The 113011-nt window shown below is 55.6% G+C and carries 101 protein-coding genes and 1 pseudogene (1 of these 102 only partly in view); 51 read left to right on the top strand and 51 right to left on the bottom strand.

All coding sequences use genetic code 11. The annotated features are described in order from the left end of the window. Positions 1–346, bottom strand: a pseudogene (locus F3J26_RS12875) (hypothetical protein); the annotation flags it as partial. Positions 347–1159: 813 nt separating this feature from the next. On the opposite strand from F3J26_RS12875, the gene F3J26_RS12870 reads away from it, so the two are divergent. Genes F3J26_RS12870 through yjiA form a run of 3 tightly spaced genes read left to right on the top strand, consistent with a single transcriptional unit; the run spans position 1160 to position 4552 of the window. Further along, a complete protein-coding gene (locus F3J26_RS12870) occupies positions 1160–3313 on the top strand; it encodes a carbon starvation CstA family protein (RefSeq protein ID WP_166994233.1) in 2154 nt (717 codons plus the stop codon). A 56-nt stretch (positions 3314–3369) separates the two neighbouring features. Next, the gene (locus F3J26_RS12865) at positions 3370–3573 is read left to right on the top strand and encodes a YbdD/YjiX family protein (RefSeq protein WP_008460696.1); all 204 of its coding nucleotides are present in this window, start codon (positions 3370–3372) and stop codon (positions 3571–3573) included. Between the two features lie 13 nt (positions 3574–3586). After that, entirely contained in the window at positions 3587–4552 is a 966-nt protein-coding gene (yjiA, locus tag F3J26_RS12860; protein ID WP_166994231.1) for a GTPase, read from the top strand. Between the two features lie 10 nt (positions 4553–4562). Here the strand turns inward: yjiA and btsR are convergent, their stop codons facing one another. Together btsR and F3J26_RS12850 are read right to left on the bottom strand one after the other, a co-directional pair. Next, a complete protein-coding gene (gene btsR / locus F3J26_RS12855; protein WP_008460700.1) occupies positions 4563–5282 on the bottom strand; it encodes a two-component system response regulator BtsR in 720 nt (239 codons plus the stop codon). Further along, positions 5276–6964 (bottom strand): LytS/YhcK type 5TM receptor domain-containing protein, encoded by a 1689-nt coding sequence (locus F3J26_RS12850; RefSeq protein WP_166994230.1) that lies wholly within the window; start codon positions 6962–6964, stop codon positions 5276–5278. Before F3J26_RS12850 ends, btsR begins: the two co-directional genes overlap by 7 nt. A gap of 505 nt (positions 6965–7469) precedes the next feature. On the opposite strand from F3J26_RS12850, the gene F3J26_RS12845 reads away from it, so the two are divergent. The 3 genes from F3J26_RS12845 to F3J26_RS12835 all read left to right on the top strand — a co-directional run bounded on the left by F3J26_RS12845 (position 7470) and on the right by F3J26_RS12835 (position 10064). Further along, positions 7470–8492, top strand: a complete 1023-nt coding sequence (locus F3J26_RS12845; RefSeq protein WP_166994229.1) for an ATP-binding cassette domain-containing protein — start codon at positions 7470–7472, stop codon at positions 8490–8492. Then, positions 8485–9153 carry an ABC transporter permease subunit gene (locus tag F3J26_RS12840; RefSeq protein WP_166994227.1) on the top strand — a complete coding sequence of 223 codons (669 nt, stop codon included), beginning with the start codon at positions 8485–8487 and terminating at the stop codon, positions 9151–9153. The genes F3J26_RS12845 and F3J26_RS12840 overlap by 8 nt, the downstream gene beginning before the upstream one ends. A gap of 95 nt (positions 9154–9248) precedes the next feature. Continuing rightward, on the top strand, positions 9249–10064 hold the full coding sequence (locus F3J26_RS12835) for a MetQ/NlpA family ABC transporter substrate-binding protein (RefSeq protein WP_008460708.1): 816 nt from the start codon (positions 9249–9251) through the stop codon (positions 10062–10064). A gap of 62 nt (positions 10065–10126) precedes the next feature. On the opposite strand, the gene F3J26_RS12830 is transcribed toward F3J26_RS12835, so the two are convergent. The 11 genes from F3J26_RS12830 to F3J26_RS12780 all read right to left on the bottom strand — a co-directional run bounded on the left by F3J26_RS12830 (position 10127) and on the right by F3J26_RS12780 (position 21330). Next, positions 10127–10369, bottom strand: a complete 243-nt coding sequence (locus F3J26_RS12830) for a DUF2164 domain-containing protein (protein WP_008460710.1) — start codon at positions 10367–10369, stop codon at positions 10127–10129. Continuing rightward, positions 10366–10953, bottom strand: coding sequence for a flavin reductase (locus tag F3J26_RS12825; protein WP_166994226.1), 588 nt, complete (start codon positions 10951–10953; stop codon positions 10366–10368). The genes F3J26_RS12830 and F3J26_RS12825 overlap by 4 nt, the downstream gene beginning before the upstream one ends. Positions 10954–11008: 55 nt before the next feature. Further along, positions 11009–11404 (bottom strand): 4-amino-4-deoxy-L-arabinose-phosphoundecaprenol flippase subunit ArnF, encoded by a 396-nt coding sequence (arnF, locus tag F3J26_RS12820; RefSeq protein WP_205246494.1) that lies wholly within the window; start codon positions 11402–11404, stop codon positions 11009–11011. Next, positions 11404–11727, bottom strand: coding sequence for a 4-amino-4-deoxy-L-arabinose-phosphoundecaprenol flippase subunit ArnE (arnE, locus tag F3J26_RS12815; protein WP_008460715.1), 324 nt, complete (start codon positions 11725–11727; stop codon positions 11404–11406). The genes arnF and arnE overlap by 1 nt, the downstream gene beginning before the upstream one ends. Next, on the bottom strand, positions 11724–13385 hold the full coding sequence (arnT, locus tag F3J26_RS12810) for a lipid IV(A) 4-amino-4-deoxy-L-arabinosyltransferase (RefSeq protein WP_166994224.1): 1662 nt from the start codon (positions 13383–13385) through the stop codon (positions 11724–11726). Before arnT ends, arnE begins: the two co-directional genes overlap by 4 nt. 4 nt (positions 13386–13389) lie before the next feature. After that, positions 13390–14286 carry a 4-deoxy-4-formamido-L-arabinose-phosphoundecaprenol deformylase gene (gene arnD, locus F3J26_RS12805; RefSeq protein ID WP_166994223.1) on the bottom strand — a complete coding sequence of 299 codons (897 nt, stop codon included), beginning with the start codon at positions 14284–14286 and terminating at the stop codon, positions 13390–13392. Beyond that, on the bottom strand, positions 14283–16265 hold the full coding sequence (gene arnA / locus F3J26_RS12800) for a bifunctional UDP-4-amino-4-deoxy-L-arabinose formyltransferase/UDP-glucuronic acid oxidase ArnA (RefSeq protein WP_008460722.1): 1983 nt from the start codon (positions 16263–16265) through the stop codon (positions 14283–14285). The genes arnD and arnA overlap by 4 nt, the downstream gene beginning before the upstream one ends. Then, on the bottom strand, positions 16265–17245 hold the full coding sequence (gene arnC / locus F3J26_RS12795; RefSeq protein WP_008460725.1) for an undecaprenyl-phosphate 4-deoxy-4-formamido-L-arabinose transferase: 981 nt from the start codon (positions 17243–17245) through the stop codon (positions 16265–16267). The genes arnA and arnC overlap by 1 nt, the downstream gene beginning before the upstream one ends. 1 nt (position 17246) lies before the next feature. Next, positions 17247–18386 (bottom strand): UDP-4-amino-4-deoxy-L-arabinose aminotransferase, encoded by a 1140-nt coding sequence (gene arnB / locus F3J26_RS12790; RefSeq protein ID WP_008460726.1) that lies wholly within the window; start codon positions 18384–18386, stop codon positions 17247–17249. Between the two features lie 368 nt (positions 18387–18754). Next, positions 18755–20719: a peptidase U32 family protein gene (locus F3J26_RS12785; RefSeq protein ID WP_166994222.1), complete on the bottom strand. Its 1965-nt coding sequence runs from the start codon at positions 20717–20719 to the stop codon at positions 18755–18757. 71 nt (positions 20720–20790) lie between these two features. Further along, positions 20791–21330 carry a helix-turn-helix domain-containing protein gene (locus tag F3J26_RS12780; protein WP_008460728.1) on the bottom strand — a complete coding sequence of 180 codons (540 nt, stop codon included), beginning with the start codon at positions 21328–21330 and terminating at the stop codon, positions 20791–20793. Between the two features lie 94 nt (positions 21331–21424). Here F3J26_RS12780 and F3J26_RS12775 point away from each other — a divergent pair, with 94 nt between their 5' ends. Then, on the top strand, positions 21425–22591 hold the full coding sequence (locus tag F3J26_RS12775) for a benzoate/H(+) symporter BenE family transporter (protein ID WP_166994220.1): 1167 nt from the start codon (positions 21425–21427) through the stop codon (positions 22589–22591). Here the strand turns inward: F3J26_RS12775 and F3J26_RS12770 are convergent. Then, the gene (locus F3J26_RS12770; RefSeq protein ID WP_166994219.1) at positions 22571–23443 is read right to left on the bottom strand and encodes a helix-turn-helix domain-containing protein; all 873 of its coding nucleotides are present in this window, start codon (positions 23441–23443) and stop codon (positions 22571–22573) included. The two genes, F3J26_RS12775 and F3J26_RS12770, sit on opposite strands and share 21 nt — an antisense overlap. 172 nt (positions 23444–23615) lie before the next feature. On the opposite strand from F3J26_RS12770, the gene F3J26_RS12765 reads away from it, so the two are divergent. Continuing rightward, the gene (locus F3J26_RS12765; protein ID WP_166994217.1) at positions 23616–24515 is read left to right on the top strand and encodes an EamA family transporter; all 900 of its coding nucleotides are present in this window, start codon (positions 23616–23618) and stop codon (positions 24513–24515) included. A 49-nt stretch (positions 24516–24564) separates the two neighbouring features. Here F3J26_RS12765 and F3J26_RS12760 read toward each other — a convergent pair whose 3' ends face one another. Both F3J26_RS12760 and F3J26_RS12755 read right to left on the bottom strand, forming a co-directional pair. Then, a complete protein-coding gene (locus F3J26_RS12760) occupies positions 24565–25233 on the bottom strand; it encodes a DUF3313 domain-containing protein (RefSeq protein ID WP_166874594.1) in 669 nt (222 codons plus the stop codon). An 88-nt stretch (positions 25234–25321) separates the two neighbouring features. Next, positions 25322–26437: an SIS domain-containing protein gene (locus F3J26_RS12755; protein WP_166994216.1), complete on the bottom strand. Its 1116-nt coding sequence runs from the start codon at positions 26435–26437 to the stop codon at positions 25322–25324. A gap of 249 nt (positions 26438–26686) precedes the next feature. On the opposite strand from F3J26_RS12755, the gene F3J26_RS12750 reads away from it, so the two are divergent. The 3 genes from F3J26_RS12750 to celB all read left to right on the top strand — a co-directional run bounded on the left by F3J26_RS12750 (position 26687) and on the right by celB (position 29768). After that, positions 26687–26992: a PTS sugar transporter subunit IIB gene (locus tag F3J26_RS12750; protein WP_008460736.1), complete on the top strand. Its 306-nt coding sequence runs from the start codon at positions 26687–26689 to the stop codon at positions 26990–26992. Between the two features lie 15 nt (positions 26993–27007). Next, the gene (locus F3J26_RS12745; RefSeq protein ID WP_166994214.1) at positions 27008–28309 is read left to right on the top strand and encodes a 6-phospho-beta-glucosidase; all 1302 of its coding nucleotides are present in this window, start codon (positions 27008–27010) and stop codon (positions 28307–28309) included. A gap of 91 nt (positions 28310–28400) precedes the next feature. After that, the gene (gene celB, locus F3J26_RS12740; RefSeq protein ID WP_166994213.1) at positions 28401–29768 is read left to right on the top strand and encodes a PTS cellobiose transporter subunit IIC; all 1368 of its coding nucleotides are present in this window, start codon (positions 28401–28403) and stop codon (positions 29766–29768) included. Positions 29769–29895: 127 nt separating this feature from the next. Here celB and F3J26_RS12735 read toward each other — a convergent pair whose 3' ends face one another. After that, positions 29896–31491, bottom strand: a complete 1596-nt coding sequence (locus F3J26_RS12735) for an ABC transporter substrate-binding protein (RefSeq protein ID WP_008456354.1) — start codon at positions 31489–31491, stop codon at positions 29896–29898. A gap of 119 nt (positions 31492–31610) precedes the next feature. Here F3J26_RS12735 and pepT point away from each other — a divergent pair, with 119 nt between their 5' ends. Next, positions 31611–32840 (top strand): peptidase T, encoded by a 1230-nt coding sequence (pepT, locus tag F3J26_RS12730; RefSeq protein ID WP_166994211.1) that lies wholly within the window; start codon positions 31611–31613, stop codon positions 32838–32840. A 167-nt stretch (positions 32841–33007) separates the two neighbouring features. Here the strand turns inward: pepT and tehB are convergent, their stop codons facing one another. Further along, complete coding sequence (gene tehB, locus F3J26_RS12725; protein WP_166994209.1) at positions 33008–33601, bottom strand: tellurite resistance methyltransferase TehB; 594 nt, start codon at positions 33599–33601, stop codon at positions 33008–33010. After that, positions 33598–34590: a dicarboxylate transporter/tellurite-resistance protein TehA gene (gene tehA, locus F3J26_RS12720; RefSeq protein WP_166994207.1), complete on the bottom strand. Its 993-nt coding sequence runs from the start codon at positions 34588–34590 to the stop codon at positions 33598–33600. Before tehA ends, tehB begins: the two co-directional genes overlap by 4 nt. 113 nt (positions 34591–34703) lie before the next feature. Here tehA and ydcK point away from each other — a divergent pair, with 113 nt between their 5' ends. Beyond that, the gene (gene ydcK, locus F3J26_RS12715) at positions 34704–35630 is read left to right on the top strand and encodes a YdcK family protein (protein ID WP_205246493.1); all 927 of its coding nucleotides are present in this window, start codon (positions 34704–34706) and stop codon (positions 35628–35630) included. On the opposite strand, the gene rimL is transcribed toward ydcK, so the two are convergent. The 4 genes from rimL to F3J26_RS12695 form a co-directional block, all read right to left on the bottom strand. Next, positions 35627–36181: a 50S ribosomal protein L7/L12-serine acetyltransferase gene (rimL, locus tag F3J26_RS12710; protein ID WP_166994203.1), complete on the bottom strand. Its 555-nt coding sequence runs from the start codon at positions 36179–36181 to the stop codon at positions 35627–35629. The genes ydcK and rimL overlap by 4 nt on opposite strands. Positions 36182–36375: 194 nt before the next feature. Beyond that, positions 36376–38031, bottom strand: a complete 1656-nt coding sequence (locus F3J26_RS12705; RefSeq protein ID WP_166874622.1) for a glucan biosynthesis protein D — start codon at positions 38029–38031, stop codon at positions 36376–36378. 254 nt (positions 38032–38285) lie between these two features. Beyond that, on the bottom strand, positions 38286–39062 hold the full coding sequence (locus F3J26_RS12700; protein ID WP_166994236.1) for a transporter substrate-binding domain-containing protein: 777 nt from the start codon (positions 39060–39062) through the stop codon (positions 38286–38288). A gap of 12 nt (positions 39063–39074) precedes the next feature. Beyond that, positions 39075–40244, bottom strand: a complete 1170-nt coding sequence (locus F3J26_RS12695; protein ID WP_166994201.1) for a methionine aminotransferase — start codon at positions 40242–40244, stop codon at positions 39075–39077. A 118-nt stretch (positions 40245–40362) separates the two neighbouring features. On the opposite strand from F3J26_RS12695, the gene F3J26_RS12690 reads away from it, so the two are divergent. Next, the gene (locus tag F3J26_RS12690) at positions 40363–41217 is read left to right on the top strand and encodes a LysR family transcriptional regulator (protein WP_166994199.1); all 855 of its coding nucleotides are present in this window, start codon (positions 40363–40365) and stop codon (positions 41215–41217) included. Here the strand turns inward: F3J26_RS12690 and F3J26_RS12685 are convergent. Further along, the gene (locus tag F3J26_RS12685; protein ID WP_166994196.1) at positions 41204–42706 is read right to left on the bottom strand and encodes a carboxylesterase family protein; all 1503 of its coding nucleotides are present in this window, start codon (positions 42704–42706) and stop codon (positions 41204–41206) included. The two genes, F3J26_RS12690 and F3J26_RS12685, sit on opposite strands and share 14 nt — an antisense overlap. A gap of 41 nt (positions 42707–42747) precedes the next feature. After that, entirely contained in the window at positions 42748–44091 is a 1344-nt protein-coding gene (gene hglS, locus F3J26_RS12680) for a 2-oxoadipate dioxygenase/decarboxylase HglS (protein ID WP_166994194.1), read from the bottom strand. Positions 44092–44469: 378 nt separating this feature from the next. Between hglS and F3J26_RS12675 the strand changes: the two genes are divergently transcribed. Next, a complete protein-coding gene (locus tag F3J26_RS12675) occupies positions 44470–45393 on the top strand; it encodes a LysR substrate-binding domain-containing protein (protein ID WP_039302512.1) in 924 nt (307 codons plus the stop codon). A gap of 24 nt (positions 45394–45417) precedes the next feature. On the opposite strand, the gene smrA is transcribed toward F3J26_RS12675, so the two are convergent. Next, on the bottom strand, positions 45418–45981 hold the full coding sequence (gene smrA, locus F3J26_RS12670) for a DNA endonuclease SmrA (RefSeq protein ID WP_008456373.1): 564 nt from the start codon (positions 45979–45981) through the stop codon (positions 45418–45420). A gap of 438 nt (positions 45982–46419) precedes the next feature. On the opposite strand from smrA, the gene ogt reads away from it, so the two are divergent. The 3 genes from ogt (at position 46420) to uspE (ending at position 48964) form a co-directional block, all read left to right on the top strand. Then, the gene (gene ogt, locus F3J26_RS12665) at positions 46420–46935 is read left to right on the top strand and encodes a methylated-DNA--[protein]-cysteine S-methyltransferase (protein WP_166994192.1); all 516 of its coding nucleotides are present in this window, start codon (positions 46420–46422) and stop codon (positions 46933–46935) included. Positions 46936–47127: 192 nt separating this feature from the next. Next, complete coding sequence (gene fnr / locus F3J26_RS12660; RefSeq protein WP_008456375.1) at positions 47128–47880, top strand: fumarate/nitrate reduction transcriptional regulator Fnr; 753 nt, start codon at positions 47128–47130, stop codon at positions 47878–47880. A 133-nt stretch (positions 47881–48013) separates the two neighbouring features. Then, positions 48014–48964 carry a universal stress protein UspE gene (gene uspE, locus F3J26_RS12655; RefSeq protein ID WP_008456376.1) on the top strand — a complete coding sequence of 317 codons (951 nt, stop codon included), beginning with the start codon at positions 48014–48016 and terminating at the stop codon, positions 48962–48964. A gap of 111 nt (positions 48965–49075) precedes the next feature. Here the strand turns inward: uspE and potE are convergent, their stop codons facing one another. The 5 genes from potE to pntA all read right to left on the bottom strand — a co-directional run bounded on the left by potE (position 49076) and on the right by pntA (position 56263). Then, entirely contained in the window at positions 49076–50500 is a 1425-nt protein-coding gene (gene potE, locus F3J26_RS12650) for a putrescine-ornithine antiporter (RefSeq protein WP_166994190.1), read from the bottom strand. A 31-nt stretch (positions 50501–50531) separates the two neighbouring features. After that, entirely contained in the window at positions 50532–52304 is a 1773-nt protein-coding gene (locus tag F3J26_RS12645; RefSeq protein ID WP_286180266.1) for an Orn/Lys/Arg family decarboxylase, read from the bottom strand. 43 nt (positions 52305–52347) lie between these two features. Continuing rightward, positions 52348–52836: an Orn/Lys/Arg decarboxylase N-terminal domain-containing protein gene (locus F3J26_RS22590; RefSeq protein ID WP_286180265.1), complete on the bottom strand. Its 489-nt coding sequence runs from the start codon at positions 52834–52836 to the stop codon at positions 52348–52350. A gap of 498 nt (positions 52837–53334) precedes the next feature. Further along, complete coding sequence (pntB, locus tag F3J26_RS12640) at positions 53335–54723, bottom strand: Re/Si-specific NAD(P)(+) transhydrogenase subunit beta (RefSeq protein WP_166994188.1); 1389 nt, start codon at positions 54721–54723, stop codon at positions 53335–53337. Positions 54724–54733: 10 nt separating this feature from the next. After that, positions 54734–56263, bottom strand: a complete 1530-nt coding sequence (pntA, locus tag F3J26_RS12635) for a Re/Si-specific NAD(P)(+) transhydrogenase subunit alpha (protein ID WP_166994185.1) — start codon at positions 56261–56263, stop codon at positions 54734–54736. A gap of 544 nt (positions 56264–56807) precedes the next feature. Here pntA and ydgH point away from each other — a divergent pair. From ydgH to tus, 6 genes are all read left to right on the top strand, one after another. Further along, positions 56808–57752, top strand: coding sequence for a DUF1471 family protein YdgH (gene ydgH, locus F3J26_RS12630; RefSeq protein WP_008456381.1), 945 nt, complete (start codon positions 56808–56810; stop codon positions 57750–57752). 188 nt (positions 57753–57940) lie between these two features. Next, positions 57941–59323, top strand: a complete 1383-nt coding sequence (locus tag F3J26_RS12625) for an amino acid permease (RefSeq protein ID WP_008456382.1) — start codon at positions 57941–57943, stop codon at positions 59321–59323. Between the two features lie 24 nt (positions 59324–59347). Then, entirely contained in the window at positions 59348–60079 is a 732-nt protein-coding gene (gene folM / locus F3J26_RS12620) for a dihydromonapterin reductase (protein WP_205246498.1), read from the top strand. Between the two features lie 77 nt (positions 60080–60156). After that, on the top strand, positions 60157–60885 hold the full coding sequence (gene rstA / locus F3J26_RS12615) for a two-component system response regulator RstA (protein WP_008456384.1): 729 nt from the start codon (positions 60157–60159) through the stop codon (positions 60883–60885). A 28-nt stretch (positions 60886–60913) separates the two neighbouring features. Beyond that, on the top strand, positions 60914–62209 hold the full coding sequence (gene rstB, locus F3J26_RS12610; protein WP_008456385.1) for a two-component system sensor histidine kinase RstB: 1296 nt from the start codon (positions 60914–60916) through the stop codon (positions 62207–62209). A 128-nt stretch (positions 62210–62337) separates the two neighbouring features. Then, positions 62338–63267, top strand: coding sequence for a DNA replication terminus site-binding protein (tus, locus tag F3J26_RS12605; protein WP_166994183.1), 930 nt, complete (start codon positions 62338–62340; stop codon positions 63265–63267). Positions 63268–63270: 3 nt separating this feature from the next. Here the strand turns inward: tus and fumC are convergent, their stop codons facing one another. Together fumC and fumA are read right to left on the bottom strand one after the other, a co-directional pair. After that, the gene (gene fumC / locus F3J26_RS12600) at positions 63271–64668 is read right to left on the bottom strand and encodes a class II fumarate hydratase (protein ID WP_008456388.1); all 1398 of its coding nucleotides are present in this window, start codon (positions 64666–64668) and stop codon (positions 63271–63273) included. A gap of 53 nt (positions 64669–64721) precedes the next feature. Beyond that, positions 64722–66368, bottom strand: a complete 1647-nt coding sequence (gene fumA / locus F3J26_RS12595; RefSeq protein WP_008456390.1) for a class I fumarate hydratase FumA — start codon at positions 66366–66368, stop codon at positions 64722–64724. A 206-nt stretch (positions 66369–66574) separates the two neighbouring features. On the opposite strand from fumA, the gene manA reads away from it, so the two are divergent. Both manA and F3J26_RS12585 read left to right on the top strand, forming a co-directional pair. Continuing rightward, entirely contained in the window at positions 66575–67750 is a 1176-nt protein-coding gene (gene manA / locus F3J26_RS12590; RefSeq protein WP_166994181.1) for a mannose-6-phosphate isomerase, read from the top strand. 131 nt (positions 67751–67881) lie between these two features. Continuing rightward, positions 67882–69465, top strand: a complete 1584-nt coding sequence (locus tag F3J26_RS12585) for a YdgA family protein (RefSeq protein WP_166994179.1) — start codon at positions 67882–67884, stop codon at positions 69463–69465. 770 nt (positions 69466–70235) lie between these two features. Here F3J26_RS12585 and F3J26_RS12580 read toward each other — a convergent pair. Further along, positions 70236–71270: a Mal regulon transcriptional regulator MalI gene (locus F3J26_RS12580; protein WP_008456398.1), complete on the bottom strand. Its 1035-nt coding sequence runs from the start codon at positions 71268–71270 to the stop codon at positions 70236–70238. A gap of 186 nt (positions 71271–71456) precedes the next feature. Between F3J26_RS12580 and malX the strand changes: the two genes are divergently transcribed. The 10 genes from malX to add all read left to right on the top strand — a co-directional run bounded on the left by malX (position 71457) and on the right by add (position 83488). Next, on the top strand, positions 71457–73046 hold the full coding sequence (gene malX, locus F3J26_RS12575; RefSeq protein ID WP_008456400.1) for a maltose/glucose-specific PTS transporter subunit IIBC: 1590 nt from the start codon (positions 71457–71459) through the stop codon (positions 73044–73046). Positions 73047–73136: 90 nt separating this feature from the next. Beyond that, a complete protein-coding gene (locus tag F3J26_RS12570; RefSeq protein ID WP_166994177.1) occupies positions 73137–74309 on the top strand; it encodes a PatB family C-S lyase in 1173 nt (390 codons plus the stop codon). Between the two features lie 132 nt (positions 74310–74441). Continuing rightward, positions 74442–75872: a CehA/McbA family metallohydrolase gene (locus tag F3J26_RS12565; RefSeq protein ID WP_166994175.1), complete on the top strand. Its 1431-nt coding sequence runs from the start codon at positions 74442–74444 to the stop codon at positions 75870–75872. Positions 75873–76062: 190 nt separating this feature from the next. Then, positions 76063–77538, top strand: a complete 1476-nt coding sequence (locus tag F3J26_RS12560) for a peptide MFS transporter (protein ID WP_166994173.1) — start codon at positions 76063–76065, stop codon at positions 77536–77538. A gap of 379 nt (positions 77539–77917) precedes the next feature. Then, complete coding sequence (locus F3J26_RS12555; protein WP_166994171.1) at positions 77918–78985, top strand: methyltransferase; 1068 nt, start codon at positions 77918–77920, stop codon at positions 78983–78985. Between the two features lie 50 nt (positions 78986–79035). Next, positions 79036–79605 carry an isopentenyl-diphosphate Delta-isomerase gene (idi, locus tag F3J26_RS12550; protein ID WP_166994169.1) on the top strand — a complete coding sequence of 190 codons (570 nt, stop codon included), beginning with the start codon at positions 79036–79038 and terminating at the stop codon, positions 79603–79605. Further along, entirely contained in the window at positions 79605–80666 is a 1062-nt protein-coding gene (locus F3J26_RS12545; protein WP_166994167.1) for a terpene synthase family protein, read from the top strand. The genes idi and F3J26_RS12545 overlap by 1 nt, the downstream gene beginning before the upstream one ends. A gap of 281 nt (positions 80667–80947) precedes the next feature. Then, complete coding sequence (locus F3J26_RS12540; protein WP_166994165.1) at positions 80948–81778, top strand: class I SAM-dependent methyltransferase; 831 nt, start codon at positions 80948–80950, stop codon at positions 81776–81778. A gap of 128 nt (positions 81779–81906) precedes the next feature. Next, on the top strand, positions 81907–82368 hold the full coding sequence (locus tag F3J26_RS12535; RefSeq protein ID WP_166994163.1) for a GNAT family N-acetyltransferase: 462 nt from the start codon (positions 81907–81909) through the stop codon (positions 82366–82368). A 118-nt stretch (positions 82369–82486) separates the two neighbouring features. Beyond that, the gene (add, locus tag F3J26_RS12530) at positions 82487–83488 is read left to right on the top strand and encodes an adenosine deaminase (protein ID WP_166994161.1); all 1002 of its coding nucleotides are present in this window, start codon (positions 82487–82489) and stop codon (positions 83486–83488) included. Positions 83489–83506: 18 nt separating this feature from the next. Here the strand turns inward: add and F3J26_RS12525 are convergent, their stop codons facing one another. Continuing rightward, positions 83507–84505 (bottom strand): bile acid:sodium symporter family protein, encoded by a 999-nt coding sequence (locus F3J26_RS12525; RefSeq protein ID WP_166994159.1) that lies wholly within the window; start codon positions 84503–84505, stop codon positions 83507–83509. Between the two features lie 650 nt (positions 84506–85155). Here F3J26_RS12525 and F3J26_RS12520 point away from each other — a divergent pair. The 3 genes from F3J26_RS12520 to F3J26_RS12510 all read left to right on the top strand — a co-directional run bounded on the left by F3J26_RS12520 (position 85156) and on the right by F3J26_RS12510 (position 88081). After that, entirely contained in the window at positions 85156–85440 is a 285-nt protein-coding gene (locus tag F3J26_RS12520; protein WP_166994157.1) for a hypothetical protein, read from the top strand. Positions 85441–85484: 44 nt separating this feature from the next. After that, positions 85485–86276, top strand: coding sequence for a collagen-like triple helix repeat-containing protein (locus tag F3J26_RS12515; RefSeq protein WP_166994155.1), 792 nt, complete (start codon positions 85485–85487; stop codon positions 86274–86276). Positions 86277–86365: 89 nt separating this feature from the next. Beyond that, complete coding sequence (locus F3J26_RS12510) at positions 86366–88081, top strand: ShlB/FhaC/HecB family hemolysin secretion/activation protein (RefSeq protein WP_166994153.1); 1716 nt, start codon at positions 86366–86368, stop codon at positions 88079–88081. A gap of 35 nt (positions 88082–88116) precedes the next feature. On the opposite strand, the gene F3J26_RS12505 is transcribed toward F3J26_RS12510, so the two are convergent. Further along, positions 88117–89157, bottom strand: coding sequence for an oxidoreductase (locus F3J26_RS12505; protein WP_166994151.1), 1041 nt, complete (start codon positions 89155–89157; stop codon positions 88117–88119). Positions 89158–89496: 339 nt separating this feature from the next. On the opposite strand from F3J26_RS12505, the gene ydgT reads away from it, so the two are divergent. The 11 genes from ydgT (at position 89497) to gstA (ending at position 99377) form a co-directional block, all read left to right on the top strand. After that, positions 89497–89730, top strand: a complete 234-nt coding sequence (ydgT, locus tag F3J26_RS12500) for a transcription modulator YdgT (RefSeq protein WP_008456420.1) — start codon at positions 89497–89499, stop codon at positions 89728–89730. 78 nt (positions 89731–89808) lie between these two features. Beyond that, positions 89809–90249, top strand: a complete 441-nt coding sequence (locus tag F3J26_RS12495; protein WP_166994149.1) for a DUF2569 family protein — start codon at positions 89809–89811, stop codon at positions 90247–90249. A gap of 77 nt (positions 90250–90326) precedes the next feature. Beyond that, entirely contained in the window at positions 90327–90908 is a 582-nt protein-coding gene (gene rsxA, locus F3J26_RS12490) for an electron transport complex subunit RsxA (protein ID WP_008456422.1), read from the top strand. Then, positions 90908–91486, top strand: coding sequence for an electron transport complex subunit RsxB (gene rsxB / locus F3J26_RS12485; protein ID WP_008456423.1), 579 nt, complete (start codon positions 90908–90910; stop codon positions 91484–91486). The genes rsxA and rsxB overlap by 1 nt, the downstream gene beginning before the upstream one ends. Beyond that, positions 91479–93542 carry an electron transport complex subunit RsxC gene (gene rsxC, locus F3J26_RS12480; RefSeq protein WP_166994148.1) on the top strand — a complete coding sequence of 688 codons (2064 nt, stop codon included), beginning with the start codon at positions 91479–91481 and terminating at the stop codon, positions 93540–93542. The genes rsxB and rsxC overlap by 8 nt, the downstream gene beginning before the upstream one ends. After that, positions 93543–94595: an electron transport complex subunit RsxD gene (rsxD, locus tag F3J26_RS12475; RefSeq protein WP_008456425.1), complete on the top strand. Its 1053-nt coding sequence runs from the start codon at positions 93543–93545 to the stop codon at positions 94593–94595. A gap of 9 nt (positions 94596–94604) precedes the next feature. Then, a complete protein-coding gene (rsxG, locus tag F3J26_RS12470; protein WP_039302429.1) occupies positions 94605–95231 on the top strand; it encodes an electron transport complex subunit RsxG in 627 nt (208 codons plus the stop codon). Next, entirely contained in the window at positions 95228–95917 is a 690-nt protein-coding gene (locus tag F3J26_RS12465) for an electron transport complex subunit E (protein WP_166994146.1), read from the top strand. Before rsxG ends, F3J26_RS12465 begins: the two co-directional genes overlap by 4 nt. After that, positions 95917–96552 carry an endonuclease III gene (gene nth / locus F3J26_RS12460; RefSeq protein WP_008456428.1) on the top strand — a complete coding sequence of 212 codons (636 nt, stop codon included), beginning with the start codon at positions 95917–95919 and terminating at the stop codon, positions 96550–96552. The genes F3J26_RS12465 and nth overlap by 1 nt, the downstream gene beginning before the upstream one ends. A gap of 607 nt (positions 96553–97159) precedes the next feature. Further along, a complete protein-coding gene (gene dtpA, locus F3J26_RS12455; protein WP_166994145.1) occupies positions 97160–98665 on the top strand; it encodes a dipeptide/tripeptide permease DtpA in 1506 nt (501 codons plus the stop codon). Between the two features lie 109 nt (positions 98666–98774). Then, a complete protein-coding gene (gene gstA, locus F3J26_RS12450; protein WP_166874700.1) occupies positions 98775–99377 on the top strand; it encodes a glutathione transferase GstA in 603 nt (200 codons plus the stop codon). A gap of 171 nt (positions 99378–99548) precedes the next feature. Here the strand turns inward: gstA and pdxY are convergent, their stop codons facing one another. The 5 genes from pdxY to anmK form a co-directional block, all read right to left on the bottom strand. Beyond that, positions 99549–100409 carry a pyridoxal kinase PdxY gene (gene pdxY / locus F3J26_RS12445; RefSeq protein ID WP_008456431.1) on the bottom strand — a complete coding sequence of 287 codons (861 nt, stop codon included), beginning with the start codon at positions 100407–100409 and terminating at the stop codon, positions 99549–99551. Between the two features lie 78 nt (positions 100410–100487). Beyond that, the gene (gene tyrS / locus F3J26_RS12440) at positions 100488–101762 is read right to left on the bottom strand and encodes a tyrosine--tRNA ligase (protein ID WP_008456432.1); all 1275 of its coding nucleotides are present in this window, start codon (positions 101760–101762) and stop codon (positions 100488–100490) included. A gap of 139 nt (positions 101763–101901) precedes the next feature. Then, positions 101902–102558, bottom strand: coding sequence for a pyridoxamine 5'-phosphate oxidase (pdxH, locus tag F3J26_RS12435; RefSeq protein WP_008456433.1), 657 nt, complete (start codon positions 102556–102558; stop codon positions 101902–101904). Positions 102559–102615: 57 nt separating this feature from the next. After that, positions 102616–102939: a C-type lysozyme inhibitor gene (gene mliC / locus F3J26_RS12430; protein WP_166994143.1), complete on the bottom strand. Its 324-nt coding sequence runs from the start codon at positions 102937–102939 to the stop codon at positions 102616–102618. 91 nt (positions 102940–103030) lie between these two features. Further along, positions 103031–104155, bottom strand: coding sequence for an anhydro-N-acetylmuramic acid kinase (gene anmK, locus F3J26_RS12425; protein WP_166994141.1), 1125 nt, complete (start codon positions 104153–104155; stop codon positions 103031–103033). Positions 104156–104446: 291 nt separating this feature from the next. On the opposite strand from anmK, the gene F3J26_RS12420 reads away from it, so the two are divergent. Beyond that, entirely contained in the window at positions 104447–104911 is a 465-nt protein-coding gene (locus tag F3J26_RS12420) for an outer membrane lipoprotein (protein ID WP_008456437.1), read from the top strand. A gap of 47 nt (positions 104912–104958) precedes the next feature. Here F3J26_RS12420 and F3J26_RS12415 read toward each other — a convergent pair whose 3' ends face one another. The 9 genes from F3J26_RS12415 to slyA all read right to left on the bottom strand — a co-directional run. Next, positions 104959–105852 carry a transporter substrate-binding domain-containing protein gene (locus tag F3J26_RS12415; protein WP_166994139.1) on the bottom strand — a complete coding sequence of 298 codons (894 nt, stop codon included), beginning with the start codon at positions 105850–105852 and terminating at the stop codon, positions 104959–104961. Between the two features lies 1 nt (position 105853). Beyond that, on the bottom strand, positions 105854–106627 hold the full coding sequence (locus tag F3J26_RS12410) for an ATP-binding cassette domain-containing protein (protein ID WP_166994137.1): 774 nt from the start codon (positions 106625–106627) through the stop codon (positions 105854–105856). Beyond that, positions 106611–107537 (bottom strand): amino acid ABC transporter permease, encoded by a 927-nt coding sequence (locus tag F3J26_RS12405; RefSeq protein WP_166994135.1) that lies wholly within the window; start codon positions 107535–107537, stop codon positions 106611–106613. Before F3J26_RS12405 ends, F3J26_RS12410 begins: the two co-directional genes overlap by 17 nt. A gap of 9 nt (positions 107538–107546) precedes the next feature. Next, the gene (locus F3J26_RS12400) at positions 107547–108056 is read right to left on the bottom strand and encodes a GNAT family N-acetyltransferase (protein WP_166874724.1); all 510 of its coding nucleotides are present in this window, start codon (positions 108054–108056) and stop codon (positions 107547–107549) included. Between the two features lie 10 nt (positions 108057–108066). Further along, entirely contained in the window at positions 108067–108999 is a 933-nt protein-coding gene (locus F3J26_RS22870) for an ABC transporter substrate-binding protein (RefSeq protein WP_166994133.1), read from the bottom strand. Between the two features lie 20 nt (positions 109000–109019). Further along, positions 109020–110333, bottom strand: coding sequence for an LLM class flavin-dependent oxidoreductase (locus F3J26_RS22865; RefSeq protein ID WP_166994131.1), 1314 nt, complete (start codon positions 110331–110333; stop codon positions 109020–109022). A 47-nt stretch (positions 110334–110380) separates the two neighbouring features. Continuing rightward, a complete protein-coding gene (locus F3J26_RS12385) occupies positions 110381–111502 on the bottom strand; it encodes an amidohydrolase (protein WP_166994129.1) in 1122 nt (373 codons plus the stop codon). After that, positions 111499–112500 carry an MsnO8 family LLM class oxidoreductase gene (locus F3J26_RS12380; protein ID WP_166994127.1) on the bottom strand — a complete coding sequence of 334 codons (1002 nt, stop codon included), beginning with the start codon at positions 112498–112500 and terminating at the stop codon, positions 111499–111501. The genes F3J26_RS12385 and F3J26_RS12380 overlap by 4 nt, the downstream gene beginning before the upstream one ends. A gap of 220 nt (positions 112501–112720) precedes the next feature. Further along, positions 112721–113011, bottom strand: the 3' portion of a protein-coding gene (gene slyA, locus F3J26_RS12375; protein ID WP_034808293.1) for a transcriptional regulator SlyA. 156 nt of this gene lie beyond the right edge of the window; only the last 291 of its 447 coding nucleotides appear in the window; its start codon lies off the right edge, out of view — the gene reads right to left on this strand; it ends in the stop codon at positions 112721–112723.

The raw sequence follows: 113011 nt of genomic DNA, 5'->3' as shown, positions 1-113011 counted from the left end.
CAACTTCGTCCTTGCTGAGCGTAAATTCATCCCTGTTTTTCGGCACGACGGGAATATAACGCACGCGATAATAAGACTCTTTATTCCGGGCGCCGGTATAGACCAGTCTGTTGGTTTGCATTCCGCCCGCAGGGATAATTAGCCGCGGCGGGGACGAAATAACCCCGGCGCCCTGCCCGTTAACAATGGCCTCATTATCAAGCGGAATTTCCTTTGCCGGGCTGTGCTCGTTATAAACTATTTCACTAACCTCAACGCGTACAAATGCCGTGGCATCCCCGGAGTTATAAATGCGTTTGGCGAGGGTATTTTTACCGGAATAGATATACTCATTTAACGGACCCACATTAATCACCGGGCCAGCGACTGCCGGCATAGCCAGAGTAATTAACATTGTCAAAGGCAAGGCTGTGGATATCGCATTTCTTTTTGTTTTAGTCGGTTTATTTTCAGATAAAGACATAAAAGCATCGCCATAAATTAATTTAATTGCTGCGTATTATGTCTGCCAGCACGATTTGCACAACGCTAAACAGCTTAATTAAGAAACAAATAATAAATCTCATCAATTAATATGTAACAACAAAGAGTCATGCAACCTTATGTTTTTAAACGCTAATAACAAAAACATTCATTAATAATATATTGACATACATTCAGTTTAAGGCAGGCAGCACGCTTACTTCCGCCATCCTGAGATACCACTACCTGTCTTTGCAAAAAATGAACAAACAATAAATACCAAACAATTAACACCACCTCATGTATTAATAAGTGCATGAAATGGAATTTCAATTCAGTCGTAATAACACGTTACGGTCAATAATTTTTGTAAATGTCATCCTGTTATTTATTTCAACGCCCATAGCGAAGTTTACTCTCAGCTCAATGGAAACCAACCCGGCTATATCATTAAATTCTCTCTGCTTATCATGAGATCTTAATCACACTTTTCAGTGAGTTAGCGCCAGGTAAAAACCGCTTAGCCTGCCTCGCAACCGCTTATTCCTGTATACGACCACTCGGCCACTCTTTTCCCCCTCTTACCGCAAAAATCGTCACGCTATGGCTGGGCTATTTTTATGCCCTTCTTTTACAACAACCAGGTTCAGCGAGACGGCGAACAGGCATGACGCCAGGGCTGACAAACGGATGAATTATGAATAAAAATAAATTTCTCAAACATATACCCTGGGTGATTCTGGGTATCATCGGGGCCTGCTGTCTGGCCGTCGTCGCCCTGCGACGGGGGGAACACATCAGCGCCCTGTGGATCGTCGTCGCCTCGGTGTCGGTCTATCTGGTGGCTTACCGCTACTACAGCCTTTATATCGCCCAGAAGGTGATGAAGCTGGATCCTACCCGCGCCACACCGGCGGTGATCAATAACGATGGGCTGAACTATGTCCCGACCAACCGCAACGTGCTGTTTGGCCACCACTTCGCGGCGATAGCCGGAGCCGGGCCTCTGGTCGGCCCGGTGCTGGCGGCGCAGATGGGCTATCTGCCCGGAGTGCTTTGGCTACTGGCAGGCGTTGTACTGGCCGGGGCGGTGCAGGACTTTATGGTGCTGTTTATCTCCTCGCGCCGAAACGGGGCTTCCCTTGGCGAGATGATCAAAGAAGAGATGGGGCCCGTGCCGGGGACGATTGCCCTGTTTGGCTGCTTCCTGATCATGATAATTATCCTGGCCGTGCTGGCTCTTATCGTGGTGAAAGCGCTGGCTGAAAGCCCGTGGGGCATCTTTACCGTTTGCTCGACGGTGCCGATTGCCCTGTTTATGGGCATTTATATGCGCTTTATTCGCCCGGGCCGGGTCGGTGAAGTGTCCGTTATCGGGATTGTGCTGCTGGTCGCCTCGATTTACTTCGGGGGTGTGATTGCCCACGACCCTTACTGGGGCCCGGCGCTGACCTTTAAAGACACTACCATTACCTTTACGCTCATCGGCTATGCCTTTGTCTCCGCCCTGCTGCCGGTCTGGCTGATCCTCGCCCCGCGCGACTACCTGGCGACCTTCCTGAAAATCGGCGTTATCGTCGGCCTGGCGATTGGGATCGTTATCCTCAATCCAGAGCTGAAAATGCCGGCGATTACCCAATACGTGGATGGTACCGGTCCGCTGTGGAAAGGTGCATTGTTCCCGTTCCTGTTTATCACCATTGCCTGTGGCGCAGTATCCGGTTTCCACGCGCTTATCGCGTCCGGCACCACGCCAAAACTGCTGGCCTGTGAAACCGATGCTCGCTTTATCGGCTACGGTGCGATGCTGATGGAGTCATTTGTGGCCGTTATGGCCCTGGTGGCGGCATCCATCATTGAGCCAGGTCTGTACTTTGCCATGAATACGCCACCGGCGGGTCTGGGCTTTACCATGCCAAACCTGCACGAGCTGGGCGGGGAAAACGCGCCAATGATTATGGCGCAGCTGAAGGAAGTGACCGCGCACGCGGCCGCCACCGTCAGTTCCTGGGGCTTTGTGATTTCGCCTGAGCAGATCCTGCAGACGGCAAAAGATATCGGGGAACCTTCCGTGCTTAACCGCGCAGGTGGTGCGCCTACGCTTGCCGTCGGTATTGCACATGTGTTCCACAAAATTGTGCCCGTTGCCGACATGGGCTTCTGGTACCACTTCGGGATCCTGTTTGAAGCGCTGTTTATTCTTACCGCGCTGGATGCCGGCACCCGTTCTGGCCGCTTTATGCTGCAGGATCTGCTGGGTAACTTTATCCCGTTCCTGAAGAAAACCGACTCGCTAGTGGCCGGTATCATCGGCACCGCTGGCTGCGTAGGCCTGTGGGGCTACCTGCTGTATCAGGGCGTGGTCGATCCGCTGGGCGGCGTGAAAAGCCTGTGGCCGCTGTTCGGCATCTCCAATCAGATGCTGGCGGCAGTTGCATTAGTGCTGGCCACTGTAGTCCTGGTGAAGATGAAACGTACCCGGTACATTTGGGTCACCGTGGTGCCTGCGGTCTGGCTGCTGATCTGTACCACCTGGGCGCTGGGCCTGAAGCTGTTTAGCAGCAACCCGCAGATGGAAGGCTTCTTCTTCATGGCCAACCAGTATAAGGCGCGTATCGCCGCCGGTGGGGCAGATCTGACGGCACAAGACATCGCCAACATGAACCACATTGTCGTCAATAACTACACCAACGCGGGCCTGAGCATTCTGTTCCTGGTGGTGGTTTACAGCATTATTTTCTACGGCATTAAGGCCTGGAAAGAGGCGCGTAAATCCGACCAGCCGACGGACAAAGAAACGCCTTACCAGCCGGTGCCGAAAGAAGGCATTAAGATTTCTTCCGGACACTGATCGCTTCATCTGACAGCCCCGCATTAGCGGGGCTTAAATCACTAAAGGAGCGACGAATGTTTGATAACTTAGGTGCTGCAAAAAAGTACCTCGGCCAGGCGGCAAGAATGCTCGTTGGCATTCCGGACTATGATACCTACGTGCTGCATATGCAGACGAACCACCCGGATCAGCCGCCCATGACCTACAAAGAATTCTTCCGTGAACGCCAGCAGGCGCGCTACGGCGGAGACGGTAAAGGCGGCATGCGCTGCTGTTAACAGGAAGGACGCGATGACACCGATTGCAGTAACCGTATTAACCGGCTTTTTGGGTGCAGGGAAAACCACCCTGTTACGTCATATCCTGCATACCCAGCAGGACGAGAAGATTGCCGTTATTGAAAATGAATTTGGCGAAACGCCTATCGACAGTCAGCTGATTGGCGACCGCGCCACACGTATAACGACCCTGAGCAACGGCTGTATTTGCTGCACGCGCTCAAGCGAGCTGGAAGATGCCCTGCTGGATCTGCTTGATAGCCGGGACAAAGGTGAAATCCACTTCGACAGGCTCATCGTCGAATGCACCGGCATGGCCGACCCTGGCCCTATCCTGCAGGCCTTTTTCGCCCATGAAATCATCTGCGAACGCTACCTGCTTGACGGCGTGATCGCCCTGGTCGACGCGGTACATGCCGATTCACAGCTGGATCAGTTCCCGCTCGCCCAGTCGCAAATCGGCTACGCCGATCGTATTTTACTGACCAAAACCGATGTGGCCGGTGAATCCGCTGCATTGACTGAACGCCTGCAGCGCATTAACGCACGCGCGCCTGTGTACCCTATCCTGCACGGCAATATCGATCTTCCGCTGCTGTTTAACACCCGCGGCTTTATGCTGGAAGAAAACGTCGTGGCGACAAAACCTCGCTTCCACCGCATTGCCCCGCAGCAAAATGAAGTCTCATCCATTGTGGTGACGCTGGACTACCCGGTGGCGCTGTCCGCCGTCTCTTCCGTGATGGAGAACCTGCTGTCCGGCTTCGCCAACAACCTGCTCCGCTACAAAGGAATGCTGTGGATTGAAGACCAGCCCTGCCGCCTGCTGTTCCAGGGCGTGCAGCGCCTATACAGCGCCGACTGGGACCGCGAATGGCAGCCGGACGAAACGCCGGAGAGCACGCTGGTGTTCATCGGCGTCTCGCTCCCTGAGGCCGAAATCCGCGACGCTTTTGCCGGATTAAAACCTGCCGCGTAGAGCAATAACCTTAAAGCCCTACCGCCTCTTTTAACGACTTCAAATAGCGGCGGCTCACCGGCACGGTGCGGCCATCCCGCAGCAACAGCTCCGCCTGACTGTTATCCTCCAGGCGGATCTCCTGCAAATAATTCATGTTCACCAGATATTGCCGGTGGCAGCGCAGCAGCGGCGTGCGGCTTTCCAGCGTGCGCAGTGTTAATTCGGTAAAGCCTTCTTTGCCATCCCGGCTGGTGACATACACCCCGCTTAGCCGGCTGCTGACGTAGGCCACCTCCTCCATCTGCAGCAGCCAGATGCGGCTGTGGCCGCTGCACGGGATAAATTTTAGCGGCTGCTGGCTGTCCGGCAGGCGGGAAACATCCTGCGCTTCGCTCTCCTGATGCAGGCGAGCCAGCGTTTTTTGCAGCCGCTGCGCTTCGATAGGTTTGAGCAGATAGTCAAATGCGCACTCCTCAAACGCCTGTACCGCGTATTCATCAAAAGCGGTGAGAAACACAATGCGTGGCCGATGGCGCTCGTCGAGCATCCCCACCATTTCCAGCCCGCTAATACGCGGCATCTGGATATCGAGAAACAGCACGTCCGGGCGCAGTTTGTTCACCGCGCTAATCGCCTCTATCGCGTTGGCGCATTCCCCGACTATCTCAATCTCGCCATCGTTCTCAAGCAGGACGCGCAGGTTCTCACGCGCCAGCGGTTCATCATCCACAATCAATACTCTTAACATACCAACTCCTCGGTGGGCAGGCGCACGGTGATGCAGGTAACACGGTCGGGGTCGCAGCTCACGGCCAGACCATAATCTTCCCCAAACTTCGCCCGCAGCCGCTTGTCCACCAGATTCATTCCCAGTCCGTTACCGTTCTCTTTTGGCCGGTACAACCCGGCATTATCCTCGACATCCACCAGCACGTCTTTTCCCTCTTTACGGGCACGAATAGTAATCATGCCGTGGTCTAATTGCTGAGAGGTGCCGTGTTTAATGGCGTTTTCCACAATCGGCTGTAGCGTGAAAGCTGGCAAACGCTGATTCGCCAGCTCGTCGGGCACCTGCCAGTCCACCGCCAACTGAGTCTGGAAACGCGTCAGCTCAATTTGCAGATAGGCATTCACGTGCTCAATTTCATCGGAAAGCGTGACAATTTCAGACGGGCGCTTGAGATTTTTGCGGAAAAATGTCGAGAGGTACTGCACAAGCTGCCCGGCTTTGTCGCCATCGTGGCGAATAACCGCTTTCAGCGTGTTCAACGCATTAAATAAGAAGTGCGGGTTCACCTGCGCATGTAGCAACTTGATCTCGGACTGTGCCAGCAGCGCTTTTTGCTGCTCGTATTTGCCCGCTAATATTTGCGCCGAAAGCAGCTGCGCAATCCCTTCGCCGAGCGTACGGTTGATCGAGCTAAACAGCCGGTTACGCGCCTCATAGAGTTTTATCGTGCCGATCACCCGCTGATTTTCCCCCCGCAGCGGGATAACCAGCGTCGACCCCAGCTTGCAGTTAGGATGCAGCGAGCAGCGATAAGGCACCTCATTGCCGTCGGCGTAAACCACTTCGTTATTCTCGATGGCCTGCCAGGTGTAACCCGACGAAATAGGCTTGCCCGCCAGGTGGTGATCGGCCCCGGTGCCAATAAACGCCAACAGCCTTTCCCGGTCGGTGATCGCCACGGCGCTGATGTCCAGCTCCCGGTGCAGCACCTTCGCCACCTTCAGGCTATTTTGTTCGTTGAATCCCTGCCGGAGGATCCCCTCGGTTGCGGCCGCGACCTTTAGCGCGGTGGCGGAGAACGCGGAAGTGTATTTCTCAAACATCGCGCGTTTATCCAGCAGAATGCGCATAAACATGGCGGCACCCAGCGTGTTGGTGACCATCATCGGCGCAGCGATGCTTTCCACCAGGTGGAGCGCATCCTCAAAGGGCCGTGCGATAAGCAAGATAATGATCATCTGCACCAGTTCGGCGACAAAGCTCGTCGCTCCGGCGACCAGCGGGCTAAACAGTTTGTCCGTCCTGCCCCGGCGGATTAAAACGCTGTGGATTAACCCGCCAATCAGTCCTTCCGCTATGGTGGAGATCATGCAGCTCAGCGCCGTCATTCCACCGAGAGAATAGCGATGCAGCCCGCCGGTTAGCCCCACCAGCCCGCCCACCACCGGCCCGCCTAACAGGCCGCCCATCACGGCGCCAATGGCGCGCGTGTTGGCAATGGAGCCTTCAATGTGAAGACCAAAATAGGTGCCCATAATGCAGAAAACCGAGAAGGTGATGTAGCACAGCAGCTTGTGGGGTAAGCGCACGGTCACCTGCATCAAGGGGATAAACAGCCGGGTTTTACTCATTAACCAGGCAATGACCAGGAACACGCACATCTGCTGCAGAAGCAGCAGGACTAAATTGGATTCGTACATCTTCAGACAATCTCCGCTCTCGAGGCGGGAAAGATACCTTGATGAGACTAGAATTTCCGGGGCATGGCGCAGATTTGTTAAATTTGGTACGAAAATAACAGCGAAAACGGCACCAGGAAGAACCAATATAAAACTAAAAAAACCAGGCAGAACAATCATCGACCAATAACATATCGTTAATAAAATCGATTAACAGCCCGTTCATTATTTATCCCCCCCAAACCCTGCTGATTATTATTTAAACAAACGCAGTTAATCAATTTAACGATAAGCAATGCCATATTTTTGCTAAAGCGTATTAATCCCGGTCAGGAAAGAACCATCATGGATTTATATTTCTTATGGCTATAAGTCATATCTTTATATTCTTCTGAGCAACGGTATTAGCAGGTAGTATCAGCCAAATAACAATGATTCAACGCCCATAACACGGCATTCGTGCGCTAATTGGCAGCATATCATGCTGTTGCATTGCGGAAAATTTCAGCAGGTAAGGACCAGGATAATGATCGTTCTCTCGGGCGTATCAAAAATATTTGCCAGCAGACATGGTGCCATTACCGCCGTAGATAATATTAATATCAACGTCAATAAAGGCCAGATTTACGGCATTATTGGCTACAGCGGCGCGGGTAAAAGCACATTAATAAGATTATTAAATGGGCTGGAGAAACCCACGTCAGGATCGATCATTGTCGCCGGGCAGGATATTGCCCAGGCCAGAGGCGAACAGCTCCGTCGGGCTCGCCTAAAAGTCAGCATGGTCTTTCAGCACTTTAATCTGCTGTGGTCCCGGACCGTTGCCGAGAATATTGCCTTTCCCCTGCAAATTGCCGGTGTTAATAAAAGCCAGATTCAGCAGCGTGTTAACGAGCTGATTAAGCTTGTGGGGCTGGAGGGGCGCGAAAACGCCTGGCCCGCTCAGCTAAGCGGTGGCCAAAAGCAGCGAGTCGGCATTGCTCGCGCGCTGGCCAATAACCCGGATGTTTTACTGTGCGACGAAGCCACTTCGGCGCTGGATCCGCAAACGACCGACGCGATTCTCGATCTGCTGCTCGACATTAACCGCCAGCTCAACTTAACCATCGTGCTCATCACCCATGAAATGCATGTGGTGCGCAAAGTTTGTCAGCGCGTAGCGGTGATGGAAAACGGCAGAATCGTTGAAGAAGGCCCGGTGCTGGATATTTTCACCCACCCGAAGCAGCCCATCACGCAAACTTTTGTGCGTCAGATTGCGGGGCAAAATACGCCCAGAGAACCCTTCAATCCGCTCTGGGTTCAGGGCATTGGCGGCAGCATTCTGAAGCTGATTTTCCCTGGCGGAGAAGCCCGACAGCCGGTGATTGCCGATGTCATTCAGCATTTTAACGTCGCGCTGAATATCCTGCACGGCAACATTACCCAGACGGTAGACGGCGCGTTTGGCGAGCTGTACGTCCATATGGATGACGCCAGCCAGCTAGAAAATATTGTGCAATACCTGAATCAAAAGCGGGTAGAAACTGAGGTTATTCGACATGCTTGAGCAATACTTCCCGCATTTAAAACTGGACAAACTGTGGGCCGCCACAGGCGAAACGCTCTACATGACGGCCTGGTCGGGAGTGGCAACGTTCGTGTTTGGCATCGCCCTCGGCGTGCTGCTGTTTCTCACTTCTCGCGGTCAACTGTTGCAGAATCGACTGGTTTACTCGGTGGTGACCGTGCTGGTCAACGTCTTCCGCTCGATCCCGTTCATCATTCTGATCGTCCTGCTGATCCCCTTCACGAAAACGCTGGTTGGCACCATTCTCGGCACCAACGCCGCGCTGCCGGCGCTGATCGTCGGGGCGGCCCCCTTCTACGCCCGCCTGGTGGAAATTGCACTGCGCGAAGTCGATAAAGGCGTTATTGAAGCCACGCGTTCAATGGGGGCCAAAACCCACACGCTGATCTTCCGCGTGCTGCTGCCTGAATCCTCTCCGGCGCTGGTGTCCGGGATGACTGTCACTCTGATTGCGCTGGTGAGCTACAGCGCCATGGCTGGGGTTATCGGTGCTGGCGGCTTAGGCAACCTCGCCTATCTGGAAGGGTTCCAGCGTAACCATAATGACGTCACGCTGGTGGCCACGGCCACTATTCTGGCGATCGTTTTTATTATTCAGTTTATCGGCGACCGCACCACACACCTGCTCGATAAACGCTAACGGCTTTCACACCTTTCGGGCGACAGAAGCACACACTGCCGCCTGGAATTCCACGGCAATGCACTTTTAATCACTAATCACGACTGGACGAAATAATGAAAAAACAGTTTATGATGTTAGCTCTGGCTTCTTTAACCGCGTTAAGTCTTCACGCCAACGCCGCTGAAAAACTGATTGTGGGCGCCTCCAACGTCCCGCACGCGGAAATTCTCGAGCAGGCGAAGCCGATTCTGGCGAAAGAAGGCATCGATCTTGAGATCAAAACCTTCCAGGACTATATCCTGCCGAATACCGCGCTGGCCGAGCATGAGATTGACGCCAACTACTTCCAGCATCAGCCCTATCTGGATTCGGTGCTACAGGATCATAAAGGCGATAAAAACTACGATTTCGTCAGCGCTGGGGCAATCCACGTGGAGCCGATCGGCATCTATTCGAAGAAGTATAAAAGCCTGAAGGATCTGCCGCAGAACGGCAAAATCATTCTGCGTGACTCGGTGGCCGAAGAAGGCCGTATTCTGGCTATCTTCCAGCGCGAAGGCGTGATCACCCTGAAACCTGGCGTGAAGCCGGTTAACGCGCGCATCAGCGACATTGCCAGCAACCCGAAAAACCTGCAGTTCAAAGCGGATATTGAAGCCGCCCTGCTGCCGCAGATGTACGCCAACAACGAAGGCGATGCGGTGGTGATCAACGCCAACTACGCGCTGGATGCGGGCCTGAACCCGATTAAAGATCCGATTGCCGTCGAAAGCGCCGAAGGCAACCCGTATGCCAACATCATTACCGTGCACCGCGCCGACGTGAAGAAACATGACATCGTCGAGCTGGTGAAAGTCCTGCACTCTAAGCAGATTCAGGACTGGATCAACGAGAAGTACCACGGCGCGGTTGTGCCGGTTAACCAGTAATACGAAAAAGGGGCGTAATGCGCCCCTTTAGTCATTCAATAATGGCAAGATCGCAGGCAAAACTAATCGACGATTTTTTCCAGATCCAGCAACTCTTCCAGCGTCAGCATGTTGCTTTGGGCTACCGCCAGCGCATCGTCCAGTCCTTTATTGTAGAGCGCGGGTGCCATTTTTTTCACCAGCTCGTCAAGGAAGAATTCGGCTTCAAACTGCCCTATTTGCAGGTCGTGCTTGTCGTCCAGCCAGTCGCTGATAAAGTCGCTCAGCTTGCGGTAGTCTTCGGCGGGTAACTCAATCTTCTTCATGACGCCTCCACGCCAGGTACCACCAGCGATTCGCCGATGGCGTAGAACTGGCCGCCGGCAATATAGTGCAGGCTGCGGTATTCCGGCGGGGAGGTTTCAAACGACCAGTGACCGTTCTGGAACACGCGGTCGTCGGCCCAGGCACCGATAACTTCGCCGATAAACAGGTCGTGGGCCTGATGGTTATGCGGTTCGGGGATAAGCCTGCAGACCATCCAGGCCGTGCAGCCCGCGACCAGCGGTACGCTGTGGCCAGGGGCGCGGAACAGCTCCACGCCGGATTGTTCGAGTTTGTCGGGCATCTCTTTCAGGCTGTGGGTACCCAGAAAATGGGTCATTTTGAGCTGGGCGGCACAGGGCACCTGAATCACAAAGGTGCCGCTGTTTTCGATAAGCGTGCGGGTGGCGGTGATTTTATCCAGCACCACCATCAGCTTGGATGGGGTAAAATCCAGCGCACAGGCCCAGGCGGCGGTCATCACGTCGTCCACGCCATTGTGGTGGGCAGACACCAGCACGGTTGGGCCGTGGTTGATCAGGCGATAAGACTTTTCTAACGGCACTTCAATGATATGTGGGTTCATACTTCGCATCCAGTTTTCATCAGGTTGCCGTCAGTTTGCCTGAACAACTAGCGCATTACTTTTCCTTTTTGTGGCCTAGCTGATGAGGCAGACAAATCAGCACCAGGCCGACGAAAATCGCCGCCACGCCGAGAAGTTTGCCCGGACTGAACGCTTCGTTAAGCCACGGCAGATTAATAGCCGCGAACCACACCAGCACATAGCTCAGGCTTAAAAGCGGATACGCTTTACTGAGCGGAATGCGTTTCAACGCCATATACCAGCAGCCCATGGAGAACGCGTAGGCCGCGAGCCCGCCGATCAGCGCCAGCAGCCCGTAACCGCCAAACAACACGGCCTGAATAAACTCAAGGCTCGCTGCGGCGGGAGGAAACTGAACCATCGCCCATTTCATGCTGAGCTGCGCCCCGCTGACCAGCAGCACGCTCATTAGCGCCCAGATATAGCCCATCAGGCGTGCCCTCCCAGCGCGATAATCCCCAGAATGATCAGCATCACGCCCAGCCAGTGGTGCGCCGAAATTTTCTCTTTCCAGATCCAGCGCGCGGCAAGGGTGACAAAAATAAAGTTCAGGCTCAGCATGGGGTAAGCGATGCTCACCTCGACGTGCTGGAGCACCAGCAGCCAGACGAGCATCCCCAGCCCTAATAACAGAACGCTCAGCCCAAGCCACAGCATCAGGTGGCGGCGCCCCGCCCCCTGAGCCGCCTGCTTCTGGCACAGCTGCCCGCCGCAGCTAAGCAAACTGGCCAGAATAATCAGCGCAATATTCATGGCTGCGCGTCGTACTCAAACAGCACAAAGCGCCCGCTGTTGGCCCGGTGATCCGGCTCCGGCAGCTTCAGGTCATTGAGATCGGTGTTATTCGACACCAGCAGCATCAGCGACACTTTGCCCAGCTTGCGGTGTTCCGCCAGCCAGGATGCGAACTCATCACCGTAAACAAAGCGGTTAGATACATCCGGATAATCAAGGCCGTAGCGCAGCTCGCCCGCCTGATTATAAAGATTGATATCGCTCCGCTTCAGCTCCCACGCCACTCCGGCGGCAATGCCGACGTTGTTGGTGAAGATGTAGCGACTGTCTTCCAGCTGCGGACGCATTTCATGAATGAACGCCTGCGGCTGCTTGGAATTTTCCACTTTCGATGGAATCACCACACCCACCAGCAGCGCCAGACCCAGCGGGCACAGCGCCGCCCAGTACCAGCGTTTCGCGGTCTGGCTCAGGGTCAAAAGACCGAACAGCCCCCAGACGGCAAAGGCCACGCACGCCAGTACAACTTTCAGCGTTTCATTGGCGGCATACACCGGATGTCTTGCCAGCCCCCACGGTGCCAGGAAGAAGGCCACCGTGATCACGCAGGCCGCCCCAAACAGCAGGTTAATCCAGCCGTTGACGCGTAAAATAGCGGAGCCGCTTTTCGCCAGCTCAACGGCATGACGCGCCATCAGGATAGCCAGCGGTGCAAAGCACGGCAGAATGTAGGTCGGCAGTTTGCCTTTGGCGATGCTAAAGAACAGCAACGGCATCACAACCCAGCCCAGCAGGTAGAACGCGCCGCCCTGCTCGCCTCGGCTTTTCCAGCCGCTTTTCAGCGCGCCCGGCAGCAGAGCAAGCCATGGCAGAGAGCCTGCAATCAGGAACGGAATGTAGTACCAGAACGGGGCTTTATGCTGCGCGTCTTTCTCCGCGAAGCGCTGAATGTGCTCCACCCAGAAGAAGTAGTGCCAGAAGTCAGGCTCGGCTTTGGCGATCGCAATCGCCCACGGCAGCGTAATTAGCACGGCGCTCAGCACCGCCAGCGGCCCGAACAACAACACCTCTTTCCAGCGTTTCTGTGCAATCACCCACGGCAGAACGCCAATCACCGGCACCGCAAGCGCCAGGAACCCTTTGGTCATCACGCCCATGCCGCAGGCCAGGCCCAGCAGCACGTAGCCACCCATCTTGCCGCCGGTGGTTTGTGCGGTACTGGCCAGCCAGAAACTGCACATCGCCGCCGTCAGCCACAGGGTGATCATCGGGTCGAGCACGGAATACGTACCAATGCCGTAGACCAGCAGGCAGGTGAGGAAAATAACCCCGGAAAGCACCGCGACGGTTTTATCGCGCCACAGACGGAACGCCAGCCAGTAGGTCAGCAGCGCGCTCAGGGTCACCGAAAACACGGAACCAAAACGCACGGCAAAATTGTTATGACCGAAGATAAACTGGCTGATGTTGTTGATCCAGTACCCCGCCACCGGCTTTTCGAAATAGCGCAGATCAAGGAAATGAGGAACGATCCAGTTGCCAGACAGCAGCATTTCACGGCTGATTTCCGCATAGCGCGTCTCATCCGGCTGCCACAGGTGACGAAACTCCAGAGGGACAAGGTAAAGCAAGGCAAAACAGACCAGAAGGGTCATTCCATATTTTGCAGATTTCATCGGTTCACGACTCTATAAGTTGTTGGCAACCCAGCCAGCCTTCGCGGCCTGGAATTGTCCCGCGCACAATTTTGCCTCTCGGCAGCGTGGATAAATCGTCCGGCAGAAGCTCGCTAAGCGGGCAGAACTGAACCCCCTCGGCGGCAGCCATCGCCAGCAATTCACTAAAGGAATCTCGCATCACCATCCCTTCGACTTCGGCATGAATGGTGTAAACCGGTGTGCCGCTGTCCTGGTGAATTTTATCCAGGATAAAGCGGTTAAACTTCTCTTTACTGACTTCGGTACCAATCACCTCGTCCCACGTTGGCAGCGTCACGGGAATTTGCACCGCAGCCTCGCTACCGTTAGACAGAACGGGGATAAACGGCGTAGTACCACGGCAGTCGCTATTGTACTGGAACGGGAAAGCGGCTTTCGCTTTCACCACGCGCTGGTCAGCACGCCAGCCCGCCACGGCCGAGCAGTTTACAGGCTGCCCGACAATTTTCTGCAGCGCATCCAGCCCACGGCGAATTTGCTGTTCGAGCTTGTCCTGTTCCCAGACGCCCGCCCAGGCCTGCCAGGCATGGTGATCCCAGGCATGGAGGCCCACCTCATGGTGGTCCGCCGCCGCCGCGATAACCTCTGCGTTGCCTGCGCCAATCACGCGCCCCGGCCACGCGGTACCCGCCAGCAGAATGTCCCAGCCATACAGCGATGCTGCGTTGGAGCGCAGCATCTTCCACAGGAATTTAGGCTTGATCAGGCGCCACAAGTGGCGCCCCATGTTGTCTGGCCCAACGCTGAAGAAAAAGGTTGCCTGAGTCGAGTGTAAACTTAGCGTCTCCAGAAGGTTTGGCACCCCTTCACGGGTGCCTCGCCAGGTGTCGACATCAATACGCAGGCCGACTTTTCTCATGAAGCAGGGTCCGTCAGCTCAACGGTTTTCAGGAAGAAGTCCAGCGTCTCGTCGATGGTTTTCTCCATGTGCACTTCAGGCGTCCACTCCAGCAGGCGCTGGGCGTTGCGGATGCTTGGCTTACGGTGTTCAACGTCCTGATAACCTTTGCCGTAGTAGGCGCTGCTTTCCACTTCGCGGAAACCGGCGAACGGTGGGAACTGGCTACGCAGCGGATGACGTTCGAAGCTTTCCAGCAGCATTTCTGCCAGCTGTTTGATGCTCGCTTCGTTATCCGGGTTACCGATGTTGATGATCTGGCCGTCGCAGTTATTGTTTTTGTTTTCAATAATGCGGAACAGCGCTTCGATGCCGTCGCCGATGTCGGTGAAGCAGCGCTTCTGCTTGCCGCCGTCGATAAGCTTGATCGGAGAACCTTCTACCAGGTTCAGGATCAGCTGGGTAATGGCACGGGAGCTACCGATACGCGCGGCGTTCAGGTTGTCCAGACGCGGGCCCATCCAGTTAAACGGACGGAACAGCGTGAAGCGCAGCCCTTCTTTTTCGCCGTATGCCCAGATAACACGGTCAAGCAGCTGTTTGGACACGGAGTAGATCCAGCGCTGTTTGTTGATTGGCCCAACGATCAGCGGGGAGTTATCTTCGTCAAACGACTTGTCGGTGCACATGCCGTACACTTCGGAGGTGGACGGGAAGATAATGCGTTTTTTGTATTTCACGCAGTCGCGGATGATCTTCAGGTTCTCTTCGAAGTCGAGTTCGAACACTCGCAGCGGGTTACGGGTGTATTCGATTGGCGTCGCGATGGCTACCAGCGGCAGAACAACGTCACACTTCTTAATGTGGTATTCGATCCACTCGGAGTGAATGCTGATGTCACCTTCCACAAAGTGGAAACGCTCGTTGCCGATGAAGCGAGAAATCGCGTCGGAACCGATGTCCAGGCCGAAGATTTCGAAGTTGTCATCACGCAGCAGACGTTCGGTCAGGTGATTACCGATAAAGCCGTTCACGCCCAGAATCAGTACGCGGGTACGACGTTTGATAGCGGAAACAGGTTTGCTGCTCAGAATCGCGCCGCTAACCAGGCCCAGAGACTGTGCCAGCTGGGAACCCTGCATGTACACGCCGTTTTCAGCCTGGCCGGTCACGACTTCCAGAGCACCGGTGCCGCAGGCAATCACCAGCGGGTTAACGGAGATAACTGTCCCGGCTTTCGCGCCATTGTTGCTTTCCAGCACGCGGCTTTTCCAGATGATGAATTTGCCGCCGCCCACGTAGCTGAACGCGCCTGGCCACGGTTCGGTCACCGCACGCACCAGGTTGTTAGCTTCTGCTGCAGAGCCTTCCCAGCTGATCGCGCCATCTTTAGGCGAACGGCCGCCGAAATAGGTCGCTTTGGATTCGTCCTGAGCGGTCTGCGGGAAGTGACCGGTTTTGATCACCGGCAGGCTTTTCGCCAGCAGGGATTTCGCGGTTTCGCACAGTTTGTGGTGCAGGGTCAGGGCAGTATCTTCTGCGGCAATCGCCACGCGTTCCTGAGCAACTATGTCGCCCGCGTCCGCGCGTTTCACCATGCGATGCAGGGTAACGCCCGTTTCGGTTTCACCTTTCACCAGCACCCAGTTCAGCGGCGCGCGGCCACGGAATTTAGGCAGCAGGGAGCCGTGGAGGTTAAATGCCCCGACGGAAGCGCAGTCCAGAATCTCTTCGCTCAGCAGGTTGCGGTAGTAGAAGGAGAAAATCACTTCAGGCTGTGCGTCTTTAATGCGGTCGACCCACAGCGGGTGGTTCACATCTTCAGGAGCAAAAACCGGGATGCCGAATTCTGCCGCCGTGCGGGCCACAGAACCGAAGAAGTTATTCTCAGCGGCGTTATCCGGGTGAGTATAAATTGCTGCAATGTCATAGCCTGCTTCAACCAGGGCACGAACACCCACACAGCCCATATCGTGATAGGCGAAAACAACTGCTTTCATTATTGATTTTCCTCTGAAGATAAAGCGGTTTCACTGCTAACTACGCGTTGAATAAAGTAACGAGGGCGAGCACGCACGTCGTTATAGATACGGCCAATGTACTCACCCAGCAGCCCCATTCCGATGAACTGGGCGCCAATAAAGGTGAACAGAACGGCGAAGAGCATAAACACCCCGTCCGCCGCCCACTGCGGGCCAAGAGCAAGACGTAACACCACCAGCAGTACCGCGAGGGCAAAACCGGACAGTGCGATAATGCTGCCGACGACGCTAAGTAAACGCAGCGGCGTTGTGGTCAGGCAGGTGATCAGGTCATACATCAGGTTGATCAGGCGCATGAAGCTGTACTTCGAGTCGCCAAACTGACGCTCGTCGTGGTGCACCGGGATTTCGATGGCGCGGCGGGCAAAGGTGTTGGCCAGAATCGGGATAAAGGTACTGCGTTCGTGGCAGTGCAGCATCGCGTCGATGATATGGCGGCGGTAGGCGCGCAGCATACAGCCGTAGTCGCCCATCGCTTTACCGGTGGTGCGCTGGATCAGGTGGTTGATCATTTTTGACGCACGCTTGCGGAACCAGCTGTCCTGGCGGTTCTGGCGCACGGTGCCCACCACGTCATAGCCTTCGTCGGCTTTCTCAACCAGGCGCGGGATCTCTTCCGGCGGGTTCTGCAGGTCGGCATCCAGGGTGACGATAAGATCGCCGGTGACGTGGCTAAAGCCCGCCATAATGGCCGAGTGCTGGCCATAGTTACGGTTCAGCAGCACCGCGACGATGTGGCTGTCCGGGGCTTCTGCCGCGCGGGTCAGCATGGCGGCAGAGTCATCGCTGCTGCCATCATCAATAAGGAGAATTTCGTAATCACGGTTCAGCTTTTGACAAGCTTCAGTGGTACGACGCAGCAGTTCAGGCAGGCTGTCCTGTTCGTTGTACACCGGGATCACAACGGAAACTTTCTTGATCGGTTCCGGGGTCGTCATCTTAGAGTCCTGCTATTTCACGTAAAGCGGTAATGACGCGGGAAGTGTCATCGTCGGTCATGGTTGGGAACAGTGGAATAGAGCAAATGCGCTCGCTGTTCCAGTCGCTGTTCGGCAGTTGAAGCTGCGGATAGCGCTCGCGGTAATACTTCTGGGTGTGCGCCGCGCGGAAGTGCAGGCCGGTGCCGATGCCGCGCTCTTTCAGCGCTTCCATCAGGCCGCTGCGGGAAATGCCGCAGGTGGCTTCATCCACGCGGATGATAAACAGATGCCAGGCATGGCGATGCTGCCAGGTCGGGGTGGCCAACGGCAGGAATGGCGTGTCGGCCAGCTCTTTGAGGTAGCGTTCGGCGATTTCCTGCCGACGGACGTTGATTTGCTCCAGCTTGCCCAGCTGCACCAGCGCGATAGCCGCGTTAATGTCCGCAAGGTTGTATTTGAACCCCGGGGAGATAACTTCAGCCTGCGGCGCGCGGCCATGCGTCTGACGGTCAAAGGCATCTACGCCCAGACCGTGGAATTTCAGGCTACGAATGCGGTTAGCAAACTGGTCGTCGTCGGTGACGATCAGACCGCCTTCGGCGCAGGTCATGTTTTTGATGGCGTGGAAAGAGAAGATAGCCGTGCCCTTGCCGCCAACGTGCTTGCCTTTATACTCGGTGCCCGCGGCGTGCGCAGCATCTTCAATCACCGGAATGCCGTGACGTTCCCCGATGGCGCGAATAGCGTCGATGTCGGCAGGCGCGCCCGCGTAGTGCACGGGAATGATCGCTTTAGTGCGTGGAGTAATGGCCGCTTCAATGGCTTCTGGCGTAACCATCAGCGTGTCGCGATCGACGTCGATCATCACCGGTTCGGCGCCCAGCAGCACAATCATGTTGAGCGTGGAGACCCAGGTCAGCGAGGGAGTAATCACCTCGTCACCCGCCTGCAGCCCAAGCGCCATCAGAGTAACGTGCATCCCGCCGGTGGCCGAACTTACCGCAATGGCATGTTTATTGCCGGTTAAGTCGCAAAATGCTTTCTCAAGCGCCTGGTTTTTCGGCCCGGTTGTGATCCAGCCGGATTGCATGACTTCCGTTACCGCTGCAATTTCTTCCGCACCTAACGCCGGGCGTGAAAAAGGCAGAAAATCACTCATTACGTGGATTCCTTATTAAATCGCTAAACGCCAAAAGCTGACGGGATAATGAATCAGGCTAATTAAATAAAAGCACAACACTAGGGAAGTACGGCCTGTTTAGCTAAACATCTTATCAATGAAAAGAATTTAACAAAGAAATCTTAGAACAGTATTAAGAAAATGAGATATAACGAAAAATCGTGACGTTAAGCGTCGGCTGGCGAGCCTATGCCCTTCACAACCCCTGCTTGTCATCTGAATATCATGATTAAGGCATGTTTGTTGAATAGCGGAATAATTCCGTAAGTGACAAATAATAATGCATCCTCCCTGCGTGGTTAAAAAAACCGCCTGAAGCAGGCGGTTTTAAATAATAAGCAATGAAATTAACGCTTCGCTTTCCCCGGCAGCGTTTTCATCAAATCGTCCGGGCTAATGGATGCCACCACGCTCCCCGGCAGCGGCATCTTCAGGATGTGGTTCTTCATCTTGCCGATGACGTGCATTTCGCACGGGCGGCAGTCAAATTTCAGCGTCAGCACTTCATCGCCGTGCACCAGCTGCATTGGGGTCGCTTTCCAGCTCTTGATGTTCCCTTTTGCCTGTTTCGGGCAAAGGTTAAACGCAAAGCGCAGGCAGTGCTTGGTGATCATCACCGGCACTTCGCCCTTCTCTTCATGTGCTTCATAGGCAGCGTCAATCAGCTGCACGCCATAGCGGTGATAAAACTCACGCGCTTTATGGTTATACACGTTCGCCAGGAAGCTTAAATGGCTGTCCGGGTAGACCGGCGGCGGCACGCTCACCGCTTTACGGATGCCGCGCTGGTAGTTTTGCAGCCGCGCTTCGGTCAGCGCTTCAATGGCATCACGGCGCAGCTGGTTAAGCTGGGCGTTTGGCACAAATAAAGCTTCTTCCAGCAAGATGTTCACTTTCCGCGCGGAGTACATGGTCTGGCCCAGCTTGGTCAGGCCGTCACGCAGGCTGTCGAACGCTTTCTGCGGGTTATTGGCGACGTCAAACTGGCCGACGAGCGTTTGACTGACGCTGACGCCCTCTTCGCTGGTGGCTTTCATCACCAACTGCTGCTGGCTGCCGCTCAGTTCGATATCCACCGCCACGCGGCGCTCGCTGGAGGTTTTCAGCAGCGCCTGCTGCCAGTTGTGGTCCAGGTTACGGTTCAGCGGGTGGTTCGGGCGCACTTTTTTCAGCGTTTCCGGCATTTCGTTTGGCCAGACGCGATACTGATTTTTTCCGGTTTTTTCCACCGTATTAGCGCGGAAGCCGACGATTTCACGCTTGATCAGCACGTTCAGGCCATCGCCGTTAGTCAACGTATCGGTAGTGGTCACGTCGAGGTGGTCTTTGCTCACTTTCAGCACTTCGCCCACCGGCAGGCCAATAAATTTTGGCGAGTCGAACGCACCGATGTCGATTTTGCGCTCGTTCACGAAGTAGTCAGTGCTGCCGCGGTGGAACGTTTTGTCCGGGGACGGAATAAAGTAGTGCGATGTCACGCCGGAAGACGCACGGGTCAGGTCGCTGCGCCCTTCCATCAGCTCGTCCAGCAGTTGGCGGTAGTACGCGGTGATGTTTTTCACGTAGCTCATGTCTTTGTAACGCCCTTCAATTTTGAAGGAGCGCACGCCCGCCTCGACCAGCGCCGCCAGGTTGGCGCTCTGATCGTTGTCTTTCATCGACAGCAGGTGTTTTTCGTAGGCTACGACGCGGCCCTGATCGTCTTTCAGGGTGTACGGCAGGCGGCAGGCCTGCGAGCAGTCGCCGCGGTTGGCGCTGCGCCCGGTCTGGGCGTGGGAAATATTACACTGCCCGGAATACGCCACGCACAGCGCGCCGTGAATGAAGAATTCAATCGTCGCGTCAACATTCTGGTGAATGGCGGCAATTTGCTGCAGGTTCAGCTCGCGCGCCAGCACGATTTGCGAGAAACCTGCATCGGACAGAAACTTCGCTTTTTCCACGCTACGAATGTCGCACTGGGTACTGGCGTGCAGCTCGATCGGCGGCAGATCCATTTCCAGCACGCCCATATCCTGCACGATCAGCGCATCAACCCCGGCTTCGTACAGGTCGACGATCATCGAGCGCGCAGGCTCCAGTTCGTCATCATGCAGAATGGTGTTCAGGGTAACAAAAATTTTCGCCCCGTAGCGGTGGGCAAACGGCACCAGTTCGGCCAGGTCTTGCAAGCTGTTACCGGCGTTGTGGCGAGCGCCAAAGCCAGGCCCACCGATGTAAACCGCATCCGCGCCATGGAGAATGGCTTCGCGGGCGATGGCGGTATCACGGGCAGGGCTGAGTAATTCAAGTTGATTTGCGTGCAGGCGCATAAAATTTGTCGTGTTCTGTAATGGCGAAAGGCGGCTATTGTAGTCACTTCCCCCGCGCAAAAACAGAGGGATTATGCCGTCGTCACCGGATAGTGAATCAGCGAGTGAAAATGCGTCTCATCGGCACCTGAATTACGGTACGCGTGAGGGCTATCGCCGTAGAATTTTAAGCCATCTCCGGCCTGCAACGTCTGCCATTCTCCGTCAACATTCATATCCAACACGCCGCTTATCACCACCACATGCTCGATAACGCCGCTGTCGTGCGCCGACGACTCGCTGAGCGCGCCGGGGGCGAGGCGAATAGAAAAGTGGTCAAAACGCAGGTGCGGATCGTAAGGAAAAATCGGCACCACCACCATTTCCCGGTGCTGCGGGTCAAAGACCGGGCGCACGGGTGCGGAACCGGCTTCGAGGAAAACCGAAAACGGCACGTTAAAGCCGGTGGCAATCTTCCATAATGTGGCGACGGTCGGGCTGGATTCGTTGCGCTCGATCTGCCCGAGCATCGCTTTCGACACGCCGGTTTGTTCCGCCGCGAAGGTCAGGCTCCAGCCTCTGGCCTGACGCAGGCCTTTAAGGGTGTTTGCCAGATGTTGCGCTATATCCATTCTCTCCTCCCGTTAAGGGCGCAGTATAGCGCCTTGTGCGCTATAACGCACGATGCTATATTCTCCGGACGTTATAACGCACAGCGAGCCAACCATGCGCCTTTCTCTGCCCCCGTTTCCCACCGTTTTGGCCGGTTTTGTTGCCGTCCTGGTCGGCTATGCCAGTTCCGCCGCCATTATCTGGCAGGCCGCAGATGCCGCAGGTGCCAGCCCGCACCAAATCGCTGGCTGGCTGACAATGCTGGGCCTGGCGATGGGCATCAGCACGCTGGGGTTAACGCTGTGGTATCGCGCGCCCATACTCACAGCCTGGTCCACGCCGGGCGCGGCGCTGCTGGCCACCAGCCTGCCGGGCTACAGCCTGAACGAGGCGGTGGGCATTTTTATTTTCGCCTCTGGGCTGATCCTGATCTGCGGCCTCACCGGGCTGTTCGCCAGGCTGATGCGCCTGATCCCGTCTACGCTCTCCGCCGCCATGCTGGCCGGGGTTTTACTGCGCTTTGGCCTCGACACCTTCACATCGTTACAGGGTCACTTCTTACTGTGCATCAGTATGCTGGCCGGCTGGCTGCTGGCGAAGGTGTTTGCCCCGCGCTATGCCGTGGTTGTCGCCATGCTGGTTGGCCTGCTGATTTGCTTTATCAGCGGCGAGCTTCACGCCGGGAGCGTCCCGGTTTCTGTCGTGGTGCCGGAATTCATCGCCCCCTCATTTAGCCTCGCCAGCCTGCTGGGCATCGGCGTACCCTTCTTCCTGGTGACCATGGCCTCGCAAAACGCCCCCGGCGTCGCCACGCTGGCGGCCTCCGGCTACAAAGTCCCGGTTTCACCGCTGATTGTCGTAACGGCGTTAATAGCCCTGCTGCTGGCACCATTCGGGGTATTTTCGGTTTGCATCGCCGCCATCACCGCCGCCATTTGCCAGAGCGCTGAAGCCCATCCCGACAAAGACAAACGCTGGCTTGCCGCCGCTGCTGCTGGGGTATTTTACTTATTGGCCGGCCTGTTTGGCGGGGCGATCTCGACGCTGCTGACGGCCCTGCCGCTCGCCTGGGTCCATACCCTTGCCGGGCTGGCTCTGCTGGGCACCATTGCCGGAAGCCTGCATCAGGCGCTGAACCACGAGCGCGACAGAGACGCCGCCGTCGTGACGTTTCTGGTGACCGCCTCAGGCGTCAATCTGCTGGGCGTCAGCTCTGCATTTTGGGGGGTGATCGCCGGGGGGATTTGCTACACCGCGCTTTCAAGGCTGAAGCGCGCGTAGCTGCGAGGGCGTTGCGCCAAAGACGCTTTTAAAGCGGGTGCTGAAGTGGCTGGGCGAACTAAACCCGCAGGCCATTGCGATCTCCGTCAACGTCAGTTTTCCCTGACGAACCAGTATTTCCGCCTTTGCCATTCTGCGCTGCATCACGTACTGATGTGGCGCCAGGCCGGTGGACTGTTTAAACATACGTGCAAAGTGGTATTCGCTGAGATCCGCCAGCCGGGCAAGTTCACCCAGGGTCAGCGCCTCACTCAGGTTCTGCTCGATATACGCCTGGGCATTGCGCAGTACCGCCGGCGCCAGCCCGCCGCGCACCGTCGGCAGTTTCCACTGCACGCTGCTGTAATGCTGCACGAGATGCGTCAACAGCAGCGTAGAGGCGGTGCTTAGCGTCAGGTGATTAGCCCGCTGCTGCCAGTCGCTGCTCAGCAGAAAGTGACGATAAAGCTGGGTTATGCGCGGGTCGTCGGCAAAGGTTTTTTCATCAAGGTTGATGGCCGCCGGGCTGCGGTCCCAAATCTGCGCGGCAATCTCTTTCAAATGCTCGTCGGTGCAGTACAGGTGCACAAACGAGAAGTCATCCCGCACGTCCCAGGTTGATTCACTGTCTTCCGGCATAATGCAGAAGCGATCCGGGCCGCCGCCGTTGCGCCAGCCTGAGCTCGTTTTTTGATACGTTTCGTACCCTTCGGTCACGTACAGGCTCAGCGTGTGGTGATCGCAGCGCTGGGTAATGCAGTCATTTCCGTTGGACCAGGCGGCCAGCTGAATCCCTGAGCCAAGCTGAACGCTGCCGTTCAGGCGGGCTTTGTGCTGCTGCAGGTTTTCAAAGGCGTGGTATGGCGCGGTCATAGCGGGAGTCGGCTTCTGGAACATAATGGCTAGTGTAAGGACTGCGCGCCGCCGTCGCCACTGCCGCCGTGAAAAAAAACCGCAAGAATATGCAAGTCGCTGGCCCGGATGAAAGTCGCAGAGCGGAAAAAAAAGGAGACTCGTCATCTGGTTTTGACTGACGAGAACAACAATGAACGCTTTGCTTTATATTCTGGTGGTGGTGATTTGGGGAACGACCTGGATTGCCATTTATATGCAACAGGGGGTCGTTTCAGTTCCCGTGTCTATTTTCTGGCGCTTTGCCGTGGCGGCCGTGGTGATGCTTGTTGTGCTGCTCGCGCTGGGCCGCCTGAAGCGTATCGGGCTCAAAGACCACCTGTTTTGCGTCCTGCAGGGCACGTGCGTGTTCGGCTTCAACTTCTTCTGCTTCTACCACGCGGCGGCCTATATCAGCTCCGGTCTGGAGTCGGTGATCTTCTCAATGGCGGTGCTGTTCAACGCCTTCAACAATTTTCTGTTCTTCCGCAAGAAACCGTCTCCCCGCGTATTGCCCGCTGCCGCGCTGGGCATTGCCGGCATCGTGGCCCTGTTCTGGCACGATCTTGCAGCCACTCAACTGGCGCCTTCGCTGCTGATCGGCATCGGCCTTAGCGCGCTCGGCACCTTTGGTTTTTCGCTGGGGAATATGATCAGTGCCCGCCATCAAGGCCAGGGCCTGGAAACGCTGTCCACCAATACCTATGCGATGTTTTACGGCACGGCAATTATGGGCGTCGTAGCGCTGGCGAGCGGCGAATCGTTTATGCCGGATTTCACCGTGCGCTACCTTGGCTCGCTGCTTTATCTGGCGATTTTTGGTTCGGTGATAGCCTTTGGCGCCTATTTCACCCTGGTAGGCCGCATCGGGGCGAGCCAGGCCGCCTACAGTACGCTGCTCTTCCCGCTGGTGGCGCTGACGCTGTCGACGCTTTACGAAGGGTACGTCTGGCACGCGAACGCCGTACTTGGGCTGGTGATGATCCTGCTGGGTAACCTGGTGATGTTTGCTAAGCCGGAACAGTGGCTGCCGTGGCGGAGAAAGCTGGCGTAATAAAAAACCGCAGCTTGTTCAGGGCTGCGGTTTTTGTTTGCAAAAAAGGTTATTTATTCGGCACGTCAAACATCGTGGCATCGGTGGCCAAATCATCCACAACCTGTTTCAGGGTATCGACGGTGACTTTGGCATTTTCGTTGCTGAGCGTTTTCCCTTCGCCCTTACGGACCACGCGTAAAACGGGTTTGTTGGTTGCCGCATCAATCAGCTCGCCTTCGAAATAGAGATCGGTATTCATGGTGCGGTGCCCGGTGGCCATTTGCGTGCCTGCGACAACCATCGCAATCGGAATCACCTCATAGAACTGCAGCCCTTCTTTGCTGCTGTCCACGCCGGTGATCGCGCCCCGGAAAATAAGGCTGTGAGGGCCTGGCGTCGTGACCAGCGGTTTCCGCTGCGCCGCCGCGGCTTTTAATTTGGTGTTGGTGTACGCCAGCAGACCATCCAGCGTGTTCTGGCCTATTTGGGTCGTGGGCCTTGGCGTCGGGTAGTAGACCACCGGATTGTAGACCAGGCTGTCGTAGTTGCCGGGTTTGAAGTTCGGGTCAACCCAGCGCATAACGGTTTTACCGGTAGCTGATTTTGTCTCCTGCAGACCGGAGTAATCTTTTAGAAACCCAGAGTATTTTTCTGGCGCGGTGGTTTTTGAAGCACACCCCGCCAGCGCTAATAAACCTGCCAGACAAGCCACTTTAAAATACGTTTTGCTCCGCATCGTTTGATCCTGTTTGTGGGTATAAGCCTTTCAGGTATAGCAAAAAACGACACTTTGTGTGGGGGTTAAGCGGCCTTGACGTCAAAACTCAGATCGCGCGCTCATCGCCGGGGGCGGCAAGCCCATCGCAAAGCAGGTCAACAATCAATAATGCGCCGTAATGCCCTTCCCCGGGAGGCAGCCAGACGTCACCGGCCTGCCCCGCGCTGGCGGGATCTTTCGTCACCATAACGATGGCTGCGCCCTGCCGCCTGGCCTGCTGCACGGCCGCTAACAAGGTGCTGTCCGGCGTCGAGCTGGCAAAGACGATCATCGCCTGCTCGCGATTCAGCATTGAGGCGGTGAAGCTCATCAGGGCAGGATCATAACAGACGCTGGCGGGCTGGCCCTGCGTCAGCAGGCGGTACTGCAAAAGGCTGGCAAAAGGCGTGTCTGCCGCGCCTGCGCTGAAAATATGAATCGCTTTCGCTTGCTTCAGCAGCAAAACGGCGCGCGAAACATTAGCTTCCGGAAGCGTTTCCAGTTGCTGAGTTAGCGCCTGCTGGATGCCGCTCAACCGCTGTTGCCAGGAAGCCGGTAGCTCGCTACCCGGTATGGCGGTGCTGGCCTGCGCCAGCTTCATGCGTAGATCACGAATATCGTCGCAGCCTGCGGCTCTGGCAAAGCGCGTGATAGTGGCCGGACTGACGCCCGCCGCCTGGGCAAGCTGGTCGATTGTCGCCGACGACGCAAAGCCCGGATCGTGCAAAATAGCCTGCGCAACTCTCGCTTCCTGCTGGCTGAACTCCGCCAGCCGCTGGCGGATCCGGCTGATAATGTCGCCCTCAGCATCCCGCCCTATGGAATGAGAAAAGCGCTCCAGCACGTCTTTCGCCACGCCGCCACGGTTGGCCAGAAACTGCAGCGTGTCATTATCCACCCAGGCGGCATCCCCCAGCAGTTGAGACGGCGCTGCCAGCAAATCCTGTACCCGGCTGTCGTGCTGCTGGTGGCGAACCTGGCCGAGGAAATCATTCATATCGCTGCAGCCGATGGTACGCGCGAACTGCTGGAGCGTAGCCTGACTGACACCCGCGCGCGCCGCCAACTGCTCCATGGTGGCATCCGGTAGCTGGAAGAAATTCTCCAGAAAAAAGCGGGCCAGCCGCGTTTCCTGGGGAGAAGAGTCGGCTAACCCATGGACCAAGTGATAAACAATATCCATCGCTGAAAGGTTCCTTGTGTCTGCGTCACAGGCGGATAAATCATCATAATGCGTTGAAATTATTTTTCAATTAACTTTGCCGCGATGCCTTGCCGCCGTTTCACCCTCCTCCGTAAAAGTCTTGTTATTCCTTTAACATTCGGGAAACCAATAATCCAACGCAGATCACGGTCATGAAAATAATTTTCATACATGCTGAATAAACGCGCTGTTGTTTGAAACACGTTTTCAATTTGAAGGATAAAGGTAATGAAAAAGATCATGTTGTGTTGTGCCGCAGGGATGTCCACCAGCATGCTGGTGCAAAAAATGCGTGCCGAGGCCACAAAACGCGCCCTGGACATTCAAATTGACGCGGTGTCTGTGGCCGAAATTGAAAGTCACCTGCAGAGCGCCGACGTGGTGCTGCTCGGCCCTCAGGTGCAGTTCGAACTGGCCCGCCTTTCCGAGCTTTCGGCTCCTCTCGGCAAACCCGTGGCGGTGATCGACATGATGGATTACGGCACCATGCGCGGCGACCGCGTGCTGGATAAAGCCATAACTCTGATGGCCTGATACCGGGAGAAACCAATGAAAATTACCGTTGTGGGCGGGGGCAGCAGCTACACCCCGGAACTGATTGAAGGCCTGATTCTGCGCCATGCCGCCCTGCCGATGACGGAGCTGGCGCTGGTGGATGTAGAAGCGGGCCGCCAGAAGGTTGAAATCATCGCCGCGCTGGCTCGCCGCATGTTCGGCAGCAAAGGTTTGGAACAGGTCAAAGTGACGGTGCATTACGAACCAGACGCTGCGATTGTGGGTTCCAGCTTTGTGCTGACCCAGCTTCGCGTGGGGCAACTGCCCGCTCGCGCCGCCGACGAACGCCTGGGCCTCAGCCACGAGCTGCTAGGCCAGGAGACCACCGGTGTCGGTGGTTTTGCAAAAGCACTGCGTACTATTCCGGTGATGTTGGACATTGCTAAACGCGTGGAGCGCCTGGCCCCGAATGCGTGGATTATTAATTTCACCAACCCGGCGGGGATCGTCACCGAGGCAGTTTCCCGCTACAGCGCCGCCAACATTGTTGGCCTGTGCAACGTGCCGGTGACCATGCACCACACCATCGCTGACATGCTCCAACTGCCTTACGACAAAGTCACGCTGCGCTTCGCCGGGCTCAACCACATGGTGTGGGTGCACGAGGTGATTGCCAATGGGCGGGACGCGACCGCCGAGGTGATTGAGATGTTGTGCGATGGCGAGCAGTTGTCGATGAACAACATCAAAGCGATTCCGTGGCCGCCAGCCCTGCTGCGAGCCCTGAAAGCGATCCCTTGCCCGTACCACCGCTATTTCTGGCAAACCCGCACCATGCTCAAAGACGAGCTGGCGGATGCGGCGAACGGGAAAGGCACCCGCGCCGAACAGGTAATGAAAGTCGAGGCCGAGCTGTTTGAGCTGTACGCCAACCCACAGCTCGACAAAAAGCCGGAGCAGTTGAGCCAGCGCGGTGGCTCGTTCTATTCCGAAGTGGCCCTGGAGCTTATCGACGCCCTGCACAATAACCTCGGCAAGCAGATGGTGGTGAATACCGCCAACAACGGCGCTATTCAGGGGCTGCCGGACGACGCGGTGATTGAAACCAACTGCGTGATCGACGCGCTGGGGGCCCATCCGCTGGCCTTCGGCAAACTTCCTCCCCTGATGAATGGCCTGACCCAGCAGGTGAAAGACTTTGAACGACTGACGATTGAAGCGGCGGTCCACGGCGATAAGCAGCAGGCGCTCCTGGCCCTGATAGCGAACCCGCTGGTGGCTGACGTGAATATCGCTCAGGCGTTGCTCGATGAAGTGCTTGCAAGCAACAAGGCGTGGCTGCCGCAGTTTAATTAGCGCCGCTTACCGGTGGGCGATGCTTTACGTCCACCCCACAACAGAAATCAATAACAATAATGCCCGGCCATGCGCCGGGACAGGGGTAACCGTGTCCGCAAAGAAATCGTTTCTTGAAAAATATGTGCTGCCCGTGGCGCTGAAAATCGCCGGGCAAAAGCACGTGCTTTCCGTCCGCGACGGGATCATTCTGAACATGCCGTTCATGCTGATTGGCTCGTTCTTCCTGATTTTCGCCTATCTGCCGGTGCCGGGTTACCCCCAGCTAATGACCGATCTGTTTGGTGCCACGTGGCAGACCAAGCTGCTTTATCCGGTCAAAGCGACCTATGACATCATGGCGATTATTTCGAGTTTCGGGATCGCCTATCGTCTGGCCGAAAAATACCGCACCATCGACCCGCTCACCGCCGGGGCGGTGTCGCTGGTAGCCTTTATCATGACCATCCCGCAGAACATTATGTTCACTCCGCCGTCCGGGGGGCCCGCTGAGTTTGTGAAGGGCGTGCTGCCCATGGGGCAAATTGGTAGCCAGGGGCTGTTTGTCGCCATTCTGATCGCCCTGCTTTCTACCGAAATTTACCGGTTTATCAGCAATCGTAATCTGGTGATCCGCATGCCGGAGGGCGTGCCGCCTGCGGTAGCAAAATCGTTCCTCGCGCTGGTGCCGGGTTTTTGCGTGTTGGCCGTGGTGCTGGCGCTTCGCCTGCTGGTGGAAGCCACGCCGTTTGGTGACATCAACACCATGATCACCGATCTGGTCGGCATTCCGATGAGCCACATTGGCGGCTCGTTACCGGGAATGATCGTGTCGGTGATCCTGATTGGTATTCTGTGGACGCTCGGCCTGCACGGCGACACCATCGTGCTGGTGTTTATCCGCCCTGTCTGGCTGACCAATATGTCCGAGAACCTGGCGGCATTCCAGAACGGCCTGCCTATCCCGCACATCATTACCCAGCAGTTCTATGACCTGTGGATCGCCCCTGGCGGCACCGGGGCGCTGTTAGGTCTGGTGATCTTTATGCTGATCCGCAGCCGCAGTGTGCAAATGAAGCAACTGGGTAAAATTGCCGCACCGGGCAGCCTGTTTAACATCAGCGAACCGATGGTGTTTGGCATTCCGCTGGTGATGAACCCGTACCTGGTGGTGCCGTTTATTTTGACCCCGGTGGTGCTGGTGATTGTCTCCTACACGGCGATGGCAACAGGTCTGGTAGCGCCGCCTGCGGGGATTGCGCTGCCGTTCACCACGCCGATTATCGTCAGCGGCTATTTAGCGACAGGCGGCCATGTTTCCGGCTCGATTCTGCAGATTGTGAACCTGGCTATCTCGCTGGTGATGTATTATCCGTTCTTCCGGGTCTGGGATAACCTGAAATTCCGCGAGGAGCAACAGGCGAATCAGGCGACGGCAACTGCGCCAGTGGAGGCGGTGAGCGAGCGTAGTACGATGTAGCGGTTGATTTGTGTCCGAAAGAGGGAAAGCCCTCACCCCGACCCTCTCCCCAAAAGGGAGAGAGCGGAAAAACAACATGTAATCTTCTTTATTCCCTCTCCCTCTGGGAGAGGGACCTTCCGTCCAGTTACTTCTTCACATCCACCTGATAAAAGATATGCTTCCCGAACGGATCAATTTCATACCCGGTCACCTCTTTACGCACCGGCTCGAAAATCGTGGAGTGGGCAATCATCACCGCAGGCATCTGGTCGTGCATCATTTGCTGCGCTTCTTTGTAGAGCTCAACTCGCTTATCGTGGTTCCCCTCGGCACGGGCTTCGAGAATCAGTTTATCAAACGGCTGATAGCACCATTTGGATGAGTTAGACCCACCGTTGGCCGACGTGCAGGAAAACAGCGGCCCGAAGAAGTTGTCCGGGTCGCCGGTGGCCGTCGTCCAGCCCATCAGCGCCGCCTGGTGCTCACCGCCCTTCACTCGCTTGAGGTATTCGCCCCATTCGTAGGTGACAATTTTCGCCGTCACGCCAACTTTCGCCCAGTCGGCCTGAATCATCTCTGCCATACGTTTAGCGTTCGGGTTATACGGACGCTGAACCGGCATTGCCCACAGGTCAATGCTCATGCCGTTGGCAAACCCGGCTTCTTTGAGCAGCGCCTTTGCTTTTTCAGGATCGTAATCGTAATCCTTGAGCTTATCGTCCGCGCTCCACACGCCCGGCGGCAGTAGGTTTTTTGCCTCGATGCCCGTGCCGTGGAACACCGCTTCGATAATGGCCGGTTTGTTAATCGCCATTGCCAGCGCCTGGCGCACTTTCACGTTATCGAGCGGCGGTTTCTGGGTGTTAAATGCCAGAAAACCAGTATTCAGACCCGCTTTTTGCATCAGCGTGATGTCTTTGTTTTCCTTCATGCGCGGCAAATCCGCCGGGTTCGGGAACGGCATAACCTGGCATTCATTTTTCTCAAGTTTGGCGTAGCGGATCGACGCATCCGGCGTGATCGAGAACACTAAACGGTCGATTTTTGATTTGCCCTGCCAGTAATCAGGGAAAGCGGTATAGAGAATGCGGGAATCTTTCTGGTACTGCTTCAGCTCAAACGGCCCGGTGCCGATGGGGTCGGAATCGACGCGTTCCGGCGTGCCGGCCTTCATCATGACATCGGCGTATTCGGCAGAGAGAATCGAGGCAAAATACCAGCCTAAATCCGCGACAAACGGCGCTTCCGGGTGCGCCAGCGTGAAGCGCACGGTGTTGTCATCCACTTTATCAATCGCTGTGATCAGCTTGCCAAACTCCAGGCTTTCAAAGTTGGAGTAATTGCCGTTGGAAACGTTGTGGTACGGATGCTTAGGATCTTTCTGGCGCATAAACGAGAAAATGACATCGTCCGCGTTGAAGTCTCTGGTGGGCTTAAAGTATTTGTTGCTCTGAAACTTAACGCCTTTACGCAGATGGAAGGTATAGACTTTGCCGTCTTCGCTGACGTCCCAGCTCTCCGCCAGGCTGGGCTGCAGTTCCGTGGTGCCGACTTTAAAATCCACCAACCGGTTATAAACCGGCACCGCGCTGGCATCCACGCTGGTGCCCGAGGTGTAAAGCTGCGGGTTGAAGTTTTCCGGTGAGCCTTCGGAGCAATAAACCAGCGTGCTGGCCGCCACGCTGGTACTGATGGAGAGCGCCGCTACGGCAAGTGCAAGCGTTGTAATCTTTGTTTTCATCGCTGTCTTCCTGTGGTGTTTGTCCTGACCCTGAATGAATAAAGCTTGTGCAAAGCGCCTTAATAAATAACATTAAATTTACATTGCCAACAAACAACATCTAACAATAAGGAAACACTATGTCTTCGTCGCTCAGCGAGCAGCTCACCCGGCGCTTCTTTCGTTATCTGGCGGTGACCAGCCAAAGCGATCCGCGCGTCAGCAGCCTGCCCAGTACCCCAGGACAACACGAAATGGCCCGCCTGCTCGCGGAAGAACTGCGCACTCTGGGCCTTGAAAATATTGTGATTGATGAGCACGCCACGGTAACCGCCGTGAAGAAAGGCAACGTCGCTGGCGCACCGCGTGTGGGGTTTATTACGCACATTGATACCGTTGACGTTGGCCTTTCCCCGGACATTTATCCGCAGATCCTGCGCTTCACCGGCGAAGATTTATGCCTGAACGCCAAAGAGAACATCTGGCTGCGCACGGCGGAGCACCCGGAAATCAACGCCTATCCTGGCGAAGAGATTATCTTCAGCGACGGCACCAGCGTGCTGGGCGCGGACAACAAAGCCGCCGTCACGGTGGTGATGACGCTGCTGGAAAACCTGACGCCAGAGCACCAGCACGGTGACATCGTGGTGGCCTTCGTCCCGGATGAAGAAATTGGCCTGTGTGGCGCCAAAGCGCTGGATTTGGCACGTTTTGACGTGGACTTCGCGTGGACCATTGACTGCTGCGAGCTGGGCGAAGTGGTGTATGAAAACTTCAACGCCGCCCACGCGGAGCTGAAATTCGCCGGCGTGACCAGCCATCCGATGTCCTCCAAAGGCGTGCTGGTTAACCCGCTGCTGATGGCGATGGACTACATTAGCCATTTTGACCGCCAACAAACGCCTGAACACACCGAAGGGCGCGAAGGCTACGTCTGGTTTAACGGGATGCAGGCTTCACAAAGCGAAGCGCTGCTGAAGGCCAATATTCGCGACTTCGATTTGGCCAACTTTGAACGCCGCAAACAGCAAATTGCCGAAGTGGCGCAGAAGATTGCCGCGCAGTACCCGACTGCACGCGTGGAGTTCAGCCTCAGCGATACCTACAGCAACATCAGTAACGCCATTACCGATGACCGCCGGGCCATTGATTTGATTTTTGCCGCTCTGGATGAGCTGGGGATTGAGCCGAAGGTGATCCCCATGCGCGGCGGCACGGATGGCGCGGCGCTGTCGGCTAAAGGTTTGCTGACGCCGAACTTCTTTACCGGCGCGCACAATTTCCATTCTCGCTTTGAGTTTTTACCGCTACGGGCGTTTGAGGCGTCTTACAATGTGGCGCTGAAGCTTTGCCTGCTGGCGGCGAAGTAGTTTGCCCCTCACCCTAATCCTCTCCCCTAAGGGAGGGGGTACCAGAACAGAAATCCCACTTAGCTTCACTCCCGCGATTTGCGGTGAAAGAAACAGCACAATTTTATTGTATAGCTCTGATTTACCGCTCTCCCTTTCAGGGAGAGCGCCGGGGTGAGGGTTAATTTTTACTTCTTACGTGCCAGCATCGTGGCAAAACGCAGCTTGATGCGGTTTCCGTTCTCGTCGGTCTTGTGCAACTGCCCCACATCTTCGTTGTATTTAATCAGTTCCCAACCTTCATAGTAGTTCCGCAGTTCACCCTCTTTAAAGGCAAACGGGAAACCGACCGTGCAGGGAAAATCCTCGGTATCCATGGCCGCCACAATCAGGTTGTAGCCGTCGGGTTTGGTGCAGCGCTGCATATTGGCGATAAGCCCTGGGATCGTGCTGCGCTCGAGGAACATCATCACCACGGTGGAGAGAATAAAATCGTACTCGCCGTCAAAGCTCAGCTGGTTCAGGTCTACCTCGGCGGTGGCAATGTTTTTCAGCCCTTCCGTCTCGATAATCTGATTCAGCCTGGCGATGCTCATCGGATTTTTATCCCAGGCGGTGACGTCGAACCCTTTCTGGTTCAGGTACAGGCTGTTGCGCCCGCCGCCGCAGCCAAGATCCAGCGTTTTACCGGGGGCAACGTACTTCACGGCGTTCAGCACGTCAGAATGTGTGGCAGTTAAGCCGTATTTTTCGCTGTAGTAGCTTTCAGACTTCTCGGTCATGACAGATCCTTATTTTCAGGCCGCGCGGTGCGCAAAATCAATTTCCCCTGCATCAGCAGGATAAAAGTACGTGCCAGCAGCAGGCCGATAATCACATTAGTAAAAATAAACAGCGGCACGGCAATGACGTGAAACAGCCCGTCCCCACTGCCTGCGCTCAGATGGAGCGCCGTGGTTGCCAGTGCAGAAATACCAAATGAGAAACTCCAGAAGGAGGCATTGAACGGCTGCGCCAGGTACCAGGGCATTAAGCGCAGCATGAAGAGCAATTGCAGCAGGCCGTAACCAAACAGCATTTTGGCAAAGAAATCCGTCACGCCGCCGTTCACGGCAAGGTAAGCGCTGCAGGCCACCAGCGCAGGGGCAAGCTGAATGCCCAGCGAGGTGCGTACCGGCGTGGGCAGTTCCCCGGCGCTGCGCATACGGTGCAAAATCGCCGGTTCCAGGCTGAGCCAGGAAAAAACACCGGCCCCAAGGAACAAGATCCCCAGGTCGTGATAACCCAACGCGCCGCAGGCCATCGCGCTGATAAAATTATTGGCGACGGTGGGCAAATACAGCCCCGGCGTCGTGGCATCCTGCGGGTGCGTACCTCGCCATAATCCGGCGGACTGCCAGGCGGCATAACAAAGCTGCACCACGGTGCCAAAGCCAAACATCACTGCAGCGAGCGGGCGCAGATAAGGGGCTACGCCGATGGCCACCAGCATGGTTGTCGCCGGGAACAGACTCACGAAGCTGCTCATTAAAGGGTGATAAATCTCTGCAATCACGCTGTGCGGGTAGCGCACCAGCCGCGTCAGGAATGCTAACGCCAGCAGCAGCCAGATACCGGCGGCAAGCGCCACAAGAGTCTCACCAACAACCGACGGCACCGGCCAAATCGTGGCGGCATAGCGCCAGGCAAACCCCATGCCGATGGTGCCCAGCACCATGCCAAAGTAGCCTGCGGGGAGATTGATAAAGCTACCGGGGATTGGTTTATTCATTTTGTTTATTTTTTAAAATGTATTTTAAATGCATTTTATGCGATTACGCCGCCAAACGCTACGCCGGTGAATTACCTGCTACGTTTATCAGCAGTGCACAGCGAGAAATCACCATGAAAAAATACCGGATCACCGATGTTTCGCGGCTTCATGATTATCAGCATGATGGCGAACAGCGGCAAGTTCGACTCTGGCAAATTGAGGCGCTTTGCGCTTTTGGCAACGTCGTGGCCGGGCAAGGCGGCGGCTGGATTGAGGAAGAAGCGAACCTGAGCCACGAGGGAACCTGCTGGCTTGAGCCTGACGCCCTGATCTGGAACGGTGCGACGGTTGAAGATGACGCAAAAATCCTCGGCGAGTCTGAAATTTGCCATCACGCAAAAGTGGGCGGCAAGGTGCTGGTCGAGGATTCCCGCATCAGCGGCGAATGCTTTATCTCGGGCTCGGCCCGCGTGTTGCAGCAGAGCCAGGTGATTGCCGTGCTGGGGCTGACCGAAGATACAGAAATGCGGCTGCAAATCTACGGGAACGCCACGGTTCTGGCCTCACGCATCGTCCATCAGGCACAAATCTACGGCCACGCGCGCGTGAACAACGCCTTTGTCGAACACCGCTCAGCCATTTTTGATAACGCCGTTATTGAAGGCAATGCAGAGAACAATGTCTGGGTTTGTGATTGCGCGCAGGTGTCCGGTAACGCACGTATTATTGCCGGCAGCGGCGACAGCCAGATCCCGACCATCCGCTACTCATCTAAAGTCTATGGCAACGCCCTTATTGAAGGAGATTGCGTGCTCAGGCACCGCGTCCAGGTTTACGGTAATGCGGCGCTTATCGGCGGCCCGGTTCTGCTGGACAACAATGTACAGGTGTATGGCGAGGCGAAAGTGATGGGTAACGTGCTCATCGAAAACAACGTGCAGATTTATGATGAGGCGGCGGTGGAAGGCTTTGGCGGCGAACTGATTCATCTTCGCGGCATGAAGGATATTAACGGCGCACAGCGAATTACCCGCACGCCGTTTCATGGCATTTTTTAATCAGCAATGCGCCCGTAAATATTCTGATCGTGGAACTCGTCGTTCAGAAACTCGGCTTGCCTCAGGCAACCTTCAAGGGCAAAGCCGTTGCGTTGGGCCACCCGGTTGCTGGCCTGGTTAGTGACGATGCATTTGATGACAAACCGGCGCACTGTCCCTTCCCCCGCGTACTTGCAGATCGCGGCCTCAATCACGGCGGAAATGATCCCCTTGCCCTGCCGATCCTCGCTTAGCCAGTAGCCGATGTAGGCCGTTTTGTCGGTCGGGACTATCTGATTAAAGGAAAAGACGCCCGCCAGCTCGCCGCGATAGAGGATCATAAACATCTTCGCGTAGCCTTTATGGTGGAGAACATAGTTCCCCTGCAGCGTTTTGCGGGTGTCGCCCTCGGAAACAACATACTGCGGCCAGTTCATCGCCTTTTGCAGCCAGCTTTTATTGCGCTGCACCAGGGCAAAAACGTCCTTCACGAACCGCTCGTTCACCGAATGCAGTTCGATATCATCATTAACCGCAATCACTTCATCCTGCCAGGCCTGCTGTTGTTCCACTCGTGACTCCTGCTTTTGTTAGAAGGTGACAGTTATCTTATGTCACTTTTTTGTGGCAACGCACGAGATTTAAAACACCGCCAAAAGTGAACATATAGAAATTCATTATGAAAGAGTATTTATGCAATAAGAGGACGAGATGGTGAAACGGGCATAAAAAAGCCCCGCGGCTTTTACGCGGCGGGGCTGGATGATTAACGCATTTCGCGGTCGTCAACGTATTTACGTTTGTCCGGCGGTGGTGGGAAATACTGGTACAGCCAGGTTTCACTGATCGCTTTGCCCTGGCAACGCAGGAACATGCGCATCTCGACCGGGTCGGTGGCGTCGTTGGTCGGATACCAGTCAAACAGAATGCGGTAACCGTCAAACGGTTCGACGTAGAGGATCTCAATCTGCTTCGCTTCGCCGTTGGAGAGCGTAATCACCGGCTCAATCCCCTTCGGCGCGGCGGCTTTCAAATCGCCCCCGATAAAGTCGATAGCAAAGCGGCGGGACCATTTTTCCGGGAAGTGTTCACCCGGCGCCCAGCCTTCCGGGAAGCTGCCCATCCCGGTGCGGGTGGCGTAAACGCGGGCCAGATCCGTCGTCACCGGCGGCAAACCGCTCCAGTAGAGGCGATATTTGAACTCGAATTCGTCCCCGGCTTTGACCGGTTTTTCCGGCTGCCAGAAGCAGACAATATTGTCGAGCGTTTCGCCGGTGGTCGGGATTTCCATCAGGCCAACGGTGCCTTTGCCCCACTTGTTACGCGGCTCTACCCACAGGCTTGGACGCTTGTTGTACCAGCCCATGATGTCCTGGTAGCTGGCAAAGTCGTGATCCAGCTGCAGCAGGCCAAAGCCTTTCGGGTTCTCGTCCATAAAGGCGTTGAACTGAAGTTTTTGCGGGTTATTCAGCGGGCGGCAAATCCACTCGCCGTTACCGCGCCACATGGCCAGGCGGTCGGAGTCATGAATTTGCGGGTGAATGGTGTCGCAGGTCCGGCGTTCGTTGGTGCCGCAGGCAAACATGCTGGTCATCGGCGCGATACCCAGCTGTTTGACGTCTTTCCGGGCATAAAGGTGATTGTCCACCTCCATCACCACGCGCTCGGCTTCACAGCTGATAATAAATTTGTACGCGCCGGTCACGCTTGGGCTGTCGAGTAAGGCATAGACCACAAAAGTCGTGTCGGTGGCTTTCGGCGTTTCAAACCAGAACGAGGTGAAGTCCGGGAACTCTTCCGGCGTGTCGGTGAAGGTGTCCACCGCGAGGCCACGGGCGGACAGCCCATACTGGTACGTGCTGTCTACGGCACGGAAATAGCTCGCGCCGAGGAAGGAGACGACGTCACGGCGCGCCAGCTCCGGTGCCTTGAAGACTTTCAGGCCGGCAAAGCCGAGATCCGTCTGGCCTTCGAGCTGCCTGGTGTCTACGCCAGCATTGTTGTAGTTAAACAATTCCGGGCGGAAGTGGATTTCGCGCGCCTGATGGGTGGCGGAATCCAGCGAGAACATTCTGACGCGGCGGCGGAACCCCATGCCGACGTGGAAGAACTGCACGTCAAGCTGGCGGTTTTCGATGTTGTTCCACAGCGAATGATCGGCGTCGTACTGAATGGCGTTATAAGCCTGAGGCGTCAGGTTAGCCAGGGTGTTGGGCAGCGCGCGCGGTGCCCCGCCCCATGGTTTTTTCGACAGGTCGTGCGCCATGCCCTGAAGCACCGCAAAATCGAAGGCGGTGGAGTGCCCGTCAGCGATGCCTGATTCGGCAGCAAAGGCGCTTCGGGAGAATAGCGTGGCAAGGGTTGGCGTGCCGCAGGCAGCGGCGAGAGCCATAGAGGCCTGGATAAAACGTCTGCGATTCATGCCTGAGAAATCGTCCTTATGTGTCGATGTGTTTTGTTCCTCCCGACGGGAAGAACAGCGGCAAGAGACTGCTACCTGTACGACCGCACACTCTAGACAAAATTCACAGTGAATCCAATGGGCGGAGAAGGCGTTTGGGGGAGGAACGAAAGTTTTTTTTCAGGAAACCAGATATCACCGAAAAATTCGCCATTGCCTGGCGAAAAAAACGCTAAAGGCCCGTCAGCCTGTGTGCCGACGAGCCCTGGTCAACGTTACTTCACGCTGACGTCGATGCCGGGGAAGAACTTCTGCGCGAGCTTAGTCACGGTGCCGTCGGCTTTCACCTTATCGATGGCCGCATCCAGCTCTTTTTTCGTGACAGCGTCACCTTTACGCAGACCAAAACCAATCCCGCTGCCGAGAATGGTGTCGTCGCTCACCGGCTTGCCGATAAAGCCAAAGCCCTTGCCCTGCGGCGTGCTGAGGAAGCCCGCCTGACCTGCCGCGGACATCACCAGAGAGGCATCAATACGGCCGTTCAGCAAGTCAGCCCAGGCCATGTTCTGGTCTTTGTAAGACACAACGTTCACGCCCTGCTTTTCCCAGTGCTCTTTGGCATAGGTTTCCTGAATGGAGCCCTGGAGCACGCCGATGGTTTTGCCTTTCAGCCCTTCCGCCGTGGCTTCAAGGCCGCTGCCTTCTTTGCCCACCAGCTGAGACGGAATACGGTAGATTGGCTGGGTAAAGTCGATGCTTTTACGACGCTGCTCGGTGATGTTCATTGCCGAGTTGATGGCGTCAAACTTCTTCGCCACCAGCCCCGGGATCAGCGAATCAAACGACGTTTCAACCCAGGTACATTTCAGGCTGGCCGCCTGGCAAATGGCTTTCCCCAGCTCGACGTCAAACCCTTCCAGCTCGCCCGCGCTGTTGCGGCTTTCAAACGGGGGATACTCCGCTTCGAGGCCATAGCGCAGCTCGCCGGCGGCCAGCGCAGAAAACGAAGAACACAGCCCGAGCAGCAAACTTAACGCATACATTTTTTTCATCATGACCCCTTATCAGCGTGGCTTAACCCGGCACAGCGCTTCAGCGCCCGCCCGAAGTGTGGCTTCATCTTTGGCAAATGAGAGCCGGATAATTTTATTGTCAGTACCGTCGGTATAAAACGCGGAGAGCGGAATGGTCGCCACGCCGTAATCAGTGATTAACCGCTTCACCATCTCGCTGTCGGACTCATCGCTGAAGTGCCCGAAGCGGGCCAGCAGGAAGAATGACCCACCGCTCGGCAGCAGTTCAAACGGCGAATCAGCCAGCAAAGACTGCATTAAATCACGCTTGCGCTGATAAAACGCCGCCAGTGAAAGATAAGTTTGCGGATCGCTCATATAGTCGGCGAACGCATACTGCATCGGCGTGTCGGCGGAGAACATCAGGAACTGATGCACCTTGCAGATCTCATCCATCAGCGCCGCCGGGGCCAGGCAATACCCGACCCGCCAGCCCGTGACGTGGAAGGTTTTACCGAACGACGACACAATCACGCTGCGCTCGGCAAGCTGCGGGTGCGTCGCCATGCCGTGGTGCTTTTTGCCGTCAAAGACGATGTGTTCATACACTTCATCGGACAGGATCACAATGTCGGTGTCGCGAGTTACCGCCGCCAGCATTTCCAGATCATGGGCGCTAAATACCTGCCCGCTTGGGTTATGCGGCGTGTTCACGATGATCATCCGCGTGCGTGGCGTAATCGCCGCCCGCACTTCGTCCCAGTCAACGGTAAAATCAGGCAGGCTCAGCTTGAGCGCCACCGGTTTGGCGCCCTGCAGGCGGACAATCGGCGCGTAGCTGTCGAAAGAAGGCTCAAAGTAGATAACTTCATCGCCGGGATGTACCAGACCGCCGATCGCAGAATAAAGCCCTTCGCTGGCGCTGGCGGTGACCAGCACCTCCTCTGCGGGGTCATACACGGCCCCGTAAAGGCTCGCCACTTTGTCGGCAATCAGCTGTTTCAGGGACGCCAGACCGGTCATCGGGGCGTACTGGTTATGCCCTTCCTGCATGGCTTTGGTGACGCCAGCGACCAGTTTCGGGTCGCAGGGGAAGTTGGGTGCCCCCTGAGAAAGATTTATCGCCTTGTGCTGCGCGGAAAGCTGGCCGATCACCGTAAAAATCGTGGTTCCGACGTCCGGCAATTTTGAACGTTGTTGTACCGGGGTTTGTATGGCCATAGCGGCTCCTGAACGTGATGCGATTTGCATAACTATTCAATATCGCCGCCATTGCCACGACAATCGAATTGTTGTCATAATAGCCATGCAAAAAATGCATAGCTCAGCGGAGAGCATCATGACCCGGCGTAATTTTCCCCTAAATACTCTCGATGCTTTTCTGGTCACGGCCAGGCACCTGAACCTCACCCGGGCGGCAAAAGAGCTTTGCCTGACCCAGGGCGCCGTCAGCCGTAAAATTGCGGCGCTGGAGCAGTGGCTGGGGTTCGCGCTTTTTGAGCGCCATGCACGCGGATTACGCCTCACGCCACAGGGCAGCGCCCTGCTGCCCGATCTCCAGAACGCCTTCAACACGCTGCTGGACGTGGCCGACCGGGCCAGCCATAAGCCTGAGATTATTCGTCTTAAGGCCCCCACCTGCGCCATGCGCTGGCTGGTGCCGAAGCTGATTCAGCTTGAGCAGCGTATGCCGGAGATCCTGGTTGCGTTAACCACGACCGTGGAGCACGGCGTCAATTTCAAAAACGAACCGTTTGATGCCGCCATTGTGTTTGGTCAACAGGCCAAAAGCGGCGCGCTGCTGTTTGAAGAGCGTCTGACGCCGGTTATCAGTCAGGCGTTGCTTCCGCCGGAGACGAGCAACTGGGAGCGGCTGACCTTTTTGCACCCGACTCGCGATCGTACCGACTGGTCATTATGGCTTGGAAAGAACCCTTCACCGCCTTGGCTGGCGATGCAGAAAAATCAGCATTTCGACACCATGGATCTGGCGATCAGCGCCGCTATTCAGGGGTTTGGGATAGCCATCGCAGACGAAACGCTGGTGGCCGAAGATCTTCGTACCGGGCGGTTAGTGCGGCCTTTTACCGGGAGCGTAAAAACCGGGGCCAGTTACAGGCTGGCGGTGAAGCCCGGCAGCGAAGGCGCCGCCGGGCTGGAGGCCTTTTGCAATGCGTTGCTCAGTCCAGGCTGACGTGGTGTTTCATCACTCGCTTAAATAACTGCATTCTCAGCCGCATAAAGCGATTTTCGACCTTAAACTGCGCCCGCAGATGAACGCCCAGCCGCAGCGTGCGGTCCCGCCCTTTGGTGCTGGCAGGCCAGCTTAACGGCCCTGGTAACGCTTTGCTGTGCGCTCTGGCGCTGCGGGCGAAGCTGACCCAATAATCGCCAATCTGAGCGGCAAACTGCAGGTCGCGTTCAGTCACGTATTCACTGGCAGGCGGGGAAAGCTGCAGCGTGTTAAAGACATAAGCCACTTCGTTGCCGTGCCAGGTGCCGTTGGCGTAGGTTTCACGCTCGGCCTCCGCCACGTAGTCAAAATAATACCGCCAGCAGGGCTGGCCTGCGCGCTGTTGCGCCTGCATCACCACAAACCCCAGCGTGGTAAAGGCCATGTCCCGGCACACCTGACGGCCCAGCTCAGCGTCACCCTTAACGCCGGGATACAGCAATTTGATAAGCCCCAGACCGAGACGCTTTTCCCGGCGCAGAAGCGCAACCTGCCCGGCGGGATCTATCCCGAAGTAGCTCAGCACGCTCGCCTCATCGCTGTTGCTGCCCACCATCAGCGGCATCCGGTGCTGTCGTGCGGCAAAAAACGTGTCCAGCATGGGTTCAGGCAAAACAATATCGCCGCTGATGGGCGTCGGCCCGATGTTTAGCGGGGCTTCCAGCGCCCATAATTCACTGGCGGGAAGGGAACGCAGCGCTTCAGCGTTCGCATTCTTCAGCCCAAAATGTTCTGCCACCGCCACGCCGCGCTTCAACGCTTTACGGCGATCGACATCCGGCAGCGTGTAGGCGCTTTGTATAATCCCCTTGTGGAACAGGCCGCTGGCTAAAGGCGATGCCAGCAGAGAAAGCACGCTGCGGGCGCCTGCTGACTCGCCAAACAGCGTGACGTTGCTGGCGTCTCCGCCAAAAGCAGCGATGTTGGCCTGCACCCACTTCAGCGCGGCAATCTGATCGAGCAAGGCAAAGTTGTGGATCGGCCCAGCCGGATTTTCTTCATCCAATGCGGGATGAGCAAAAAAGCCCAGATGCCCAAGCCGGTAGTTCACCGTCACTAACACCACGCCCCGCGAGGCCAGCGCGGCGCCATCATACGGAGGTAAAGAACCGGCTCCAATAGTGTAGCCGCCCCCGTGCAGCCAGACCATCACCGGCAAGGGTTTGCCCGTCCGCCGGGCGGGAGTCCAGATATTGAGGTAAAGGCAGTCTTCTGAAAACTGGCCCGGATCGCCGCCGCCGACGGCTTTGCAGTATTCCAGGCTTTGCCAACAGGCCGGAGCGAAGGTATCGGCGATGCGAATACCTTGCCAGTTTTCTGGCGGCTGAGGCGCTCGCCAGCGCAGGTTTCCAGTGGGAGGCATGGCAAAGGGAATACCGCGATACACCGCAATATCCCCCTGAAGGACGCCGCTCAGTTGACCCTGAGCAACGTTAACAACGTGTTCCATCTGCTGTTCCTTGTAGCTGACATCCCAGCAGGGTAACGCGTTTACAGTAAACCGCAACGGCGTTTGCTGCGATCCTCCGCCTGTTGATAAAGGCTGAATTCATCGGCCACCGCCGCACCCAGCGCCATTTCGAACTCGCTGCGGCTGGAGTGCCCGTGCTGCCGCTGGCCACCGTCGCTGCCTAAATTTGACTGGAAGATGCCCGCGGCGCTAACCGGCAGGAAATCTTCATAGATGATAGGCTGGGCGATGAGCCAGCCGCGCTCAATCAACAACTGCGGATCGTCGCCTGGTTTGATGGACTGGCGATGCATGTCGCCCACCGGCGTCAGGCGGTAGCGAAAATAGGCCAGCCCCTGGCGACGAAGCAGCGCATCGCTGTCCGGGAAGCGGCTGAACACCTCCTGCAAATGCTGCTGATGGCTTAGGTTGTCCGTGCCGTTTCCCGCTTCGAGCAATAATTCATCATACAGCGCGCGGCCTTTAGGCGTCAGCGCCACGCCGCGCTGCTCAATCTCACCAAATCGGGCGGTGTGCGTGCCGTGGTGCTCACCGGCAAACAAAATAGGCTCTTCCAGCGCTTTAAAACTGGTCTGACGCAGCAAAATGGGGCGTTCACGGCGAGGTGGGCCTTCAATAATGGCTTTGGGCGAGATGCCCCGCTCCGGCATCATCGCCTGAACGCGGTCGATATCCAGCGTGCGCGGCGTGAGATGGTTAATGTGGCAGCCACGGAAGCAAACCACATCGGCGATCAGGCGATGTTCGTCGTGCAGGGCGCGGTAAGTGTCGGCGTCAACCGTGGCATGCTGATGCCAGCGGAAGGTTTCCAGAGCTTCGGCCACAAAGGTGTTCGCCTCTGCCTCGCTGAATCCGCCCTGCCTGTCGTGGAGATCGAGCATTTCGCGGCAGCGGGGAGTGAAAATGTCGCGTTTATCGAGGATTGCGGCAGCGCGAGCCCTTAGCGTCGGGTTGTCGATAAGCTCCAGACGCAATAAAGAGGTAAACACGCGGAAGGGATTTCGTGCCAGCGCCTGGTCGTCAATCGGGCGGAAAGCGGTGGAATGTACCGGTACCCCGGCCTGGGAAAGATCGTAGTAACCCACCGGATGCATGTCCATCACCGCGAAAATTCGCTTCAGCACCGCCAGCTCTTCGGCCTTACCTACGCGAATCGCGCCGTGGCGTTCTACGTTTAACCTTGCCAGCTCGTCAGCATTTTCGAGCTGCTGGTGCAGCTCAGGATCGTGTTCCAGCACGGCCAGGTTTACATCCGCCACCAGTTCTAACAGCGTGCCGTACTGCGGAACTTCTTGCTGGTACATCGCCGACATAGCTTGCGAAAATTTGTCCCGAATCTCATCGGCCGTGAGGGTGTTCGCCATGATGTCATGCCTCCAGTGGATAGTGCTGAAAGCGTAGAACCTGGTGGATCACTTATCAGGAAGAATTTCCATTTTGTGATCTGCTTTGCAGCACCTAAAAAGTAATTTTTTCAGCACATTACATAACGCAGCGTTATGCAGAATGCCTGCCATAACGAGTATAAATTAACAAAAAATTAACTAAAACAGGCCGCGTTAAAATCTGCAGATCGGCATCACTTTTCAGCAAAATAGCGCCCTTTTGTCGAAAAAATCTTCTCTGATTTAAAGTGGTTATGTGCCTGGTCATAACAAAATGTTAATAATATTTTGCAATGAAGTTATCAAAATTCAACACCGAGGCTTGTCAGCGAAGCCGGACTGTTTTTAACATTGCTCATGGAAAAAAATGGTCTCTTCAGTCAGCGCATTCGCTTGCGCCATTTACATACTTTCGTGGCCGTCGCTCAGCAGGGAACACTGGGTCGCGCGGCTGAAACTCTTAACCTGAGCCAGCCGGCGCTCTCCAAAACCCTCAATGAGCTGGAGCAGCTTACCGGCACACGTCTGTTCGAACGCGGGCGGTTAGGCGCTCAGCTAACGCTCACCGGCGAGCAGTTTTTAACCCATGCGGTAAAAGTGCTTGATGCCCTGAATCATGCCGGGCAGTCGTTTGTACGTCGGGAAGACCGGCCTTCTGATGTGATACGGATTGGCGCGCTGCCTACCGCCGCGCTGGGTATTTTACCGGCGGTGATCGGCGAGTTTCATAGGCAGCAGAGCGACGTCACCCTGCAGGTTGGCACCATGAATAACACCATGCTGCTGGCGGGATTGAAGTCCGGGGAACTGGATTTAGGCATCGGGCGCATGTCCGATCCTGAGCTAATGACGGGCCTGAACTATGAACTGCTGTTCCTTGAGTCTCTCAAGCTGGTTGTTCGCCCTAACCACCCGCTGCTGCATGAAAATATTACCCTTAGCCGGGTGATGGAATGGCCCGCGGTGGTCTCCCCTCAGGGCACGGTGCCACGCGATAACGCGGAATCTCTGCTCGCGTCACAGGGCTGCAAGCTGCCTTCAACCTGCATCGAAACGCTGTCGGCTTCGCTCTCCCGTCAGCTGACCGTCGACTACAACTATGTCTGGTTTGTGCCTTCTGGCGCGGTGAAGGACGATTTGCGCCAGGGCACGCTGACCGCGCTTCCTGTCCCGATTCCGGGCGTCGGGGAACCTATCGGGATCCTTACGCGGGTTGACACTCAGCTCTCAACGGCTGCGCAAATTCTGCTGTCGTCGATTCGTAAATCAATGCCGTCCTGAGGGAGCTCGCCGCCATCCCGCCGCTCAACGGCTTCGTTTGGCGTGTTTCTCCCAGGTTTCCAGTTTGGCCTGCTCTGATTTTTTTAAAGCAACATAGCAGGCCCCGCTTCCGCCGTGGTGCGGCATCGCCACGCAAAAAGCCTGCACTTCGTCAAACTCGGCCAGCCAGCGCCCAAGGAAGCTACGCACCACGTTGGCATGGGATTTATCTTCTCGTCCTTTGCCGTGCACGATGAGCACATTACGCAGGCCATCCTGCTTAGCCTGCATAATGTAGGCAAACAACATCTGCCGGCAGCGCTCCACGGGCTGGCGGAGCAGATTAAGACTTGCCTGCTGGCCGTATTTTCCGAGCCGGAGCTTGTCCAGGACGCCGCTCTGCAGACCCTCTCGCTTGTACTCCAGCGGCGTGTCGAGGGGAATGATGTCCAAAAAGTCGGTGGTGAGAAAGTTGTCCAGTTGGATGGGGTCTGGCTTCACGCCAATGTGCTCTTTCTGAGGTTTGATCCACTGGCTGTCCGCACAGTTTTTCAGCGGTTTGACATCCTCCATGGCGTCAAGAAACAGCGATTTGTCGTCAAGGTTCACGGTCAATCCTCCTGAGTTAGCTGCCGCTACTATAACCCCGCCCTGCCTGAGGCTCAACGGGACAGCCGTGGGAGATATTTCAGAATAGTTGGCAAATTATTTATGTCACCGGATCTTTAAAATGAAAATATAAAGTTTGCATTTACGTTAAAAAAAGGTAAATCAAATAACCGTAAAAGAAATTATTATTCCCTTCACCGGGGAAATAATCACCGCCGCAATCAGACGGTCAGTCGCTAACTATTTCGGGCGATAAGTCAGGGAAGTTATCAAACTTTTTTCTCTACTTCCGGCCATTATTTTCCGTCTTCGCCTGGAAATTTAGATGCGGTGATAATCCTTTTGAGGTCTGGCTGACGCGGTTGGGGGCATGTTATCTTTTCAGCCTCAAAATGGGCCGCGCATTCGTTCAGGCCTGACAAAAAACGGAGTAATACCGTGCTGACAATACTGGAAGATAAGATTGACACCCCGCTTGGGCCGCTGTGGATCTTGTGCGACGAACAATTCAGGCTTCGGGCCGTGGAATGGGAAGAACACAGCGACCGCATGGAGCAGCTGTTGAATATTCACTATGGGAAACAAGGATTTCAACGCGTTAGCAGCCGTAACCCTGGGGGCCTTAGTGACAAGCTGCGTGACTATTTTGCTGGCGATCTGGCGGTGATCGATACTCTGCCCACGGCGACGGGTGGCACGGATTTCCAGCGTCAGGTTTGGCAGGCTTTGCGCGATATCCCCTGTGGACGAGTGATGCATTATGGCGAACTGGCAGAACAGCTAGGCCGCGCCGGGGCCGCTCGCGCTGTCGGCGCCGCGAACGGCTCAAACCCGGTGAGCATTGTGGTGCCGTGCCATCGCGTCATTGGTCGAAACGGCACGATGACCGGGTATGCAGGCGGCGTGGCGCGGAAAGAGTGGCTGCTGCGCCATGAAGGTTATTTATTACTGTGATGGTGCCAAAAGTGCGGCTATTTATTCCAAAAAAGAGTAGCTGCATTTTAATGTTTCAGGGAATTCAACAAGATGAAGACCCTTTTTTAACCCCCTCCCTTTATTATTGTCCGAATAACGTTCTGCCAGACTTACCTGATCGCGAAAAAGATGTTAAAATTGACCAATATCAATTACGGTCCGAGCATATCTATGATCCCTGAAAAGCGTATTATTCGACGAATTCAGTCTGGCGGTTGTGCTATCCATTGCCAGGATTGCAGCATCAGTCAATTATGCATTCCCTTCACGCTTAATGAGCATGAACTCGATCAGCTTGATAATATCATCGAGCGTAAAAAGCCGATTCAAAAGGGTCAAACCCTGTTTAAAGCAGGTGATGAACTGAAATCGCTGTACGCTATTCGCTCTGGCACCATCAAAAGCTACACCATTACCGAGCAAGGCGATGAGCAAATCACCGGTTTCCACCTCGCAGGCGACCTGGTCGGCTTCGACGCCATCGGCACTGGCCATCACCCGAGCTTTGCTCAGGCACTCGAAACGTCGATGGTTTGTGAAATCCCGTTTGAAACGCTCGACGATTTGTCCGGTAAAATGCCGAGCCTGCGCCAGCAGATGATGCGCCTGATGAGCGGCGAAATTAAAGGCGATCAGGACATGATTTTGCTGCTGTCCAAAAAGAATGCCGAAGAGCGCCTGGCGGCCTTTATCTACAATCTTTCTCGCCGCTTTGCGCAGCGCGGTTTCTCACCGCGTGAGTTCCGCCTGACCATGACCCGTGGCGATATCGGTAACTACCTGGGTCTGACGGTAGAAACCATCAGCCGCCTGCTGGGTCGCTTCCAGAAAAACGGTATGCTGGCGGTGAAAGGCAAGTACATCACTATCGAGAATATCGATCTGTTATCCGACCTCGCGGGCCAGTCGCGCAGCGTTGCCTGATAACCCTCCCCTTTGCCGGATCGGCTTTTATCCCTTTTATTGATCCGGCAAGGGCTCTTCACCTGTTTCATTCCTTTCTTATGGGTTAATCTTACTTCACAGACTGTGGTTAAGCAGTTGTAAGGAGACCTGTATGGCAAACTACCAAAACATGCTAGTCGCGATTGATCCTAATCAGGACGATCAGCCTGCCCTGCGGCGCGCTGTTTATTTGCATCAACGGATTGGCGGCAGGATCAAAGCCTTCCTGCCTATCTATGATTTTTCCTACGAAATGACCACGCTTCTGTCCCCCGATGAACGCACCGCAATGCGCAAAGGGGTTATCAGCCAGCGCACGGCCTGGATTAAGCAACAGGCGCAGTACTATATCGAAGCCGGTATTCCTATTGATATCAAGGTGGTGTGGCATAACCGACCGTTCGAAGCCATCATCCAGGAAGTGATCGCCGGCGGGCACGATCTGCTGCTAAAAATGGCGCACCAGCATGACAAGCTGGAAGCCGTGATTTTCACTCCAACCGACTGGCATTTGCTGCGTAAATGCCCCTGCCCGGTGTGGATGGTCAAAGACCAGCCGTGGCCGGAAGGCGGCAAGGCGCTGGTGGCGGTGAACCTTGCCAGCGAAGAGCTTTACCACAACGCGCTGAATGAAAAACTGGTGAGAGAGACGCTGAAGCTGGCGGATGATGTCAACCACACCGAGGTTCACCTGATTGGCGCGTATCCGGTTACCCCCATCAACATTGCCATTGAGCTGCCTGATTTTGACCCGAGCGTGTATAACGACGCCATTCGCGGCCAGCATCTGGTGGCCATGAAGGCGTTGCGTCAGAAATACGGCATTGACGAAAAAATGACGCACGTCGAGAAAGGCCTGCCGGAAGAGGTGATCCCTGACCTGGCCGAGCATCTTCAGGCCGGGATTGTGGTACTCGGCACCGTTGGGCGAACGGGACTTTCCGCAGCATTTTTGGGCAACACCGCGGAACAGGTTATCGACCATTTGCGCTGTGATTTATTGGTGATAAAACCGGACGATTACCAGACGCCGGTTGAGATGGACGACCCGGAAGACGACTGATGTCGCCATCCATTCAGGCAAAAACCCCGCAGTCCATTTACCTGCGGGGTTTTCATTGGTCAGTGGCTGGAGCCGAATACGTTCCAGCTATTCTGCCCGAATACCGGCCTTTTACTTATCCCGGTACGGGATAGCCGGCACATCCTCTTCCCCAGTGATAACCCGGTCAGGATGTACGAGTTGTTCCCCCTTCACAAATCTGGCACTGACGGCGCCAAACAATGTAAAGCCAAGAATGGTGGCTACGCCCCCGTACATCAAAGCCTTATCACCAGAATTCACTAACGCAAAGTAGCTGTACGCAGCCCCAACCCCAGCGATTGCGTTATTCAACAGAGCCTTATGGCTGGGTACCCGGTTGATTTCCTGAATTGTTACCAGGGCTGCCATAGACAGGATGTAGGGAATAAGATTCGTGACGACCGACAGGTCAACTACGGTTAAAAATTGGTCAGAGACACCCAGGTTACCGGTGGCTACATGATGAATCCAGCCGTAGCGAGTCCCGTCAGGGCTGGCGGGAATTGAAAACCAACCCAGAATGGTTTGAATCCCCAACAGAATCAGCATTCCTGCGATGGGGGTGCCACTCTTATTACATTTAGCGAAAATTCGCACAAAATAGCCCACTTCCGCAGAACTCTTGAAGACTTGTGCAGTAGTGAACTGCCAGCCCAGTAAGGAACCTATGCAGGCGATAATCATCAGGCCCGTGATGATATTCCCTACCATGGGAGTAAACATCGTGGCGAAGACCAGGCCAAACGGCGCGTTTGAACTGGCAAGTTCAGCGTTTGGAATAATTCCGCCAATGACGTTGGTCGACACGATATAGATAACCGCAGAGCCCAATGTCCCGAAGAGCACGGCGATGGGTACATTCTTTTTAGGATTATCCACCGCATCACTGTTCGCGCAGGCCGATTCGAGCCCAAGAAAGGCCCACAGCGTGATTGCTACGGAAGAGCCTGCGGCATCAAGTAGCGTGCTGTTATGAGGGTTCCAGCCTGCGGCATATATTTCGGGTTTAAACCAGAACCATCCCACCGTCGATACCACCACGACCGGCGCGATCACCCCCCAAACAGTGACGCCACCAATTTTACCGGTTATGCTGGCTCCACCAAAATTAGCAAACGTGGTTAACCATAAAAGTCCTATCGTCATTAATCCAATTTGCAGAGGATTAGGATTAATATTGAATAGCCCAATAATATAACCCACGGCAGTGATGGAGATCGCGACGTTACCAATGACGATCGCAACGCCATAGGTGTAGTTTGCAATGTAATTCCCCGCCTTACCAAAGGCATACTCAGCGTAACCGCCCATGCCACCAAGCTTATTACTCATCGTACCGCAGCAGGCAAAAGCCCAGGCCAGCGCCATTGAACCCACGGCAGTAATCACCCAGGATACTATCGAAATATTCCCGACTTGAGCCAGCTTAGTGGGTAGTAATATTATTCCCGATCCTAACATGTTGATGGCAGTCAACATTGTTAGCTGAGTGACACTCATTTTCTTAATTGCCATATTCACTCTCCTGCAGCTAACTGGGTTACCATTAGATGCTTTCTTTTAGGCATTGAACGTAATAAACCCCATTTTTATTCTCTACACCATGGATATCATGGCCAAAACCAGGGAGTCGCCGATCCCATAATTGCAGAATCTGCAAATATTTGATGTATGGGCTATCTTTATCTCCCGCGTTCTCGCCTGGCATGATCATTGGAATTCCAGGCGGATAAGGAACAACACCGGTCGCAAGAGTGCGGTTGTAAAGATCATCCATGCTAACTGTTTCAATATCGTTGTGTACGAGTCTGATATAAGCCTCGGCTGGAGTGAGTACCGGCCTCGGTAATATGGTGAACGCTTTCTCCTGAACCTTTATGAGATCTGTTTCTTTGAAAAAGAGGAACATTTCATTAGCAAGATCTTTCAATCCTTTATTTTTGAACGCCTCAGGGCATTCGTTTTCATGTGCATAAAGGAGGTGTTTGACCGGAATATTGTTATCGTATGCATCTTTAAATTTGAGTAATGCATTGATCAATGTTCCGTATTTCCCTTTGGTAATACCAAGGGAGAAAAGAAACAGAATGGTAAAATCAGTGGTCTTTTCAACTTGAATGCCTTTCTGGCTAAGAAAAGCCGTCACCAGTGCAGCAGGAATGCCGGCGTTCTCAAGTGAGCCATCCGTCGCCACGCCAGGCATCACGACGGACACTTTTATCGGATCCAGCATACAGTAGCTGTCTTCGATTCCCTTAAAACCGTGCCATATATCACCCTCTCGCAATTCCCAGCAACGAGGGTCGGTAACTAAAAGAGACAGGGGCGCATCTTCAAAAGAAATTTTCTTTCCGGACTCCGGGTCGGGAACGAAGTCTGCATTCCAGGTGGAGAAAAACCAGTCATCATTTTCCTGAAGTTCTCTTCGAATACGCCTGACGGCCTGGCGAAAACGAACCGCTTCAGTAATTGATTCTGTGGTAAGGTGCTGACCACTTTGCCCCCGCATCATTTCAGCCGAAACTTCGTTAGCCATAATTATCGGATACAGCGGCGACGTCGAGGCATGCATCATATAAGCTTCGTTGAAGCGTTCATGAGGCACCGAATTTCGTCCATCCCGCACCCCAATCAACGATGCCTGCGAAAGTGCAGCTAACAGCTTGTGCGTTGAGGTTGTAGTGAAAATTGTCGGCAGATCCCTTGGATAATCATCGGGTTCTCCATACATGCCAAAACGTTCTGCGTAGAGGGGGTTAAATCGCGCATAGCCGTACCATGCCTCATCAAAATGAATACGATCGACGCTGCTATTGAGCTGCTTAATAACCGTAGGCACATGGTAGGTCAGGCCATCATAGGTCGAATTTGTGATAATGCTGTGCAGCGGTTTTTTATTCTTATCTGTGGCGAGAGGGTTTGAGGCGATAGCTTCTTTCACTGCATCACCACTCAGTTGACGGGCATATACCGGCCCAATAATGCCGAGGTAGTTTCTCGAAGGCATTAAATACGTTGGGATGACCCCCGTCATCGTCAGGGCCTGTTCCGTAGATTTATGGGCGTTGCGGTCGCACAGGGCATAGTCGTCACGGGCTACGGAAGACATCATAATGACCCTGTTGGACATGGAAGAACCATTGGTAACGGTATAGGCCCTGTCCGCGCCAAATACCCGGGCACAGAATTTTTCGCTATCACCAATCGGACCGCTATGATCCAGCAGAGACCCTAATTCTCCGACGGAAATAGAAAGATCGGAGCGCAAAAGATTTTCCCCAAAATAATCATGGAATGCCCGGCCAACGGCCGATTTCATGAATGCCGTCCCCCCGGCATGGCCTGGGGTATGCCATGAATATTCATATTTTTTCCGCAAACTCAAAAATTGCACGAGTCAGCGGCGGAACAATTTTATCCCGATAAGCTAAAATAGCCGAATGAATCCTACCTGCCAGGAAAAAAGGCGTGTCTTCTTGAACCCAAATTAACTCATCAGTTTCACGCATTATTTCATGATTTAAATTCTCAGCCTGTCGATTATCTAATAACAGAAATAAAGGGATGGACTGATTTTTACGTCGAAGAGATTGTATTACTCTCTTTGCCGATTCATTATTCTGCTCACTGTCACTCATTACCCAATCGAGGAGTACGAGCTCAATGGTTTCATCATTATTTAAAACCGCGGCGGCGTCATCAGCAGAATCGGCAAAAACAGTGGCGACATCCTTACTGTTTAACGCATTAATAAGATTAGAAATAGAATCATTGACTACGCTAACATGACAGGCAGAATTATGAACAATTAGCGCCTTTAGCGATATTATCCTTTCACTGCGAATATCCATAGTAACCTCCGGAATTGTGCGATTTTATTTTCAATAAAAACAGACAATTTATATTCAAAATGAAATGTTGAATCACCTTTATCGTATACCACTCTCCAATATAGACCATGCTGGATCAGATAGCGTTAACAGAAATGCTCAAATCATTTCTTGCGTATTTTCACATCTACAGCTACGGGATGTTTAACAGCCTCGTAGAAAGGCCTGAATAAACTTAGTGGTTTTCAGGATATACAGACGATTTTTCCCGACGATAACCCAATTCGTTGAAATCAATATTTTTACAGGATGATGACAAATGGCGTGATTGTTTATTTCTAAAACTAAAAATATCTTCTTGAGATCCTCTCAATACCTTCGTCCTCCAGATCTGTTTGTTTTGTAAAATATCACACGCTGCGGCTTCGCTCTGATTGCGCCTGAACCTGCGTTTTCGTTCCTGTCCCGTACCCAAAAAAAAGCCGCCCATTTGGGCGGCATTCACAAGACGGCTAACGCTTACAGCGCTTTCAGAATCGCTTCGACGCTGGCTTTGGCATCACCAAACAGCATCTGGGTGTTCTCTTTAAAGAACAGCGGGTTCTGCACGCCTGCATAACCGGTATTCATTGAGCGCTTAAACACAATCACGTTCTGCGCTTTCCACACTTCCAGCACCGGCATACCGGCAATTGGGCTGCGCGGATCGTCCTGAGCAGCTGGGTTAACGGTGTCGTTCGCCCCGATAACCAGCACGGTGTCGGTGTCGGCGAAGTCGTCATTGATCTCGTCCATTTCCAGCACGACGTCGTAGGGCACTCGCGCTTCAGCCAGCAGTACGTTCATGTGGCCCGGCAGACGCCCCGCGACAGGGTGAATACCAAAACGTACTTTGACTCCGCGGGCACGCAGTTTTTCGGTAATTTCCGCCACCGGATACTGCGCCTGGGCCACCGCCATGCCGTAGCCTGGGGTGATGATCACCGACGTGGAGTTCTTCAGCATTTCAGCCGTTTCTTCCGCGCTGATTTCACGGTGTTCACCCGCTTCTTCCGTTTCACCGGTTGAAGAACCGTCTGTTCCAAAACCGCCGGCAATCACGCTGATAAACGAGCGGTTCATCGCCTTACACATAATGTAGGAGAGGATGGCACCAGAAGACCCCACCAGCGCACCAGTGACAATAAGCAGGTCATTGCTGAGCATAAAGCCCGCAGCCGCTGCGGCCCAGCCGGAGTAAGAGTTAAGCATCGACACCACAACCGGCATGTCTGCCCCGCCGATGGACGCCACCAGGTGCCAGCCAAACGCCAGCGCAATGATAGTCATCACCAGCACGGCCAGAACCTGCACACCAACGCTTTCGGTACGCACAAACACCAGCAGCAGCGCGAAGGAAACCACCAGCGCCGCCAGATTGAGCTTATGACGATTTGGCAGCATCAGAGGTTTAGACGAAATTTTACCGCGCAGCTTGCCAAAGGCGACAATAGAGCCGGTAAAGGTCACTGCCCCGATGAAGATCCCGATGAAGACTTCCGTTAAGTGGATATTCTCCATGATCGGCTCAAGGCCCGGACCGTGATCGAGGTAGCTGTTAAAACCGACCAGCACCGCCGCCAGGCCCACAAAGCTGTGCAGCACGGCAACCAGCTCCGGCATTTCAGTCATTTCGACTTTCTTCGCCAGGTGAATACCAATCGCCCCGCCGATCACCATCGCGATGATAATCCATACGACATTGCCAGTTTCCGGGCCAAAAATGGTCGCCACCAGCGCAATCGCCATCCCCGCGATACCAAACAGGTTACCCTGCTTTGAGGTTTCGTGTTTCGACAGGCCAGCCAGGCTAAAAATAAACAGGATCGCGGCAACAATGTATGCAGCTGTAACTAATCCACCAGACATGTGTTACCCCTTAGTTCTTCCGGAACATTTTCAGCATGCGCTGAGTGACGGTGAAACCACCAAAAATATTGATACTGGCGATCAGTACCGCAATGAAGCTCAGGAAGCTGACCCAGCCACCGTGGCCAATCTGCAGCAGCGCACCTACCACGATTATCCCTGAAATAGCATTCGTCACCGACATGAGCGGCGTATGCAAAGCATGGGAGACGTTCCATACCACGTAGTAGCCCACCACGCAGGCCAGCGCAAAGACGGTGAAATGACCAAGGAACTCTTTTGGCGCCACACTTGCGAACCAGCCAAACAGAATAATTGCCAGCGCCATCAGGCCATATTTAAACCACGGAGACGTTGGTTTTTTCTCTTCGACCGGCTCAGCAGCTGGTTTTGCAGCGGCCTGCGGCTGAGCGGAAACCTGAATCGGCGGCGCAGGCCAGGTGACTTCACCTTCGCGAATAACGGTCACGCCGCGCACAACCACATCATCAAAATCAACGGTGATATTGCCGTCTTTTTCCTTACACAGCAGCTTGAGCAGGTTGACGAGGTTAGTGCCGTAAAGCTGGGAGGACTGGGTCGGCAAACGACCCGGCAGATCGGTATAACCAATGACCTTCACCCCGTTAGTCGTCACGGTGACCTGGTTCGCAACGGTGTATTCGCAGTTGCCGCCGTTTTGTGCCGCCAGATCGACAATCACGCTGCCCGGCTGCATGGAATCCACCATTTCACGGGTAATCAGCTTCGGTGCAGGTTTGCCCGGAATCAGCGCCGTAGTGACGATGATATCCACCTCTTTCGCCTGAGCCGCAAACAGCGCCATTTCGGCTTTGATAAAGGCTTCGGACATCACCTTCGCATAGCCATCCCCGCTGCCGGCTTCTTCTTTGAAGTCCAGCTCCAGGAATTCGGCACCCATGCTTTGCACCTGCTCTTTCACTTCAGGCCGGGTATCAAACGCACGAACAATTGCCCCGAGGCTGTTGGCCGCGCCAATCGCCGCCAGGCCCGCAACACCCGCGCCGATAACCATCACTTTAGCTGGCGGGACTTTACCGGCGGCGGTGATTTGCCCGGTGAAGAACCTGCCAAACTCATGTGCGGCTTCGACAATCGCACGGTAACCGGCGATGTTAGCCATGGAGCTAAGCGCGTCCAGCGACTGCGCACGTGAAATACGCGGCACTGAGTCCATCGCCATAACGGTGATGTTCCGCGCCGCCAGTTTTTCAAGCAGCTCCGGGTTTGGCGCCGGCCAGATAAAGCTGACCAGCGTCGAACCTTCACGAGCAAGGTCAATTTCGTTATCCAGCGGGGCGTTCACTTTAAGGATAATGTCCGACTGCCAGACATCCGCGCCGCTGGCAACGATCGCCCCCGCGCGCTCAAACGCTTCGTCGTCAAAACTTGCCAGTTTCCCCGCATCGCTTTCAACGGCGACAGTGAACCCCAGTTTAATCAGCTGCTCTACCGTTTTCGGCGTGGCGGCTACACGGGTTTCATTGGCCAACCGCTCTGTTGGTACACCAATACGCATAGTATTCCCTTCCATCTGTTTTTGATGATGGTTTGCCAGACCTTGCCATGGCCAGACGCAAGCATCCGCCCGCACGCGCAGGCAGATATCTGTTCCATTACCACTTCAACAAAAAATACATCTGTAACAAACTTTTTATAACCTACTGAAAATAACGACTGTGATCTACATCCGCATCCTGGTATTTCTATTTTTATCGCAAAAATTCAGTCATCAGGCGCTCAGACAGTTGTTTTAATCTTTATTTACACGCCGAGGCCTGATAATACGCTTAACTGAGACGGTAAGACATGATTCTACGCCGCAACAAAAACCAATTTTAACAACATTTTAACCAAATAAGTCATAAGCTTTATCAGTTTTAGCGGTGAATGCCTCTTTTTTTAACTTAATAACGTTTGTCGCGGTTATTCATCGCCGGGAAGGCACAAGGCGCGAAAAATGCCGCAGACAAGGACGTTATTTCCAGCCATAATCGGCATCTAATCGGTCCTAATCAGAGAAGTACCTGTATTCATTTTGCGCAAGGCGAAGGATTATTTTTATGAATCTCAAGAACACCCTTCTGGCGTCAGCTCTTATTTCCGTCACCTCGCTGTCCGCTCAGGCGGCGACCGAACTGACACCAGAGCAGGCGGCCGCACTTAAGCCGTACGATCGAATCACTATCACAGGCCGCTTTAATGCTATCGGCGATGCCGTGGCCGCCGTATCTCGCCGCGCAGATGCTATCGGGGCCGCTTCTTTCTACGTGCTGGACACCAGCGCAATGGGCGAAAGCGGCAACTCCCGCGTCGTGGCTGATGTTTATAAGAATGATGCACCTAAAGCCGATGCGCCTAAGAACCGCGTCATCAATGGCGTGATGGAGCTGCCGAAAGACCAGGCTTATCGACTTGAACCCTTTGATACCGTCACCGTTCAGGGTTTCTTCCGTACCCAACCGGACGTTAATGATGCCATTACTAAAGCTGCACGCGAAAAAGGGGCTGCCTCCTTCTTTATCGTGCGCCAGGTCGATACCAACCAGGGCGGCAACCAGCGCGTAACGGCGTTTATCTATAAAGCTGACGCTAAAAAACGCGTTGTGCAAAGTCCGGACCTGCTGCCAGCAAACTCCGAAGCAGGTAAAGCCGCGCTAGCCGCGGGCGGCGCTGCTGCCAAAAATGTGGAAATTCCAGGTGTTGCTTCTTCAGAAACGCCGTCTTCCGACGTTGGCCGTTTCTTTGAAACCCAGTCATCTCAGGGTTCACGTTATACCGTAACGCTACCAAACGGCACCAAAGTACAGGAAGTCAACAAGATAACGGCTGCTCAAATGGTGCCATTTGACAGCATTAAGTTCACCGGTAACTTCAGCAGCATGACCGAAGTTTCCTACCAGGTTGCGAAGCGTGCAGCTGATAAAGGGGCTAAGTTCTACCACATCACTCGCCAGTGGCAGGAACAAGGTAACAACTTAACCGTCAGCGCAGACCTGTTTAAATAAGATACACCATCAATCAAAGGGCAGCTTCCGCTGCCCTTTTTTTTGCACTCAAATCATTTTATCGCACCACACGCATTGCAAGCAGTGTGCACACTCCGTAAAATCCCGCGCCTTAGCGTGATCCTCCATTTATATGCGAAAAAGCATAATAATTATGCTGGAACACTTCTGACCTCAACAGGATGCGTATGGAAAAGAAACTTGGCCTCGCAGCGCTCACCGCGCTGGTATTAAGCTCCATGCTCGGCGCAGGCGTGTTTAGCTTGCCGCAAAATATGGCAAGCGTTGCGAGTCCGGCTGCGTTGCTGATCGGCTGGGCGATCACTGGCGTAGGTATTCTCCTGCTGGCTTTGGCGATGCTGGTGCTTACCCGACTCCGCCCCGACCTGGACGGCGGAATATTCACCTACGCGCGTGAGGGCTTTGGGGAGCTTATCGGCTTTTTCTCGGCCTGGGGTTACTGGCTGTGCGCGGTGATCGCCAACGTTTCTTACCTGGTCATTGTTTTCTCCGCCCTTAGCTTCTTTACCGACACGCCTGAGCTGCGTCTGTTCGGCGACGGCAATACCTGGCAATCCATTGTTGGCGCATCCGTTCTGTTATGGATGGTGCACTGGCTGGTGCTGCGAGGCGTACAAACGGCGGCCAGCATCAACCTGGTCGCAACGCTTGCGAAGCTGCTGCCTTTGGGGATGTTTGTGGTACTGGCGGCAGTTGCTTTTAAGCTATCCACCTTCTCTCTCGATTTTACCGGTATTAAACTCGGCGTTCCCGTCTGGGAACAGGTGAAAAACACCATGCTGATTACCCTTTGGGTCTTTATCGGCGTGGAAGGGGCCGTGGTGGTATCCGCACGAGCAAGAAATAAAAAAGACGTTGGCAGAGCAACGCTTCTGGCTGTCATTGCCGCACTCAGCGTCTACCTGCTGGTCACGCTACTTTCACTCGGCGTAGTTGCTCGCCCTGAGCTTGCTGCAATGCGCAATCCGTCGATGGCTGGCCTGATGGTCGAAATGATGGGCCCATGGGGGGAAGTGATTATTGCTGCCGGGTTGATTGTTTCCGTGTGCGGCGCGTACCTGAGCTGGACAATTATGGCTGCAGAAGTGCCATTGCTGGCGGCAACCCATAAAGCTTTCCCCAAAATGTTTGCCCGTCAGAACAAAAACAACGCACCGTCGGCTTCTCTTTGGCTGACGAATATTAGCGTGCAGGTGTGCCTCGTGCTGATCTGGCTGACCGGGTCGGACTACAACACGCTGCTAACCATCGCCTCAGAAATGATTCTGGTGCCTTATTTCCTGGTGGGTGCATACCTGCTAAAAATCGCGACCCGCCCTCTACACAAGGCGATTGGTTTTGGAGCCTGCCTTTACGGTTTGTGGCTGCTTTATGCGTCAGGCCCGATGCATCTGCTGCTTTCGGTCGTATTGTATGCGCCTGGATTATTAGTCTTTATTTACGCGCGTCGTACCCATACGCACGAAAAGTCGCTAAATTTAAAAGAAAGAACGATGATTTGCCTGATGCTGCTGGCAGCATTTCCGGCAACGTGGATGCTGGTGGGGTAACGAATCCTTTCCCCGGCAACTATTCTGGATGAGGGGAGCCAAGCTATTAACCGACCTATTCTTATCACCGGTGCGGGCCAGCGTATTGGCCTGGCACTGGCTCAGCATTTTCTGGCTAAATCTCAGCCGGTAATTGTCAGCTATCGCACTCGCCATCCCGCTGTCGATAAACTTGAACAGGCCGGTGTCACTTGCCTGTACGCCGACTTTTCAACGAATGAAGGTATCCTTGAATTCGCTGAACGGGTGAAGTCACTCACGCCCGCGCTGCGCGCCATCATTCATAATGCCAGCGAATGGAAGCCAGAAACCCGCGACACGGCCCTGTGCGATACGCTACAGGCAATGATGCAGGTTCATGTTGCCACGCCCTACTTACTTAACCATGAGCTGGAGAGTTTGCTGCGCGGACACGGTCAGGCGGGCAGCGATATCATCCATCTGACCGATTACGTGGCGGAGCGCGGCAGCGACAAACATATCGCTTACGCCGCCAGTAAAGCGGCACTGGAAAATATGACGCTCTCTTTTGCGCTTAAACTGGCCCCGGAAGTCAAGGTCAACGCCATCGCGCCTGCCCTGATCATGTTTAACACCGACGACGATGCCGACTACCGCCAGCGCTCGCTTAACAAATCGCTGATGAAAATCGCCCCGGGTGAACAGGAAATTGTGCGTCTGGTTGAGTATCTGTTGGCCAGCCGCTATGTCACCGGCAGAAGCCATGCCGTAGACGGTGGCCGGCACCTACGCTAACACTGTTTACCAACCATTAATGGTGTAATCTATTGCATCATTGTATGTTCAAATTTTAAAAGCCGACGCGGCGGATTATGAGCAAAATAGTTTACGTGGAAGACGACCCGGAAGTTGGCGGCCTGATAGCCGCCTATCTCGGGAAACATGACATTGACGTTATCGTTGAAACCCGCGGTGACCGCGCCGAAGCGGTTATCCAGCAACAGCAGCCGGATTTGGTTTTGCTGGATATTATGCTGCCAGGGAAAGACGGGATGACGCTATGCCGCGACCTTCGCCCACAGTGGGACGGCCCGATTGTTCTGCTGACATCTCTGGACAGCGACATGAACCATATTCTGTCGCTGGAAATGGGCGCAAATGACTACATTTTAAAAACAACGCCGCCTGCGGTGCTGCTGGCGCGTTTACGGTTACACCTCCGTCAACGTGTTTCAGCCCAACAAACGGCAGACACAACGGCCAGTAACCTCAAGCCGCATAAAGCTATACGTTTTGGCACGCTGTGTATTGACCCGCTGAACCGCCAGGTCACGCTTGGGGATGAAAACGTTGTGCTGTCGACTGCGGATTTCGATCTGTTGTGGGAGCTAGCCACCCACGCAGGCCAGATAATGGACCGTGATGCCTTATTAAAAAATCTGCGCGGTGTGACCTATGACGGCATGGATCGCAGCGTGGACGTGGCCATCTCCCGCCTGCGTAAAAAGCTGCTGGATAATGCGACTGAGCCCTTCCGTATCAAAACCGTGCGCAACAAAGGCTATTTATTTGCCCCTCACGCCTGGGAAAGCGAAGCTTAATGAAATACGGATTTGACGGTAACGCTCAATGAAAAAGCTGTTTGTACAGTTTTATCTTTTGTTGTTTGTCTGCTTCCTGGTGATGACCATGCTGGTCGGGCTGGTGTATAAGTTCACCGCCGAGCGGGCGGGACGCCAGTCGCTCGATGACTTAATGAAAAGTTCGCTGTACCTGATGCGCAGCGAGCTACGTGAAATTCCGCCGCGGGACTGGAATAAAACGATCAACGATCTCGACCTGAACCTCTCCTTCAAGCTCAATATTGAGCCGATGAGCAAGTTCAAACTCGATGACGTTGCCGCTCGCCACCTGCGAGAAGGCGAGATTGTGGCGCTGGACGAAGAATATACATTCATCCAGCGCATTCCACGCAGCCACTACGTTCTGGCCGTCGGCCCAATTCCGTATCTCTTTTATCTACATCAGATGCGGCTGCTGGATATTGGCCTGATCGCATTTATCGCCATTTCGCTCGCCTTCCCGGTGTTCATCTGGATGCGCCCGCACTGGCAGGACATGCTCAAACTCGAAAGCGCCGCACAGCGATTTGGTAAAGGGCATCTGGATGAGCACATCCATTTTGATAATGCCTCAAGCTTTGAACGGTTGGGCATCGCCTTTAACCAAATGGCCGATAACATCAACGCCCTGATTGCCAGCAAGAAGCAGCTGATTGACGGCATTGCCCACGAGCTGCGTACCCCGCTCGTTCGCCTGCGTTACCGTCTTGAAATGAGCGACAACCTCAGCGAAGAGGAATCTCTGGCGCTCAATCGGGATATTGGCCAGCTAGAAGCGCTGATTGACGAACTGCTGACCTACGCGCGCCTCGACCGCCCGCAGACCGAGCTTCATCTGGCGCACGTCAAATTTGCCAGTTGGATGGAAACGCATATTGCCGACGTACAGCTCATTCACCGTCAGCGCCGGATTAGCCTGGAGACAGATACCCTCACCGCCATTGACTATGGCGCGCTGGATCTGCGCCTCATGGAACGCGTCACGGACAACCTGATCAATAACGCCCTGCGCTACAGTGAGCAACAGCTGCGCGTCAGCCTGTGGCGTGAAGATGATATCGCCCATTTGCAGGTAGAAGATGACGGCCCGGGCATTCCCGAGGAAGAGCGCGCCCGCGTATTCGAGCCTTTTGTTCGCCTCGACCCCAGCCGGGACAGGGCAACCGGCGGCTGCGGGCTTGGCCTGGCGATAGTCCATTCTATTGCCGTGGCGATGGGTGGACACGTCACCATTGAAAGCAGCTCTTTGGGCGGCGCCAGCTTCCGCTTTTCATGGCCGGTCAATACCACGTACCTTTCCTGAATCCTGAATTCGCCAGCCCGGTAACCCCTACCGGGCGATTTTTCCCTGTTAAGCGCCACGTTCACAGTTGCTGATGCGGTCTCCCGTTGCTACAGTTCATAAGTATGTTGTAACTAATGTGAGTCGCTATGCCACGCTACGATCTTATTGAACGTTTAACGTCCACCTGCCGGGAGCTGGAGCAGCACCTGGCTGTGCTCAGGGCACAGCTCGGTCAGCTTCGACTGCTCAGCGGGCGGGTCTTTACGCTGCCGGAGATAGAAAAAAGCAAAGAGCACGATCCGCTCTCTAAGATTGAAGTCACCCAGCGCGTCGGGCTGGAGGCGCATCACGCCGCCGTCGCCCACTTTACGCGGCTGTTTATCCAGCAGCAGTCGGAAAAAATCAGCACCAAGGCCGCCGTGCGCCTACCCGGCGCGCTCTGTTATTCGGTCAGCGAAGAGCAATACCAGCAAACTTCGGGGCTCCTGGAAAACATCAATCAGTTGAAACACGCTCTGGAGCAGATTATCAGCGTCGAGTCGGCGCTTCCCTCCGCCCAGCGTTTTGAATGGGTTCACCGCCATATTCCCGGCCTGCTTACCCTGAACGCATACCGCGCCATTACCCTGCTTGAAACGCCGGACACCGTGCGTTTTGGCTGGGCGAATAAACAGATTGTCAAAAACCTTAGCCGCCAGCAGGTGCTGGAGATGCTGGAAAAAAGCCTGAATGCCGGTCGAGCCGTGCCGCCGTGGACGAAGGAACAGTGGGCCGAGCGCGTGAGGCAGGAAATGGATGAAGTGCAAAGGCTGCCGGAAAACGCACGGCTGAAAATCAAGCGCCCGGTGAAGGTTCAGCCCGTGGCCCGCGTGTGGTATCAGGCGCAGCAGAAACAGGTGCAGTATGCCTGCCCTTCTCCGCTGATTGTGTTGTGTAAGCAGGAAAGTGGTGAAACCTCGCCCGATTTAGGCGAACTGCTGAATTACGATGCCGAAAACATTCAGCACCGCTATAAGCCTCAAGCGCAGCCGCTGAGACTGATTATCCCGCGGCTGCATCTGTACTGCGAAACGTAAAACTTACGACTTCATGCTGCCAACCATATCCTCAGGGCGAACCCAGGCGTCAAACTCATCCTCGGTCAGATAACCGAGCTTCAGTGCCGATGCTTTAAGGGTCAGCCCTTCTTTATGGGCCTTTTTGGCAATTTCTGCCGCCTTGTCATAGCCAATATGGGTATTGAGCGCGGTCACCAGCATCAGCGACTCGTTCAGCAACTGGCTGATGCGATCGCGATTAGGCTCAATGCCCACCGCGCAGTGCTCGTTGAAGCTTTCCATGCCGTCGGCCAGCAGGCGAACGGACTGCAGGAAGTTATGGATGACCATCGGGCGATAAACGTTCAGCTCGAAGTTACCGGACGCACCGCCGATATTCACCGCCACGTCGTTCCCCAGCACCTGGCAACACAGCATGGTGACGGCCTCGCACTGGGTCGGGTTCACTTTGCCCGGCATGATGGAGCTGCCCGGTTCGTTCTCAGGAATCGACAGCTCGCCAATGCCGCAGCGCGGGCCGGAAGCCAGCCAGCGAACGTCGTTGGCAATTTTCATCATCGACGAGGCCAGCCCTTTCAGCGCGCCATGCGCATGAACCAGGGCATCGCAGGTGGCCAATGCTTCAAACTTGTTTGGCGCCGTGACGAAAGGCTGCTTCGTGAAGTCAGCCAACTCTTTTGCCACGCGCACCGCATATTCAGGGTGGGTATTCAGCCCGGTGCCCACCGCCGTACCGCCCAGCGCCAGCTCCGCCAGATGCGGCAGGCTATGGTCGATGTGCTTCAAGTTATGCTCAAGCATCGCCACCCAGCCGGAGATCTCCTGCCCCAACGTCAGCGGCGTGGCGTCCTGCAGGTGGGTACGGCCGATTTTGACGATATCCTTAAACGCATCGGCTTTTTTGGCCAGCGTTTGCCTGAGCACGTTTAGCTGCGGCAGCAGGTGCTCGCGAACCGCGATAATGGCCGCCACGTGCATGGCGGTCGGGAAAACGTCGTTCGAACTCTGACTTTTGTTCACGTCGTCGTTCGGGTGCACCAGTCGCTCCATCCCACGTACGCCACCCAGAATTTCACTGGCGCGGTTCGCCAGCACTTCATTCATGTTCATGTTACTTTGGGTGCCGGAGCCGGTCTGCCAGATAGCCAGCGGGAATTCACCGGGGTGCTTTCCTGCCAGCACTTCATCTGCGGCGGCGATAATGGCCGTACCGCGCTCTGCAGGCAGCAGGCCGAGGTCAACGTTGACCTTCGCCGCCGCGCGCTTGGTAAGCGCCAGCGCTCGAATCAGCTCGGTCGGCATTTTCTCGGTAGAAATGCGGAAGTGCTCAAGTGAACGCTGGGTCTGCGCTCCCCACAGCTTATCTGCCGGGACGTCGATCGGGCCCATTGAGTCTTTTTCACTGCGACTGGATGTCATGCCTTTCTCCTTTGCGATAAAAAAAGCCGCCACTATAGGCGGCGGCTTGAGTATTACTTAACGCATCGAGAGCACTGTGAGGCCTGAATTTTCTGGAAGAAGTCGTTGCCTTTGTCATCCACCAGGATGAACGCCGGGAAGTCTTCCACTTCGATTTTCCAGATGGCTTCCATACCCAGTTCCGGGTACTCCACACACTCCAGGCTCTTGATGCTGTTTTGCGCCAGCACGGCCGCCGGGCCACCGATACTGCCCAGGTAGAACCCGCCGTGTTTGTGACAGGCGTCGGTCACCTGCTGGCTGCGGTTGCCTTTCGCCAGCATGATCATGCTGCCGCCGTTGGCCTGCAGCTGATCCACGTAGGAGTCCATGCGGCCCGCCGTGGTCGGCCCTAAGGAGCCGGATGCGTAGCCGTCCGGCGTTTTGGCCGGGCCTGCGTAATAAATCGGGTGATCTTTCACGTACTGCGGCAGATCTTCCCCGTTATCGAGACGTTCTTTCAGTTTAGCGTGAGCGATGTCACGCGCCACAATAATGGTGCCGGTTAACGACAGACGGGTGGACACCGGGAAGTCGGACAGCTGGGCGAGGATCTCTTTCATCGGACGGTTCAGGTTGACCTTAACGGCTTCCCCCTCGCCCGCCTGACGCAGCTCTTCCGGGATGTACTTGCCCGGATTGTGCTCCAGCTTCTCAAGCCAGATGCCGTCTTTGTTAATTTTGGCTTTGATATTTCGGTCGGCTGAGCAGGACACGCCCATGCCAACCGGGCAGGATGCGCCGTGGCGAGGCAGACGGACAACGCGGATATCGTGGGCAAAGTATTTGCCGCCGAACTGCGCGCCCAGGCCAAGATTCTGCGCTTCTTTCAGCAACTCTTCTTCCAGCTGCACGTCGCGGAATGCCTGGCCGTATTCGTTGCCTTCGGTTGGCAGGCCGTCGTAGTACTTGGTTGACGCCAGCTTCACGGTTTTCAGCGTCGCTTCGGCAGAGGTTCCGCCGATAACAAACGCCACGTGATACGGCGGGCAGGCCGCGGTGCCCAGGGTACGCATTTTCTCCACCAGGTAATCTTTCAGCTTCGCCGGGGTGATCAGCGCTTTGGTTTCCTGATAGAGATAGGTTTTGTTAGCCGAACCGCCGCCTTTGGCGATGCACAGGAATTTGTACTCGTCGCCGTCCACGCTGTAGAGATCGATCTGCGCTGGCAGGTTGGTGCCGGTGTTCACCTCTTTGTACATATCCAGCGCGGCGTTCTGGGAATAGCGCAGGTTATCTTCAATAAAGGTGTTGTAGACGCCGCGAGACAGCGCTTCTTCGTCGCCACCGCCGGTCCAGACGCGCTGGCCTTTTTTACCCATGATGATAGCTGTGCCTGTGTCCTGGCAGGTCGGCAGAATGCCCTTGGCGGCAATGTCTGAGTTCCGCAGGAACTGCAGCGCAACGTATTTATCGTTCTCGCTGGCTTCCGGGTCGCTCAGAATGTCCGCCACCTGCTGCTGATGCGCCGGGCGCAGCATAAACGAAGCGTCGTGGAAGGCATGCTGAGCCAGCAGCGTCAAGGCCTGAGGATCAACCTTGAGGATTTGCTGGCCGTCAAACTCGGCGACGGAAACATAGTCGGAGCTCAGGAGGTAATATTCGGTCGGGTCTTTCTGGAGCGGAAAAGGCTCCTGGTAATGGAAGGGTTTATTCGACATATTTCTCTCACTTGCGACAACAGTAACGTTAATTTTTATATTTCAGCGCAGGATCTTACGCTGCGTTCCAAAAACAAGTCATAACATGCTACACAATTTTTTAACAGAAACTGAGACTAATACGACTTTTTGTTGCCCTGGTTACTTCCCCGCGGATAATTGGTTTAATAACTGAAACTTCGATTCAATGATGACAGGGACCTGAGATGCAAAAATTGATCAATGCGGTACAAAATTATGCCTGGGGAAGTGAAACGGCGCTAACGGAACTGTACGGCATCGCCAACCCGCAGCATAAGCCCATGGCCGAACTGTGGATGGGCGCTCACCCAAAGAGTAGTTCAAAAGTGCTCGATGCCAACGGGCAACCGCACGCATTGCGCGATGTGATTGACGCCGATAAGCAAGCGCTGTTGGGGAAAGCCGTTGCCGAGCGTTTTGGCGAGCTGCCTTTCCTGTTCAAAGTCCTTTGCGCCGCCCAGCCTCTCTCCATTCAGGTTCATCCGAACAAAAAAGCCTCTGAAATCGGCTTTGCGAAAGAAAATGCAGCGGGTATTCCGCTTGATGCCGCAGAGCGTAACTACAAAGATCCTAACCACAAACCTGAACTGGTTTTTGCCCTGACGCCGTTCCTCGCGATGAACGCTTTCCGCGAATTCTCCGACATTGTGTCGCTGCTGCAGCCGGTTTCTGGCGCACATCCGCTGATTGCGCATTTCCTCCAGCAGCCTGGGGCCGAAACCCTGGCACAGCTGTTTGCCGGCCTGCTAAATATGCAGGGCGAAGAAAAAGCCCTGGCCCTTGGCGTACTAAAAGCTGCCTTGAATAATCAGCAGGGCGAGCCGTGGGAAACCATTCGCCTGATTTCCGAGTTCTATCCGGACGACAGCGGCCTCTTCTCCCCGCTGTTGCTGAACGTGGTTAAGCTTGAGCCGGGCGAAGCGATGTTCCTGTTCGCCGAAACCCCACACGCCTACCTGAACGGCGTCGCGCTGGAAGTGATGGCTAACTCTGACAACGTGCTGCGTGCCGGACTGACGCCGAAGTACATCGACATCCCTGAACTGGTGGCTAACGTCAAATTTGAGCCAAAACCGACCAATCAACTGCTGACCGAGCCGCAGATAAACGGCAGCGAGCTGGACTTCCCTATTCCAGTGGATGACTTTGCCTTCTCCCTGCACGACCTGAGCACGCAGGAAGCCGCGCTGGCACAACAAAGCGCTGCCATTGTATTCTGCGTTGAAGGTGAAGCCGTGCTAACCAAAGACGCCCAGCGCCTGGTGCTGAAGCCGGGCGAGTCAGCCTTTATTAGCGCCGCAGAATCCCCGATTGCCGTCAGCGGCGTTGGCCGGGTAGCACGAGTGTTTAATAAACTTTAACTTACTGATCTTTTTAGCGCGTATTGCTAAGCTAGTAAGCATGTTGACGAAAACGCCTGATAACAGGCGTTTTTCTTTCGCCCGGTGGGGGACGGCTGCCGGCTTCTATACATGACATGGATAATGACACGATGAAAAAATCTCTGGTTGCGGTTGGGGTAATTGTTGCGCTAGGCGTGGTATGGACCGGTGGGGCCTGGTTTACGGGTAAACAGCTCGAAGGCCGTATGGCCGAAATGATTGATAACGCCAATGCTGAAATCAAAAATTCAGCACCGGAATCAGGGCTGGTCCTCAGCTATCAGGACTACAAGCGTGGGCTTTTCCACAGTTCGGTACAGCTGGTGGTTAAACAGGCTGCCGGGACGAAAAACGCCCTGCTCACGCCAGACCAAAGCGTGTTATTCAACGAAACCATCGACCATGGTCCTTTCCCGTTCGCACAGCTGAAGAAATTCAACCTGATCCCGAGCATGGCGTCGATCCACACCGAACTGGTGAATAACGACACCACCAAACACCTCTTCACGCTGACCAAAGATAAGCCGCTTATCGGCGTGGAAACCCGCGTGGGCTACAGCGGGGCAACGTCTTCGGATATCGCCCTGGCGGCCATTGATGCCACCGAGGGTGAAGACAAGTTCAGCTTCAGCGGCGGCAAATTTACCGCCGACGTTGATGGCGCGGGCAATGAAATCGCCCTGTCCGGCTCGGCCGACAGCGGCCTTGTCAACACCGTTAACGAATACGGCCAGCGCGTGCAGCTCTCTTTCAACGGGATCAAAACCGACGGCGATAGCAAACGCAGCCTGTTTGACCAGCGCGTAGGCTCTCAGAAAGCGACCATCGATAAGCTGTCTATGGTTGTGGATGGCAAAGAAATTGCCGTCGTGGAAGGCTTTAACCTGAACGCAAAATCTGACGTGCAGGACGACAAAAAACACTTCACCGGCCAGTTCGACTACAGCCTTGATGCGCTGAAAGTCCAGAACCAGAACATGGGCAGCGGCAAGCTGACGCTCAAGCTCGGCAATATTGATGCCGCCGCGCTGCGCGAGTTTACCCAGAAATATAACGCGGGCGTACAGCAGCTGATGGCCAACCCAGCGCTGCAGCAAAACCCTGAGCTCTACCAGCAAAAATCCGTGGAGCTGATTAGCGCTAACCTGCCGCTGCTGCTGAAGGGCAACCCAATCATTACCGTCGCCCCACTGAGCTGGAAGAACGCGAAAGGCGAATCGACCTTTAACCTGTCCTTGTTTATGAAGGATCCGCAGGGCGCAACCGGCCCAGCCAATTCGGCGGAAGAACAGCTGGATCGCTACGTGAAATCTCTCGACGCGAAGTTGGTTATCCCTATGCCAATGGCTACGGGGCTGATGTCCCAGGTGGCGCAGCTGGAAGGCTATAGTCCGGAAGAGTCAGACAAACTCGCCAGCCAGCAGATCAAGGGCCTCGCTGCCATGGGCCAGATGTTCCGCGTCACCAAAGTTGACGGCGATAACATCACCACCAGCCTGCAATACGGCAATGGCAAAGCCTCCCTGAACGGCGAGCAGATGTCGCTGGGCGAGCTGTTCAGCATGTTCGCCCTGCCGGCAGGCATGGGTGGCCCGGCGCTGCAGGATAACGACAGCGATGCCGTACCACAGCCGCAGGACGAAGCACCGGGGGATGATGCATCTCCGGACGCCGCCCCGGCACCTCAGCAGTAAGCCATACAAGAACCCGCCAGATGGCGGGTTTTTTAGTTTCTGTCGGGTCAACAGTAAATCCTTCGTTCCCAGGCAGGCACTTAGCCACAAATACGTTCTATGGTGGATCGGCTATCGTTCCGTTCACTTCCAGTCCTGCTTTATATACCACTCCCGAACTTGTGAACGGCTCGGGGGAGCCACCGTCGCACCCCCGAGACCCCGGACTCCCGGCCAAATAAATCGACCGCTGAAGCGGCAAACCTCCGTTTTATCTCACAGTCCTGGGTCGGCTGAGATGCGTTCCCGACGCCCGGACCCTGGCCAGTCGGAGAGAAAACGGAGGCGATTTAAGCCGAAACCGTGCCTCGCTTTATACCCGCAGCCACACGGAACGTTAACGTTGCTGCAAGTCCTACAAGCCACTCCCTTGTTCCCGGCTCTCATCGCCCCCGGCTATGACCCAACTCAGGCGGGGTTGAGCTGTCGGGAACAGCGTAAGAGAGCGATCGTCGGGAACGAATCGCGAACGACCCCGAATGTTTGGGTGATAGCCGGTGGGTTTACCGCTTCAGCGGCGATGAGCTCGCCGGGCGCCGGGGGTTGTCAGGGGGAATGGCGTAATTCCCCCTGACACGTTCACCGTGCTCTGAACGTACATGGGAAATTGATCTACGGGTGAACGGAATCACTGCGAAGCGAAATATCTCTCCCGTAAGATTTCAAAGGAAAATCTGTATAAGCGACAGATGCGCTATCGGCATGGTTAATTCATGCTGTTCCTGAAAAAGTTAGTTTTTAATGGTGATTAACCGGGCGGGCATAATCTGATTGCTGAACACGACGTCGCTTTCCTGGGCTCGCTGGAGAATACGCTGTGCCGCGCTGCGGCCAATTTCTCTCGCAGGCGTCGTCACCCACGTCATTGGTACGTCGTCCAGGTCATCTTCTGTGACTTCGGCAAAGCCTGCCAGCGCGATGTGCCGGTCGTAATAACTGTCCACGCTGCCGCCGCCCATCTGCCAACCCGCGCGGGTCAGGCCGAACCACGCCCCCATCGCCACGGTACTGTTGTGGCAAACCACGGCGCTGATGGTCGGAAAGTTGTGCAGCAGTTCGGTGATGGCATCCGCCGCCTGCTTCTGGCTCGGCTCGCACTCAAGGATCCAGTCGCTGTGGAAAGGCAGCCCATGCTGCATCAGGGTGGCGCAAAAGCCGCCCAGCCGCTCCGCGCGTGTTAACGACGAGCTACGCCCGCCCAGCCACGCAATACGCTGGTGCCCGCGCTTAATCAGATGCTCGGTCACCAGTTGCGCCGCCTGCATATTATCCGGGCGAATGATATCAACCTCGTCCAGATAACTTGCTCGTGAGGCAAACACCAGCGGCACCTTATTCTGTACTGCCATATCCCGCAGATCCGCGCCCTGACCTGCCGCACCGGCAATAATAATGCCGTCCACGCCCTGGGCCACCAGCGTGTCGAAACAGCGCTGCATATGCTGCCCCTGGCTACCGCTCTGGGTGAGAAACAGAAGCTGGCCCTGTTGCTCCAGCGCTTCCGTTAACCCGGCGGTTAACTCCGCATAAAAAGGATTGCAGAGGTCGCGGACAATCAGGCCAATCACCCCGCTCTGGCCACCGCGCAGCGAAGCGGCCTGGCGATTACGCACAAAGCCTAACTTTTCGATAGCCTCATTCACCCGCTGACCGGTGGCGGTGGAGATCCTCCCCTTACCGCTAAGCACCAGCGATACCGTGGTCACCGAGACACCTGCGGCCTCGGCAACCTCGTTGATAGTGATTCTTTTGGTCAGCGTCGACATCGTTAAGTCAGATCCTCCGTGAATCGATAAATATAAAGATAAAACGTTTTACTTATGCTGGCATATTCAACGTCATTATGCGCGGTAATTCTGCGATCGTCCTCACGATAAAATTGGGTAAAACGTTTTATCATTTTCAAACTTTACTTACACAACACTTCATTTTAACCGGGTCAAGGAGTCGTGATGGCGGCTAATACACCACAAAAAAAATCGCTTTGGGAGTTTTTCCAGAACCTCGGCAAAACTTTTATGTTGCCGGTGGCGCTGCTGTCGTTCTGCGGCATCATGCTGGGGATTGGCAGTTCGCTGAGCAGCCATGACGTTGTTACCGAGATCCCGTGGCTGGGCAACCCGGTCTTACAGCTGATCTTTACCTGGATGAGCAAAATGGGCTCATTCGCGTTCAGCTTCCTGCCAGTGATGTTCTGTATCGCCATCCCGCTGGGCCTGGCGCGTGAAAATAAAGGCGTGGCCGCCTTCGCCGGCTTTGTCGGCTATATGGTGATGAACCTCGCGGTTAACTTCTGGCTGACCGCCAAAGGCATCCTGCCAACGACCGATGCGGCAATCCTCAAAGCCAATAACATTCAAAGCGTGCTCGGCGTGCAGTCAATTGATACCGGTATTCTCGGCGCGGTCATTGCCGGGATTATCGTTTATCTGCTGCACGAGCGTTTTCACAATATCCGCCTGCCGGACGCATTAGCGTTCTTCGGCGGCACCCGCTTTGTGCCCATTATTACCACCCTGGTGATGGGCCTGGTTGGCCTGGTTATCCCGCTGATCTGGCCAATTTTTGCCGCCGGGATCAACGCCCTGGGCTACATGATCCACAGCGCAGGTATCTTTGGGCCAATGATCTTCGGTACCGGGGAACGTCTGCTGCTGCCGTTCGGCCTGCAGCATATTCTGGTGGCCCTGATTCGCTTCACCGAAGCGGGCGGCACCATGGACGTGTGCGGTCATACCGTGAGCGGCGCGCTGACTATCTTCCAGGCGCAGCTGAGCTGCCCGACCACCCACGGCTTCTCTGAAAGCGCAACGCAGTTCCTGTCCCAGGGTAAAATGCCGGCGTTCCTCGGCGGCCTGCCAGGTGCAGCGCTGGCGATGTACCACTGTGCTCGCCCGGAAAACCGCCATAAAATTAAAGGGCTGTTGATCTCCGGCGTGATTGCCTGCGTCGTGGGCGGCACCACCGAACCTATCGAGTTCCTGTTCCTGTTCGTCGCGCCGGTGCTGTACCTGATTCACGCCGTGCTGACCGGGATTGGCTTCACCATGATGTCCGTGCTGGGCGTGACTATCGGCAACACCGACGGCAACATTATCGACTTCTTCGTCTTCGGCGTGCTGCACGGCCTGTCCACCAAATGGTATATGGTCCCGGTTGTGGCCGCGGTATGGTTTGCTGGCTACTATGCCATCTTCCGCTTCGCCATTACCCGCTTCAATATCAAAACCCCAGGGCGTGATATTGAAACCACCACTGCAGAAAAACCGGTTGGCGGCCACACGGGCAAATCTGGCTACAACGTACCAGCGATTCTGGCGGCGCTGGGCGGCAGCGATAACATTTCGACGCTGGATAACTGCATCACCCGCCTGCGCCTGTCGGTTAAAGATATGTCGCTGGTGGATACCGCGGCGCTGAAGGCCAACCGCGCCATCGGCGTAGTGAAGCTCAACGAGCACAACCTGCAGGTGGTTATAGGGCCACAGGTTCAGTCGGTAAAAGATGAGATGGTCGGCCTGATGCGTACCGTCGAGGCTTAATTCACCCAGGAGCGCTTCGGCGCTCTTCATTATCATGCAAAGAGGGAAAGCGCGGTTTTCCCTCTTTGTGGTTAAAAGCTGTGAGGTTTTATGTTTGATTTTTCTGTTCCGGTAGACCGCCACGGCACCTGGTGCACCCAGTGGGATTATGTGGCCGACCGCTTCGGCGCCGCTGACCTGCTGCCCTTCACCATTTCCGATATGGACTTCCCTACCGCGCCCTGCATTCTTGCTGCCCTGCAAAAAAGATTGGCCCACGGCGTACTCGGCTACAGCCGCTGGAAGAACGACGATTTTCTCTCCGCCATCGCCCACTGGTACCTGCAGCGTTTCGGCAGCAGCATCGACCCGGAGAACGTAGTCTACGGCCCTTCGGTGATTTACATGGTTTCGCAGCTTGTACGCCAGTGGTCGCAGCCGGGCGACGGCGTGCTGATTCATACCCCCGCGTACGATGCGTTCTACAAAGCAATTGAAGGCAACCAGCGTCAGGTTCTGAGCGCGCCGCTGCATAAAACAGCGGAAGGCTGGCACTGTGATATGACGAAGCTGGAAACCCTGCTCGCCCGGCCTGAATGTAAAATCATGCTGCTCTGCAGCCCGCATAACCCAACGGGCAAAGTCTGGACACGGGAAGAGCTGACCACCATGGCTGAACTCTGCGCACGCCACGGCGTGCAGGTTATCAGCGATGAGATTCATATGGATATGGTGTGGGGCAATAACCGCCACATTCCATGGTGCGAAGTTGGCCTCGGCGGCTGGGCGCTGCTCACATCCGGCTCGAAAAGCTTCAACATCCCGGCACTTACCGGCGCTTACGGGCTGATTAATCATGCGGACGACCGCCAAAAATACCTGAACGTGCTCAAAGGGCAGGATGGCCTCTCCTCTCCGGCCGTGCTGGCGATTGTGGCTCATATTGCCGCCTACCGCGAGGGCCAACCCTGGCTTGACGCGCTGCGGGACTACCTGCAAGGCAATTTACAGTTCGTGGCCGACAGGCTGAACCAGGCGTTTCCTGAACTTAACTGGCAGCCACCGCAGTCCACTTACCTGGCATGGATTGATTTACGCCCGCAGGGGCTGGACGACAGAGCGCTGCAGCAAGTGCTTATTGAAGAGCAGAAAGTCGCCATCATGCCAGGCTACACCTACGGCCCTGAAGGCAACGGTTTTGTGCGCCTGAACGCCGGGTGCCCGCGCGTCAAACTTGAGGCTGGCGTTGAGCGGCTTATTGCCGGGATCCATTCGCTGTTATAGCCCGTAAAGGGGAGCCAGCTCCCCTTCCTCTCCTGCGGCATTCATCACTTCGTCATGTTTCCGACACCCAATCGACACACAATCTTCACTCGCTCCCCTTAAGCTCGTGACAATTAAGAACAGGAGCAAATCATGCACGTTTTTACCGGTGAAATTCCCTTCGGTCATGCCGTCCACACCTTCTCTGTAGCAGACAATGCCCCGGCGATTAGCCTGACCGGCACGACGCTGCGTACCGGACACCTCTACTGCTACCTTTACGACAGCCGCCGGCAGCTAAGAGCCTCGGTGATGCTGCAAAAACCGGAAAAGGTGCTGACAGTCTGCGCGGACTGGGCTTCCATCGGTGCTCTCCCCGGCGAACTCCCCGCCGGAGAATGGCAATTGCATATCTATAACGTCATCGGTGAAAGCCGTTCGCCGCAGCCCATGAGCTATCGGCTGGATGTGACTTTCGACGCCCTGGCCGCCTCCGTTGATTTTGAAAAACAAGACGTTTTACGCCCGGATCACCAGGTCATTTTTGACTACCAGCGCACGCTCAGCGATCGTCCCGGCTGGTATCGCGGCGACCTGCACGGCCATACCACGCTGTCCGACGGCAACAACACGCTGCCTGAAGCGCTGGATATCATGGCTTCGCAGGGGCTGGATTTCTTCTTCCTGACCGAGCACAACTTGTCCCACGCCTGTCTCCCGCGCCACGACAGCGTTTTGTTGCTGCCGAGCATTGAAGTCACCGCCGACAAGGGCCACCTGAACGTGCATGGCCCCGCCGCCACGCTGAATATGTTCCATGCGGATTACAGCAGCCGCGGTCTGCTCACTCAGGGCATTGCGCTCAAGCGGCCAGAAAGCGTACTGAGCGTAAACCACGCCATGCTGCACCCGTGGAGCTGGCTCTATAACGACATGCCGATGGCGGATATCGACGTACTGGAAGTGCTCAACGACCCAACCTGGAAAAACGCCACCACCGCGAACGAGCAGGTGGTCGAGATCTTCACCACGCTGTGGAACGCGGGGCACCGGATTTATGCCGTCGGCGGCAGCGACTGCCATATGCAGCCCCACGAGCGCTATCCGCAGGCGACAGAGCCGTCTATTTACGGCGACCCGGCAACCTGGGTTTATGCCGAGGCGCTCAGCGGAGAGGCCATTCTTGCCGCCATCAAAAGCGGGCATTGTTACTTTGAGCGCCGCTGCGGCCTGACGTTCAGCCTGAATGACGGCGCGCTGCTGCCGGGCGACGCTGCTGACGGCAAACAGATCGTATTGACTGTAGCGGTAAAAGATAGCGAACGGCGCTACACGCTCCAGGTCGTGTCGGAAGCGGGTATTCTGGCTGAATATCCCCTGGAAAACACGCCACAAGACATTCACGCAGATATGAAAAAACATGCGTGGATTCGCTGGGATATTCGCCGTGAGGACGGCTCGCTGGAGGGCATGATCAACCCGGTTTACTGTGCTAAGCATCCGCTGTTTCTCTCGCCTGTCGGCGCAACCTGGGGCGAGGTGACCGGCCACCTTGAATTTCCCCGCAGCACCGATTCGGAGTGATTTTTAAGCACTTTCGTCTGGTTATCTTTTTGTTTTGTAAAATTTTGAAATTATTAAATGTGAATATTTAGTCGTTCTGCTTTGCATAAAACCGCTAAAATCGACGAAAATGCTCCCTCATCATAGTCATAGAAATTAAGACCCGGTGACGCCGCGCTTCCCGGGTCTTTTTGTTGTTGAGAGAGACAATATGAGTTTATCTTCCGGCCACGCCTCGCATCAGGCCATTCCTCCCGGCTCAGGCGCGTTGTTCTTTATTCAGATGTTCGCCACCTTGGGCTTTGCGGTGCTTTACTCCACGCTGGTGCTGTACGTCACCAAGCGACTGGGCTTTAGCGAAGGCCAGGCCGATGCCATGATGGGGATCTTCGGGGCATTCAACTACGGGCTGCACCTGTTTGGCGGCTGCCTCGGGGGCCGCTATCTGAGTAACCGGAACCTGTTTGTGCTGGGGATGCTGCTGCAGGTCGCGGGCTGTTATCTGATTGCCGACGCGGGCCTGACGGGCCTGTGGTGGGGGCTGGCGATGTTCCTGAGCGGCAGCGGGCTGAACGTCACCTGCCTGAACATGATGCTGACCCAGCGTTTTGCGCCGGACGACGATCGCCGTGAAGCCGCCTTCCTGTGGAACTACGCCGGGATGAACCTGGGCTTCTTTATCGGCTTTACCGTGGCGGGCTACTACCAGTTGACCGAAAGCTACCGGGCGCTGTTCCTGTTTGCCACCCTCGGAAACGTCGCCGCCGTAGTCATCACCCTGCTCCGCTGGCCGGTGCTGGCAGATATCAGCACGCCGCTGCAGCACATCAAGGGGAAAGGGTTTTATCTGCGCATGGCTTTTGGGCTGCTGATCCTGATTCTTCTGGTCCCTGTCCTGCGCCTGCTGCTCGGCCATACCGAATTCAGCAGCACGTTTGTTATCGTGCTGGGGGCGCTGGTCTTCCTGGCACTGTGCGTCATGACCGCCCGCCACCCTCGCAAGCACGAGCGTCGCCGCATGGCAGCTTACCTGCTGCTGGCCGCCGGTTCGCTGGTGTTTTGGTCGCTGTACCAGCTGGCACCCATGGGGCTGACGCTGTTCGCCGAGCATAACGTTACCCTGAACGCTTTTGGCTGGGAAGTCTCTCCGCAGTGGCTGCAAAACATCAACACTGTCGTCATCGTGATCGGCGGCCCGCTGATGGCCTGGCTGTTCAAACGCCTGCGCGATCGCGGCGTGCGCATCGACATTCCCGCCCAGTTTGCCTCTTCGTTGTTCTGTATGGGCGTTGGCATGCTGGTGCTGCCGCTGGGTATCACCATGGCAGGTGCGGACGGCATGGTGGCGCTGAAATGGATTGTGCTGAGCTACATTCTGCAAAGCATCGGCGAACTGCTGATTTCCCCGGTGGGCTACTCGATGATCGGCAAACTGGCCCCGGCCAACCTGCAGGGCCTGATGATGGGCTGCTGGATGATGGTCACGGGCGTGGCCTCCGTGCTGGCGGGCTATGTTTCCGGCCGCATGCCGCAAAACAGCGGCAGCACGCCGATACTGACCGACCCGGGCTACAGCAAAGTCTTTAGCCAGCTGGGCTGGGGCTCCGTCGCTACCGGCGTTATTTTACTGCTGCTGATCCCGCTGCTGCGCCGCCTGATCGAAGAAAAACGTACCCCGCACGCTTAACACATAAGGCGCGGGTGTGACTCGCGCCAGATTTTATTGCTCACCATTTTCTGATTCACCCGTTCTTGTTCCTGCCTGAACCCGTGTGGATGACTGTTTTATGTTCATCTAAGCGGAACTTACCGCGCAATTTTGCGACTCACCTCAAGCCATAAACAAACGCTATTACCTGCCCTACAGGGCCTGAAGTAGCTTGTCACCGCGTGTTTGACAAGTTCCTAACCTTCTATTTTTAATGATTTTTTATTTTGTCACGACGCGGTATACGTTCAGGATCCTCAGTCTGCAAGGATAAGCCGATACGACGGCCATGGTTAATGCATTTTGTCATTAGCGGGCCATTTCCAATGTTTGTTGTACTCTTTCAGGTTACTGCTGTATGAGCCAAACCCTTGCCTTCCCCTCTGCTGCCGACAGCACGTCGCCAGAGCAGCAAAACACACCGGTCCCCGCCACGCCACGTAATAATCTGCTGGCCCTGTTGGGCATGCAGTCTTTGCTGGTGCATGCCATTACGGCCGCAGCCCGGCTGAAGCTGGCAGATATTCTCGGAGATCAAACCCTCGGTCTGGAGGCGCTGGCTCGGCAAAGCGGTTGCCAACCTCAGGCGCTGAAACGTTTGCTGCGCGCCCTTGCGGGCTGCGGCATTTTTTTTGAAACCGGAGAGGGGTATCGCAACACGCCGCTGAGTGCCATGCTGAACAGCGAGCGACCGGATTCTTTGCACGGATGGGCCTGCTTTATGGGGTCAGAGCAGGTTAACCGCTGTTTTGAACAGCTGGATGTCGCCCTGACGGAGGACGGCCCCGTATTTGATAAAATCTATGGTCAGCCCTTTTTTGACTATCTGGGCCAGGACGCCGGAGCCAGAGACATTTTTGCCCGCGCCATGACCTCTTATTCGGCCTCGGGCATTGACGATGCCCTGGCGGCCTTTGATTTCTGCCACGCTGGCCGATTGTTCGATATCGGCAGCGGATTAGGTAAATTTCTGTCCGGCATTCTCGATGCAAATCCGCAGCTGACTGGCACGCTGTTTGATTTGCCTGAGGTGATTGCTCAGATTGAAAACCAAACCAGCGAGCGTAATCCTCGCCTGGCCTGGCAGGCCGGAAACTTCTTCAATGAGATCCCTGCCGGGGCGGACACCTACATTCTGCGGCATGTCCTGCATGACTGGTCAGACGAACAGGCACTGCAGATCCTGCGCAACTGCCGTCAGGCTATGCATGAGGGCGCACAGCTGTTGATCTTCGAACATTTGCTTACCGGCGATAACCAGCCCGATTACGCCAAGTTTCTGGATCTGGTCATGTTAACGTTCCTGCACGGTAGAGAGCGCAGCGAGGCTGAGTACCGGCATTTGCTTGAAAAGGCAGATTTACGCATTGAGCGGCTAGTGAAAACGCCAGGCTTCCATACTCTGCTAATCGTCAAGCCTCGGTAACCTCAGCCAATCGTGTGGGCGCCGAAAGGCCCCGACAGGGAGATATAATAATGCCGACAGAGAAAATGATTCTGGTGGACAGCCACGACAGGCCAACGGGTGAAGGCGAGAAGATACAAACGCACCTTGAGGGACAGCTGCATCGTGCTTTTTCGATCTTTATCTTTAACCCAACGGGGGAGCTGTTGCTCCAGCGGCGGGCGAAAAGTAAATACCATTCTGGCGGGCTATGGGCTAACACTTGCTGTGGCCACCCCCGCCCGGGCGAAACGAACGTCAATGCCGCACGGCGTAGGCTAAAAGAGGAAATGGGGTTTGACTGCCCCCTGCTTTCCGTTGGGAACATTACCTATCGAGTCGAGGTTTCCCCGACGATGGTGGAGCATGAATTTGATCATCTGTTCATCGGGCTGTTCAGCGGGCAGCCTCATGCTAATCCGGTAGAAGTCGACGCCTGGCAATGGCTGACGCTCGAAAACCTTCAGCGTCAGATGGCTCAGCGACCAGAAACGTTTGCCGCCTGGTTTATGACCATCATGGAGAAGTCCCGTTCATTACGCCCTGAAAACTGGCATAACCAGCTCCAGACTGCTGACTCAGACTTACTTTTGGGAAAATAATGATGAGCGCACTTCCTCTCCCCGAATTCTATTGCCCTTTCACCACCCATATGAATCCCAGCCACGATAACAGCTGGGCGGAATCCCGCCGCTGGTTAGTCGAGATGGGTTTAGTCCAGGGGGAACAGGCCATCGAGCGACTTGATCGCTCAGGGTTTTCACAACTTACCGCCAGAGCTTATCCATACGCCGCACAAGACGATCTGAAGGTAGCGATTAACTGGCTGGTATGGCTATTTTTATTCGACGATCAGTTAGATGAGTGCTGCCTGGGCCATCAGAAAGATCAGGCCGATCTGATCCTCGACCGTCTGTTGCGACTTGCCCTGCCGAACGCGGAAGGCAAACTCTCGCCGCAAAGCCCGGTTGAGCGCGCTTTTGTTTCACTCTGGCAGGAATATACCCGGCGCCTGAGTAAAGAACAGCAGCGGCGCTTTAGCCAAAATATTCGTAACTATCTCAGCTCGCTTCGCTGGGAAGTCACGGCCAGAAATAAAAGTGCCTTACCGGGCTTGCTGACTTTTGTTGAGATACGCCGTGATACCGGTGCCGTGAGGGTCGTGCTGGATATCATTGAGTTCTGCCTCAATGATGAAATTCCGGCCATCATTGCCGACAGCCTCGAGCTACAGTTGCTAAAAAACTGCACCATCGACGTGATTTGCATGAGTAATGACCTCTTCTCTTTCGAGAAAGAGCGATCACGCGGGGATGTGAATAACCTGGTATTGGTCCTGGAGCAAAACGCAGGCTGCTCCCGCGCAGAGGCGGTGACCCGCATTTATGGTCTCGTTCTCGACCGACAGAACCTGTTCATGGAAACACGCCATCGGCTTGAAACTCTGCTGGAAGAGACGCCGCTGACGCAGACGCAGCGGGAAAGCATTCGTCGGTACGTTGAGGGGATGGCGCACTGGATGCGGGCCAACCTCGATTTTTCACTCTCGACGCCGCGGTATGCCGAGATTGAAGACAGCCGGGCGGGAAAACCGCTCAGCTGGCTGGAGAATATAAGCGCCATGCAGCACGAGCTGTTCCAGGCGCCATTACGGAAAGATTGAGGGGGTGGCTCAGGTGCAAAAGTGCCTGAGCCCGACCGGGAATAACCAAACGCTTTCCCCACGTAAGGCCGTTGACAGTCCCGCCTGCCGAAACTAGACTCAGTTTTTTTATTGAATCCCTCCCGAGGTTTGCAACGAAATGAACAACTAATGCGCTCTGCCTGACTTATGCCAGTGTGAATACGCATTGCTGTTTATTATTGCAGTTTCGGCTGCGGCTTATGCCGCACATCTCGCCGCTATTCCCTGGCTCTGCTTTTCACTCCCCAGAGGAAAATAAGATGCCTGATACATTTACCCACTCTTCCGACTTACTCGAGCACAACCGCGCCGCATGGGATGCCCTTGCCCGCCAGCAGTGCGAATGGTCCCGGCCTGTCGGTGCCGACATCATTGCACAAGCCCGCCGCGGCGAGTGGCAGATTCATTTAACGCCAGGCAAGCTCCCTGCCAGCTGGCTACCGAACGTGCAGGGAAAACGCATTCTCTGCCTGGCGTCTGCCGGGGGGCAGCAGGCACCGGTGCTCGCCGCCGCCGGGGCGGAAGTCACCGTATATGATTTATCGCAGGAGCAGCTCAATAAAGACCGCTTTGTTGCGCAACGGGACAATCTGAAGCTGACATTTGTCCAGGGCGATATGCGCGATCTGTCCCGTTTCGCGGATAAAAGCTTTGACTACATTATCCACCCGATATCTAACCAGTACGTGCCGGATATTCGCCCCATCTGGCACGGCTGTTACCGGATTTTAGCAAGCGGCGGAAAGCTGTTATCCAGCTTTTTTAATCCGGTTGTTTTCATCGGCGGTCGTGCAGCCAACTATGCCGAACAAGGCGTTATCCGTCCAAGATTCAGCCTGCCCTATTCTGACGTCAATGATCTCACGGCCGACGAGCTGGCCGCGAAACAGGCTCGGGGAGAAGCGTTCGTCTTCGGCCATTCACTGGAAGAGCAGATCGGCGGACAGCTTGAAGCGGGTTTCGCACTGGCCGGTTTTTATGAAGATAAGCAGCCCAACCCGCGTTTCTTGATTGACCAGTTTATGCCGACGTTTATAGCTACCTGCGCGATTAAATATGGGTTGGCAGCCGTCAGTGAAACAGGCGAATAAAAAGATCTTTTTTATTTAAATATGCTTACAAACAACTTTTTATAAAACCCAAAAACAGCCAGCCCCTAAAGCTGGCTGTGCTAACATTTGCCGGCACAAGCCTTCTTTCCCCTGATGGAAACCAGCCAATGAACGAGATACTTTTTCGTAAAGCACAGCTTGCCGATGTTCCCGCCATTATCACGCTGTTAGCCGACGACATTCTGGGCCGCCTGAGAGAAGATCCCAGCCTTCCCTTAGATCAGCGCTACATTGAGGCTTTTCATGCCATCGATGCCGACCCAAACCAGCTACTTGCCGTAGCCGTATCCGGAGATGAGGTCATCGGGACGTTACAGCTGACCTTTATTCAGGGCTTAGCGCGCAAAGGCGCGTGGCGCGGCCAGATTGAAGCGGTACGCATTGCACGTTCACAGAGAGGGACGGGGTTTGGCAAACAGATGGTGGATTGGGCCGTCCAGCAGTGCAAAGAAAGAGGCTGTCACCTCGTACAGCTCACTACGGACAAAACACGGACGGATGCGCACCGCTTTTATGACAACCTTGGTTTTGAGGCCAGCCATCTTGGCTACAAGCTAACGCTGCAGTAATTTTTCTCGGCAAAAGCGCGACAGGGACGTTTGCGCAACAAAATGCTGACAGCCGTAGCAATTGCCCCCCATTTCTTTTTATAATACGCCGCACTTTAATCAAAAAAAGAGTGCGACCATGATTGATACCACCCTGCCGTTAACCGATTTGCACCGCCACCTTGATGGCAATATTCGTGCGCAAACGATCCTCGATCTCGGCCGCCAGTTTAATTTATCTTTGCCTGCCAACACCCTCGAAACCCTGCGTCCACACGTTCAGGTCGTTGAGACTGCACCGGACCTGGTCAGTTTCCTGCAGAAGCTGGACTGGGGCGTGAAAGTGCTGGGCGATCTCGAGGCCTGCCGCCGCGTCGCCTGGGAAAATATTGAAGATGCCGCTCGCAACGGCCTGCACTACGTGGAGCTGCGCTTCTCCCCTGGCTATATGGCGATGAGTCACAACCTGCCGGTCGCCGGCGTGGTTGAAGCCGTAATTGAAGGTGTACGCCAGGGCTGCCGCGATTTTGGCGTTAAAGCCCGCCTGATCGGCATTATGAGCCGAACCTTTGGTGAAGCCGCCTGTGAAGCGGAACTGAACGCCCTGCTCGCCCACCGCGACAGCATTACCGCGCTGGACTTAGCCGGAGACGAACTTGGCTTCCCGGGCAGCCTGTTCCTGAATCACTTTAATCGTGCGCGGGATGCTGGCTGGCGGATCACCGTGCATGCCGGCGAAGCTGCCGGGCCGGAGAGCATCTGGCAGGCTATCCGCGAGCTGGGCGCGGAGCGTATCGGTCACGGCGTAAAAGCAGTTGAAGATCCGGCGCTGATGGATTTCCTGGCGGAACATAAAATCGGGATTGAGTCCTGCCTGACGTCGAATATTCAGACCAGCACCGTTGCGGCCCTGGACAAACACCCGCTGATCGCCTTCCTCGATCGCGGCGTTTTGGCCACGATCAATACCGATGACCCGGCGGTTCAGGGCATCGATATTATTCATGAGTATAACGTCGCGGCACCTCAGGCCGGCCTCAGCGCGGCGCACATTCGCACCGCGCAGGAGAATGGACTGAAGATTGCGTTCCTGAGCGAAGCCGAAAAACAGGCGCTTATCGCTAAGGTTAAGGCGGCGTAAAAATACCGGCGGCTGGCGTCAGGACGCGGATTCCAGCTGCCGTTTTTGTTCGGCCGTTTTGCGGGCATAGCGCTGAGCCAGAACGGCGCAAACCATCAGCTGGATTTGGTGGAAAATCATCAGCGGCAGCACCATCATCCCCACCGCACTTGCCGGGAACAGCACATTTGCCATCGGCACGCCGTTGGCCAGACTTTTCTTCGACCCGCAAAACACGATAGTAATCTCGTCAGCCGTATTAAAGCCCAGCAGGCGCGCCGCCAGCGTATTCACCACCAGCACAATCGCCAGCAGCACCAGCGAGCAGGCCAGCACCATCAGCAGCGAGAAACCGTTGACCTGATGCCAAATGCCTTCGACTACCGCTTCGCTAAACGCCACATAGACGACCAGCAAAATGGACGATCGGTCGGTCAGGCCAATCAGCTTTTTATGACGATCCACCCATTTGCCAATCTGCGGCCGGGAAAGATGCCCGATAACAAACGGCACCATCAGCTGCATAATGATTTTGCCAATGGCATGCAGCGTGTCGGTTGCCCCTTCCTGAGTCTGCATCAGCGCCCCGACCAGAACGGGCGAGAGGAAGATCCCCAGGATGCTGGATGCAGAAGCGCTACACACCGCCGCCGCCACGTTACCCCCGGCAACCGAAGTAAAGGCGATGGCTGACTGCACCGTGGCGGGCAGCGCACAAAGATAGAGGAAGCCCATATACAGCGGCTGACTCAGAATAGCCGGAGAGAGAAAGCCCATCGCCAGCCCCAGCAGCGGGAACAGCGCAAAGGTACTGAGAAACACCACTAAATGAAGTTTCCAGTGCCCCATGCCCGCCACAATGGCATCGCGGGAGAGTTTTGCCCCATGCATAAAGAAGAGAAGCGCGATGGCAAACGTCGTCAGGTATTCAAACCCGGTTTTCACTATCCCCTCGCACGGGAACAGCGATGCCACGATCACCACGCCAATCATTATCAGTAAAAAATTATCAATTTTTAGTTTTTGTAGCCAACCCATCCTGTTCCTCTACCTGCCAGACATCATTTTGGCTGTTACTTTGCAACAAATCGGCCGCGCTGGCGAGTTAACAATTCTGCAAACTTCCAAAAAATGCACAGTGGGTTCATGTCGCTTTATCTTAAAGCGAAACGTTATCGATTAAGCGAAACTGAAACTAAAATATGAATACAGCACGGCTTAATTTTATAGCTATTTAAAGAAGACATTTCACCGTAAATCAAGGTAATTGTCATAAAAAATTTTTTACCTTTTGGTAAAAACATAACTTAATGATAATTAAAAATTTAATATCAAAACCATTCAGTTTCAAAATGCAGAAATACGACAAAAATCTCATTTGGAAATTTAAATTCATATTATATGAGCCGTGATGTGGCAGTGATTCAAATACGCCATACACTTATTAATACGCCGTCCGGCGTGCTAATAGTGGAGTATTGCTATGCGCTCAAATAACTTTGGCCGCCTCAGCGCTATTGCGATGGCGGTACTTCTTGCCTTCTCCCTGTCGGCCTGTAGCGGCGGCGGCGGGAGTTCGCACAATACGGCGAAAACAGCCGGGTCTGCCGGCACCACGGGCACAGACACCGCAAGCAATGGCGGTAGCGGCTCGGGGAGTAGCGGTTCCGGTGGAGGAACCGGCTCGGATGGCAGTACTGGAACAGGTGCAGGTACTGGAACAGGCACTGGTACAGGTACTGGAACAGGTACTGGAACAGGTACTGGAACAGGTACTGGAACAGGTACTGGAACAGGTACTGGAACAGGTACTGGAACAGGTACTGGAACAGGTACTGGAACAGGTACTGGAACAGGTACTGGAACAGGTGGCGGTTCGGGCGGAGGTGGAACCGGTGGCGGTACTGGAGGCGGAACAACCGTCGCTAATAGTGCAGGTAATAACATTATCGGCGATGCCGGCGGCGTCGTAAGCGGCGTTGGCAGTACTGTCAGCGGCGTAGGTTCTCAGTTACCGGTGAATAATCCTGTCACCTCCACGGTTGCCGTGGCCGTGGACGGCACCGGCAGCGCCATTTCAACCGTCGGCAACGGCGTAGTGAATGGCCTTGGCAATGCTAACAACCCTAACGGGGTGGGCACCACCGTGACTGGTGCAACCAATGCCGTATCTGGCCTTGGGACAACCGTTTCAGCAGTCGGGACTAATCTCGCAAGCTCCACAGCCAATACGCCAGTCGGCGGGGTCACAGGTGCCGCAGGTGGACTGGTCAATACTGCGGGGCAAGTCGTGACCGGTACAGGGAATGCCCTGACTCAAACGGTACAAAGCCCTGGCGTGTCCAACCTGACAACTGGCGCTACGGGGCTGGTTAACACCACCCTTTCAGATACGCAGAAAGCCACTCAGGCCGTGGGCGGGGCTACCGGGCTGGGTACGCCAGTCAGTAACCTGCTGACCACCACAGGGGGAGCCGTCAGCGGTCTGGGGACCAATATAAGCGGCAGCAACCCTTCTCTCAGCGGCGTGGGGCAGGTAGTCCAGAATACCGGGCAGTTGGTGACTGACAGCGGAGCGCTGGTGAAACCAGTGCAAACCGGCAGCAGCTCAGGCTCCGTTTCAGCGGGGGCTTCCGGCTCGCTCGGCGTGGGGGGCAATGGCCTGGTGACCGGCCTTGGCACCACAGTGAGCGGCCTGACCTCTTCGCTAACCACCAATGTCAACGCCAGTGCGACAGGCAGTAGCACAAGTTCAGGCCAGCAAGTCGGGCTTACCGGCGCGGTCAGCGGTCTTTTGAAAACCAAATAGTGCTCACAATGGCACATGTGCTCCCGTGGTAACGGCGGGAGCACTTTTTTCACAGCATCTTCTTCGCTGCGCAGTTAAGGGAGATCACTATGGACACTCGTCTGGGTATCGTGTTGCTTTATGGCGCTACGCTGAGTATCAGCTATGCCGATATGTCCCCCACGCTTATCGACCCTAATAACCCCGCAAAAGCTGCTCGTTCTCTTGCCATACCTGCTGCCCCGCAAAAACAGCCAGAAGTAAAAACCCCGCTGCCGGTTCCGAAGTTAACCCCGCAGACGCCGATTACGGTGAAACATCTGCAGTTTATTGGCGGCACGCGCTATAAACTCGACTCGCTGGTTCAGCCGTTTATGCCGCTGGTCGGCAAAACAGTCCCGCTGGCCCAGTTGATAACGTTGACCAATAACATTACCCAGCGCTATCAGCAGGATGGCCTGCCCCTGTCCTACGCTTACCTGCCGAGCGACAATTTCCATGATGGCACGGTGCGTATTGTGCTGGTTGAAGGCTATATTGCGCACAGCAACATCAAAAGCGATAACGCTAATACGGGCGAACGCTTAAGCCGTTTGTCGGCGCTAATGATGAATGAAAAACCCCTCAGTCAGGCCACATTTGACCGCTACAGCCTGCTGATGCAGCGCACGCCGGCGACAAAAGTGGAGGCCAATGCCGCGCTACCTAACAACATTTATGGCGCGGCGGATATGAAAGTCGACGCCACGCAGCCGCATATCTGGGATATTTCCTCCACGATAGACACGCGCAAAGGCTCAAACCTGGCGCTGATTAACGGCACGCTCAGCAACCTCACCAGCCACGGCGATCAGCTGGGGCTTGCCACGCTGGTGCCGCTGGATAGCAGCACGAAAAAAACCTACTTTGGGGCCAACTATCAGCAATACCTCACCGATAACGGCCTGCTGATGCAGTTGAAAGGCAGCTTCTATCGCGAAAACCCCAGTGACTACACGCCGCTGCTTTATTTGCCGCAGAACATTTCTATCGATGCAAAGGAAAAAACCACCCAGTACACCGGGGGAATAGCCTTCAGCTACCCGCTGCTGCTTGAGCGCAAGAAGCAGTTTTCGGTCAGCGGCGGGCTGGATTATGTCGATAAGCGCGACGATTATGCGCTGCGCGCCAGCGGCTTCGGCAATACCATTGATTTGCCCGGCGTCAGCCAGCGCGCTCGCTACCCGGCGGCAGAGTTTTCGGCCTGGGGCTACCGCGAGTACGACACCGCCAACTGGAGCGCACGCCTGACCCTGCGCAAGGGTATTGATGCCTTTGGGGCCAGCGTCACGCCGGGATTAAACACTAATCTCAACTTTACGCGCTGGAAGGGCAACGTCGATGCCGCCTGGCTGGTCGCGCCTAAATGGCGATTGAGTACGTCGCTGGAGGGGGACTGGTCAAACAACAATTTGCCCGAAGCTGAGCGCGTAAGCTTCGGGGCGCAGCGTTTTGGCCGGGGATATCCTGACGGCGAGGCCAGCGGAGATTACGGCTACGGCGGGCAGGTTGAAATGCGCTATCTCCATAGTCTCGATCAGGGCGTGTGGATTAACACGGTGCAGCCCTATGTCGTGGCCGATACCGCCCAGACCTGGTTCAATCAGCCGGGCTTCCGTCATCAGCGCCTGGCCTCGATTGCAACCGGGGTAACGGTGGGCGACAGCCGCCACTATACTGTCTCCGTTGAGGCGGCGAGACCACTGGCTGATTTACCCAGCGACAGCAGCCGCCGCGATGTCCGCTTCAGCCTGACCTTCACCTACAACTTTAACAATCTGCATTAACGGTTAACCCTCACCGGGCGCGGTGAGGGGCATTCTCAGACAAGGTTCAGCGTCGCGCGCTTTTTCGCGGACTCGATGCCCAGCTCAATCAGTTCCATGACCTGAATCGCCTGGGCTGCCGGGACAGGGTTCTCACCTTTACCGGCCAGAGCATCACGCACTCCCGCGTAATAAGCCGGATAGTTACCTGGCACGGTCAGTAGCGTCTGCTCGTCCATTATCTCGCCCTGTGCCAGGGTCAGCACGCCGTCGCGCATGTCGTAACCCCAGTCTTCCTGTGGCAGTCGTTCGCCCGCTTTCAGGCGATCTTCCTGCGGATCAAGGCCGTATTTAATGTAGCTCCCACGCGGGCCGTGCACGATGTAACGCGCCGTTTCCGCCGCCGCCAGCAGCGTGCCATGCAGCACGACACGACGCTGCGGATAAGCCAGCACAGCGTGGAAGTAGTCGGTCGCCTGCGCCCCGGCGCGAAGCTGCGCGAGGTCCACGGTCAGGCTGACTGGCAGCCCAAACAGAGTGATGGCCTGATCAAGCAGATGCGGCCCAAGATCGTACCAAATACCGCTGCCGACGCCCGCCTGTTCACGCCAGCGGTTACGTACCTGCGGGCGGTAGCGGTCAAAGTGGGATTCAAAATAGGCCACTTCGCCGAGCGTCCCTTCCGCCAGCAAATTTTTCACCGTCAGGAAGTCGCTATCCCAACGGCGGTTGTGGAACACGGACAGCAGCAGGCCGACCTTTTTAGCCAGCGCATCCAGCTCCCGCGCCTGGGATAGCGTGACGGTGAAAGGCTTATCAACGACGACATGTTTTCCGGCTTCCAGCGCAGCTTTAGCCAGCGGGAAGTGGGTGTCATTCGGGGTAGGAATGACAATCAGATCGATGGCGGGATCTTTAAACAGGTGCTGAGGATCGGACACGACCGTCATCCCCGGCCAGTCAGCGTGCACTTTTTCAGCATCGCTACTGGAAACTGCGGCGAGGATCATTCCTGGCGTACCGGAAATCAGCGGTGCATGAAAAGTCTTGCTGGCATAACCGTAACCGATAAGCCCGACGCGGATGGTATCACTCATGTGTTTTCCTCTCTTTAATGAACTCCGGCATTTCACCTTATCCCCCGGTGGGCGACAACAGCAAGTTTCTGGATTGCGCATTGCCCAGGCATAAGACCGCCATTATTGCTAATCATCCAGACAGTTATTATGGCTTTAAATAACTGTCTTCATTTAGCCCGAACGGCCAGGGTATATTAAAATTAAGGAGATTTTTATGTAGTCCAGGACGCGATATTCCTGGATCTTGCAAAGAAAACTCCTAATTGTTCCGTTGAGTAATAATAGCGCTAAGTCGCGACCGAGTTTGCGATTATCATCGCCTCTCAATCCGCCGACCGTGATTAATTGATACCCGCCATGGAAAATGCAACACCTCTCAGTGCCCTGGACTACCTGATGAAATTCCGCAAAATAAGCTCGCAGGAAAATCTGGAAAAGCTTTTTGATCACTTGAATTACACCCTGACCGACAGCCAGGAAATCATGAATATGTACCGCGCGGCCGATCACCGCAGGGCAGAACTGGCCTCCGGCGGACGTCTTTTTGACCTTGGATGCGTGCCGAAAACGGTCTGGCGTTACGTTGTATAGCCGCTGCCGGTAGCATTAGCGGCAAAATCCCTTATAATCCCCCCGCTTTATTCACCTTATTTAAAATCGGGAGGACACATGACGACGCCCCAATCCCCGCGCATTGCCGGCTGGCTCCTTGCCCCTTTGGCCTGGCTGCTGATGTCGTTGCTCAGCAGCTCGGTGGCGCTGTTAAGTTTCCTGATGATGATTCTGTCCCCGGCAGCCCGCGAGGCGCTGGGCAGCGCAGACGCAAAAACAACGCTGTTGTTCAGCCTGTCCGTCGCCTGTGCGATGGCAATGTGGGCCTATACCCTCTGGCTGACTATCGCGTTCTTTAAACGCCGCCAGAATGTGGTCCGTCATTATATTTTGTGGCTGCTGCTCACCGTGCTGCTGGCGATTAAATCCTTCGCATTTTCGCCGGTCAGCGACAAGGTCGCGGTTCAACTGCTGCTGCCTTCTCTGCTTGCAGCGGCATTACTGGTGCCTTATTTGAAGCGTTCGAAGCGAGTGAAGCAGACCTTCATTAACCCGTAATAACCCTATAGATAGCCCGTTGTCGCCGCCCGCCGATTCGTCGATAATAGGCGGCTTTTTTTGTTTCAGGTCGAATCATGTCAGATTATTTGCTGCTCTTTGTGGGTACCGTGCTGGTCAATAACTTCGTGCTGGTGAAGTTCCTTGGTCTGTGTCCGTTTATGGGGGTTTCCAAAAAACTGGAAAGCGCCATCGGCATGGGGCTGGCGACCACCTTCGTGATGACGCTCGCCTCTATTTTTGCGTGGATCATTGACGAACTTATCCTGGTGCCGCTGGACCTGATCTATCTGCGCACCCTGGCGTTTATCCTGGTTATCGCGGTTGTCGTGCAGTTCACCGAAATGGTGGTGCGTAAAACCAGCCCCGCGCTTTATCGCCTGCTGGGGATCTTCCTGCCGCTGATCACCACCAACTGCGCCGTACTCGGCGTGGCATTGCTCAACATCAATCTGGGCCATAACTTCCTGCAGTCGGCGGTGTACGGCTTTTCCGCCGCGCTTGGCTTCTCGCTGGTGATGGTGCTGTTCGCGGCCATTCGCGAGCGTATGGTTGTAGCCGATATTCCAGCCCCGTTTCGCGGCAACGCTATCGCGTTGGTGACCGCAGGCCTGATGGCCCTCGCCTTTATGGGCTTTAGCGGGCTGGTGAAGTTCTGATGACAACGTTGTGGATGGCCATTATTTCAGTCACGCTGATGGGGCTGCTGTTCGGCCTGATCCTGGGCTATGCCTCTCGCCGCTTTGAAGTAGAAGAAGATCCGATTGTTGACCGCATTGACGAACTGCTGCCCCAGAGCCAGTGCGGCCAGTGCGGTTACCCAGGCTGCCGTCCTTACGCAGAGGCCGTTGGCAACCAGGGCGCGAAAATCAACCTTTGCGCGCCGGGCGGCGAAGCCGTAATGCTGAAGATTGCCAGCGCCCTCAACGTGGAGCCCCAGCCCATTGACGGCGACGCCACCGCCGCAGAGCCAGTGCGCATGCTCGCCGTGATTGACGAAGCAAACTGTATCGGCTGCACAAAATGCATTCAGGCCTGCCCCGTTGACGCGATTGTAGGCGCGACCCGCGCCATGCATACCGTGATCAGCGACCAGTGCACAGGCTGTAACCTTTGCGTCGACCCTTGCCCTACCCGCTGCATCGACCTGATCCCCGTCAGCCCGACGACCGAAAGCTGGAAATGGGATTTGCAGACCATCCCGGTGCGTATGATCCCGGCGGATAACCATGCTTAATATCTTCAATCGCTTTAAAAAAGACAGAATTTGGGACTTTGACGGCGGCATTCATCCCCCGGAGATGAAAACCCAGTCCAACGGCACGCCGCTGCGCCAGGTTCCGCTGCCCTCCCAGCTCGTGATTCCGCTGAAGCAGCACATCGGCGCGGAAGGTGAACTGTGCGTCAAACCCGGTGATTATGTGCTGCGCGGCCAGCCTCTGACCCGTGGACGCGGGCGTATGCTGCCGGTACACGCTCCAACCTCCGGCACCATTAAGGCTATTGAGCCGCACTCAACCGCGCATCCTTCTGCCCTCGCCGAACTTAGCGTCATTCTTGATGCTGACGGTGAGGACCGCTGGATTGAACGAGACGGCTGGAGCGACTACCGCTGCCAGAGCCGTGAAGCCCTTATTGAACGCATTCACCAGTTCGGCGTGGCCGGGCTGGGCGGCGCAGGGTTCCCGACCGGCAGCAAACTGCAGGGCGGCGGCGATAAAATTGACACGCTGATCGTGAACGCCGCCGAATGCGAGCCCTACATTACCGCCGACGACCGCCTGATGCAGGACTGTGCCGCGCAAATTATCGAAGGCGTGCGCATTCTGGCCCATATTCTGAAGCCACAGCGCATTCTTATTGGCATTGAGGACAACAAGCCGCAGGCGATCTCCATGATGCGGGCGGTGCTGGCTAATAGCCACGATATGCAGCTGCGGGTCATCCCGACGAAATACCCGTCCGGCGGCGCCAAGCAGCTGACGCAGATTTTAACCGGCAAGCAGGTGCCCCACGGGGGCCGTTCGTCCGACATTGGCATTCTGATGCAGAACGTCGGCACCGCGTATGCCATTAAACGTGCGGTCATCGACGGCGAACCGCTGACCGAGCGTGTCGTCACTTTAACTGGTGAATCCATAACTCAGCCGGGCAACGTCTGGGCGCGTCTGGGCACGCCGGTCAGCCACCTGCTCAGTTTTGCGGGTTTCCGCCCAGGACAGGATCAGAAAGTGATTATGGGTGGGCCGCTGATGGGCTTCACCCTGCCGTGGCTTGATGTGCCGGTAGTGAAAATTACCAACTGCCTGTTGGCCCCGTCTCCGGCTGAAATGGGCGAGCAGGAAGAAGAACAAGGCTGTATTCGCTGCAGCGCCTGCGCGGACTCCTGCCCGGCCGATCTGCTGCCGCAGCAGCTGTACTGGTTCAGCAAAGGCCAGCAGCACGACAAAGCCACCACCTACAACCTGTCTGACTGTATCGAATGCGGGGCCTGCGCCTACGTTTGCCCGAGCAATATTCCGCTGGTGCAGTACTTCCGCCAGGAAAAGGCCGAAATCCGTGAGATTGAGCTGGAAGCCAAACGCACCGTTGAGGCTAAGGCTCGCTTTGAGGCACGGCAGGAAAGGCTGGAGCGTGAGAAAGCCGCTCGCCTTGAGCGCCATAAAAATGCCGCGGTTCAGCCGACGGCAAAAGATAACGATGCCATTCAGGCCGCACTTGCCCGCGTAAAAAGCAAAAAAGCGCAGGCCAGCGACGAACCTATAGTGGTGAAAGCCGGCAGAACGCCGGACAATAGCGAAATGATTGCCGCCCGCGAAGCCCGTAAAGCTGAAGCGCGCGCGCGCCAGGCAGAGAAAGCGCTACAGGCAGAATCGGCGAGCAGCACCGAAACCGATCCGCGGAAGGCTGCCGTTGAAGCCGCGATCGCCCGTGCCAAGGCTCGCAAAGCCGCACAAAACGCAGAAAGTCCTGAGCCAGCTGCCGTTGAGCCAGAAGCCGTTGACCCGCGTAAGGCCGCCGTTGAGGCCGCCATTGCCCGAGCCAAGGCTCGCAAAGCGGCGCAAAACGCAGAAAGCCCTGAGCCAGCTGTCGTTGAGCCAGAAGCCGTTGACCCTCGTAAGGCCGCCGTTGAAGCTGCCATTGCCCGAGCCAAGGCTCGCAAAGCGGCGCAGAAAGCGGAAAGCGAACAATCAGCCCCACAAGAAGAACAAGATCCACGCAAAGCTGCAGTGGCTGCGGCAATTGCCCGCGTTCAGGCGCGTAAAGCCGCTCAGATGTCTCCAGAGGAATAAATGGTTTTTAAAATCGCAAGCTCCCCGTTTACCCATAATCAGCGCAGCACCGCGCGGATTATGATGCTGGTTTGTCTCGCAGCCCTGCCCGGCATCGCGATGCAGTGGTATTGGTTTGGCTGGGGAACGCTGATTCAGGTTGTACTGGGGATCGTCAGCGCTATGGTCGCCGAAGCGCTGGTGCTACGTCTGCGCAAAAAATCCGTACAAAACCACCTTGCCGATAACTCGGCGCTGCTCACCGGCCTGCTGCTGGGGATCAGTATTCCGCCTCTCGCGCCATGGTGGATGGTGGTTGTCGGGATGGTGTTTGCCATCATCATTGCCAAGCAGCTTTATGGCGGCCTTGGCAATAACCCGTTTAACCCGGCGATGATTGGCTACGTTGTGCTGCTGATTGCTTTCCCGGTGCAGATGACTTCCTGGCTGCCGCCGCAGTCCATTGCCGCCAGCGTACCGGGTTTTGTTGACAGCCTGCAGGTGATTTTCCACGGCGCAACCGCCACCGGCGGTACCATGGATACGCTGCGCATGGGCGTGGACGGCATCAGCCAGGCCACGCCGCTGGACACCTTCAAAACCGGTCTGCACGCGGGGCACTCCGCAGAGCAACTTCTGAGTGCGCCAATCTATGGCGGCGCGCTGGCGGGCCTCGGCTGGCAGTGGGTTAACCTGGCTTATCTGGCGGGCGGTCTGTTCCTGCTGTGGCGCGGCACCATTCGCTGGCATATCCCGGCGGGCTTCCTGGTGGCTTTGGTCGTCTGCTCCACGCTCGGCTGGGTTATTGCCCCGGAAAAATGCCTGTCGCCGATGGTGCATCTGTTCTCCGGTGCGACCATGCTCGGCGCGTTCTTTATCCTGACTGACCCGGTCACCGCCTCAACGACCAACCGTGGACGACTGATTTTCGGGGCGCTGGTTGGCCTGCTGGTCTGGCTGATTCGCACTTACGGCGGCTACCCGGACGGCGTGGCGTTCGCCGTGCTGCTAGGTAATATTACCGTGCCGCTGATCGACTACTACACCCGCCCTCGCGCGTACGGCCACCGCTAAGGAGACGCTATGTTTAAAACAATGCAAAAGCATGGCGTAGCCCTGGCGCTGTTTGCCGCTCTGTTTACCGGGCTGACGGCGCTGGTCAACGAACTCACCAAACCGACAATTGCCCAGCAATCGGCGCTGCAGCAAAAAATGTTATTTGATCAGGTGATTGCCGATGACGTCTACGATAACCCTATTCAGGACAGCTGCCTGGTGGTGAAGGACTCCCCGCTCGGCAAAGGCGCCCGACATATTTATGTGGCGCGTAAAGGCGATAAGCCCGTTGCCGTTGTCATGGAAGCCACCGCGCCGGACGGCTATTCTGGTGCTATACAGATTCTGGTTGCCGCCGATTTTAACGGCACCATCCTCGGCACCCGCGTGACCGAACACCACGAAACGCCGGGGCTTGGGGATAAAATAGAACTGCGTCTCAGCGACTGGATCACCCACTTTGCTAACAAACGCATTCAGGGCAGCAATGACCCGAGCTGGGCGGTCCAAAAAGACGGCGGGCAGTTCACGCAGTTTACCGGGGCAACCATTACCCCGCGCGCGGTAGTCAATGCCGTTAAGCGCGCTGGCCTGTTTGCAGAAACCCTGCCCGCGCAGCTCAACGAATTGCCGGCCTGTGGAGAACAACAATGAGCGAAACAAAACGCGTCCTGGTAAACGGGCTGTGGAAAAATAACTCGGCGCTGGTTCAGCTGCTGGGCCTTTGCCCGCTGCTGGCCGTCACCTCCACCGCCACCAACGCCCTCGGGCTTGGGCTGGCAACCACGCTGGTACTGACGCTGACCAACGGGACAATTTCCGCCCTGCGCCGCTGGGTGCCCGCTGAGATTCGTATTCCGGTGTACGTGCTGATCATCGCCTCGGTGGTCAGTATCGTGCAGATGCTGATCAACGCTTATGCATTTGGGCTCTACCAGTCGCTGGGGATCTTTATCCCGCTCATCGTCACCAACTGTATCGTCGTCGGGCGAGCCGAAGCCTACGCGGCAAAAGCCAGCGTGCCTTATGCCGCGCTGGATGGGTTTGCCACCGGGCTGGGCGCGACCAGCGCAATGTTTGTTTTAGGCTCGATTCGCGAGATTATTGGTAACGGCACCCTGTTTGACGGCGCGGACGGCCTGCTTGGCAACTGGGCGAAAGTGCTGCGCATTGAAGTCTTCCATACCGACACGCCTTTCCTGCTCGCCATGCTGCCGCCGGGCGCCTTTATTGGCCTCGGTATGCTGTTGGCGATAAAATACCTCATTGATGAAAAAATGAAGGCACGTCGCGCCCGCGGAAGCGCCGCCGCCGTAGCAGGCAATGCAGAGAAGGCTTAATGAATAACAGCAAGCGCGTTGAGATCCTCACCCGCCTGAGAGACAACAATCCTCATCCGACAACCGAACTCAATTTCAGCAGCCCTTTTGAGCTGCTGATTGCGGTTCTGCTGTCCGCTCAGGCCACCGACGTCAGCGTCAACAAGGCGACGGCAAAGCTGTACCCTGTCGCCAATACCCCGGCGACGATGCTGGCGCTTGGGGTAGACGGCGTAAAGGAGTACATCAAAACCATCGGCCTGTTTAACAGCAAAGCGGAGAATGTGATCAAAACCTGCCGCATGCTGCTTGACCTGCACGGTGGCGAAGTCCCTGAGGACCGGGCGGCGCTTGAGGCGCTGCCGGGCGTAGGCCGTAAAACTGCCAACGTCGTGCTGAACACGGCCTTCGGCTGGCCAACGATCGCCGTCGATACCCATATCTTCCGGGTGTGTAACCGCACTCAGTTTGCTGCCGGGAAAAACGTCGAGCAGGTAGAGGAAAAACTGCTGAAGGTGGTTCCGGCAGAATTTAAGGTCGACTGCCATCACTGGCTGATCCTCCATGGCCGCTATACCTGCATCGCGCGCAAGCCGCGCTGTGGCTCATGCATTATCGAAGACCTCTGCGAATTTAAAGAGAAGGTTGACGCCTGATCGCCTCGCCCGGGGCCAGCCTCGGGCTTCCTCTGTACTCTCCTGCCTTATAAACGCTCTTTTTGCACACTTTTATGCCGGAAATAACGCGGGATGATTTTATATTGTCCGCTCAATAATCGGCTCACCAGGTTAATCGTTTTTTTGCGATAAGAAATTTCTATAAATTTGTGATCTGCATCACTTTGATAACCTGAGGTTGCGTAAAGGTAACGAAATCACCACTAACGCCTTGCTATCGTTAGCAATAATGGATCTACGGCCATACAATAGGCCAGACATATTGAATATAGTGGTCATTAACACTGCATCACAGCTTCATTAGCAGAATATATAACTATAATGTTAAAAAATCGCTTTGAAAAAAGACAAAAAATCGTTAATAAATGAATTGGTAAAATTTAACGCTGAATAACAATTCACCTGATGGCGTATTATCTTGCCATGGATATATGTAACAGAATATTACAAACCCCTTGCCTGCAACCCCTGGATAGTGAACATTACCCCCCGTTTTTCCTTCCTAATAACAAGAAAAATGCTTACCCATGCGGTAAGACATAAGTAAGCCCCTTAATTAAAGCGGGATGTAAAAAAAGAGGTATATGTGTCGATTGCAAACAAAGAACCAGCAGAAAGCGTTAGTCTAAACGCCTTTAAGCAACCTAAATCGTTCTACCTGATTTTCTCTATCGAACTCTGGGAGCGTTTCGGCTATTACGGCCTGCAAGGCATCATGGCCGTTTACCTGGTCAAAATGCTGGGCATGTCCGAAGCGGACTCCATCACGCTGTTCTCCTCCTTTAGCGCCCTTGTTTATGGCCTGGTCGCGATTGGCGGCTGGCTGGGCGATAAAGTCCTCGGCACCAAACGCGTTATCATGCTTGGTACCGTCGTACTGGCTATCGGTTACGCCCTTGTGGCCTACTCCGGCCACGACGTGAGCGTGGTGTATATCGGGATGGCGACCATCGCCGTAGGTAACGGCCTGTTCAAGGCTAACCCTTCCGCGCTGCTGTCAACCTGCTATGAGAAAGACGACCCGCGTCTGGACGGTGCATTCACCATGTACTACATGTCCATCAACATCGGCTCCTTCTTCTCTATGCTCGCCACCCCATGGCTTGCGGCGCAGTATGGCTGGAGCACCGCGTTCTCCCTGAGTTTCGTGGGCATGCTGATTACGCTGGTGAACTTCATCTTCTGTAAGAGGTGGGTGAAGAACTATGGCTCCAAGCCTGACTTCGCACCGGTGCACTTCGGTAAGCTGATGGCAACCATCGCAGGCGTTGTAGTGCTTATTGCCGTGGCAACCTGGCTGCTGCACAACCAGGGCATTGCTCGCGCCGTGCTGGGCTTCGTTGCACTGGGTATCGTTATTATCTTCGCGAAAGAAGCTTTTGCGATGAAAGGCGCGGCTCGCCGCAAGATGATCGTGGCCTTCATCCTGATGGTTGAAGCTATCGTCTTCTTCGTGCTTTACAGCCAGATGCCAACCTCCCTGAACTTCTTCGCTATTCGCAACGTGGGCCACGAAATTCTGGGCATCACTTTCGAAGCCGAGCAGTTCCAGGCGCTGAACCCGTTCTGGATCATGATTGGTAGCCCGATTCTCGCCGCTATCTACAACAAAATGGGCGACCGCCTGCCGATGCCGCACAAGTTCGCAATCGGGATGGTGCTGTGCTCCTTCGCCTTCCTGGTTCTGCCGGTTGGCGCGAAGTTCGCTAACGAAGCGGGTATTGTGTCCGTAAACTGGCTGATTCTGAGCTATGCGCTGCAGAGTATTGGTGAGCTGATGATCTCCGGCCTGGGCCTCGCAATGGTGGCACAGCTGGTACCACAGCGCCTGATGGGCTTCATCATGGGCAGCTGGTTCCTGACGACTGCGGGTGCAGCAATCATCGCCGGTAAAGTTGCAGGCCTAATGGCGGTGCCGGAAAACGTGACTGACCCGCTGCAGTCTCTGGAAGTGTACGGTCGTGTCTTCATGCAGATCGGTATCGTCACCGGCGTGATTGCCGTGCTGATGCTGCTGACCGCGCCGAAGCTGAACCGCATGACGCTGAGCGAAGACAAAGCCGAAAAGGTTAACGAAACCGCTACCGCGTAATTTCTCCAGGAAAAATGATTATTTAGCCGCCGGCCTCACAGCTGGCGGCTTTTTTTTTCCCGGTGTCCGCACTAACATAAGTTATCTTAGCGCCCTAAAGGAGTTCGTCATGAAACTGTATTTCAAGCCCGGTGCCTGTTCCCTCTCCCCACACATTATCCTGCGTGAATCTGGCCTGGACTTTTCGCTGGTGAAAGTTGACCTCGCGACCAAGCGCACCGAAAACGGTGACGATTTTCTCGCCATTAACCCCAAAGGACAGGTGCCCGCTCTGGTACTGGATGACGGCTCTCTGCTGACCGAGGGCGTGGCTATCGTGCAATACCTGGCGGATAAAGTGCCCGATCGCCATCTGCTGGCCCCAGCAGGCAGCATGACTCGCTACCACACGCTGGAGTGGCTGAACTATGTGGCAACCGAGCTGCATAAAGGCTTTTCTCCGCTGTTCAACCCGGCAACCCCTGAAGAGTTCAAGGCCGTGGTTCGCAAGCAGATGGAGAAGAAATTCCACTATGTGAACGAGTCGCTGCAGGATAAGCAGTGGCTGATGGGGACCCGCTTCACCGTGGTGGACGCCTACCTGTTTACCGTGCTGCGCTGGGCCTATGGCCTGAAGCTGGATCTGGCCGGGCTGACAAACATCGAAGCCTACGTTGAGCGCATGAAGGCGCGCCCGGCTGTGTCTGCGGCGCTGACCGCCGAAGGGATTTAAATCAGGTCTGGATAGCAAAACGTCGGCGAGAGAAGTGATACCAGTCAGTTCGGTAAAAGAATAGGAAAATCAATTCATTGATTTTCGGCTGATAACTACAAAGAGGGAAAAACCACGTTTTTTTCCTCTTTGTCAGAAACTAAACGCCCTCTGCTGAGGGCGTTTTTTATTTCAGAGCTTCACCGCGGTGAAATAGTGTTCGGGTTTGGCAATCCCGTCCTGAGCCGCGACCAGCTGCAGTTCGTACTCGGCCATGCGTTTGGTGACGACCATAATGTCGTACACCGCCGCCGTAACGTGCTCCAGCGCTTCACGCAGCGTTGCCCCCTGCAGCAGCTTAACCAGCAGCAGGCCGCTGGTCACGTCACCCACGCCAACCGGCTGGCGCTCGCCAAAATCCACCAGCGGGCGATGGATGTGCCAGGCTTCGTCCGCCGTCACCAGCAGCATTTCAAAACGATCCTGCTGGTAGCCTGCGCGCGCCAGGTGCTTCACCAGCACAATTTCCGGCCCTTGAGCAATCAGCTCCCGGGCCGTCGCCACGGCTTCGTCCACGTTGTTTACGCTGTGGCCGCTGAGAATTTCCAGCTCAATCAGGTTCGGCGCGATGATATCGCTGGCAGGCATGGCGTAGCGCGTGTGGTATTCCGCCACGCCAGGCGCCACGATACAGCCTTTCTCCGGGTGACCCATCACCGGGTCACAGAAGTATTTTGCCTTCGGGTTAGCCGCTTTTACCTGACGCACAATGGAAAGAATATGTTCGCCCTGCTCAGCCGAGCCCAGATATCCGCTCAGAACCGCATCACAGCGCTCCAGTTGGCCGATATTCGCAATCCCCTGCACAATCTCGCTCAGGTGGCTGGCGGGCATCACCGTGCCGGTCCATTGCCCGTATTGCGTGTGGTTGGAGAACTGCACCGTGTTCAACGGCCAGACGTTGGCGCCCAGGCGGCGCATCGGGAATTCGGCGGCGCTGTTACCGGCGTGACCAAATACCACGTGGGACTGGATGGCAAGAATGTTTTTCATTTTCGACTCAGGTATCGCCAGGTGTTGTGCTTGCTAAAAAAAAGCACGGCATAAGCCGTGCTTTTCTGTTCCGATAACTTATTTCCAGCAGACGAGGCAGTAGTTCTTTTTACCGCGGCGCAGCAGGGTGTAACGGTTAAACAGGATGTCGCCTTCGGTGAAGGAGTATTCCGGGTCAGACTGTTTTTCACCGTTGATGGTGATTGCGTTCTGCGAGATGGTTTTACGCGCCTGGCCACGGGATGGCTGCAGCTCGGAATCCACCAACGCCTGTTGCAGGTCGGCACCGCGATCCATTTCGACCATCGGCACGCCGTCCTGAGCCAGCTGCTCAAAGTCGGCTTCGCTCAGTTCACTCAGGTTGCCGTTAAACAGGCTGGCAGTAATGCGCTTGGCCGCGGTCAGACCTTCTTCACCGTGCACCAGACGGGTGACCTGCTCGGCCAGCACGTACTGGGCGCGAGGTGCAGCCCCGCTGTTTTTGTCTTCTTCTTCCAGGGCATTGATCTCTGCAATGTCCATAAAGGTGAAGAACTTCAGGAAGCGATACACATCGGCATCCGCGGTGTTGATCCAGAACTGGTAGAACTTGTACGGGCTGGTTTTCTTCGGATCAAGCCAGACCGCGCCGCCTTCGGTTTTACCGAATTTGGTGCCGTCGGATTTAGTGATCAGCGGCACGGTCAGGCCGAAAGCCTGCTGCTGATGCAGACGGCGGGTCAGATCGATACCGGAGGTGATGTTGCCCCACTGGTCAGAACCGCCAATCTGCAGCACCACGCCGTGCAGTTTGTTCAGGCAGGCGAAGTCGTAACCCTGCAGCAGGTTGTAAGAGAACTCGGTGAAAGAGATCCCCACGTCGTCGCGGTTCAGACGCTGTTTTACCGCTTCTTTGTTAATCATCTGGTTAACAGAGAAGTGCTTGCCGATATCACGCAGGAAGGTCAACACGTTCATGCTGCCGAACCAGTCGTAGTTGTTTGCGGCGACGGCAGAATTATCCCCGCAGTTAAAGTCGAGGAACGGCGCAACCTGACGGCGGATTTTTTCCACCCACTCCTGCACGGTATCTTCGGTGTTCAGCTTACGCTCAACGGCTTTGAAGCTTGGGTCGCCGATAAGACCGGTGGCGCCGCCCACGAGGGCAACCGGCTTATGGCCTGCTTCCTGAAAGCGTTTCAGGCACAGCAGTGGAACCAGATGGCCCAAATGCAAGCTGTCGGCGGTCGGATCGAAGCCGCAATAGAGTGCAATTGGCCCTTGCGCCAGTCGCTCTGCTAACGCATCCTCATCCGTCACCTGGGCCACCAGGCCCCGCTCTTGCAATTGTTTGATCAAATTGATGTTCGACATCAAATTCTCCATCTCTAATACGACTGCACCTTTGCCGGTACACGGCTTTTCGCCCACTGGCGAAAGAATTCATTTTGAGGGCACATAGAATAAAGGGCTGGTGCAGTTAGCACCAGCGCTAAAGGTGAAAATCCTGACTTTACGGCGCGAGGCGGTCTATTTTCCAGGCAGTTCCGTCGCGCTGGTAGAGAAAGCGATCGTGCAGACGGTGTTCGCCCCCCTGCCAGAACTCCATCTGGTCGATGCTGACGCGGTAGCCGCCCCAAAAACTCGGCAGCGGCACTTCCCCCTGCTGAAACTTCTGTTTCAGCTCGAGGAATTTGCTTTCCAGCACGCCGCGCGCGGATATGCGGCTCGATTGCTTCGATACCCAGGCGCCTATCTGGCTGTCCTTCGGGCGGCTGTGGAAGTATTTCAACACTTCGAGGGTGGATAACCGCTCGGCGGTGCCCTGCACCATCACCTGGCGCTCCAGCATATGCCACGGGAAATGCAGGCTAACGCGGGGGTTGTGTTCGATGTGGTGCGCCTTGCGGGAGCCCAGGTTGGTGTAAAACACCAGCCCTTTTTCATCAAAATGCTTTAGCAGGACGATGCGTTGATACGGCTGGCCGTTTTCGTCAACCGTGGCCACGACCATGGCAGTCGGGTCGGCAAGTTTGGCTTCGCAGGCCTGAGCCAGCCAGCGTTCAAAAAGCGGCAGCGGGGTGTCGGTGAGATCGTGGCGGCGCAGGCCACCTTTGGTGTATTCGCGGCGCAAATGCGCAATCTGTTGCAAAGAGTCGTTATCAGACATGGCGTTACATCAGGCTATCCTCGGGTGGAGCTATTGTGCTCTCCACCCTGAGAAATCTCAACGTTTGGCCGTCTGTAGCTGGCAATTATTCAGCACGATTGTGTCTTTGCGATAGACGGTTGCGCTGTCGCCCTTCGACCAAAAGACGTACACGCCGTCGGTATAACGTGCGCCGGACGCGGAAAGCCCCTGCGTCAGGGTCAGCATCTGGTTATCGTAGACAAAGCTAACCTGCTGTTTGTCGTTATTCAGCTTCACGGTGAGCGGTTTTTCATCGCACTGATACGCCAGCGTATCGGTATGCATTTTTTCGAGAAAAGCGTTGTAGTAACTACAGCCGGCGAGCAGCAGTGGCACGGTGGCAACGAGCAGTTTTTTCATCTGAGTATCCTGAAGATCTTGTTATCCCTGGAGGGCATGCGCCCTCCTTAACGCTAGCAGTTTAGCGGCTGCGGGATGAAGATAATTTCAGTTAACTCTTATTATGACGCGGATTAGCAGGATAAATGGCACCGAGGATGGTCGGCTCAGAGGCACCGGTTACCGAAGGCAGGTTGCCCGGCAGGCCGGACATTGTTCGGTAGGCCAGCCAGGCAAACGCCAGCGCTTCCATATCGTCCCCGCTTATCCCGGCTTCATCGGTCGTCGTCACTTCCGTACCCGGCAGCAGCGCAGCGAGGCGCGCCATCAGAAGCGGGTTACGGCTGCCTCCGCCGCACACCATGAGACGTTCACAGCCGCCGCTCAGGAGTACCTGCTCGGCGATGGTTGTCGCCGTCAGCTCAGTCAGCGTGGCCTGCACATCTTCTCCGGCAAGCGCCGGGAACATCGCAAGCTGGCGCTCAAGCCAGCCATAGTTAAAGTATTCGCGGCCCGTACTTTTGGGCGCAGGTGAGGCGAAGTAAGGATCGCTCAGCATTTGCTGCAACAAAGGAAGAACGACTTTGCCCTGGCTCGCCCATTCGGCGTCTTTATCATAGCCTTTTCCACGCTGCCGCCAGATCCACGCATCCATCAGCATATTACCGGGCCCGGTGTCGTAGCCTCTGACCGGCTGGTCTGGGATCAGCAAAGAGAGGTTGGCAATGCCGCCGATGTTGAGCACCATTCGGCGCTCAACCGGATGAGCGAGCAACGCCTGGTGAAACGCCGGCACCAGCGGCGCGCCCTGCCCGCCAACCGCCATATCGCGGCGGCGAAAATCACCGACGACGGTAATACCGGTCAGCGCGGCAATATGGTTGTTGTCGCCAATTTGCATAGTGTGGGCGGCCTCGCCCTGCGGCTCATGCCACACCGTTTGCCCGTGGCAGCCAATGGCCGTGACGTCTTCAGGCCGCAGCCCTTCGCGCTTAATAAGGATTTGCACCGCCTCGGCGAACAATTTACCCAGCCGGTTGTCCAACTGGCCTAGCTGGGACAGCGTGAGTTGCTGTCCCTGGCAAACGGCAAGAACCGCGTTTTTGATGGCCAGCGGCATCGGGTGGCTGTAGCTCGCCTGCTGAACGACCAGATGTTCGTCGATAGCAGCCAGCACCACATCGATACCATCCAGACTGGTGCCTGACATCACGCCTATATAACGACCTGACTTCATCCGTCACTCCTTATTCTCGCCGGGGCGGTAAATTAATGTGGTTAAACTAGCACGCAATATTATGATTTATTAATAATATTAATTAATAATCTGTGTCAGTCGCGGCAGAAAGCAGTACGGCATTTAAGCAAAACTCGCACAGCGCGGCGGTTTAATTGTTGTTAAAGACATTTGATTTACTATTTTTACAGGATTGTTGTAGAACAAACATGAACTATGGCCAGGAATTGCCATATAATTTAGTCATAACGGATGCTCACCGAGCGTTGATGGTTCACAGGAGAGGTACAAATGATTTCACGTATTTTGGCAGTTTCACTGGTTGCTTTCACCCTTGCTGGCTGCGCCAACGAAGGGCTGTCCGGCGATGTGTACAACGCGTCTGAAGCTAAACAGGTAAGAACCGTGACCTACGGGACCATTACCCACGTTCGCGCGGTGACCATCAAAGGCAGCGACAGCAATAGCACTATCGGGGCTATCGGCGGTGCGGTACTGGGTGGCCTGTTGGGTAACACCGTCGGCGGCGGCACCGGACGTACTCTGGCCACCGCAGGCGGCGCCGTAGCCGGTGGCCTGGCGGGTGATGCCGTCGGCGGCGCAATGGGCAACAGCAAAGGCGTTGAGCTGGAAATCCGTAAAGATGACGGGCAGACCATCATCGCCGTGCAGAAACAGGGTGACACCCGTTACTCCGTTGGCCAGCGTGTAGCCATCTCCGGCAGCGGCAACAACATCACCGTTGCTCCTCGCTAAGACAACATCGCCAAATGAATTAAGGCCCGCATAGCGGGCCTTTTCTGTTAGTAAGTAATGCCGGGCGGATTCACCTCCGACTGGGCAACTTCTTCCCCCTGCTCCCCCCACCGCGCAAGCACCTGCTGATACTCTCCCCGCTGAATAGCGCCATCCAGCGCCGCCTGCAGCGCGTACACCAGCCCGTTGCCCTTTTTCGTTGTCGTCGCCACATAGGCCTTTTTCGGCCCCAGCCCAACCACACGCGTAGTGCCGGTTAACGCGGCTTTATAGGCGGTGATTGACTGCGGTCCAAAAAATACGTCGGCCCGGCCAGACTGAATATAAAGGTTGGCGGAGGCATCGTCGGTCACATACACAGGCAAGGCGGGCTCGCGCCCGGCACCTTCGTTTTCTGCATTCCAGCCTAGCAAAATACGCTCCTGATTTGTACCTGACCCGACGATAACCTTCCGCCCGGCGAGATCTTCTGCCTTAGCGATAGACTGAATCGGGCTGCTGGCCTTCACCGCAAAAGAGAGCGAGTCCACGCGATAGGTGGCAAAATCAAATTTCTCTTTCCGCTGCTCCGTCACGGCAATGTTTACCAGCGCCACATCATAGCGCCCGGAGGTGATGCCCAGCGGCCAGTCTTCCCACGCGGTCGGCACCAGCTTCAGTTTCAGGCCAAGGCTACCGGCCAGCAGGCGGGCTATGTCCGGGTCGCTGCCTATGCGCGTGCGGTTATCGCTGGCCAGCAGCGCCAGCGGCGGAGAGTTAAGCGCGGAGATCGCCACCGTTAATGTACCGGGCTCGACAAACCTGTAGCCTGCGGGGATTTTGGCAATCGCCTTTTCATCCCGCGCCACGCTCAAAGGCTTTTCATTGGCAACAAGGTCAATATTCGTCTGCGCGGACAAAGCGGAAAAAGAGATCAACAGCGCGATAAAGCCATATTTCATCTCACAGCACCTTCGATAAAAATTGACGGGTGCGCGGGTGCTGCGGGCGATTCAGCACTTCGTCGCTGCTTCCCTGCTCGACAATTTTGCCGTCGACCATAAACACCACCTGATCGGCCACTTCCCGTGCAAAGCCGATTTCATGCGTGACGACTACAAGCGTCGTGCCCGAACGGGCCAGTCTTTTAATCACGTCCAGCACTTCGCCGACCAGCTCAGGGTCAAGCGCTGACGTTGGCTCATCAAACAGCATCACCCGTGGGCTCAGTGCCAGCGCGCGGGCAATGGCAATACGCTGCTGCTGCCCGCCGGATAAGTGCCGCGACCAGGCATCGGCTTTATTGCGCAGCCCGACGATGTCCAGCAGATCATACGCACGCTCAATCGCCTCTTTGCGGCTCAGCTGTTTATGAGCCACCGGTGCTTCAATCAGGTTTTCCAGCACCGTCATGTGGGGAAACAGATTGAAGTTCTGAAAGACATAGCCCACGTTGGCCCGCTGGCGCAGGATCTCCTTTTCTTTCAGCTCGTACAGTTTGTCCCCTTTCAGACGGTAACCAATGTAATCGCCGTCAATCTGGATGTAGCCTTCGTCCACCCGCTCAAGGTGGTTGATGGTGCGCAACAGCGTAGATTTACCGGAGCCGGATGGCCCGAGGATCACCGTCACCGTGCCTGGCGGGATCTCAAGAGAGACATCATCCAGCGCCTTATGGCGACCAAAATATTTGCTGACGCCGGTAATGGAAATATGGCCGTTATGAGAGGTTGGCATGGACCGGCTCCTGGGCAACGGGGGCTGTGGACGGCGCAGCGCTGCGGGCGGTGCGCGTTTGGTTGATGGCGGAGCGGCGTTCGCTGCGGGCCAGCGAGCGTTCAACCAGGTACTGAATCACCGACAGTACGCTGGTGATCACCAGATACCAGACGGCCGCCACCATCAGCAGCGGGATCACCTGCTGCGTGCGGTTGTAGATCATCTGGATGGTGTAAAACAGCTCCGGCATCGCCAGCACGTAAACCATCGCCGTGCCCTTAGCGAGGCTGATGATTTCGTTGAACCCGGCGGGCAGGATCGTGCGCAGCGCCTGCGGCAAAATAATCCGCACGGTACGCCGCCACGCGAGCAAACCTAACGCTGCGGCGGCTTCGTATTGCCCGTGATCCACCCCCAGAAAACCACCTCTAACAATCTCTGCAGTGTAGGCGCTTTGCACCAGCGTCAGCCCCACTACTGCCGTCGAAAACTGCCCCAGCACGTTAATCGTGTCGTAGCTGCCCCAGACGATGCTGGTGAAAGGCACCCCAATCGACAGCGTGTCGTACAGGTAGGAGAAGTTGTAGAGCACGATCAGCACGACAATCAGCGGCAGGGAGCGAAACAGCCAGATGTAACTCCAGGCCAGGCTGCTCAACAGCCAGGAAGAAGAGAGCCTTGCCAGCGCGAGTAAGCCCCCGAGCACCACGCTCAGCGCCGTGCCCAGCAGCGTTAACAACAGCGTTTGCCCCAATCCCTCCAGAATGACCGGATCAAAAAACCAGTGGGCAAAAACGCCCCATTCCCAGCGAGGGTTAAACGCGACGGATTGCACCACCACCGCGAGCACAAACAGCGCAATCACTGCCCCCACGGTGCGCAACGGGTAACGCGCGGGCACCACTTTAATGGTTTCAGACGTTTTCATCGTCACTCCTCAGGCCGTTTTACTCAGGCTTTCCAGCGCTAAGATTTTGGTGAACCGTAGCCGCCCGTCGTAGGGCGGCAGGCTGAACGTTTCGGGGTCAACCTCCAGGCTGAATTGCGGATCGTAGCCCTCGCTCAGATAAAGCCTGACGGCCTCCGGTTGACGAAAGCCAGTGGTGAGGTAGATGCGGCTGTAGCCAGCCTGAAGGGCCAGTCTCTCCAGTTCGCGAACCACTCGTCCGGCCAGGCCCTGCTTGCGCAGCGTACTTTTCGTCCAGATACGTTTGATCTCGGCGGTTTGCTGGTCGTAGGGCTTGTAGGCCCCAGTGGCAATAATTTCACCCTCGCGCTCCAGCACGATAAAAATGCCCTGCGGCGGCAGATACCATTCGGTCAGCTCCACTTCGGCATCACGGGAGAAAAAATCCCCGTAGCGGGCGGCGTACTCGCCAAACAGGCCGCTAATGATTGGCTGCAGCTCCGGCGCTTCCGGGGACAAAACGCGAAAATATTCGCTCATATACGCCTCCTCAATCGCCTAAACCGGCGGGGTTAACTTCCGAGGCTGGAATACGCTCCACGCCTTCGCCCCAGCGCTTTAAAACTTTGTCGTAGTCGCCCTGTTGAATCGCGCCGTTGAGCGCCGTCTGCACCGGTTCCACCAGGCCACTGCCTTTTTTCAGCGTCACCGCAATGTGTGCCGCTTTTGGCCAGCCGCCGTCCACGCTGCCCACCAGCTTTGTTTTACCGGTCAGCGCCGCTTTCCATGCCCCGGTGACATTAGGCCCAAACCAGGCATCGGCTCGCCCGGACTGCAGCGCCAGCGTGAGCGCGGCATCGTCTTTGGTGTACACCGGCGTAAACGGCTTCAGCCCTTTTTTCTCGTTTTCCGCATTCCACGCCAGCAGGATCGCTTCTTGATTGGTGCCGGACCCAACGACGATGCGCAACCCGGCGATATCTTCCGCGTGGGTGAGCGATTTAATCGGGCTGCTGGACTTCACATAAAAGCCCAGCGAGTCTTTGCGGTAGGTGGCAAAATCGAACTTCTCTTTGCGATCTTTGGTGACGGTAATATTGCTGATCGCGGCATCATATTTCCCGGAAGCTACGCCGAGCGGCCAGTCCTCCCAGGAGGTCGGGACCACGTTCAGCTCTAGTCCCAGACTGTCGGCAACCAGGCGGGCAATGTCGACTTCGCTGCCTAGCAGGGTTTTATTGTCATCAGAAAAAACCGTCAGCGGCGGCGAATTGAGCGCCGCCACTGCCACGGTAAATTTACCGGGAACGGCAAATCGATAATCTTTAGGCAGCTGCGCGATGGCCTGCGGATTTTTAGCGGTATTGATCGGCGCTTTGTTGGCTTCCAGGCTGACGCCGGTGCCGTTGATGGTCACGTCGTTCGCCCAGGTAAGCGGCGTCCACGCCAGCGCAATCGCCAGCAGCAGGGATGTTTTTTGCATAGTTTTTCTCTTTATTTGTTTTATTTGCCGTAGCGATTTTCGGGTTGCGCAAGGTCAAAGCTTTCGCGCAGCGTGATGCCGGGATATTCGGTGCGGAACAGGCCGCGCGCCTGAAGGACCGGCACAACCTGCTCCACAAAACTCGGGAAGGTGTCCGGGGTGCCGCCCTGAATGATGAATCCGTCTGCAGCTCGCTCGTCAAACCACTGTTGCAGGCCGTCCGCCACCTGTTCCGGCGAACCGGAAAAACGCGGCCTTGGGCTGGCGGCTTCAAGCGCGACCTGGCGCAGGGTTAACCCGCGCTCCCGGGCGTTGCGTTTGATCTCATCGGTGGTGCTGCGGAAGCTGTTCTGGCCCAGATCGCCGATATCGGGAAAAGGCTCATCCAGCGGGTACTGGCTAAAGTCATGGTGTTCGAAATAGCGGCCCAGGTAATTCAGGGCATCGCTGACGGAGACCAGCGCGGCGGTGGTTTGGTACTGCCGTTCAGCGTCTTCGGCATCCGTGCCAACGATGACGCTCACGCCCTGGAAGATGTGCAGCGAGTCAGCCCCACGGCCTTGCCCTTCCAGCTGGTTTTTCACATCCCGGTAAAAGGCTTTTGCCTCATCGAGCGATTCATGGTGAGTAAAAATGGCATCGGCATGTTTTGCCGCCAGCTTTTTGCCGTCTTCTGAGGCGCCGGCCTGGAACAAAATTGGTCTGCCCTGCGGCGTGCGGCCAATGTTCAGCGGCCCCGCGACCTGGAAGAAATCCCCCTGATGATTGAGCGCGTGCAGCTTTTCAGGGGCGAAGAACTGCCCGCTTTCTTTATTGCGCACAAAAGCATCTTCTTCCCATGAATCCCAGAGCCCTTTTACGACGTCCAGGTATTCATCGGCGATGCGATAGCGCAGCGCGTGTTCAGGATGCTGGGTTCTGGAGAAGTTTTTAGCCGATCCTTCCAGCGGAGACGTGACCACGTTCCAGCCGGCGCGGCCGTTGCTCAGATGATCGAGACTCGCAAACTGGCGCGCCGTGGTAAAAGGGTCGCTGTACGACGTCGACAATGTCCCCACCAGGCCCAAATGCTTCGTCACGCTCGCCAGGGCAGATAATACCGTCAGCGGCTCAAAGCGATTTAAAAAGTGCGGGATAGATTTTTCGTTAATATAAAGTCCGTCGGCCACAAAGATAAAATCCAGCTTCCCCTCTTCCGCCTTGAATGCCGTTTGTTTGACGAACTCAAAATTGATACTGGCATCGGCTACCGCAGCAGGATGGCGCCAGGCCGACATATTTCCCGACGCGCCATGTAATATCGTACCCAGTCTTAATTGTCGTGTTGCAGACATGCCTTATCCTTATGCGGATCGTTAAAATCCGCCGTCGCTGATTAGAGTTAAAGTTGTTGTAGCGCCGATTGGGCTAACCGGGCGAAATAACGGGCTGCGGGTTCAATCAGTCTTTCATCGGGATCGAAGGCCGGATGATGAAGCCCATAGCGGCTGTCGCTGCCGATGCTGACAAACGCGCCGGGAATATGCTGGAGATAAACCGCAAAATCCTCGCCGCCCAGATGCAGATCGGCATGATGCGTGGCGTAACCTTCCGCGGCGGCAACTTCACTGGCAAAGGCTGCCCAGCGCTCATCGTTAACCAGCGCGTCAGGCCCCAAATGCCAGGTGACGTCAATTTCCGCCCCAAAGGCGCTGGCAAGACCGGCCGCAATCTCAATAACGCGAGCTTTAACCGCCTCTCGCACGCTGGCGCTGTGAGTGCGCAGCGTACCTTCCAGTTCAACGCTTTCCGGCAGCACGTTCCAGGTGTTACCGCCCGCAATACGGGTAATACTCAATACGGCTGAATCCAGCGTGTTGACCTCCCGGCTGGTGATACTTTGCAGCAGGGTAACTAATTGGCTGGCAAGCAATATCGCGTCTTTGCCTTCATGCGGGCGCGCCGCATGCGCGCCTTTGCCCCGCACCTGAATGACCAGCCGGTCAACGTTGGCATAGAACGGGCCGCCGCGTGTGGCAAACGCCCCGACAGGCAGGCCTGGCTCATTGTGCATGCCAAAAATGGCGGAGATCCCCTCCAGCACGCCGGCCTTGACCAGCGTGCTGGCCCCACCAAAACGCTCCTCTGCGGGCTGAAACAGGATGCGAACCCGGCCGTTAAGCTGCGCTTCGTTCTGTTTAAGCAACAGCGCCGCGCCCAGCATCACGCTGCTGTGAACGTCATGCCCGCAGGCGTGCATTACCCCTGGATTCTGCGAACTAAAGGCCACGCCGCTGGCTTCTTCAATGGGCAGCGCGTCGATATCAGCCCGCAGCGCAATCGCGTTCTCGCCTTCGCCAATTTCCGCCACTAGGCCAGTGTGTAGCGAATACGGCAGCAGGCGGATACCCGCGCTTTGCAGCCAGTCGCGGATGCGCGAGGTGGTTGCCACTTCTTCAAGGGATAATTCCGGGAACCGGTGCAGCTCGCGACGCCAGTCGATCAGTTGCTGAGCAAACGTCATACAGCCACCTCCGCAGCCGCATGGGCCTCGGCCAGCAGCTGCAGCGAAGCCAGACGTTCTGCTCCTTCTGCCACCGGCGTATCAATAATAAATTCATCAATGCCGTACTCTTCGTGCAGCGCCTGCAGCGCTTCCCGCACCGCTTCAGGCGTGCCTTTGAATAGCGAAGGTTCTCTTCGCGTCAGGCTTCGCAGCGTGCTGCCGGACTGGCGGGCAAAGCTGTGGGCCTGCTCTTCGCTTGCCACGCTCACGCGCTGGCCGTTTTCAAGCTCCACGCCCCAGATTTCCACCTGTCGGGCAAGCTCTTCCGCGCGGCCTGCATCCCGTGCCACGATAGCCTGTACGGCCACCAGCACGTCGCGGCGGCTGTTCTTTTTCCAGTCAGTCACTACGTCGCGCAGCAGTGTTTTATCGCCGTTTAAATGGGCGGCAAAAACAAAGTTCCAGTCCAGGCTGGCCGCCAGCCTGGCGCTTTGCAGGCTGGCGCCTAATAAAAAACCTTCCGGGCGCTGGGCCGGTAGCGGCGTGGCGCGAACGCTTTCGTCCGTCGCGGGTTCACGTCGCGAGAGCCAGTCGTCGAGCTGCGTGAGCTGTTCATCAAAGCTGCCTTTTATCGACGGCGATTGCCCGTGCTGCAGCGCCTGCGTCGAGAGCGGCAAGCCCCCCGGCGCTTTACCGACGCCGAGATCGATGCGGCCAGGCGCAAGGGACGACAGCAGATTGAAGTTTTCGGCCACTTTGTAAGGGCTGTAATGCTGAAGCATCACGCCGCCGGAGCCCACGCGAATGCGGCGCGTCTGCCCGGCAATCCAGGCAATCAGCACTTCCGGCGAAGGGCTGGCAAGCTGGGGCGTGTTGTGGTGCTCGGCCAGCCAAAAGCGGTGATAACCCCAGGTCTCTGCCTGCTGCGCGAGATGCAGCGTACGGGCCAGGGCATCCGTCGCGCTGTCGTTGGGCGCAAGCGGGCTTTTATCCAGGATACTGATGCGATAAGACATAATGCAGGCTCATTGTTAAAAACATGCCTGCATTATTAAAAGCGGGAGACGGCGGTGAGAAACAATTAATTTACATTTAGACTTCTGAAATAGAGATAAACAAACTCACACGCCTGCCCAACTCTTTGCTACCGGGCGAATATTTTTGCGGGTAAGGGATCGTCAGGTAAAAAAAAAGCCCCGCTGGATAAGCAGCGAGGCTTGGGTTCAACCGGGGAGATTAATCCCGGGCCTGCAGTTCAATAATATTTTGCTCAAGCCGATTAATCAGGCTGCTTAACAGCGCCTGCTCTTCGCGAGTAATACCCGACAGGATTTCTCCCCGCGTTTCGTTTATTACGCCTTCCATCTTTTCAATGATAGGCGCGGCCTGCTCGGTCAATTTAATCCGTTTTGCCCGGCGGTCGTTTGCACAGGTTTTGCGTGAGATTAACCCTTTCTCTTCGAGTTGATCGAGCGTACGAACCAGTGATGGCTGCTCAATGCCGATCGCTTTAGCCAACTGAATCTG

It is taken from the genome of Enterobacter sp. Ap-867 (assembly GCF_011752855.1).
Taxonomy (GTDB): domain Bacteria; phylum Pseudomonadota; class Gammaproteobacteria; order Enterobacterales; family Enterobacteriaceae; genus Cedecea.
The sequence above is the reverse complement of the archived record's forward strand: the minus strand, read 5'-3'. Positions and strand labels throughout refer to the sequence as shown.

Bases quoted from the DNA above. Each gene is read 5' to 3' on its own strand.
- pntB (WP_166994188.1), bottom strand. From the start codon at position 54,723: ATGTCTGGTGGATTAGTTACAGCTGCATACATTGTTGCCGCGATCCTG.
- F3J26_RS12410 (WP_166994137.1), bottom strand. From the start codon at position 106,627: ATGCCAACCTCTCATAACGGCCATATTTCCATTACCGGCGTCAGCAAA.
- F3J26_RS12685 (WP_166994196.1), bottom strand. From the start codon at position 42,706: ATGGAACACGTTGTTAACGTTGCTCAGGGTCAACTGAGCGGCGTCCTT.
- rsxD (WP_008456425.1), top strand. From the start codon at position 93,543: ATGGTTTTTAAAATCGCAAGCTCCCCGTTTACCCATAATCAGCGCAGC.
- F3J26_RS12845 (WP_166994229.1), top strand. From the start codon at position 7,470: ATGATCGTTCTCTCGGGCGTATCAAAAATATTTGCCAGCAGACATGGT.
- pdxH (WP_008456433.1), bottom strand. From the start codon at position 102,558: ATGTCTGATAACGACTCTTTGCAACAGATTGCGCATTTGCGCCGCGAA.
- F3J26_RS12645 (WP_286180266.1), bottom strand. From the start codon at position 52,304: ATGAAATCGGCCGTTGGCCGGGCATTCCATGATTATTTTGGGGAAAAT.
- ydcK (WP_205246493.1), top strand. From the start codon at position 34,704: ATGAAAAAATACCGGATCACCGATGTTTCGCGGCTTCATGATTATCAG.
- F3J26_RS12705 (WP_166874622.1), bottom strand. From the start codon at position 38,031: ATGAATCGCAGACGTTTTATCCAGGCCTCTATGGCTCTCGCCGCTGCC.
- tehB (WP_166994209.1), bottom strand. From the start codon at position 33,601: ATGACCGAGAAGTCTGAAAGCTACTACAGCGAAAAATACGGCTTAACT.
- ydgH (WP_008456381.1), top strand. From the start codon at position 56,808: ATGAATCTCAAGAACACCCTTCTGGCGTCAGCTCTTATTTCCGTCACC.
- F3J26_RS12840 (WP_166994227.1), top strand. From the start codon at position 8,485: ATGCTTGAGCAATACTTCCCGCATTTAAAACTGGACAAACTGTGGGCC.
- F3J26_RS12695 (WP_166994201.1), bottom strand. From the start codon at position 40,244: ATGGCCATACAAACCCCGGTACAACAACGTTCAAAATTGCCGGACGTC.
- arnF (WP_205246494.1), bottom strand. From the start codon at position 11,404: ATGGGCTATATCTGGGCGCTAATGAGCGTGCTGCTGGTCAGCGGGGCG.
- rstB (WP_008456385.1), top strand. From the start codon at position 60,914: ATGAAAAAGCTGTTTGTACAGTTTTATCTTTTGTTGTTTGTCTGCTTC.
- F3J26_RS12405 (WP_166994135.1), bottom strand. From the start codon at position 107,537: ATGAAAACGTCTGAAACCATTAAAGTGGTGCCCGCGCGTTACCCGTTG.
- rsxG (WP_039302429.1), top strand. From the start codon at position 94,605: ATGTTTAAAACAATGCAAAAGCATGGCGTAGCCCTGGCGCTGTTTGCC.
- rsxB (WP_008456423.1), top strand. From the start codon at position 90,908: ATGACAACGTTGTGGATGGCCATTATTTCAGTCACGCTGATGGGGCTG.
- btsR (WP_008460700.1), bottom strand. From the start codon at position 5,282: ATGTTAAGAGTATTGATTGTGGATGATGAACCGCTGGCGCGTGAGAAC.
- F3J26_RS12825 (WP_166994226.1), bottom strand. From the start codon at position 10,953: ATGAACCCACATATCATTGAAGTGCCGTTAGAAAAGTCTTATCGCCTG.
- arnB (WP_008460726.1), bottom strand. From the start codon at position 18,386: ATGAGTGATTTTCTGCCTTTTTCACGCCCGGCGTTAGGTGCGGAAGAA.
- manA (WP_166994181.1), top strand. From the start codon at position 66,575: ATGCAAAAATTGATCAATGCGGTACAAAATTATGCCTGGGGAAGTGAA.
- F3J26_RS12625 (WP_008456382.1), top strand. From the start codon at position 57,941: ATGGAAAAGAAACTTGGCCTCGCAGCGCTCACCGCGCTGGTATTAAGC.
- F3J26_RS12535 (WP_166994163.1), top strand. From the start codon at position 81,907: ATGAACGAGATACTTTTTCGTAAAGCACAGCTTGCCGATGTTCCCGCC.
- fumC (WP_008456388.1), bottom strand. From the start codon at position 64,668: ATGACATCCAGTCGCAGTGAAAAAGACTCAATGGGCCCGATCGACGTC.
- F3J26_RS12765 (WP_166994217.1), top strand. From the start codon at position 23,616: ATGAACGCTTTGCTTTATATTCTGGTGGTGGTGATTTGGGGAACGACC.
- pntA (WP_166994185.1), bottom strand. From the start codon at position 56,263: ATGCGTATTGGTGTACCAACAGAGCGGTTGGCCAATGAAACCCGTGTA.
- F3J26_RS12870 (WP_166994233.1), top strand. From the start codon at position 1,160: ATGAATAAAAATAAATTTCTCAAACATATACCCTGGGTGATTCTGGGT.
- F3J26_RS12690 (WP_166994199.1), top strand. From the start codon at position 40,363: ATGACCCGGCGTAATTTTCCCCTAAATACTCTCGATGCTTTTCTGGTC.
- F3J26_RS12830 (WP_008460710.1), bottom strand. From the start codon at position 10,369: ATGAAGAAGATTGAGTTACCCGCCGAAGACTACCGCAAGCTGAGCGAC.
- pepT (WP_166994211.1), top strand. From the start codon at position 31,611: ATGTCTTCGTCGCTCAGCGAGCAGCTCACCCGGCGCTTCTTTCGTTAT.
- F3J26_RS12420 (WP_008456437.1), top strand. From the start codon at position 104,447: ATGATTTCACGTATTTTGGCAGTTTCACTGGTTGCTTTCACCCTTGCT.
- anmK (WP_166994141.1), bottom strand. From the start codon at position 104,155: ATGAAGTCAGGTCGTTATATAGGCGTGATGTCAGGCACCAGTCTGGAT.
- F3J26_RS12775 (WP_166994220.1), top strand. From the start codon at position 21,425: ATGCGCCTTTCTCTGCCCCCGTTTCCCACCGTTTTGGCCGGTTTTGTT.
- F3J26_RS12525 (WP_166994159.1), bottom strand. From the start codon at position 84,505: ATGGGTTGGCTACAAAAACTAAAAATTGATAATTTTTTACTGATAATG.
- F3J26_RS12865 (WP_008460696.1), top strand. From the start codon at position 3,370: ATGTTTGATAACTTAGGTGCTGCAAAAAAGTACCTCGGCCAGGCGGCA.
- F3J26_RS12770 (WP_166994219.1), bottom strand. From the start codon at position 23,443: ATGACCGCGCCATACCACGCCTTTGAAAACCTGCAGCAGCACAAAGCC.
- F3J26_RS12850 (WP_166994230.1), bottom strand. From the start codon at position 6,964: ATGTACGAATCCAATTTAGTCCTGCTGCTTCTGCAGCAGATGTGCGTG.
- pdxY (WP_008456431.1), bottom strand. From the start codon at position 100,409: ATGAAAAACATTCTTGCCATCCAGTCCCACGTGGTATTTGGTCACGCC.
- F3J26_RS12675 (WP_039302512.1), top strand. From the start codon at position 44,470: ATGGAAAAAAATGGTCTCTTCAGTCAGCGCATTCGCTTGCGCCATTTA.
- F3J26_RS12735 (WP_008456354.1), bottom strand. From the start codon at position 31,491: ATGAAAACAAAGATTACAACGCTTGCACTTGCCGTAGCGGCGCTCTCC.
- F3J26_RS12505 (WP_166994151.1), bottom strand. From the start codon at position 89,157: ATGAGTGATACCATCCGCGTCGGGCTTATCGGTTACGGTTATGCCAGC.
- F3J26_RS12465 (WP_166994146.1), top strand. From the start codon at position 95,228: ATGAGCGAAACAAAACGCGTCCTGGTAAACGGGCTGTGGAAAAATAAC.
- F3J26_RS12585 (WP_166994179.1), top strand. From the start codon at position 67,882: ATGAAAAAATCTCTGGTTGCGGTTGGGGTAATTGTTGCGCTAGGCGTG.
- F3J26_RS12700 (WP_166994236.1), bottom strand. From the start codon at position 39,062: ATGAAAAAAATGTATGCGTTAAGTTTGCTGCTCGGGCTGTGTTCTTCG.
- ydgT (WP_008456420.1), top strand. From the start codon at position 89,497: ATGGAAAATGCAACACCTCTCAGTGCCCTGGACTACCTGATGAAATTC.
- F3J26_RS12495 (WP_166994149.1), top strand. From the start codon at position 89,809: ATGACGACGCCCCAATCCCCGCGCATTGCCGGCTGGCTCCTTGCCCCT.
- rsxC (WP_166994148.1), top strand. From the start codon at position 91,479: ATGCTTAATATCTTCAATCGCTTTAAAAAAGACAGAATTTGGGACTTT.
- F3J26_RS22865 (WP_166994131.1), bottom strand. From the start codon at position 110,333: ATGTCTGCAACACGACAATTAAGACTGGGTACGATATTACATGGCGCG.
- F3J26_RS12520 (WP_166994157.1), top strand. From the start codon at position 85,156: ATGGCAGTACTGGAACAGGTGCAGGTACTGGAACAGGCACTGGTACAG.
- F3J26_RS12555 (WP_166994171.1), top strand. From the start codon at position 77,918: ATGAGCCAAACCCTTGCCTTCCCCTCTGCTGCCGACAGCACGTCGCCA.
- nth (WP_008456428.1), top strand. From the start codon at position 95,917: ATGAATAACAGCAAGCGCGTTGAGATCCTCACCCGCCTGAGAGACAAC.
- F3J26_RS12755 (WP_166994216.1), bottom strand. From the start codon at position 26,437: ATGGATATTGTTTATCACTTGGTCCATGGGTTAGCCGACTCTTCTCCC.
- F3J26_RS12510 (WP_166994153.1), top strand. From the start codon at position 86,366: ATGGACACTCGTCTGGGTATCGTGTTGCTTTATGGCGCTACGCTGAGT.
- F3J26_RS12540 (WP_166994165.1), top strand. From the start codon at position 80,948: ATGCCTGATACATTTACCCACTCTTCCGACTTACTCGAGCACAACCGC.
- F3J26_RS12565 (WP_166994175.1), top strand. From the start codon at position 74,442: ATGCACGTTTTTACCGGTGAAATTCCCTTCGGTCATGCCGTCCACACC.
- F3J26_RS12380 (WP_166994127.1), bottom strand. From the start codon at position 112,500: ATGTCTTATCGCATCAGTATCCTGGATAAAAGCCCGCTTGCGCCCAAC.
- F3J26_RS12750 (WP_008460736.1), top strand. From the start codon at position 26,687: ATGAAAAAGATCATGTTGTGTTGTGCCGCAGGGATGTCCACCAGCATG.
- hglS (WP_166994194.1), bottom strand. From the start codon at position 44,091: ATGGCGAACACCCTCACGGCCGATGAGATTCGGGACAAATTTTCGCAA.
- arnT (WP_166994224.1), bottom strand. From the start codon at position 13,385: ATGAAATCTGCAAAATATGGAATGACCCTTCTGGTCTGTTTTGCCTTG.
- fumA (WP_008456390.1), bottom strand. From the start codon at position 66,368: ATGTCGAATAAACCCTTCCATTACCAGGAGCCTTTTCCGCTCCAGAAA.
- F3J26_RS12385 (WP_166994129.1), bottom strand. From the start codon at position 111,502: ATGACGTTTGCTCAGCAACTGATCGACTGGCGTCGCGAGCTGCACCGG.
- tehA (WP_166994207.1), bottom strand. From the start codon at position 34,590: ATGAATAAACCAATCCCCGGTAGCTTTATCAATCTCCCCGCAGGCTAC.
- F3J26_RS12400 (WP_166874724.1), bottom strand. From the start codon at position 108,056: ATGAGCGAATATTTTCGCGTTTTGTCCCCGGAAGCGCCGGAGCTGCAG.
- F3J26_RS22870 (WP_166994133.1), bottom strand. From the start codon at position 108,999: ATGCAAAAAACATCCCTGCTGCTGGCGATTGCGCTGGCGTGGACGCCG.
- idi (WP_166994169.1), top strand. From the start codon at position 79,036: ATGCCGACAGAGAAAATGATTCTGGTGGACAGCCACGACAGGCCAACG.
- uspE (WP_008456376.1), top strand. From the start codon at position 48,014: ATGGCAAACTACCAAAACATGCTAGTCGCGATTGATCCTAATCAGGAC.
- arnC (WP_008460725.1), bottom strand. From the start codon at position 17,245: ATGACGACCCCGGAACCGATCAAGAAAGTTTCCGTTGTGATCCCGGTG.
- fnr (WP_008456375.1), top strand. From the start codon at position 47,128: ATGATCCCTGAAAAGCGTATTATTCGACGAATTCAGTCTGGCGGTTGT.
- malX (WP_008456400.1), top strand. From the start codon at position 71,457: ATGGCGGCTAATACACCACAAAAAAAATCGCTTTGGGAGTTTTTCCAG.
- F3J26_RS12570 (WP_166994177.1), top strand. From the start codon at position 73,137: ATGTTTGATTTTTCTGTTCCGGTAGACCGCCACGGCACCTGGTGCACC.
- yjiA (WP_166994231.1), top strand. From the start codon at position 3,587: ATGACACCGATTGCAGTAACCGTATTAACCGGCTTTTTGGGTGCAGGG.
- F3J26_RS12545 (WP_166994167.1), top strand. From the start codon at position 79,605: ATGATGAGCGCACTTCCTCTCCCCGAATTCTATTGCCCTTTCACCACC.
- F3J26_RS12560 (WP_166994173.1), top strand. From the start codon at position 76,063: ATGAGTTTATCTTCCGGCCACGCCTCGCATCAGGCCATTCCTCCCGGC.
- F3J26_RS12780 (WP_008460728.1), bottom strand. From the start codon at position 21,330: ATGGATATAGCGCAACATCTGGCAAACACCCTTAAAGGCCTGCGTCAG.
- F3J26_RS12415 (WP_166994139.1), bottom strand. From the start codon at position 105,852: ATGAAATATGGCTTTATCGCGCTGTTGATCTCTTTTTCCGCTTTGTCC.
- arnA (WP_008460722.1), bottom strand. From the start codon at position 16,265: ATGAAAGCAGTTGTTTTCGCCTATCACGATATGGGCTGTGTGGGTGTT.
- rstA (WP_008456384.1), top strand. From the start codon at position 60,157: ATGAGCAAAATAGTTTACGTGGAAGACGACCCGGAAGTTGGCGGCCTG.
- arnD (WP_166994223.1), bottom strand. From the start codon at position 14,286: ATGAGAAAAGTCGGCCTGCGTATTGATGTCGACACCTGGCGAGGCACC.
- tus (WP_166994183.1), top strand. From the start codon at position 62,338: ATGCCACGCTACGATCTTATTGAACGTTTAACGTCCACCTGCCGGGAG.
- F3J26_RS12785 (WP_166994222.1), bottom strand. From the start codon at position 20,719: ATGCGCCTGCACGCAAATCAACTTGAATTACTCAGCCCTGCCCGTGAT.
- F3J26_RS12835 (WP_008460708.1), top strand. From the start codon at position 9,249: ATGAAAAAACAGTTTATGATGTTAGCTCTGGCTTCTTTAACCGCGTTA.
- add (WP_166994161.1), top strand. From the start codon at position 82,487: ATGATTGATACCACCCTGCCGTTAACCGATTTGCACCGCCACCTTGAT.
- F3J26_RS12745 (WP_166994214.1), top strand. From the start codon at position 27,008: ATGAAAATTACCGTTGTGGGCGGGGGCAGCAGCTACACCCCGGAACTG.
- arnE (WP_008460715.1), bottom strand. From the start codon at position 11,727: ATGAATATTGCGCTGATTATTCTGGCCAGTTTGCTTAGCTGCGGCGGG.
- tyrS (WP_008456432.1), bottom strand. From the start codon at position 101,762: ATGTCGAACATCAATTTGATCAAACAATTGCAAGAGCGGGGCCTGGTG.
- gstA (WP_166874700.1), top strand. From the start codon at position 98,775: ATGAAACTGTATTTCAAGCCCGGTGCCTGTTCCCTCTCCCCACACATT.
- F3J26_RS22590 (WP_286180265.1), bottom strand. From the start codon at position 52,836: ATGGATATTCGCAGTGAAAGGATAATATCGCTAAAGGCGCTAATTGTT.
- potE (WP_166994190.1), bottom strand. From the start codon at position 50,500: ATGGCAATTAAGAAAATGAGTGTCACTCAGCTAACAATGTTGACTGCC.
- F3J26_RS12580 (WP_008456398.1), bottom strand. From the start codon at position 71,270: ATGTCGACGCTGACCAAAAGAATCACTATCAACGAGGTTGCCGAGGCC.
- mliC (WP_166994143.1), bottom strand. From the start codon at position 102,939: ATGAAAAAACTGCTCGTTGCCACCGTGCCACTGCTGCTCGCCGGCTGT.
- F3J26_RS12760 (WP_166874594.1), bottom strand. From the start codon at position 25,233: ATGCGGAGCAAAACGTATTTTAAAGTGGCTTGTCTGGCAGGTTTATTA.
- rsxA (WP_008456422.1), top strand. From the start codon at position 90,327: ATGTCAGATTATTTGCTGCTCTTTGTGGGTACCGTGCTGGTCAATAAC.